Origin of the sequence: Brevibacterium sp. CCUG 69071 (assembly GCF_021023135.1) — a bacterium.
Lineage (GTDB): Bacteria > Actinomycetota > Actinomycetes > Actinomycetales > Brevibacteriaceae > Brevibacterium.
On the sequence record NZ_PGFV01000002.1, the window covers coordinates 1 to 114,285 of the forward strand.

Below are 114,285 nucleotides of genomic sequence, written 5' to 3' on the forward strand. Positions count from 1 at the left end.
AGCTCAACACTGCCTACCTGGCCGCGGCTGGTGTCGAGCAGGGCCAGGACTGGCGGCAACCCACGTCCGCAGTGGACGCTTACCCGCTGGACTGGACTGTGACGCACGGCGGGAAGACCTGGATCTCACTCGTCGCCGGCAACGTGTGGGAGCCGGGTGTGAGCGCCTGGCGTGAAGTCGTCGACGACAGCGGCGCTCCCGCCGAGTGGGTGGAGCCGACCGGTGCACACGACGCCTACAACACCGGAGACCAGGTGACATTCGAGGGCACGGTCTACGAGTCCGTCATCGACGCGAACACGTGGAGCCCGTCCGCCTACCCTGCAGGGTGGAAGGCCGTACCATGAGCGTCTCCAAGTTCATCGCCGAACACGTCCCCGCGTTGCGGCAACGCACCGCGAAGAAACTCATCCGCGCCATGGCCTGGCTCGTCGCCGCCTTCGCCCTCACCGTCGGCGTCACCCTCATCGCCACCACCCACACCAGCGCACGAGTCCCCACGCTCCGCGAATCCTTCCACCTCGCACCACCCCACGTATGGGGCGCCGTCTACGTCCTCCTCTCCGCCGGCATCATCGTCGCCCTCGCAATCCGCGGCCTCAAAGCCGGCACACCCCTACTCCTCACCAGCCTCGTCACGTTCCTCTGGGCGCTCGCCACAGGCCCGTCCCTGATCGCTGCAGTGAACGCGCTCGTGGTCTCCACACCACTCCCGGATCCGCCCGGGTCTCCCACCGCAATGTGGTTCGGCCTCACCCTCGCCGGCCTCATCGCCCTCATAGGACTCGGAGTCGACGATGAATAAGCAAGTGAAGATCACCGGCAGCACGCATGCGTTCGCTGTCGTCATGTACGGGCTCCAAGCCGCCCTGGGTATCGAGTACATCGTCGGGGTCGCGGAAGCGAAGTCCATGACCGCTATCGCCGGCGCTCCCACCGTCATGCTCTGGGCCCTGGCGCTCATTGTCGGCGGCACCCTCGCCACCGCCGCAGCCCTCAACGGTCCCCGTTATCCGCGCCCGGCTCTGCTGCTCGAGCAGTGGGCGTGCGGGTTCCTCGCTATCGCGTCCCTCTGGTACGAAGTCACTCTCGTCATCGGCAACGGGCTCACCGTCATGCACACGCAGACGCAGGCTGTCGCAGTGGCCGTGGCCAGCATTGCTCGCGCCATACAGGTTCATCGAGAACGGGTGAGGATCACGGCGGCCGAGGTGGCACAGACGACGGCGGCCCAGTCCGTGGACGAGAGGTGACCAGTGTGGCTCGACACAGTCGAATCAATCCTTGGCCACCTTGCCACGATCCTCGGCGTCCTCTTCGGGGCCGGCGGCATCGTCGGTATCCTCTACGGGCTCATCCGCCGCTGGTTGCGGTCCTCGAAACCACCCGTGGTCGACGTCGTCCAGGGCGAGGTCGTCGACCCTTTCGTGAAGTCGCTGCAGGACCAACTCGCGGATGCGAAGACCGAGAGCGTGAAACTGCAGGAACTCCTCGACCGGGAACGTAAAGCCCACAAGGCCACCGACGACCGCCTCGATCAGGCCCGGTTCCGCCTCGCAGAAGCAGGACTGCCCTACCTAGACATCTGAACCCAACCACAAGCCCCGGGCAACCGCCTCGGGGCTTTCTCATACCCGAAAGGAGGGCTCATGGCCACTGTCCAGGAAGTGATCTCCCGCGCTGATTCGTGGGTGGGCCACACCGAGAAGTACAACAACCGCACCCGCTTCAACGACAACTTCTACGGCCGCCCCGTCAACGGTGCCGCCTACCCCTGGTGCGCCGCGTTCACGTCGGTCATCTGCGAGGAATCGGGGATGCGCCGGAACATCGACTACCCGCACTCTGCCGGTGTCGCCGTCTGCCGCAACTGGGCGATGCAGCACGGTCGGTGGGTGGCACCGTCGCAGATCCGCAAGGGCGACCTCGTCGTGTTCACGTTCTCCCACATCGCGTTCGCCCGAGCCGACGCAGCAGGCGGCGCGGTCAAGACCATCGAGGGCAATACCTCCGCCGGCACCGGAGGGTCACAGCGTGACGGTGGCGGAGTCCACCGCCGCACACGGCCACTGTCCCTCGTCCGCGGCGGCATCCGCCTCAACTACACCGCAACGACCACCACCACACCAGCGAAGCCAGCCGAACCAGAAGGAGTCCTCGGCATGTCCAAGAGAATCACCACCAGCCGGCGCAAGGCACAGAAGGCCACCGGCACACGTCACCTGCAGATCGACGACAAGGGCAACTACTCGATCCTCGTCGGACCCGCCGATTTCATCGTCTCCGCGAAGGCCGACATCAAGGGCCTCAAAGCAGGAGAGCACGGGTACCTGATCCTCGCCGAGGTCATGTACAAGAAGGGCCAGCCCACAAAGATCTCCCGCGAGATCGCCACCGTGAAGGTCACCGCGAACACCACTCAGACCGTCACCGGATCTTTCGGCCTGTTCAAGGACTACAAGGGCAAGTCCCCGCGCCTGCGGCTGGTCTTCAAGACCTCCGCGAAGAAGGCCACCGCATCCAACATCGTCATCTCGGGTCTCCGGGACTGAAAGGACACCATCATGAGCAACTACGCATCCAAGGAATTCTGGAAGGGCGCAGCCGAACGCGCCCTCCGCACCGCGGCGCAGACCGCGATCGCCCTCATCGGCACCGACCAGGTCGGGCTCCTCGCTCTCGACTGGGCCCAGATCGCATCCGTCACCGCTACGGCCACGCTCCTGTCCGTGCTGATGTCCATCGCCGGCGGCGGCACCGGATCCGGTCCCTCGTTCACCAACGCCGAGGAGATCCCGGCAGAGGAGGACGGCGGCTCGAACGTTGTCGGTGAGGAAGCGTTCTTCGACGACCAGGACGAAGTCGTGGAAGACAATGCCCCCGAGGTGCTCGACGAGCTCGAAGAGCACAAGGCCGACGAGCAGGCCGCTCTCGACGCGCAGCTCGCCGCCGAGGTCGACGACACCCCACCGCCCGAGGACTACCAGCCCCGACACTGACGCAGTCACACACTGACAATTGTCAGTCTGGCCCCCACCGCAATCGCGGTGGGGGCCTTTGTCGTGCCCGCAGTTGAATCGTAGATTTCGTGGCTGTGCATGGTTCACACTTGAAGGAAGCTCAACCAAGGAGGTGAGACATGAGCCTCGAAGAAGACTTCTTCCGCGAAACCGGGAGAATAAAAGGAATGGCAGACGCCGCCGGATCGGATTTATACGCGGATCAGATCGACGAGGAGTTCGATCGGATCTACGCCGGCGAGAGCGACCCACAGTGAACTGTGCGATAGGGCCCCGCGGCCCCGCCACTGACAACGAACTGGCCCCGGCCCCACTACGGTGGAGTCGGGGCCGCTAACCATCGGGAAATAGTTCGTCGGATACCATTCGACTATGGCAGAACTCGATTACGCATACTTAGCCGACTACGCGACCGTCTCCGAAGGTAAGATCACCGCCGTCGGCGCGAGTTTCACCCACATGTTCACACCTTCACTCCCTTCGCAATCCAACTTCTCAATTGCTGGTCGGATTCGAGTGATGGAACAGGAAAATCCGCCTGAGATCTCCATTGATGTTCGCGCCGAAAAAAGCCAGCAGCACATGGAGATCAACGGACAGATCCACCCGAGTCCTGCATCAATCGTCTATGACGGGAAAGTCGGGATTCTCTTCACTCTCGAAGTCTCGATGGAGATGAAGCACGCAGAGCTGGTGACAGTAGACATCTCATTGGGTGGCGAAAAGCAACGCCGCCTAGCGTTTGAGCTGACGACGCAACCTCGAGAAGCTGAAGCGAACTGACGACCGTGCAGCTAAACATAACGAAGCATGCACGGGATAGATTCGTTGACCGTGGTGTCACCGACGAAGATGTCGAGAACGCAATGCTGCACTACCATACGACGTACCCGACGCCGAAGCCGAGTGTTTGCTTCGAGGGGCCGGGGCTCAATGGTGATACGCTTCGAATATGGTGCCCCCCTGATGAGGCGGGGCCGGAAGAGTTTACAATTAAATCAGTTGCATGGAAAGGGGTAGATTGACATGAACATCACTCCGAAGCTCGAAATCGACCTGGACGCTGAAGCCGCGTACCTGCGCCTCTCAGACAACCGGGTCGTATCTACTAGGGATGTCACTGACGCTGTCCTGGTGGACCTTGACGAGCTCAACATGGTTGTCGGTATTGAAGTCCTGGACTTGGACACAGCTGTCCCTTTCACTGATCTCGCCGATCAGTATCACGTCCACAGCGACCAGATGTCCGCATTGCGGCAGCTCGGTCGAGCTCCGCGTACATTTGTGCTCAACGCTCACCACCAGGGCACACTCAAGACACAGTCTCAGGACCGTTTCGAGTTCTGCTGATCCTGAGATAGGCCCCCACCATAACCATGGTGGGGGCCTTTGTCGTGTCTGCGCTCAGGGGCAAAATGACTTCATGACCGAGGACTATGGCACTGCGACTTGGCGCTACTGGCAGAAGATCGGCAATGAGGATCGCGCCCGTCCGTCGTATCGTGACCGTCCGCCCGTCCCGGTGCGTGCTCGCATCGTCTGGGAGCGTGACGGGGAAGAGTGGGTCGAAGGGTCTGCGGAGCGTCTCGGGTTCGACGGGGCGATCTTCGTCGCGATCCGGGACCGGCGTTGCTCAACCCTCGGTGCTTGGCTGCGCCCGGAGGATGTGTGGTGGGAGGGCAAGCCGGTCTAGTTGGCTTGTTCTTCGTCTTCCCACTCTTCCATCTCGGCAAGCTCAGCACGTTCCTCTGCGCGCGCTTTCCGCATTCCTCGTCGCACGCCCTCTTCGATGACGAAGATGGAGACGAAGAGGAGGATGAAGACGACGATTGCGACAACGATGATGGGGCCGATAGCTTCCATGGTGGTGCCCTTCTACTTGAAATTCTTCGGTGGCTTGAACCGCGGCGCCTGCCGGGGTGGCCGATCGGGCGACTGCTGGGGTCGGTAGTCAAACACTGATTCTCCTGGCCGGTACGGGATGCCGGCGGTCTCGCGTTCTCTGCGCTCGTCCTTTCGGGACCAGCGCATGCCGATGCGCACTCCTTGAGCGATGACGAGGACGAGGATGACGAGGCTAATCGCCCAGACGATGAGCATGCCGAAAAATGTTCCCATAACGTTCTCCTGTGAAATTCGGGGTATGGGGTAAAGGTATCGCCATGCACCCGGAGTGAGTGCATGGCGTGTGTAGTAGTGATCGATTCGTTATCACGCGACCGGCTATGCCGCGAGAGAGTCGATCGCCGCGCGCTTTTGGTCTTCATCCACTTGCGTGTAGATCGCCGTCGTGGCCGGATTCGAGTGGCGCATGAGTTCCTGCGTGACTCGCATGTTTGCGCCTCGTTTCATCAGCTGCGTCCCGTACCAGTGGCGGAGGGAGTGCGCCGAGGCGTTGACGCCAGCTCTGCGCATAGCCTTGCCCACTGTGTCGGAGGCGCTGTTCGCCTTCACATGCAAGTCGCCGGAGGGGAACCAGTAACCTTCCTGCGGCATGTTCGCGGCGAGCTCGCGGATCACGCTCGACAGAGGCAGGTTGGCTTTCACCTTGCCCTTGCCGACGACGGTGATGATGCCGCGCTCGGGATCGATGTCTTCGCCGCGGACTTTCACGGCCTCATGGATGCGTAGGCCCTGGTAGGCGCACAGGAGGACCATTGCGCGCGTCTTGGCACGCATCTTGGAACGAGAGAGTCGCGCGATCTCTGCATCGGTTACGGGGTGCGGTTGTCCCCTGGGCACTCGGGGAGTGGGAAGCTTGGAAGTGGGGTCGGTGTCGGTGTATTCCATGAGCATCGCCCACTGGTAGAACGCGCGCATGTGGTTGGTGTAGGTGGCCTTGGACGAGTTCGTTAGACCGTCGCGCCCGAGCTCTCGAATCAGGTCACCGGGCCTGAGGTCGACGTCGCCCTTGAGGCGAGTGAAGAGCATCTGGCGTTCTTTGATGGTGCGTTGGGACAGCCCCTGTGCTGTCATCCACGCGCACCATTCTTCAATGATGGGGGAAGTCATGTGGACTACGTTTACATGGTGGAGGGAGCGTGTCATCAGTGGTTATCGATTCGTTACTAGTGAGCGCACACAAGGGCAAGGGTCTGCTTCATCGTGGTGATTGCCAAGGCACCTGTCATCGGGGCAGCCGCAGATGTCTCCGTGCCAGGTGTCTGTTCCGAAGTGTTCTTGCGCCCAATCTGCGGCGGTGATTCCGTGGGCGAAGAGGAACTCGATGGTCGTCACGTACATCTCGCCCCCTCAGCCTGCTTCGAGAAGGTTGGGCTTGGAGGGGAAAATCAGAACCTTCGGATCAGAAGGTTGGGGGTTCGAATCCCTCGTGGCGCACCGCAGAGAAGTCCCTCACCAGGCAGTACACCCCGGTGGGGGACTTTTTCACTGTCACGGACCCGGAATCGAGGAGTGAACGCGGTGTCCGAGGATCTGGATGATGTCGACGGACGTGCGGCGACGACCCGGTTGGCGAGCGCGGTTCCCGAGGGCTATGAGGTCCCGGCTGATGTCCACGAGATCGCGGGTCCCGATCCCGTACCGATCTGGCTCAACCAGGCGGGTGGGCTGACGGTGAAGTTCGAGTCGGAGCCTCCGCCCGGCGCGTCCGCGATATCGTTCCCCGGAATGGGGTCCGCCGCGCCTCGTGTCCGATTTCTCAAGCGCAATCCGCTGCCGAACTCTGAAGATCTGGAGCTCGAAGCCAGGAAGCTCGAGTGGCTGCACGGCCGCCATCCGGCGCCGAAAGTCGTCGAGCATTTCCGCCGACGCACCGACGGCGGCGAGGTCGAATATCTCGTCACCGAGGCGTTGCCGGGAACCAACGCCGTCGACCCGAAGAATGCCGCCGAGGCGGGCCGGACGATCGTGGAGATCGCCGAGGGCCTGCGGGCGCTGCACAGCCTGCCCGTCGACGACTGCCCGTGGACGTGGTCGGTCGAGGAAAGACTCGGGCTCACCGTCGCCGAGGCGGGTGTGAGCGCCGGTCCGGCCTCGGAGGCGGCAGCGGGGCCCGAACGGGGACTCGGCCCGACACCCGAGATCGACCGCCTCGTCGTCTGTCACGGCGATCCGTGCGCCCCGAACACCCTCCTCGGCGCGGGCGGGAGGTTCCTTGGTCATGTCGACCTGCAGCGCCTCGGAGTTGCCGACAGGTGGGCAGACCTGGCCGTGGCCACGATGTCCTTCGGCTGGAACTATGCGAACTACGACGAATCGCTGTTCTGGGAGACCTACGGCGTGGAGCCCGATACCGAGCGGATTCGGTACTACCGGGAGCTGTGGAACGCCGAGTAGCCTCGGTGATCCTGTGTGGGACCCGCACCACCTGCCGTTGAGGAGCCTCAGCCCCATATGCCGAGGACGTACATCCACGCGCCGCCGACGAGGCTCCAGATGAGGATGTTGACGACCGAGGCGAAGAACCCGACTCGGAACCACTCGGGAGTCGTGACGTAGCCGGAGCCGTAGATCACGCCCGCGGGTCCCGAGGCATAGTGCGAGAGTCCGCCGATGAGGTTGCCGATGAAGCCCAGGGCCAGTGCCGCGAAGAGCGGGGGCGCGCCTGTGGCGATCGCCGCTCCGAGGAACACGGAGTACATCGCAACGATCTGCGCGGTGTTGGAGGCGAAGAGGTAGTGGACGTAGAAGTAGACGAGGCTGAGGACGGCGAAGGCTGCGATCCACGGCATCCCGCCGACCAGGCCGGCGACCTCGTCGCCGATCCATCCGATCACGCCGAGCGTGTTGAGGCGGGTCGCCATGCCCACCAGCACGGAGAAGAAGATGAACGTTGACCAGGCACCTCCATTGGCGGCCATGTCCTTCCAGGTCAGAACCTTGCTGACCAGCAGGATCGCAACGCCGACGAATGCCGCCGCAGTGGCATCGACGCCGATGCTGCTGCCGAGCACCCAGAGGATGAGCAGGAGGACGAAGGTCGCCAGCATGGTCCACTCGCCGCGACTCATGGGCCCGATCTCTTTCAGTTCCTCCCGTGCATGGGCCGGGGCATCGGGGGTCTTCGTCAGACCCGGCCGGTAGATCTTCGACATGAACCACGGCATGACGATCAGGGCGATGAGCCCGGGCCCGATTGCGGCGAGGGCCCAGGTGCCCCAGGAGATGTCGACCCCGGCGTCGGCGGCGAAGCCCACGGCCAGGGGGTTGCCGGCCATGGCGGTCACGAACATCGCCGAGGTGATGGTGTTGACCTGCACCCCGGTCAGCGAGAGATACGCGCCGAGTCTCTTCCTCGACTCGTCGCTGGACGGGTGCGAATCGTTGACCGTCGCCAGTGACTTGACGATGGGGTAGACGACGCCGCCGGCGCGTGCCGTGTTCGACGGTGTTGCGGGGGAGAGGACCAGATCGGTCAGCGCCATGCCGTAGGAGAGGCCGAGCGAGGACTTGCCCAGCAGCGAGACGAACAGCAGCGCGATGCGCCGACCCAGGCCGGTGAGCAGGAACCCGTCGGCGATGAAGAAGGCGGCCACGATCAGCCAGATGGTGGAGTTGCCGAAGCCCTGCAGCGCCTCGGTCTTGGTGTCCATGGTGCCGGTGATCATCGCTGCGGCCAGTCCGATCAGCGCGACCGAGGCCGTCGGCAGCGGCTGGAGGATCAGGCCGAGGATGGTCCCGGCGAAGATTCCGGCCATGTGCATCCCGCGCGGGTCGACGCCTGCGGGCGCCGGGATGAAGTAGATGATCAGGGTGAGTGCGAGGATCGCCGCGATCTTCCCTGCCATCGACAGGCGGGCGTGGGTGCGGGCGTGGCTGGCGGCGGCCGCTTCCAAGGCTCTTGTGTTGGACTGACTGGGCATGGGGCTTCCTTGATTCTCATTCGGGACGCGCCTGATGCCTTCTGCGTTCGCGTTGTGCCGGCGGCTTTCGCTGTCGGCGGCGACAGCGATGGCGTTCGGCGGGATCGGGACCGGCGATCAGCCCGGTTCTGCGCGATCCGCTATCACAATAGATCTGTGTGAGGCAGTTGAGGATGCCCGTGGTCGGAGTGAAATCTCACGTAGCGCGAAGAGCAGTCGAGTGGTAGCAGACCGGCGCTCGCGCGGGATGCACCCGCACGGGACGGGTGCACTCGCACGGGACCTGCGGCCGCCTCGGCGCTACCATGGTGCCGTGTCCTCACTCATCTGCGACGACGGCGTCCGCATCGATGTCACCCGCACCGGCGACCCCGCGGGGAGGCCGGTCGTGCTGCTGGCCGGGTTCCGTGCTCCGGCGACCAGCTGGCTCTACCAGATCGGCCCACTCGCCGAGGCGGGGCTGAACGTCCATACGGTCGATCTGCGGGGACACGGTACGGCGGACAGACCGAGGTCCGGGCTGACTATGGAACGCCGCGGACGGGATGTGGCCGCTGTCCTCGAGCAGCTCGACCTCCGCGATGTCCTCGTCGTCGGCGGCTCCATGGGCGGGAACACGATCTGGTCCTATCTCTCCCAGTTCGATGCCAAGCGACTCGCCGGCGTTGTCATCGTCGACCAGACTCCGAAGATGCTCAACACCGCCGATTGGGCGTACGGGTTCTACGGCTACGACGAGTCGAACATCGACACCTACTTCGCCGAGACCATCCCCGAAACCGGTCACGGCACGCCGGTGTGGAAGCGGGGCCGACGGATTCTGCGGCTGCTCAAGGCGATGAAAGGCGTCGATCGCGAGATCAGCCGCGCGGAACTCGCCCTCCTCAACGATCATGCCAAGGCCGATTGGCGACCGGTCATCGCAGGCACCGATGTGCCGGTGCTCTTCGTCGCCGGCTCGGAGAGCGAGTACTGGCCGGCGGCACACGCAGCGGCTGCGGCCGCGCTCGCACCGATCGGCTCCTCGGTCATCCTCGCCAAGGACGGCCACGCCGCGAACATCGAACAGCCCGCTGCGTTCAATGCGGCGCTTCTCGAGTTCGAGCGGGAGCTCTGAGGCCGAGGTCTGCTTGGCAGCGGCCGGCGCGCGAAGCCGGGGCCACGCTGTCATCGCGCGGCCAGTACGGCCTGCCGCTGCGCCTCGGGCAGGTGTTTGATCGCTTCGCGGATCGTCACCCCTGAGGCCCGGTGTGCTCGGGGCAGCAGCCAATCGAAGACGAGCTCGGGTCGCTTCTTGGATGTATCGCGGAGCACCCAGCCGATGGCCTTGCGGATGAAGAACTCCTTCTCCTCGAGCATCGCCTCGGCGAACCTCGCGAAACGTTGGAAGTCCCCGTGACCGCCGCGCAGCGGGACGAGATGGGCGAGCAGTGCGGCGCGTCTGATCCAGAAATCCTCGTCGACGGCCCAGCGTTCGAGCACAGGTCCGAAGCCGGGACCGGTGTCGCTCAGCGGCCCGACGAGGTCGCAGGCGAGGGGATCGACGAGTGCCCAAGTTCGCGACTGGCGCAGCAGAGCTTCGATGAAATCGGCAACCCCGGCGCCGAGGCGGTCCCGCGACTGGATGAGCACCATCGTGGCCGCGATCCGCCGCTCGTGGACGGGGGCATTCGGCGGTTCGGACCAGAGCGTGGTCGCGAGCTCGACCACCACATCATGGCCAAGACCGGCCCCGCGCAGCGCTGCACGGACGAAGCTGCGCGTGTCCGGCACGCTCACCCCGTAGTGGACGAGCTCGCTCTTGAGGTAGGACTTCTCTCTCTGCGCGCGTTCGGCGCTGCCGCGTGCGCGCAGCTCGCGGTCGATCGCCTCGGCGAGGGTCCGAGGTTCGGTGCGGTCGCTCGTCATGAGCACGATGGTCCCACGTCTCCGCGGCGAAGAACGCGCTCCCTCGGCCTCGGGCCGGGATTGTTCGGCTGCCTCCGAGCAGATTCGACCCTGTTTCTGCTCGGGATCGTCCGAACAATCGCCTCATCCACGTCCCCGCAACGCAATCGGCCCGCCCACCCTCTTGGGTGAGCGGGCCGAGAGGGTCCGGCAAGAGCCGGAACGAGACTCAGTCCGTGCCGGCGTCGAAGGCCGAGGACAGGTTGGCGAGGTCGCTCGCCTCGTCGACATCGGCGCCCGAGTTCGCGATCTCCTCGGCGCCTCCGGCCTCGAGGGATCCGACGAGCTCCGAGGTCGGGCCCGAGACGATGCCCATGGCCGCGTACTGCTCGAGGCGGGCACGCGAATCGGCGATGTCGAGGTTGCGCATGGTCAGCTGGCCGATGCGGTCCTCGGGGCCGAATGCGGCGTCGCCGACGCGCTCCATCGACAGCTTCTCCGGATGGTAGGACAGGTTGGGTCCGGTGGTGTTGACGATCGTGTAGTCGTCACCGCGGCGCAGGCGCAGGGTGACCTCGCCGGTGATCGCCGAGGCGACCCACCGCTGCATGGACTCCCGGAGCATGAGCGACTGCGGGTCGAGCCAGCGTCCCTCGTACATCCGGCGGCCGAGGCGGCGGCCCTCCTCGTGGTAGAGCGCGATGGTGTCCTCGTTGTGGATGGCATTGAGGAGGCGCTCGTAGGTGATGTGCAACAGGGCCATGCCCGGAGCTTCGTAGATGCCGCGTGACTTGGCCTCGATGATGCGGTTCTCGATCTGGTCGGAGACGCCGAGTCCGTGACGTCCGCCGATCTCATTGGCCTTGAACACCAGTGCAACGGGATCGTCGAACTTCTCGCCGTTGATCGAGACCGGGCGCCCGGCCTCGAACCCGATGGTGACCTCTTCGGTGGCGACCTCGACGTCGTCGCGCCACGCGGCCACGCCCATGATCGGTTCGACGATGTCGAGTCCGGCATCGAGGAACTCCAGGGTCTTCGCCTCATGCGTCGCGCCCCAGATGTTCGCGTCGGTCGAGTAGGCCTTCTCCGCGGAGTCGCGGTAGGGGTAGCCGTGCTCGACGAGCCATTCGCTCATCTCCTGACGGCCGCCGAGCTCCTCGACGAAATCCGCATCGAGCCACGGCTTGTAGATCCGCAGCTTCGGGTTGGCCATGAGGCCGTAGCGGTAGAAGCGCTCGATGTCGTTGCCCTTGTAGGTCGAGCCGTCGCCCCAGATGTCGACGCCGTCTTCCTTCATGGCGCGCACGAGCATCGTGCCGGTCACCGCCCGACCCAGCGGGGTGGTGTTGAAGTAGGTCTTGCCGCCGGAGCGGACGTTGAAGGCACCGCACTGCAGGGCCACGAAGCCCTCCTCGACGAGGAGGCGCTTGGCATCGACGAAGCGGGCGATCTCGGCCCCGTATTCCTTGGCGCGCTCGGTCACGGACTCGAGGTCGGGCTCGTCGTACTGCCCGATATCGGCCGTGTAGGTGCACGGCACCGCGCCCTTGTGACGCATCCACGCTACAGCGCAGGAGGTATCCAATCCGCCGGAGAAGGCGATTCCAACGTGCTCACCGACCGGGAGCGAAGACAGTACTTTCGACATGACACCAGCGTAACGTCATTCCTCACCGGCTGTCGAATTGTTATGCATATGTATGTATTTTTATGTGCACAAGGTGGCCCCGCCGATTGCTATCGTGGAGTCGTGACGACACCTTCCGCACCTGAGCTCACCCTCCGTCCCGAAGCTGCCGGCGACATCGGCGCGATCCGTGCGCTGACGACCGCCGCGTTCGACCAGCCCGCCGAGGCTGAGATCGTCGACGCCCTCCGCGAATCCGGCAATGGGATCGAAGGCTTGTCGATCGTCGGAATCCGTGACGGTGAGATCATCGCTCACGCTATGCTCTCCCGCTGCTTCGTCGGCGATGCCCCCGGCGTCTGCCTCGCACCGTGCTCGGTGAGTCCCGACCGCCAGCGCGGTGGCACAGGCAGCCTCGTCATCGAAGCACTCCTCGCCGAGGCGGCCAGACGTGGCGAGGACTTCGCCGTCGTCCTCGGGCACCCCGAGTACTACCCGCGCTTCGGCTTCACCCCGGCGTCCGGCTACGGCGTCACGCTCCACGTCGACGTTCCTGACGAGGCTCTCATGGCGATGCCGCTGGCTGGCGACGTGCCTGACGGGTCCCTGGCCTTCGCCCCCGAATTCGGTGTCTGAGGCTCACGTCCGGGCACTGCGCCCTACCGCACCGCCCGGTGGCTGCGGATCGCCTCGGCGACGGCGATGGCGTCTCCTTCCGGGGCCGCCGACTTCCGATCCGGCCGTGCCGTGAAGAGGTAGACGAACCCGACGGCGAGGACGACGACGAGACCGATGAGGACGATCCAGTCGGTGAAGAACACCCTCGAGTCACCGGGCAGGGCGAGCAGGACCATGGCGAAGATCCCGTAGGCCAGCGCCGCGATGTTGACGACGATGCCCCAGCCGCGCAGGGACCACGGCCCGGCAGGCTTCCACCCCTTGATCCGTTGGCGCAGCGCTCCGGCGACGACCATCTGGAAGGCGAGGTAGATGCCGAGGATGGCGAACGAGGTGACCGCGACGAGGATCCCGTCGTTGAACCAGATGAGCACGCAGATCAGCGCCGGCGCGGTGCAGGCGACGATGAGGGCGTTGCGCGGAACCTTCGTGTCCTCGGTGACCTTCGACAGCCACCGGTGCCCGGGCATCATGCCGTCCCGGGCGAAGCTGAAGATCAGCCTCGACGCGGCGGCTTGGAGGCTGAGCACGCACGAGATGAAAGCGAGGATCGCGACGAGGAGGAAGATCTTCGCCCCGACCGCGCCGAGGCTGCCTTCTAGGATCGCGGGGATCGGATCGGCGACTTCACCGGCGACGATCTCCTCGAGATTCGGCGCGGCGAGGACGTAGCCGCCGAAGGAGAAGAGTGCGGAGACAGCACCGACGAGGATGGTCATGAGCATCGCCTTGGGAATGCCGCGGGCTGGATTCGAAACCTCCTCGGCGACGTCGCCGCAGGCTTCGAAGCCGTAGAAGAGGAAGAGTCCGGCCACCGCGGCACCCATGAATACGGGCAGATAACTGCCGTCCCCGGCCGTGCCCATCGAGTCGAAGAAGATTGCGAAGCTGTGCTTGCGTTCGAAGATGAGCAGGAACAGGCCGAGGCCGATGACGCCGATGAGCTCGGCGAACAGGCCGATGCGAGCGATGCGGGCGAGCCATTTCGTGCCGGAGAAGTTGATCGCCAGGGCCAGGACGAGCAGCGCCAGGGACAGGACGAGCGTGGTGTTCCGGGTGAGTTCGAGCCCGAGGAGGCTGGTGAGGAACCCGGAGCCGAACTCCGCCACCGAGGTGATGGTGACGATGAGCGCGCAGATGTAGACCCAGGCCGCCATCCACGCGTAGCGCTTGCTCCAGAGCCGGCGAGCCCAGGGATAGATGCCGCCGGCGATGGGGAACTGCGAGACGACCTCGCCGAAGACGAGGGCGACGAGCGCCTGACCGCAGGCGACGATGACGATCCACCAGATCGAGGGCGGGCCACCGGTCGACAGGGCCACGGCGAGCAGCGAATACACGCCGACGAGCGGGGACAGGTAGGTGAAGCCGAGCGCGAAGTTCGCCCAGGGGCTCATCGACCGTTCGAAGGAGTCGGAATAGCCGAGCACCGCGAGGTGGTCTCCGTCGGAGAGATGACCGCCGGGGCTGTTGCCGGTGACTGGGCTGCCGGGGCCGGGGTCTTCGGGTCGGCCTTCGGGGGAGTGGGGCAGCGGGGACTGTTCGGTCATGTCGGGTTCCTTCATTCGAATCGTCGTTGATTCTTCTCTGAGCACATCGTAAGCCCGGAGAACGCCGGGATCGGGGAACTCGCCGACCCGATCGTCGGAGTCCGGTCGGCGCCTCCGTCGGTCGGCGGAATCCGCTCCCTGGACGCCGGCGCAGAGATGTGAATGGTCCGCGCGGACGAGGGCGAAATCATCCCTGCGGCGGAGGTGCGCCGACCACAGGCGTCATAGCGTGGACTCATCAGCACGAATCGCGAGGAGGAATCGTGAGTACGAAAGCAGAAACCACCACCACCCCCGCCGAGGTGGGGGCTGAGCGCAACACTGAGATGCCGGTGAATTCGCCCGCCGAGGTGGCGCAGGCAGATACGTCGCAAGTCGATGCGAAGCGGCGACCCCTGGCGGTCGTGCCCTCGCGTGTGCCCTGGCTGCCCGTCGGCGTCTTCGTCGCGGTGGCCGTCGGGCTCGCGTGGCTCGTCTGTCTGCCGCTGTGGCTCTCGGGTGAGGGCCTGAGCAATCTGGCTCTCGTGCAGATCAGCGGCGGGGCCATGATGATCACTCCACTGGTGGCGACCATCGTCGCGCTCGTCATCCAGCGTGTGCGCGCCAAACGCGCCCACCGCACCGACACTGCTGGTGCCGACGCTGCCGCCGGGCGATCGCTGCCGAGCGTACCCCGCTATCTGGGCCTCTGGCCGCTGCGCCCCTTTGCTCGGGTCATCGGTGTGACGCTCGGTGCGGTGCTCGGCATCTATGTGATCGTCGTGGCAGGCTATTTTCTCAGCGCGGCCTTCGGGTGGGTGCAGCTCGACCTGACCGGCCTGTCCGGCTTCAAGGCGCAGTTGGCCACCATTCCGGGCCTGGACACACTCCCGCTGATCGCCTCCCTGCTCATCTATCTGGCCCTCATCGTCATCCAGACCGTGGTCACCGCGTTCCTCGCCTTCGGTGAGGAGATCGGTTGGAGGGGCTGGCTGCTGACCAGCTTGCGCCCCCTGGGCACTTGGCCGGCACTGCTCATCGTCGGAGTCATCTGGGGCCTGTGGCACGCACCGCTGATTCTGCTCGGCTACAACTTCTCCCGTCCTGACATCACCGGGCTGGCGTTCATGATCGGCGGCTGCATGATGCTCGGCATCCTCTTCGGCTGGCTGCGCCTGCGCACCGGCTCGGTGTGGCCCGCAGTCTTCGCCCACGCGGGACTCAACGCCTCGTCCGGTCTGCTGCTCGCCCTGTTCTTCGACGCAGCTGCTCCGATGCCCGATATGGCGCTGGTCGCCACCCTCGGAGTGGCCGGCTGGATCGTCTCGGCCATCGTCATCGGTCTGCTCCTCGCGACCGGCCAGTTCCGCCGACAGCCGGATCTCGGCATCAAGGTCAAGCCCGCTCGACTCAACCCGTCTGAGCCTGAGCCGGTGCCTGAGCGTGCCGACGCCTGAGGAGGAAGCGCCAGTCAGTCGACTGACAGATGCCGGGGCCGCCTTTGAGGCTCGGCCCCGGCATCCGTTAGGCTCAGAATCCACCTTCAGAAGGAGAACTTCATGGCATTCGGACCATCGCTGCTGCAGACGGCAGGACGCATCCTCACCGCTCCCATCTTCATCACCGGAGGGTACTCCGCGCTGAAGGACCCGGCCGGCAAGGCACAGATGGCCGAGTCGACGCTCGACACCATGCGCGACTACGTTCCCGGACTGCCCGATGACAACGAACTCCTCGTGCGCATCAACGGCGGCGTCCAGGTCCTCGCCGGCACCACCCTGCTGCTCGGGATCAAACCGCGTCTCTCGGCCCTCGCGCTCGCCGGATCCCTCATCCCGACCACCGTGGCCGGACACTCCTTCTGGGAGATGGAGGGCGGAGACGCCAAGGCCCACCAGACCCAGTTCTCGAAGAACCTCGCGGCCCTCGGCGGTCTGCTGCTGGTCGCCGGTGCTGCTCCGAGCAAGAGGGTCATCCAGAAGGCCGCCGACAAGGCTGCCAAGAAAGCCGAGAAGAAGGCCCTCAAGCAGACTTGAACCCGAGGGAACTCTCTCGCGGGCGTTCCCCGCAGGCCCCGATCTGAGTATGCTCGAAGCATGGTCAGGGCACTTCTCATCGTCGACGTCCAGAACGACTTCACCGAGGGCGGCGCACTCGGCGTGGCCGGCGGGGACCGGGTGGCCGAGCAGGTCAACCGCCATCTCGCCGATCACGCGGCCGAGTACGCCGCCATCGTCGCCTCCCGTGACTGGCACGAACCCGACAGCGACAACGGCGGCCACTTCAGCGACGCCCCAGATTTCGTCGACACCTGGCCCGTGCACTGCGTCGCCGGGACCACCGGAGCCGAGTACGACCCGCTGCTGACCACCGGCCCCATCACCTGCCACGTGGCCAAAGGCCAAGGCCGCCCCGACTACTCGGCCTTCCAAGGGACCACGGAGACGGGGGAGCACCTCGGCGATCTCCTCCGCAGGCTCACCATCAGCGAGGTGGACGTCGTCGGCATCGCCACCGATCACTGCGTGCGCGCCACGGTCCTCGACGCCCTCGACGCGGGACTGGACGTGACCGTGCTCAGCGAACTCATCGCCGGAGTCGGTCCGGACTCGAGCGCTGCGGCACTGACCGAGATGGAAGCGGCGGGCGCGACCATTCGCTGAGCGGCGGATTGTCCGCGTGGCCGAACCAGCAGCATCGTTCCTGTTCAGGGCCGTTTCCCAATCGAAAGTTGCAGACGGAATCCGAACTCCTAGGCGATGTGGTCGAAGCGGTGAATTGATGAGATTGAAGCATGAACAAACTCATCGCCACCACCGCAGAGTCCCTTGTGTCGAAGCGCGGCTCGTGGCTCGTCCTCGGCGGGGTCGTCGTCCTCGTCGCCCTCCTGTTCGGACTCCTGTCCGGAGCCGGTGAGGACCGAGCCAATGAGAGTGCTCCGGCCGATTCCGAATCGACCCAGGTCGACGACCTCCTGCAGAAGTTCCCCGAGGCCGACCAGCAGTCCGTCATGGTCGTCGCCTCCCGCGACGGCGGCCACGCGCTGAGCCAGGACGACCAGGCAGAGCTGAAGACGCTCGGCGGCAACCTCGGCGACCACGCCGCAGACACTGCCGACGCAGCCGACAATCCAGAAGTCTCCGGCCCGATCATGAGCGATGACGGCCGGGCCGCGCTCCTCATGGTGCCGATCACCGTCGGCCTCAACAACGCCGACACCGCCGATACCGTCGACGAGCTGCGCACTACCATCGCCGATGACCCCGTAGCCTCCCAGCTCACGGATTCCGGGATGTCGCTGCAGGTCACCGGCGGTCCCGCGATCGGCGCGGACATCGCCTCGGCGTTCAACGGCGCCGACTTCACGCTGCTCATCGTCACCGTCGTCATTGTCGCGCTGCTGCTCATCATCACCTACCGCTCGCCGATCCTGTGGCTGCTGCCGCTCATCGTCATCGGCACCGCCGACGGCCTCGCCTCGACCGTGACCGCGGCGATCGGCGACGCCCTCGACCTGCAGTTCGACGCGGGCATCATCAGCGTCCTCGTCTTCGGCGCCGGCGCGAACTATGCGCTGCTCTTCATCTCCCGGTGCCGGGAGGAGCTCGGCCGCGAGACCGACCACCGCCTCGCCCTCGGCTCGGCCTGGAGGCACACGGCGTCGACGATCCTCGCCTCCAACCTCACCGTCGTCCTGTCCCTGCTCAGCCTCGTCTTCGCCGTCATCCCCGGCACCCGTGGCCTGGGCATCACCGCCGCCGCCGGCCTCATCATCGCCGCGGCCGCCGTGCTCATCGCCCTGCCCCCGGTGCTCGCGATCTGCGGCAAGGGCGTGTTCTGGCCCTTCCTCCCGAAGGTCGAGGACGGCGCCGAGGCGGCCGCGGAGTCGGCGACCGCCAAACCCTCGGTCTGGCGGAGGATCGCCACCTCAGTGGTCAAACGCCCGGTCATCCACCTCGGCGCCGGGGTCATCATCCTCGGTGTCATGGCCGCCGGTCTCATCGGCACCTCTGTCGGTCTCGACCAGTCGGAGAAGTTCCGCGTGCAGTCGGAATCCGCACAGGGCCTCGACGTCCTGTCCGAGCACTTCCCACCCGGCGAATCCCAGCCGATCTGGGTGACCGCGGACTCGGAGAACGCCACAGAGGTCACGGACTCGGTGTCCGACATCGACGGTGTCGTCCGTGCCACCCCCACGGATGAGACCACCGTGGGAGGCACGCAGATCACGAAGATCATGGTCACCGGCGAATTTGCGCCGGACAGCCCGGCCGGACTCGACCTCGTCGAGGACATCCGCACGGACGTCCACGCCATCGACGGCGCGGATGCGCAGGTCGGAGGGGCTGCCGCAACTGAACTCGACGCCCGTGACGGCAATGCGCAGGACTTCCTGACGATCGCGCCGCTGGTGCTGGCGATCAGCTTCGTCATCCTGCTGGCCATCCTCCGCGCCCCGTTCGTGGCGATCACTCTGCTCGGCGTCAACGTGGTCTCCTCGGCCGCGGCGATCGGTCTGGGTGCATTCCTGTCGCGGTCGATCTTCGGCCAGGCCGCCCTCGACGCCCAGGTGCCGATACTGGCGTTCCTGTTCCTCGTCGCACTCGGCATCGACTACTCGATCTTCCTCTCGCACCGAGCGAAGAAGGAATCGGTCGCCCAGGGCGCCCGACAGGGCATGATCGAAGCTGTCGCCCACACCGGCGGAGTCATCACCAGCGCCGGCATCGTGCTGGCCGGAGTCTTCGCGGCCCTCGGCATGCTGCCGCTCATGGTGCTCGGCCAGCTCGGCCTCATCGTCGGCGTCGGCGTCCTCGTCGACACGGTCCTCGTGCGCACCGTCATCGTCCCGGCGATCATCGCCCTAGTCGGCAACCGGATGTGGTGGCCGAACAAGTCGATCACCCGGTTCCGTCCCGGAGCAGGCGACACCGCCGAGGTGACCGATGACGAAGGAGCGGACGGAATCGATGACTCGGCGGACGCTGCCCAGGCCGGGACTGCCTCGGTGGGTCACCGGATCCTCACCGAGGTGGGAAGACGCCACGGTCGACACTGATCGCGGCTCGCCTGATGACGGGGTCCGGTCACCGAAGCGCATCGGTGACCGGGCCCCGTCGCCCCTGCCCGGCACCGCCTCGGCGCGCCCGGTGACTGCGGATAGGGTGAGGAGGAGACGAACGAACGCCGGAGGAGGAGCGAACGTGGCCGCACGCGGATGGACGACGCGGACGATGGAGATCGGGCAGCACGCGATCGCCCTCGTCCTCACCGCGATCTCCACCTTCCGCGCCATCGACGGCGGCGCTGCCTGGTTGGCAGCGATCGCCGTGGCCGTGGTCTTCCTCGCCTGGTACACGCTCGGCGCGGTCCGAGCGGCGCGCAGTGCGGAGATTGCGCTCGAGAAGTGGTGGCTGATCGTCCTCGCCGCGGTGTGGCTGTGCTCCCTGCTCATCTCCGCGGAGTTCATCTGGGTCGCCTTCCTCCTGTGGCTGCTCGCCGGGCACCTGTTCTCGCTGCGCGTGGCCGTCGTATTCACCGCCCTGACCTACATCGCCACCGTCGTCGCGCCGCTCGCGCACTACGGTTCGGTGGCCACGGCCGGGCTGATCGGCTCGCTCATCGGCGCCGTCTTCGCGCTCGGTCTCTCGCGCGGATACATCCAGCTTCTGCGCGAGGGGCGCCGCCGCGAGGAGCTGCTGAACTCCCTCGAGGTCGCTCACCAGAATCTCCTCGACCTCCAGGATGAGCTCGCCCTGACGCAGCGGCACGCCGGTGAGATCCAGGAGCGGACGCGGGTCTCCCGCGACATCCACGACACCATCGCCCAGGAGATCTCCTCGATCCGGCTCATCGCCCACGCCGAGGTGGAGCGGACCTCCGATGAGCGGTCGAAGGAGGTGCTCGCCCAGGTCGAGGACCTCGCCGCGCAGAGTTCGCGTGACGTGCGCCGGATCATCGCCGCGCTCGCCCCCACCGAGCTCGAGGACGGGGCGCTGACCGCGGCCATCCGCAGGCTGCTGACGCGGCTGGAGGCCGACACCGACATCCGCGGGCAGGTTGAGGTCGATGAGACCCTGCCGTCCCTGCCCGCCGAGGTTGAGGTGGCGCTGCTGCGGACAGCGCAGTCCGCGCTCGCCAACGTCCGCCAGCATTCCCGGGCCTCCCGGGTGATGGTCAGCCTCATGGACCTCGACGGGTCGATCCGGATGGACATCGTCGACGACGGCATCGGCATGGCCGATCCCGAGACCCGGCAGCGGGGCAAGGACTCGGGCTTCGGCCTCGACTTCATCGGCTCGCGGATGCGCGAACTCGGCGGCGAACTCGTCATCGAAACGAATTCGGGGACGGGTTTCGCGATCTCGGCGACTCTGCCCGACCTGGCCAGCCGGTCCGGACGAACGACCCTCACGCAGGACCGTCTCGGCGCAGTTGCTGCACCCACCGACGATGCCCGCGGTGATAACACCCTCGCCGATGATCCACAGGAGGACGAAACATGAGCATTCGCGTGATTCTCGTCGATGACCACCCGGTGGTGCGCGCCGGTCTGCGGTCGGTCATCGACGCCCCGGACCATATCACCGTCATCGGCGAGGCCGGCAGCGGCGAGGAGGCGCTGAGTCTGGTCGAGCAGCTCGCTCCCGATGTCGTCATGTGCGACCTGCGGTTGGGCGAGGGCATCGACGGCATCGAGGTGACGAAGCGGCTGCGCGCACTGGCCGAACCGCCGGCCGTGCTCATCCTCACCACCTTCGACAACGACTCCGAGATCGTCGCGGCCCTCAACGCCGGGGCCGCCGGGTACCTGCTCAAAGACATCGACCCCGGTGACATCTCCACGGCGATCGAACGAGCCGCGGAGGGAGGGACCTACCTGCCGCCCGAGATCTCGACGAAGGTGATCACGGCGATGCGCAATCCGGCGCCGAAGCTGACCCGGCGGGAACGGGAGGTCATCAAACTGCTGGCCACGGGGTCCTCGAACGCACAGATCGCCCAGGAGCTCTTCGTCACCGAGGCGACAGTGAAGAGCCACCTCGTCAACGTCTTCACGAAGCTCGGCGTGGACTCTCGTGCCCGCGCCATCCGCGTCGCTGAGGACCGGGGGCTGGTGTAGCGGCGGAGGTAATGTGAATAACTGATAGGTAACCGTGTGCTGCAACGGTCCTGGTGACAGAGTCGCTTTCCGGCCGACCTGCATCGAGTTCGGCCCAGATGAGCCCGACCGTAGTACTCCGGTTCATCTCTTCCAGGTAGTCTTTTGCGTGCAGATGACCACAGATGGAGGCGACATGACAGGTGCGGACGAGGCGATTCCCCCGCACCCGGATACACCTCCGAACCTTCGCATCGGGGCACTGTCGGGCAACACTAGAGGCATCAGAACCGCAGCCGAGACCACCGGCGATGCGTACGCGGAAGCCGCACAGCCCACTGAGGCAGCACCGCCCACGGAGGCTGCACCGTCCACTGAAGCCGTACCGGAGAACTCGGACTCCGATCCGACCTCACCGCCGCTTCCGCACGTCGGGGAGCTCACCTCGGCGAGCGAAGACGCCATCGTCGATCCCTCCGAGGCGATCCTCGAACACATCGATCTCGACTCCTGGAAATGGCCGGAGTACTTCGCCTTTGCCCTGACGCGCATGGAGGAGATCTTCCCTATCGGCGGCATCCCGCGCGGCATCGGACCCGTGCGCGAATTCGTCACCGAAGACAACGACTTCCGGCCCCTGCCCATCGACCGAGAGAAGTGGGCCGGTGCGGATGAGTCCTGGACGACCGTCGGCGACGTCCTCGCCGACACCTTCACCGACGCCTGGCTCGTCACCCGCAACGGGGTCGCCCTCGCCGAGGAATATGCCTGGCCGATGAAGCCCGCCCGTCAGCACATGCTGTTCTCGGTGAGCAAATCCATCGTCTCCACGGTCATCGGCGCGCTCGCCGACGCGGGCCGACTGAGCCCGGACGACCTCGTCACCACCCACGTGCCCGCCCTGGCCGAGAGCGGCTACGCGGGTGCGAGCATCCGCGACCTGCTCGACATGCGCTCGGGCATCAAGTTCTCGGAGGAGTACCTCGAGAAGGGCTCCGAGATCCGAGCCCTGTTCGAAGCCGTGGATTTCGCGCCCCGGACCCCCGCCTCGGCGAACGGGATCAAGAGTTTCCTGACAAGTCTGAAGAGCGATCGCGAACACGGTTCCGCCTTCGTCTACCGCAGCTGTGAGACCGACGTGCTGGCTTGGATCGCCGAGGCGGTCACCGGGCAGCCGTTCTCCGTCGTGACCAGCGAATACGTGTGGTCGAAGGTCGGCGCGGCCCACGCCGCCCAAGTCTGTCAGGACCGCTGGGGCGGATCCATCGCCGACGGCGCGATCAGCACCACCCTGCGCGATCTGGCCCGCTTCGGCGAGATGATCGCCCGCGGCGGCACCACCGTCGACGGTGAACGGGTGCTCTCCGCCGCCTGGATCGACGACATCTTCACCGGGGCCGCCGACTCCGCCCAGGTCTTCGCCGCCTCGCCCTCGGGACGCTCGTACACGGGAGGCATGTACCGCAGCCAGTTCTGGCTGCCCTCGGCCAGCCGCGACGTGGTCATCGGCATCGGCATCCACGGCCAGATGCTCTACATCGACCGGGCCACCCAGACCGTCGGCGTGAAGCTCTCGAGCGACCCGGAGCCGGTCAGCCTCGCTCAGCAGCACGGCACCCTGGCCATGTTCGAGGCCATCGCCGAGGCGGTTCCCGTGACCGCGAATACGCCGAGTTCCGGTGCGGGATCCGGCGCTGGTTCGGCCTCCTCGGCGGCAGTGCCCTCGGCCGCGCCCCAGGGACCGAGCATCGGCACCCCCGAGACCGCCGAGGCCGAAGATCGTGTGGCCGCGGGCGCACAGGCGGAAGGGGCACCCGAAGCGGGCGTCCTCGCAGACGGTCTGCCGGTCACGGCCCTACCCGCCGAGCCGATCCAAGCAGCCGGACCGCAGACCGCCGGCCCGCAAGCCGCAGCGGCGCCGAACCTCGGCGGAGCGCCGCTGATCGCGCAGAACACCCTCTACTGACGCGCGCCATATGAAGCCGACCCACCCATCGACGCTCCTGGGGGAGTAGCGTGGCGATCGGAATGACACCGATCACACCACAGGAGGCACCACGATGACCGACTTCTTCGACCGCGAGACCGACAGCAAGTACGACAAGGCCTACAAGGAGACCACTCCGGACATCCTCAAGGCCTTCGGCGAGTTCAACAATGCAGTCTTCGCCGAGGACGGGCGCGAGATTCCGCTCAAGTACCGTGAGCTCATCGCCTACGCCGTCGGCCTGACCACGCAGTGCGCCTACTGCATCGACGCCCACGCCAATGCCGCCGTCAAGGCCGGCGCCAGCGAGGCGGAACTGGCCGAGACCGCATGGACCGCCTCGGCGATCCGGGCCGGCGGGGCCTTCGCCCACGGTCGACTCGGCTTCAAGCTCACCGGGGCCCACGAGCACTGAGGCTCCACGGGGATCGCCACCGGCCTGCCACGTACGGCAGCGCGCCTGCAGTTGCCTAAACTGAGAGGCGATCATGAGTAACGTATCCCGACCATCACGCAGGACGCCCCGATCCAACCCGCACGACATCATCGTGCTGGCCCTGGACGGGGTGTCCGCGATGGACCTCGGAGTCCCCGTCCAGGTCTTCGGCACCGAGTCCAACGCCTCACCGGTGAGGTCCGTGGCCGGCCCTGACTCTGCGGCGACCGCGGCCGGCCCGGACGCCCTGGCCACCAGCGGGGGAGTCCTCCCCGGCGGGACCTGGCCCTATACAGTCGAGGTCTGCGGCGCCCAACCCGGCCGGGTGGCCGGGGCCGATGGCCTGTCCTATCACGTCGACGCCGGACTCGAGGCCCTCGAGCGCGCCGATACGATCATCATCCCGGGGGCCACCTCGGTGGTCGAGGAGGAGCCCTCTGCCGCCGTCGTCGGCGCACTGCTGGCCGCCTTCGAACGCGGAGCGAGGATCGCCGCGATCTCGACCGGCACCTTCGCCCTCGCCCGCACCGGCCTCCTCACCGGTCGGCGTGCCACCACCCACTGGTCGACGGCGAAGGAGCTGACCCGTCGCTATCCCGGGATCACCGTCGACGAGAACGTCCTCTTCATCGACGAAGGGCAGCTGCTGACCTCGGCCGGAGCCGCCTCGGCGATCGACCTCTGCCTCCACCTCATCCGCAGCGACCACGGGGTCGGCCTGTCCAACCAGGTCGCCCGGCGCCTCGTCGCCGCGGCCTACCGCAGCGCCGGACAGGCGCAGTACGTCCCGCGCTCCGTGCCCGACCCGCTGGGCGACGTCTTCGCCGATACCCGGGAATGGGCCCTGCAGCACATCGGCGAGGAACTCACCCTCTCCGACCTCGCCGCCAACGCCGGGGTGTCCGTGCGGACCTTCTCCCGCCGCTTCGTCGAGGACACCGGCTACACCCCGATGCAGTGGGTTCTCCGCGCCCGCGTCGACCTGGCCCGGGAGCTGCTGGAGAACAGCGACCTCGGCATCGAACAGATCGCTGACCAGGTCGGACTCGGGACGGGAGCGAACTTGCGGATGCACTTCCAGCGGATCCTCTCGACCTCACCGAACGAATACAGGCACAGCTTCTCGGGCTGAATCGCGAGTCGATCGGGAACCTGCCAGCGGGTGGCCGGAAAGTTGCGGTATCTGGCAATAAGTCTGGCGAGAACCTTGCGCAGAATGTCTCTCTGGCCACTGTTGCCGATTGCCCGAACGGCAGATGATGGACATGTACTCACAAACAGCTCGTTCACCAAGGAGTGACATTGACTCGCATCGCCATCAATGGTTTCGGTCGTATCGGACGCAGCACCCTGCGCGCTCTGACCCAGCGTGAGAGCGACCTCGAAGTGGTCGCCATCAATGACCTCGGTCCCATCGACCAGCTGGCCCGCCTGCTCACCTTCGACACCACGCTTGGCCGCTTCGGCTACCCCGTCGAGGTCGGCGAGGATGAGATCGTTGTCGACGGCAAGCCGATCAAGATCTTCGCCGAGAAGGATCCGGCCAATCTGCCCTGGGGCGACCTCGACATCGACATCGTCCTCGAGTCCACCGGCATCTTCACCAAGGCCGACAAGGCCCGCGCCCACCTGACCGCCGGCGCCAAGAAGGTCCTCGTCTCCGCTCCTTCGAAGGGTGCCGACGTCACCTTGGCCTACGGCGTCAACACCGAGGCGTACAAGCCCGAGCACACGATCATCTCGAACGCCTCGTGCACGACCAACGCACTGGCCCCGCTGGCGAAGGTCCTCGATGACCTGGCCGGTATCGAGCAGGGCTTCATGACCACGGTCCACGCCTACACGGGAGACCAGAACCTCCAGGACGGCCCGCACAAGGACCCGCGGCGTGCCAGGGCCGCGGCCGCGAACATCATCCCGACCTCGACGGGAGCGGCAAAGGCGATCGGCCTCGTGCTCCCGCAGCTCGACGGCAAGCTCAGCGGTGACGCGATCCGCGTCCCCGTTCCCGTCGGCTCGATCGTCGAGATCAACGCGAGCGTCTCACGAGAGGTCACCCGCGACGAGGTGCTCGAGGCCTACCGGAACGCCGCCGAAGGCGAACTCAAGGGCATCCTCGTCTACGAGACCGAACCCGTTGTCTCCAGCGACATCGCCGGCCAGGAGGCTTCATCGATCTTCGATGCCGCTCTGACCCGGGTCGAGGGCAAGCACATCAAGGTCGTGGCCTGGTACGACAACGAGTGGGGCTTCTCGAACCGCGTCGTCGACAACCTCGAACTCATCGGTCAGAGCTGAATCTGAGGCGCTGACACAGAAGCGGCCTCGACCATGCGAAGTGCATGGTCGAGGCCGCTGTCGTGTCTGGGCTGCCCTGTCCGGTCATCCATCTGGGCGCCCTGTCCGGTCAGTCCTGTCGGTGCCCTGTTCGTTCAGCCCTCGTGGGAGCGCGCTCAGACGTCGTCGTCACCGGGGAGACCGCCTTCGTCCTCCCACCGCTCGATGGCCCGGACCTTGGCCCGGTTGAACTTCAGCCTCACCCCGTAGCCGCCCGTGTCATCATCGCGGACGAATCTGGCACCGTAGCCTTCGAGGGCTTCGAACAGTCTGGATTCCTGCTGCTCGGTGAGGTCCTCGCGTCCCTTCTCGAAGCTGTTCAGCTCAGTCTTGTCGATCTGGGCCTTGAACGCCACGTCCTTCGCCGATACGCGTACCAGTGCCCTGGCTGCGCGAGCGAGTGGGCCGTCAATGATCTCATCGTCTCTCATGCCTCTAACCATGCCAGAGCGCATCATGCCTGCCAAGGCAGGGTGTCCGTGGTCGAGCGGCGGGCTGGCTCCAGTGGCTGACGACGGAAGAATTATGCATCGTTCTATTCATAGCCGATCATCTAGTGTCAGTGCTGGCGGCTAGTGTCTTCCTCAGTCTCCGACAACGCGGTCGGGGCAGGAGCGCCGCCGCAGGCGACGCATGATGAAAGGTCAGAACAATGGAGATCGTGACCACCAGCATCGCCCGTCTGGCGCGGCGCTGCGAAGAGTTCCTCGATGACGACGGACGGCCCCTGACAATCGGCTATCCGACGAGCCTCGCCCTGTGCATCCTCGATGCGATCTATGCGACGGGGTCCCATCCGACGGCGGTGGGCAACGTCGTCGACAGATACATCGCCCAGCACGGGACCGACGACGGCGCCAAGTCCCTGCGCTATTCGATCGCGGCCACGGGAGGACCGGTGGTGTGGGCGGAGCTCGTCGTCTGCAATCTCAAGCCGGCCAGCACTCAGCCCGGCGCGGTGCTCAAGGCAGAGGTCGTCGACCGCGCCACCCGGGTGATGGCCGATCATGGGATCGACACCGTCGACGATCTGCTCGGCGCAGTCGGAGACGATCCCTTCACCTGTGAGCTCTCGCGAAGCTGGCTGGCTCTGCCCAGCCAGAGTTCGGGCATCTCCTGGATGCATCTGCTCATGTTGGCCGGTTCGCTGCACTTCGAGGTTGACTTCAGAGTTGCCTGCTATGTCGCCGAACTGGCCGAGACAGACGTCGATCTCACCGTCGACTATGTGCTCGAGCAGATCGATGCGGCGGCGCAGTGCCTCGGTGTCGAGGCCGAGGTGATCGAGCGGATCGTCTGGCAGGTATCGCACCGTCGGATCCTCTCGGCTCCCGATACCAGCGACTTCTTCGCCGAGGTCGGGCCGGGCTTCGGAGACGAGATGGCAGCTCCGGCATGGGGAGGTCTCACCGAGACTCGGGAGATCACGAGGGCGGCGCCTTTCTGAGACCGGTGGTGGTCCTTGCGCCGAGGCGAATGTCAGTGGCGGCCGGCGCCCCGACGCCGAGGAATCGGCGGGCTCAGCGACCCGCGTTGCGTCGGTGCTGTGCTGCCAGCCGCACCGGCGCGTTCGGCGCTCCGTAGCCCTGGTAGTCGGTGCGGCGTTCGACCATCTCGAAGAAGATCGACCCGATCGTCGAGGTGTAGAAGTGGAGGAACTCGCCGTCCTCGTCACGGTCGTAGAGAATGTGGTTCTCACGCAGACGATCGAGCAGCTCGGGCTCGAGGTCGAACCGGGCATCGAGATCTTCGTAGTAGTTCTCCGGAACGGGCAGGAAGTCGAGACCCCGCGCGACCGCTGTCGCGGCCGCAGTGAAGATGTCATCACACGCGATCGCGACGTGCTCCGGATAACCGCCGGCTCCATTCGATTCCGCGGTGCGCGGGGCCAGGTTGAGCGGCATCCTGATAGTCCCGTCGGAACTGGCCATCACCTGTGAGCGGACGAGGCCCGAGGGGCTCGGGACATCATTCGACGGCAGCGCGCGAAGGGCGAGGAGGGAAGTGTAGAAGAGCACCGCTTCGTCATAGTGGTGTGCGGGCTGTGCAAGATTGACGTGGTCGATCGCCGACTGGCGGTCGTCCGGAACGTTGCCGAACTCGCCGGTCCACGACGGGTCGCCGCCGTTGCCGTTGCTGAAGAAGACCTCCGAGCCGTCGGGTGCGAAGACGCCGCGCAGGACCGCCTCGTCGTGGGCTTGGTCGCGGGGAACCTCGGTGGCATGGAGCAGAAGCGCACGCTCCATGGCCGCATCTGCGTCAGCGACGGCGAAGCCGATCCCGCGCAGATGGGTTCCCGGTCCCGCCGGTCCGACCTGACCGATGGGTCCGCCATTGGGAGTCGCGGACTCGGCGGTCCCGTCCTTCGGAGGCACAAATTCGGTGATGACGATGCGCGACTGTCCGCGTCGCCACAGCTGGACATGCGGCTTCGTCCGGTGGAAGCCGACGAAGCGGAAGCCCAGCTGGTGAATCTGCCGGGTGAGCGTCCCGAGGTCATCGGTGTCCAACTCGATGTAGTCGACGCCGAGAGGTTCGGCGACTTGCGGAAGCTGCTGCAGATCGAGTCGCACGCGAGCCATATCCAGCGCTGACGTCGACCCTCCTGCCACCGATTGTCCTGCCGCAGACTGCTCTGCCGTCGATTCCGCGGCAGCGGCGGCTTCGAGCCACCTCAGCGACCGCAGTCCGTCGACGGCGGTCCGATTCGTATCCGCTTGCCGGAACGAGTCGTTGAAGACCTCGAGGGACACGGGCCCGGCGTAGCCTGTGGCCGCTACCCTGCGCAGGAAGTCGGTGAGGTCCCAGGCGCCTTCGCCGGGGAAGACCCGGTGATGGCGAGACCAGCTGAGCACGTCCATCGTCAGTGCCGGAGCGTCGGCGAGCTGGAGGAAGAAGATCTTGTCACCGGGAATCTCGGCGATCCGTGAGAGATCCGTGCCGCGGGAGAGGATGTGGAAGCTGTCGAGGCAGGTGCCGATCCGCGGGTGATCGGCGGCGGCGACGAGATCCCAGGCGTGATCGTAGGTGGAGACGAACCGCCCCCAGGCCAGGGCTTCGTAGGCGATGTCGATGCCGTAGGAATCGGCAAGTTCGCCGAGGCGGCGCAGCTGTTCGACGACGATGCCGTCATCGGAGATGGTTGCGGTAGCTACATTCGAGCACAGCAGCATCGTGTCCATGCCGAGCCTGCGCATGAGAGCGAACTTCGACTCCGCGCGGCGCAGGTTGGCCTCGAACACGTCTTCCTCGACGCCTTCGAAATCGCGGAAGGGCTGGTAGAGGTCGAGGCTGAGACCGAGTTCGGCTGCCAGAGACGAGATCGCCGCAGGGGAGTCGGGGGAGACGACGAGGTCCTGTTCGAAGATCTCGACCCCGTCGAAGCCGGCTCGGGCGGCCGCGCGCAGCTTCTCCTCGAGTGTTCCCGACAAGCATACCGTGGCAATCGACGTTCTCATCGTCGTCTCTCCTCCTTCTCGGGGTCGGGCACAATCCTCATTGTGCCCGACCGGTGTCCATTCAGCTCTCGTGGCTGCCGCTCTCGCCGCTGCCGCTCTGGCGGGTACGGCTCCCGAGACTTCGGCCCGGCAGCACCTCACAGGCTCAGCGTGAGCGCTCCTCGTGCAGGGTATTGATCTCGTCGAGTGTCCGCGACTTCGTCTCTTTGGCCGTCAGCGCGGCCAGCGAGACGAGCACGCAGACTGCGGCGGTGAAGCCGGCGACCGATCCCCAGTTCTGACCGGAGGCTCCGGCCACTGCCGAGGCGACGACGGGAGCGAGTCCGCCGGAGACGGCGAAGCCGATCTGGGTGCCCAGCGCCAGTCCGGTGACGCGGACGGTGGTGGGGAACATCTCGGCGTAGAACGAGGGCCAGATCGAGTTCGCCATCGAGTAGGCGCAGCCGGACATGAGCGCACCGCAGACGAAGATGAGCGTCCAGTTCCCGCTCGAGACGGCGGCGAGGTAGGGGAACATCATCGCTCCCGAGCCCAATGCGCCGATGATGAAGATGGGTTTGCGCCCGAAGCGATCGGAGAGCAGGGCCGCTGCCGGGATGGCGAGCAGGGCGACCGCATTGGCAATGACCGAGACGAGCAGCATCGTCGAACGTTCGAGCCCGACGATCGAGGTGGCGAACGACAGCGACCAGACCGTGAAGACCATGTTGACCGTATTCACCAGGGCGCAGACCGCGACGCGGATGACCGCGGCCTTGTGCCAGCGGAAGACCGACATCAGCGGCGGGTTCTCGTTCGTGGCCTTCTTGAACTCCGGCGGCTCATCGAGTCCGCGGCGGATCAGCCAGGCGGTGAGCACGACGAACGCGGAGAGCCAGAACGGGACCCTCCAGCCCCAGCTGAACAGTGCCTCTTCGGGCAGGAAGGCCGTGAAGGGGATGAACACCGCGGTGGCCAGCAGAGTGCCGAACTGGGTGCCGTGCAGGGTCCAGCTCGTCGTCCACGAACGCTTGTGCTCCTGTGAGTGCTCAAGAGAGACGGCGATCGCGCTGGCCTGTTCGCCGGCGGCCGAGAGGCCCTGGATGATCCGGCACAGCACCAGCAGCGCCGGGGCCAGCATGCCGACCTGCTCGTAGGTCGGCAGGCAGCCGACGACGAATGTGGAGAAGCCCATGAGGAACAGGGTGAACATGAGGACGAACTTCCGCCCGAAGCGATCTCCCAGCGGACCCATGACGAGCGCGCCGAGGGGGCGGACGACATAGGCGACGCCGACGGTGCCCATGGCGAACAGGACCGCGACGCCCGGAGCGGTGGTCTCCGGGAAGAACAGTGTATTGAGAACGAGAGCTGCAGCGGTGCCGTAGACCGCGAAGTCGTAGTACTCGAGCGCCGAGCCGGTCCAACTGGACAGGGCGGCGCGGAAGGGTGTCTTCTTCGCGGGGCGAGCTTCGTCGATCGCGTGACTCATCGGGGACCTCACATCTTCGTAATTGCCACGATATGGCAGTAGTTGTTACAGTGTGGTTTACAGTGTGCTGTAGATGACATAACCTGTCAATCGCGCCTCGTGATCCCACGGCGGCGAGCAGCAGTGACGAACAGTCGACGAGGACCAGGAGGGGGCGACACATGCCGGCCAAAGGATCGAACTCCGTGAGCAAGACCTTCGAGATGCTCGAACTCCTCGGCGATCACCCTGATGGAATCAGCGCCGCCCGCGCCGCCGAGATCACCGGCCACCCCTTCTCCACCGCCTACCGGCTCCTCGGCGGACTCGTCGAATCCGACTACGCGAGCTTCGATCCGAGCACGAAGGCCTACACCCTGGGCATGGAGGTCTTCCGCCTGGCCCAGAAGGTCGCTCACCGGCGTGGTCTGAGCGGGGCGACGAGGGACCTGCTCGCCGAGCTCACCGCGGCCACGGGGGAGTCGAGCATCCTCGCCGTCCGCCGCGGCAATGCTGCACTGACCGTGCTCACGGTCGACGGCCCGCAGTTCCGCACGACGACCGATCCCGGCGACGAATCCCCGCTGCACACCTCGGCGATCGGGCAGGCCCTGCTGGCCCACGATCCCGCGGCCGAGGCGACGATCGAAGCCTTGGAGTTCGAGGCTAGGACCCCGAACTCGATCACCGATCCGGACCAGATGCGACGCAAGCTCGAAGAGATCCGCGAGACTGGCTGGGCCGGCCAATCGGAGGAGAACGACGTCGGCATGAACGCACTCGCCGTCCCAGTCTTCGATCTCGACGGCAGACTCCTGGCCTCGCTGGCGCTCGCGGCCCCGGTGTTTCGCCGCAGCCTCGACGAACTCGTCGCCCTCGTCCCCCAGCTGACCGCAACCGCGGCGGATATCGCCGCCCGATTCCCGAGGTGACCATGCCCGATGTCCTCGTCCTCAACGGACCCAATCTCAACCTCCTCGGCGTGCGTGAACCCGAGATCTACGGCCGCACGACGTTGGCCGACATCGAAGAGATGTGCCGGAAGACCGCCGCCGAGGCGGGGCTCGGCGTGCGCTGTGTGCAGTCGAACCATGAGGGCGGGCTCATCGACGCCGTGCACGAAGCCCGGGAGTCCACCGTCGGCGCGATCATCAATGCCGGGGCCTATACCCACACCTCGCTGGCACTCCACGATGCGCTGAAGTCCTTTGCCCACCCGATCATCGAGGTCCACCTGAGCAACCCGCACGCCCGGGAGTCCTTCCGCCATCACTCCTACCTCTCACCCGTGGCCACCGCGGTCATCGCCGGCGCCGGAGCTCGCGGCTACGTCCATGCGATGGAGATCCTCATCGAGAACCTGCACGAGAACTGAAAGCGAGACCATGACCTCATCCCTCCTCCTCGGCCTCATCGGCGAGGGCATCTCAGCCTCCCGCACCCCGCGCATGCACGAGAACGAAGGAGCCGCGCACTCCATCCCCACGATCTACCGGACCATCGACGTCGCCGAGGCGAAGCTGGCCTCGGCCACGCTGCCTGAGCTCCTCGCCGCGGCCGTTCGCCTCGGGTTCGACGGGCTCAACATCACCCACCCGTTCAAACAGCAGGTCGTCGACCTCCTCGGCGACGTCGACGAAGGTGCCCGGCGCATCGGGTCCGTCAACACCGTCGTCATCGACGGCAGCGGGGCGACGATCGGCTTCAACACCGATGTCACCGGATTCGCCCGCGGCTTCCGGGCCGGGCTCGCCGGAGCGGAGAAGAACCGTGTGGTCCAGATCGGCGCCGGCGGTGCCGGTCGTGCGGTTGCCTTCGCCCTGGCCGAACTCGGAGTCGAAGAACTCCTCATCTCCGATGTCAGCACCGAGCGGGCAGCGGGCCTGGCCGCCGACATCGGGGGAGGCGCCCGCGCGATCTGCGCGGACGAGCTGAACCCGGCGATCACCTCGGCGAGCGGAGTCGTCAACGCCACCCCGATGGGGATGAAGGCCTTCCCCGGCACGCCCTTCGACACAGGACTGCTGAGTGCGGGGCAGTGGGTCGCCGATGTCGTCTACTTCCCCCTGGAGACCCAGCTGCTCGCCGAGGCGAAGCGGATCGGCTGCCGGACCCTCGACGGATCCGGGATGGCGGTCAACCAGGCCATCGATGCCTTCGAACACTTCAGCGGACGCCGTGCGGATCCGGAGCGGATGCGCGAGACCTTCCTGTCCTTCGACGCCTGAGACTGCTGGGCCGGACGAGCCGGGGGATCCGGAGGAGCCGGCGCAGGCTCAGTCCTCGGCGGGCTCCTGTGCGTTCCTCTGCTTCCGGTATTCCTTGACGTAGGCGAGGACGAAGATGCCGACGACGATCGCCAGGGTCAGCCACAGCGCGTACTTGTCGACGACCTTGAGCACGTCCACCGCGGCCTCGCCGAGCTGGTAGCCCAGGAACGTCCAGATGAGGGTGAAGAGCAGGCAGCCGATGAGGTCGGCGATGAGGAACAGGGAGAGCCGCATCCGCGTCCAGCCGGCGACGATGTAGACGAGGGTACCGGGCACGCCGGGGCAGCGTGAAACCAGGGTCATGAGGAACAGCGCCCAGGTCGGGATCTGCTTGAGCTGGTTGATGCGCTTGAGCTGGCGTTCGTTCTGCGCGAAGAGTCGGAGCACTCCGTCTCCCCAGCGCCGGCCCGCGAGCCAGAACGCCCAGTCGAGCTTGGCCATGCCGATGAAGCCCGCGACGATGACCAGCCACAGCGGGATCTCACCGATTCGCGCGTAGGCGCCTGCGGCGACGACCGCGGTCTTCGCGCCGTTGATGAATTCCTGGAGGACCGGGGCATTGACGAGCATCCACGGCCGGGCCGGCATGAGCGAGAGGTAGACCAGCGGCACGCCGATGATGATGAACAGCAGCAGCTTGTCGAGGCCGGTGGCCTTGCCCTGCCAGGGTTTGAGCGCGGCCCAGGGATTCTCCTTGGGCTGGTCCTCGGCGGTATTCTCACCCGCCCCGTCGAATGTGGAGTCGCCGGGCTCGGCCTCGTCGTGGGGACGGCGCTCGTCGCTCATCGGTGCTCCTGCTCCTGGGCTGGGCGGTCGGCGCTTACGGTATCACACACGCCTTTCAGGACGATCCGCGTCCTTGCACCAGTCTAAGAAGACTCTCATTGCCCACAGCTCGACAAAGCCTGCGAGCTTCGGCAGGGTGGAAGGTGTGGGAGGGCAATCGAAGATTCTCGGCTGGGTGATCGCCGGACTCGTCGTCGTGCTCGCGGCTCTGACGATCATCATCGTCCGCAGCACCGCCCAACCGGAGCCTCCCGATCTCACCCCTGTCGAGGTCACCCCCGAATCCACCGGCCCCACCGCACCGGGAGATGTCGAACCGAACGCGGACGCCGATTCCGCAGGAACCGGACCGACCGCCTCGGCGGAGGGCGAGGGCCAGACCTCGGGAGGTGAGGACCGGGCCGGATCCGCAGACTCCTCCGGACCGAAGGAGATCGAGCACTCCTACGAACCCGTGCCGAATCCGCCCCGCGAAGTCCCCGACGACGATGACGACGACGCGGACGACGATGATGACGGCGCGGACGATGACGATGACGGCGCGGACGATGACGACGGCGATGACGGCGACGACTGACCGGCGCATCCGGTTGACCGTCCAGAACCGTCTGACGATCACCGTGGCTGTCCTCTCCGTTCTCACCCTGACCATCGTCGGGCTCATCCTCTACACCGTGGAGTCGAACAACGTCGCCAGCCGCAACTCGGCCTCCATGGCGCAGGAGATCGCGGAGATGCGCTCTTTCGCGCAGAACGGGGTCGACCCAGAAACGGGCAGTCCCTTCACCTCGGTGGATCAGATCCTCGGCCAGTTCCTCGCCCAGAACCAACCCGACGAGGACGAGACGCTCTTCGCCTTCCTCACCGATGGTCGCGTGCTCTACCAGGGCGAGCCGAAGGGGCTGCTGTCCGGGTCGAGTAAGTTCGAGAAGGCCGTGGCCGGGGTCTCGGGCAAGGGCGGGCAGATCGAACTGAGCGTCGGTGACGACCGGTACGAAGGCTATGTCCTCCCGATCGCCGGAGACGCCGAGGCGGCCACCGCTCCCAGCGCAAGCGCCCAGGCGACACCCGAGGGATCGCCGACCGGACCCGAGGGCACCGACGGCGGAACGCCGGGCTCCGGTGAAGGCACGGCCGAGGTCGGCGAGGTCGACGGTGTCGGCCAGCCGAGCGGTGCGAACGGCGGCGGTGCCTTCGTCGTCGTCCACAATGTCTCGGCCAGCCAGTCCGACCTGTCCCAGATCATGCAGATCTACATCGTCGTGGCCCTCGCCGCCGCCCTCCTCATCTCGGGGATCTCCTCGATCCTCGCCCGCCGCCTGCTCTACCCGGTGACCGAACTGAGGCAGACCGCCCAGTCGATCTCCGGCGGCGACCTCAGCAGTCGCCTGGTGACCAAGGGCAATGACGACATCGCAGAGCTCGGCCACACCTTCAACGACATGCTCGACCGCCTGGAGTCCGCGTTCGAGACCCAGCGTCGCTTCCTCGACGACGTCGGCCACGAGCTGCGCACCCCGTTGACGATCCTCAGCGGCCACCTCGAGACCATGGACTCCAGCGATGTCGACGACGTCGATGAAACCCGGGCGATGCTCCTCGATGAGACGGATCGGATGGGCCGCCTCGTCGAGGAGCTGCTCATCCTCGCCCGGGCCCGCCGTCCCGATTTCGTCCGCTTCGCCGAGGTGGACCTGCGTTCCCTGCTCACCGATTCGCTTGCAAAGGCCAGAGGGTTGGGAGATCGGGACTGGAGCGTCGAGGCCCCCGAATCCGTTCCCGTGCTCGCCGATCGGCAGCGACTGACCCAGGCGCTGCTGCAGCTGGCTGCCAACGCCGTCGAGCACACCGAGGACGGTCAGGCGATCACCTTCGGCGCGAGCAGCGATGAGGACCGCGTCCACATCTGGGTCCGCGACGAGGGCAGGGGAGTCCCGGACGAGATCGCCGCCGACATCTTCGACCGCTTCAGCCGCGGATCGAACGAAGGGGCGGGCTTCGGCCTCGGGCTGTCCATCATCAGAGCCATCGCCGAGGCGCACGGAGGGACCGTGGTCCTCGACCGAGTCTCCGTCGGCGCACAGTTCCGCATGATCCTGCCGAAAGGACCGAAGTGAAGAGAATTCTGCTGGCCGAAGACGAAGACCGGATCTCGGCATTCATCGCCAAGGGGCTCAGCGCCGCGGGCTTCAGCACCCAGACCGCCGCCGACGGCATCACCGCTCGAGATCTGGCCCTGACCGGAGACTTCGCTCTCCTCGTCCTCGACATCGGGCTGCCCCGCCTCGACGGGTTCGCCGTGCTCGACACCCTGCGGCGGCAGCGACCCGAGCTGCCCGTGCTCGTCCTCACCGCCCGGGACAACCCCGATGACACGATCTTCGCCCTCGAGTCCGGGGCCGTTGACTACATGATCAAGCCCTTCCGCTTCGGCGAGCTGCTGGCCAGGATCAAGCTCCGCCTCAAGGAGACCGGCACCGAGGCGGCCAGCACCGAACTGACCCGCGGGGAAGTGCGCATCGATCTGCTCAGGCGGCAGGTGTGGGTGGCCGAGCGCCTCGTCGAACTCTCCGCCAGGGAGCTGTCACTGGCGGAGATCCTGCTGAAGAACCGGGGCAAGGTGCTCTCCCGCGAGCAGCTGCTCTCCCATGTGTGGGGCTTCGACTTCGATCCCGGATCGAATGTCGTCGACGTCTACATCGGGTATCTGCGCAAGAAGCTCGGCAGCGATTTCGTCACCACCGTGCGTGGTTTCGGGTACCGGGTGGACTGACCTAAGAGACTTCTCATCCGGGTCTTAATCGCATCTTATTCCTGAGTACCAGGCTGAGATGTATGACAAGGAACCTGAGAATCGCGCTCTTCTCCCACGACTCGCTGGGACTGGGCCACATCCGCCGCAACCGGGCCCTGGCCTTCGCGCTGGCAAAGGACCTGCCCGCCCTGACCGGGCGTCCCGTAAGCGGACTGCTCATCGCCGGGAACCCCGAGGCCGCCAGGTTCGACCTCCCGGACGGCTGGGACTGGGTGATCCTGCCGGGAGTCACGCCGGCAGAGGGCGGCTACGCGCCCCGGGCGCTCGCCTCGACGATGGAGAAGCTCAGCGCCCTGCGCGCCGCAGCCATCACCGCGATCCTCGATCAGCAGCGACCCGAGCTCTTCATCGTCGACCGGCGCCCCTTCGGCATCGACGGAGAACTCACCGAGGCGCTCGATCAGATGCGCGCCCACGGCTGCCGCACGGTGCTGGGACTGCGCGAGGTCCTCGACACCCCCGCAGTCATCGACGCCGAATGGAACCGAGTGGGCGGACCCGACACCGTGGCCGAGGCCTTCGACGAAGTCTGGATCTACGGCGATCCGAACGTCTACGATCCCCGGGAGACCGGCGAAGTGCCGCCGAGACTCGCCGCCATGGCCCAAAGCACCGGGTACCTCTCACAGTGCCGACCCGCCCACAGCCTGCCCGCCGACGACCTCGCCGCCCACAGCCTGCCCGCCGATGACCGCGCCGACTTTGCGGTTCCTGCCGCGCTCGAGTCCGGCCGGTTCGTCCTCACCTGCCTCGGCGGCGGATCCGACGGCGGTGCCCTTGCCCGGATCGCGGTCGAGGCCGCCGCGCCGGCCGGCCACAGCCATCTCGTCATAACCGGACCCCAGATGGACATCGCTGAGGCCGAAGCGCTCCAGCGCGACGCGGACGAATCGACCATCGTCATCCGCCACAGCGACGACGTCCCCGGACTCATCGCCCGAGCCGAAGCCGTGGTGTGCATGGGCGGATACAACACGCTCGCCGAGGTGATGGCCACCGACACCCCGGCCCTCGTCATTCCCCGCAGGGGACACCGGGCAGAACAGCCCCGACGAGCCTTCGCCCTCGCCGCAGCCGGAGCCGTCGACGCCCTCTGCCTCGACGAGGCGAACGCCGCCGCGCTGAGTGACTGGTTCGGCAGGCAGGCGGAGTCCTCCATCGATCGCACCCACCTCGACCTCAGCGGCCTGTCGACGGTTCCCCGCCTGGCCGCCGATCTCCTCGCATCGGACCGCAGCGACGTCGATGCTGCCGGCACGATCGGTGTTGCCGGCGCAGTCGACGCAACCCGGACCCAGCTCGTCGAGAACTCACTTGCCCCTGTCGTCCCCGCACTGGAGGAGACCCGCCATGCCGTCTGAGACCGCACCCGCCGAGGTGGTCGAACCCACCGAAACGGCCGGCCGTCCCCGTGGCCGCCGAGCCTATGTGCTCAAAATGTACCCGCGCTTCTCCGAGACCTTCATCGTCTCCGAGATCCTCGCCCGCGAGGCCGCTGGGGAGGAGCTGATCATCTTCTCCCTGCGTCCGAGCACGGACACCCGCTTCCACCCCGAGCTCGCCCGGGTTCGGGCCCAGGTCATCCACGTCGAGCGTCCGACTTCGGCCCGCAGCTTCTGGCAGACCTGGACCGAGTGCGCCGGCCAGCCTCACCTGGCCGCATCCCTGCCGAACCACCTCGGCGAGCTGAGCGAACTCGCCCACGACGATGCGATCCAGGCTCTGCAGATCGCCCGCCTGGCACTCGCACACGAGGTCACCCACCTGCACGCGCACTTCGCCTCGGTGGCAACGACCGTGGCCAGGGCCGCCTCGGCGCTGACCGGGATTCCCTACTCCTTCACCACGCACGCGAAGGACATCTTCCACGAGGATGTCGTGCTCGCCGACCTCGCCCGGAAGACCGCCGACGCGGACCACGTGATCGCGATCAGCGAATTCAACCGGCGCTTCCTCACCTCGGTGCTCGGCCCCGAGCTCTCCGACAGACTCGTCGTCGTCCGCAACGGACTCGAACTCGATCGCTTCCCCTACCGGCCACGGGTCGGGGGAGAGGCGCAGTCCGGCCGCGACCGCGGCCCCGCCGGCTGCAGCGGCGACCCCGCGGTCACGATCCCCTCGCTGCTTGCGGTCGGTCGCCTCGTCGAGAAGAAGGGCTTCACCCACCTGCTCACCGCACTGGCGCGACTGCGCGACGCCGGCACTCCGGCAAGCCTCGACCTCGTCGGCACCGGACCTCTCGAAGGCCAACTGCGCGAGCGCATCGCCGAACTCGACCTCGGCAGACTCGTCACCCTCCACGGGGCTCTGACCCAGGCGGAGGTCCGTGACATGTTCGCCTCCCACGACCTCCTCGTCGCCCCCTTCGTCATCGGCTCCGACGGCAACGCCGACGGACTGCCCACCGTCCTCCTCGAAGGCATGGCCACCGGCATCCCATGCATCGCCGGCACCGTCACCGCCGTCCCCGAGGTCATCGACCACGATCGCACGGGGTGGCTCGTGACCGGGGACGATCCGGTCGACATCGCCGACACCATCGCCGAGGTGGTCCGCCGCATCCGCGACACCCCGGCGGTCGTGCGCGCCGTCACCGATGCCGCCCGTGAGCTCGTGAGCGCACGTCACGATTCCCGGACTCAAGCCGAGAAGCTGGCCGGCCTCGCCGATGCCGCGGCATCTGTGCCATCCGAGGCCGCAGAGTCCGCGTCATCTGCCACGGTCGCCCCCGCCCTCCCCACCATCCCTGAACTGGAGCATGTGTCATGAGAATCGCCTACGTCCTGCTCGACCCGGGCATCGGAGTCTTCGGCACGAAAGGTGCCAGCGTCCACGTCCAAGAGGTCGTCCGCACCTTCCGCGACCTCGGACACGAAGTCAGCGTCTTCTGCACCCGCACCGACGATGACGTGCCGGCCGACCTCGCCGACCTCGACGTCACCCGTCTCGCCGTCCCCTCCGGCCTCGAGGCGGGGCAGCGGGAGATCGCGCTGCTGCGCCTGTCCGACATGCTCACGGACATGGTCGTCGACATCGACTCGGGATCCGAGGCCGGCTTCGATCTCGTCTACGAACGGTACTCCCTGTTCTCCACGGCCGGTGCCCAGGTCAGCGACCGCCTCGGCGTGCCCTTGGTCCTCGAAGTCAACGCACCGCTGCTGGCCGAACAGCGTCAGCATCGCGGACTGGTCCACGGTGAGCATGCGGCGCGGGCCACCGCCGGCAGCTTCGCCGGGGCGAAGCGCATCGTGTGCGTGAGCGAACTCGTCGCCGACTGGGTGCGGCGGGACTATCCCGGACTCGCCGATGTCAACGTCGTGCCGAACGGGGTGAACACGGACCGGATCACGCCCGCGCCAGGCCGCCACGACCGCCTCGGCGTGCGGCGTCCCCGCGGGGACGTACGCATCGGGTTCGTCGGCACACTCAAACCCTGGCACGGCACCGATCGCCTCATCACCGCGTGCGCCGGACTGCGCGGAAACGTCCAACTCGACATCGTCGGCCACGGTCCCGAAGCCGCGGCCCTCGAGGCACAGGCGCAGACGCTGGGAATCAGTGAGAGAGTGACCTTCCACGGTGCGCTCGCCCCCGCGGACGTGCCGGCGCGCCTGCAGGCCTTCGACATCGCGGTGGCACCCTACCCTGCAGAGGAGAACTACTTCTCCCCGCTCAAGCTCTACGAATACCTGGCCGCGGGACTGCCCATCGTCGCCTCACGGGTGGGCGCGATCCCCGGCGTGCTCGAGGGCACCGGGGCCGCGATCCTCACTGATCCGGATGACACCGCCGAACTCACCCGAGCCCTGCAGACGCTTGTCGACGACGCCGAGGTGCGCCGGGAGATGGGAGCGCGCGCTCGCGCCGAGGCTCTCAGCCGCCACTCCTGGACCAGCCGGTGCCGGGACATCCTCGCCCCGTTCATCGCTGAGCCGACGACGTGCCGTGCGGACTCGGAGGCGGTGAGGACGGTATGAGCAGCAAGTCCACGCTCTCCGCATCCGCGCTGCGCCGCACCCTGCGGATCATCACCCCGCATCTCGGGCAGCACCGTTGGCTTATCATCGGCGGTCTGGCCTCGCTGCTGTGCGATGTCGTCTTCCGCATCCTCGAACCCTGGCCGATCAAGATCGCCGTGGACGCGGTCACCTCGGCGCTCGGAGCACAGATCGGGCCCACGCTCGGCGTCGGCGGCGGGGTCGGTGCGACCCTGGCCGCCGCGGCGATCGGACTCGCCGTCATCGTCGGCGGGCGGGCCGTGTCGAACTACGCCGCGACGATCTGCTTCGCCCTCGTCGGCGCCAGAGTCGCCACCCAACTGCGCTCCCGGGTCTTCGACCATGTGCAGGCCCTGTCGCTGAGATACCACTCCCGGGCCTCGATCGGTGACACCTCCCAACGCCTCGTCGGCGACATCGGACGACTCCAAGAGGTCGCGGTCACCGCCGGCCTGCCGCTCATCGGCAACGTCATCACCCTGGCCGTGCTGCTCGTCGTCATGGTCATCCTCGACCCCGTGCTCAGCGCCATCGTGCTCGTCACCGCGGGCGTCTACGGACTGCTCTCGAAGGTCGCGACGCCGAAGATCACCCAGGCTTCGCGGTCCACGCGCAAGGGGGAGGGGCGCCTCGTCGGGTCCGCCGCCGAGGCGCTCGGAGCCATCCGCGTCGTCCAGGCCTACGGACTCGAGGGCACCGTGGCCAAGGACTTCGCAGACGGCAACGAGCGAGCACTCAAGGCCGGCGTGCGGGCACGCCGACTGGCCGCGGGACTCGAACGCTCCACCGACGTCCTCGTCGGCATCTCCCAGGCCCTCGTGCTCGCCTTCGGCAGCTGGCAGGTGCTGCGCGGGGTGATGTCCCCGGGCGACCTCGTGCTCTTCCTCCTCTACCTCAAGATCGCGATGAAGCCGCTGCGGGACATGGCAAAGTACACCGGTCGGATCGCCCGCGCCACGGCCTCGGGCGAACGGATCGCGGACCTCCTCGACGAACCGGTCGAGATCGCCGACGCTCCCGGAGCGATCGGCATGGGACCCGTGTCCGGTGACGTCGTCTTCGACCGCGTCACCTCGGCCGACGGCCACGGCACACCCCTGTTCGACGATCTCGAGCTGCTCGTCCCCGCCGGGCAGAAGATCGGGATCCTCGGGGCCTCCGGGGCAGGCAAGTCGACCCTGATGAGCTACCTGCTGAGACTCTCCCAGCCGGATTCCGGCTCGATCTTCATCGACGGCTACGACACTCGCAACGTCACCCGCTCCTCCCTGCGGTCGAACGTGTCCGTCCTCCTCCAGGAGTCCGTGCTCTTCGCCGCGAGCGTGCGGGAGAACATCCGCTACGGTCGCCTCGACGCCACCGACTCCGAGGTGGAGGCGGCGGCCCGTGCCGCCCACGCCGACGAGTTCATTCGCAGTCTGCCAGACGGCTATGACACGATCCTCGGCAACCGCGGAGACACACTCTCCGGTGGGCAGCGGCAACGTCTGGCCATCGCAAGGGCGCTTGTCCGCAATGCCCCGATCGTCGTCTTCGATGAGGCCACCTTCGGACTCGACCCGCAGACACGATCGCAGGTCACCAGGTCCGTCTCGGCGCTGACCACGGGGAAGACGAGCATCGTCATCACTCACGACCTGTCCATGCTCCGGGATCTCGACCGAGTCGTCTGGCTCGAGGGCGGACGGATCGTCGAGGACGGTTCGCCGGACACCCTGGCCGGCGACCCCCGCACCCGCTTCGCAACTTGGGTGCGGGCCCAGGAGAACGAAGCGCGGGGCACGGAGACCAGTGAGGTCTCGTTCGAGGGCGATTCCCGAATGGAATCGCAGGCACAGTCGCGCAGCGAGGTGGGAGCATGAGCACCGCGAACTGCGCGCGACTGCCCTTCGTCGACGAACTTCGCTCGGCGCAGGCACTGAGTGGGCGCCTCGGGTTCCCGGTCCAACCGCAGCGGATCCGGGTCAAACCCGGCCGCAGCGCCATCGTCGCATGGAGACGGGAGGGTCGGCGCCGCCTCGGCGGGTTCGAGAATTGGGGGTGGACCGCGGTCGTGACCAGCGAGGACAAGCTGGCGAACCTGCAGCGCAGGGCCGGCCGGCTCGGTCAGAGCCTGACCATCCATGAAGCTGGCGACCCGCGTTCGGCCGGAGCCACCGGGGGCGTCCTGCTCAGCGGCGGGCTGCTCGCCGATGCCCGACTCGGCAAGGAGATCGCCCGTGCTCTCGGACGTGTAGAAGAGGGCGAGATCGAGGTGCTCGGCTACAACCCCGGGCGCCGAGTGCTGCTCAAACACGTGCCGGCGGGAGGGGCGAATAGCGAGGGAATTCCAGGAAGCGAAGGAGGCGAGGGAGGTGTGGGAGACATGGGAGGCGCGGAAGCGCCCCGATTCGTGCGCATCGCTGCCAGATCGCAGACGCACCTCGTCGAGACGACCGAACAGTGGACGGGCTGGAATCTGCCGACCCTGCCGGCCGCGTATCTCGGCGGCCGGCAGGCCACCGTGTGGTCGCCGTGGTGGGGCATCGGAGATCTGCTCGCCTACCCGGATCATTCCTTGGCGGAGGAGGTGGGAGTGACCATTGCCGAACTCCACCGCCACACCCCCGTCGAGGCGGTTCACCCGATCCGCACATCGCCGCTCGACCAGGTGGGGAAGGGCGCAGGAGTGCTCGCAGATCTGGTGCCCGCGTATTCCGTCGTGATCGACGAGATCGTGACAGGTCTGCAGGAGCGGTTGTCTGCTGAGGTCGAGGAACGCGTCATCCACGGCGACCTCAGTCCCGACCAGGTGCTCGTCGGTCATTCCGAGTGCCGGATCATCGACCTCGACCGAGCCGGCGTGGGCGCCATCGGCGTGGACCTCGGTCGATGGCTCGCCTCGTGCCGGAGGAACGGTCTCGGGGCCCTGGAGACAGCTTTCCTCGACGGCTACCGGCAGGCCGGCGGCAGCGCAGTCGACCTCGGTGCGTGGATCGCGTGGGCGATGCTCATCACGGCGCTCGAACCCTGGCGGACCTGCGCCACGGACTGGGAGGAACAGACGGTGAGGATCATCGCCGAGGCATATGCCGAGCTGTTCGGGAGCCCCCGACATCTCGGGCAGGCGCAGATCGACGACACGACCACGCATCTCCGGAGGGATGCGGCCGCTGTACGGCGGATCGAGGCGAGCCGATGAATCAGCGGACAGTCAGAGACCGGGGATCCGGGCCCGTCGGACACCCGGTAACCGGGACAGTCAGAGACCGGGGATCCGAGGCAGTCGGCGACCCTGTCCCCGAGACGATCTGCATCGACGGAGAACACATGCGTGTCCGTCGCGCATGGCCGGCCGGCCGGGGACGAATCGCCGTCGAAGTCGTGACGGCCGAAGGCGGCATCCGCGCCGGGTTCCTCGGCACAGGGGGAGTCGAGGTGCTGGAGGCCGGGAGGGATCCGAAGCTGCCCGGCCTCGAACGGCTGCTCGCGGGGGAGCGGCATCGTTCTCGACCGCGCCTGATCTCGTCTCAACCGCGTCTGATCTCGCACCGGCCGGGCAAGCGCGCGGTCATCTGTCTGCCCGACGACACCTTCGCAAAGTGCGTCCGGCGCGGGCGAGCCGACGCCATCATCGCCGGTCAGACACGTGCCGCGGCGTTCTCGACCGGTTTCATCCTGCCGGACGTGATCAGCGCCGACGAATCGACAGTGGTGCTCAGCCGCGTGCCGGGAGTTGAACTCCACGACCCGTCCGGACTCGGAGAGAACTGGGAGCGAGCCTGGGCGCAGGCACTCGATGCGTGGACGCTCGCCGGTTCCGGATCGGAGGCCGCCTCGGCGCCCGTCCACTCACCCGACGCTGAAGTGCGCGTGCTCGAGGACTGGCGCGACCGCGCTGCCGGGCTCCTCACCAGGGTCGACGCCTCGGGATCGACTCTGCTGGATGCCGTCGATGCCCTGATTCCCGAGATCCGAGGCGAACTCCTGGACTCGGGAGCCACCACGGTGACAGCACGGAACTGGGGACCGATCCATCGGGACCTGCACGATAAGCAGATCATGTGGGATCCGGTGGCCGGGCCCGGGCTGCTCGACGTCGACACGGCCTGCCGCGGTGAGCGCGAACTCGATCTGGGCAATCTCAGCGCCCACGCTCATTGGCGCACCCACCAGGGGATCTGGTCGAAATCCCACGCCGAGGCGGTGCTCCGGGAGATCTCCCGAGCTACCTCGACGGCGGGCCTGGAACCGGCACGGGTCCGGGCGTACGAACGCGCGACGTTGGTGCGGTTGGCCTGCGTCTATGCCTTCCGTCCCCGGTGGGTCGGGAGCGTAGGACGATTGCTTGAGCTGGCTCGATGAGTCCCGTGCTCAGGCGTCATCGGCGCCTGCGGGCTCCCGGTGCTCCCTCGGTCATTCACCCGTGCTGCGGCGGGCATCTCCCCAGATGTCGACTCCGCCGTTGACGGCGAACTCGTCGATGGCCGACAGCTCCGAATCGCTCAGCGGAGCCGAGTTCAGTGCCGCAGCATTGTGCTCGAGCTGATCGACGCGGCTGGCCCCGATGACCAGTGAGGACACGCGCTCATCGCGCAGCGCCCAGCTCAGCGCCATCTGCGCCAGCGACTGGCCGCGTGCGGAGGCGATGTCGTTCAGCCCGCGGATGCGTGCGAGGTTGTCTTCGGAGAGGAAGCCGTCCTTGAACGATGGGGTGCTCTTCCCGGCTCGGGAGTCCTCCGGGACTCCGCCGAGGTATTTGTCGGTGAGCAGGCCCTGGGCGAGTGGGGAGAAGGCGATGACGCCGAGGCCTTCGTCCTGTGTGGTCTCGAGCAGGCTGTCGTCCTCGATCCACCGGTTGAGCATGGAATAGGAAGGCTGGTGGATGAGCAGCGGGGTGCCGAGGTCCTTGGCGATCGCCGCGGCGCGAGCGGTGTCGGCGGCCGAATAGGACGAGATCCCCGCATAGAGTGCACGGCCCGAGCGCACCGCCGTGTCCAAGGCGCCGATGGTCTCCTCGAGCGGGGTTGAGGCGTCGGGACGGTGGGAGTAGAAGATGTCGACATAATCGAGTCCGAGCCGCGCCAGTGAAGCGTCGAGGCTGGCCAGGAGGTATTTGCGGCTGCCACCCGGTCCGCCATAGGGCCCGGGGTGCATCGCCCAGCCGGCCTTCGTGGAGATGATGAGTTCGTCGCGGTAGGGCGCGAGGTCCTCGCGGATCAGTCGGCCGAAGTTGGTCTCGGCCGAGCCGGGAGGCGGACCGTAGTTGTTGGCGAGGTCGAAGTGTGTGATGCCGAGGTCGAAGGCCCGGCGAACGATGTCACGCTGATTCTGGAAGGCGACATCGTCACCGAAGTTGTGCCACAGCCCCAGCGACAGGGACGGGAGCACAAGGCCGGATCGGCCGACGGGACGGTAGGGCATCGAATCGTAGCGGTCGGCGGCGGCTTGGTACACGGTCTCTCCCAGTGAAGCGGGTGGTGGACAGGTTCGGATTCAGCTTAAAGGACGAGTGGGGTGCATACGGATCAACGGTGCCGCGGACCCGGCCGCCGACACGTCCACTGTCAGTTCATCGCGCCTCTGTCCGGGTCTTCGCCCGGTGCCTGCGCACGGCATCGCGATTGGCACACCGCACCGAGCAGTAGCGCTGTCGACCGTTGCGGGTGACATCGACGACGACGTTCGCGCAGGGGTCGGCGGGGGACTCGCCGGCGGCGCAGCGACGCAGACGCTGCATGCCGCGGGTACTCAGGTGCAGTGCGGTGCCGACGCAGATGACGGCCCGCAGGACGTGGGCGATGGATTGGTCCTCATCCCGGTAGTGCAGGTGCCAGCCCTCGTCATCGTGGTCGACGAGTCGCGGATAGGCTGCGGCATCGGCCATGATCGCGTTGAGCAGTTCGGCTCGACGTGCGGGATCCTTCGCGTCGACGACGTCCAGCCATTCGTCGATGACGGCGCGAGCGTCGGCCACCTCGGTGGGGGTGCGGGTGAACCCCATCGTCATCCCGAACTCACGGGTCCGTGCCTCGATCTCCTCACGGTCGGGTGGCCAGTCATTGGCCAGGGAGGCCGCGAGGAGTATCGCATATTCTCCGTAAGGGTTGAGTTGCATAAGACCATTACATCAGGGTTGAGTCATGGACACCAGACCGGATTCCCGGGCAGCCGAGCCCGCCACCGAGCCCGCCACCGAGTCCACTGTCGATATCGGTGACGACCGAACCCGTCGTCCGGACCGCCACGGGCATCCGATGCCCCGCGGCGAAGATTCGACGCCGCCCTGTGAACACGGATGGTCCGTGGAATCGCGGCACCCCACCTCGATCGGTCTCGTGCTCTACGTCCGCTGTCTGCGCTGTGGGGTCCGCCGCGTCGACGTGCAGGAGCACGTGCAGGTGGTCCCGCAGGCGTTGAGTGCAGAGATCGACTCTCGGTAGGGCTGCGAGCTTCTGCTGGAGTGGTCGGCGTCGCTGGACTCCGCCCGGCCGGTCCGGTCTCACCCTGGGTGCGACTGCCGGTGCCCAGAGGCGTATCGTTGCCCCGGTGATTGGCTCAACCGCATACCTCGTCGTCCTCCTCTTCGCCTCGATCGCGCTGCTCATCCTCCTCATCAACTGGAAGACGAAGCTGCATCCCTTCCTGGCCCTGCTCATCACCTCAGCGGTGACCGCATTCGCCGCCGGCGAGGAGCTGGGCAAGATCCCCGAGACGCTCATCGCCGGTGCCGGGGACACCCTCGGCGAAACAGGTGTGGTGGTCGCCCTGGGCGCGATGCTCGGCCGCCTGCTGGCCGACAGCGGAGCCATCCAGAGGATCGCGAATCTCGTCATCGAACACTCCTCGCCGAAGGCCGCGCCGTGGATCATGACCGGCGTGGCCTTCATCATCGGCATCCCGATGTTCTTCGAGGTCGGCCTCGTCGTGCTCATTCCCGTCATCTACGCGGTGGCTTCGCAGCTGGAGCAGAAGACCGGACAGAAGAAGCTCTGGTATCTGCGCATCCTCGTCCCCGCGATCGCCGCACTCGCCTGCCTGCACGGTATGGTCCCGCCGCACCCCGGACCGCTCATCGCCGTCTCCGGACTCGGCGCCAATGTGGGAATGACGATCGGGCTGGGCCTCGTCTGCGCGATCCCGACCGTGATCCTCGCCGGGCCGGTCTACGCCCGCTGGATCGCCCCGCGGGTGGCCCTCGAGCCGAGCGCGGATCTCATCGACCAGTACACGGGCCAGCGCGCCGAGGCGACCGACCGTCCCCTGCGCACGATTCCCATCTGGCTCGCCTTCGTCACGGTCCTCGTCCCGGTCGTGCTCATGCTCGTGCACACCGTCGTTCAGCTGATCGCGCCTGACTCCTCCTTCGAACCCATCGCCGAGGTGCTCGGCAATCCCGTCATCGCGATGCTCGCCGGCGTGATCTTCGCCGCCATCGCCCTGGGCTGGACCTCGGGGATGGGTGGGGAGCGCATCCGCAGCTCCTTCGGCGACAGCCTCAAGTCCATCGCCGGCGTCATCCTCATCATCGGCGGCGGAGGTGCCTTCAACGAGGTGCTCAAGGACTCGGGGATCGGAGACGCCGTGGTCGGAACCACCTCCCACCTGGACATGAACCTCGTCCTCCTCGGCTGGTTCATCGGCATCCTGCTCTCCTTCGCCACGGGCTCGGCGACGGTGGGAATCACCTCGGCGACCGGCATCGTCGCCCCGCTCATCGGCGACCATTCCTCCGCCTACATCTCCCTCGTCGTCATCGCGATCGGCTCGGGCTCGATCGGCCTCAACTGGGTCAATCACGCCGGTTTCTGGTTCGTCAAGGAGAGCTTCGGCATGACGCTCGGGCAAGCGACGAAGACCCACATGATGGTCCAGACTCTCGTGAGCGTCTTCGGCCTGATCTTCGCCTTCCTGCTCTCGCTGCTCTTCGTCTGAGGCGAGGGTTGGTAGACTCGGCTGCATGTCGAGTCCCGAGTCAGACAAGTCGGGGGCTGCCGGTCACGCCGCCAGCCCCGTCGACCACTAGTCGCGACGCCTGCGTTCTGCGCAGGATCAGTACGGACCGACACGGGTGTTGGCCGTGGTGACAAGAAGCACCAGTTCTTGATCTCTCACCTCGGAGTACTCGATGCCTTTTGCCCTCTACATTCTTGCCCTGGCAGTCTTCGTCATGGGCACCTCGGAATTCATGCTCGCGGGTCTGCTTCCTGCGATCGCAGTCGAACTCGACGTCTCAGTCGGCACGGCAGGCCTACTGAGCTCGGCCTATGCCGTCGGAATGGTTATCGGCGCGCCGACGATGGCGGCATTCGCGCGCCGATGGCCACCCCGGCTGACTTTGATAGCCTGCCTGCTCGTCTTTGGCGGAAGCCATGTCGTCGGTGCCCTGACGTCGGTGTTCCCTCTGCTGGTCGTCACTCGTGTGCTGAGTGCCTTCGCGAATGCGGGGTTCCTCGCAGTTGCTCTGAACACGGCGACCGCTCTGGTGCCAGATAATCTCAAGGGACGTGCGCTGTCTATCCTGCTTTCCGGTACAACGCTCGCCACAATCGCAGGCGTCCCCGCAGGCTCATTGCTCGGAACCGCTTTGGGGTGGCGGTCGACGTTCTGGTCGATCGCCGTCCTCTGCGTCGTTGCGGCGATCGGAATCATCCGTGGCGTCGCCGACGGTATCGGCCGGTCCGCCGAAGGCGCCGCCCCATCGAGGCTGCTCGGCGAACTCGGCCAGTTGGTGACACCGCGACTTGCCGTAGCTATGACGCTTGGGGCTCTGGCCAACGGCGGCACTTTCGCGGCCTTCACGTTCCTAGCGCCGGTTGTCACTGGTTCTGCCGGTCTCGCTGAGGTCTGGGTCTCTGTCGTACTGATGGTGTTTGGTGTCGGGTCGTTCCTCGGAGTCACCGCTGCCGGACGCCTTTCCGACCGATGGCCCGGCCGAGTGCTCATCGTCGGCGGTCCGCTTCTTTTGGCGGGCTGGATTGTCTTGGCGCTGTCTGCATCGCACCCAGGCGCGCTGATCGTACTTGTGTTCTTTCAGGGAGTCATTTCATTCGCCCTCGGGAGCACCGTGATTACGCGAGTCATGTATGCCGCTTCGGCCGCTCCGACGATGGGTGGTTCCTATGCGACGGCATCGCTCAATGTCGGAGCCGCAGCCGGGCCTGTCCTTGGTGCGATCGGTCTGTCTGCTGGGTTGGGGCTTCTCGCGCCCGTCTGGGTCGCCTCGGTGCTGACTGCGATCGCTCTTGTCGTCATGCTCCTGTTCAGGCGCGTCATTGTGCTGAGGGATACGTAGAAGATGCGGACCCGACACCTTGCTTGTGCAGGATCGGCCTGAGGTCCAGTGCTGGCGCTCGCTGCCGGGCCGTCGATCAACGCGGCGGTCGTTTTGCGCGGCTTAGCCGATCACCGTCTCGGTGGGTCAACGCCGAGCCCGAAAAAGTCGTCGCCAGTGACGACTTTTTCTGATTCCGCAATGACTGAGCATGCGGAGCGAAAATGCAGTCGCTGCGACGGGCCGGCCGTCTCGGTCCATAGTTCCGTCGTCAACATCGTCTCCCGAGACGTTGTCCTCGACGGAACTGTGGATCGAGGGGCTCTGTGGCACGCGTGATACTTGCGTGAAGCACATAAAGTAGACCAGTGGTCTTGATTTCGGGTGTGTCCTGTGTCTCAATGGTGTCGTGACGAAATTCCACTCCATTCGGGATCAGCTCCTCGACCGGCTCGAAGGCATGGCCGCCGGTGAGCAGTTCCCGCCCGAACGCCAGCTCGCCGAAACGCTGGGCATCTCGCGGATGACCCTGCGCCGGGCCATCGACGAACTCGTGGCCAAGGGCGTGGTTAGGCGACGTCACGGTGCCGGAGTCTTCGCTCTCGGTCCGAAGCTCGACCAGCCCCTGGCCGCGAGTTCCTTCACCGAGGATATGCTCGCCCGCGGCATGCGCCCCGGCTCCCGAGTCCTCAGCTTCGAGACCACGCCCGCCGGCGCGCACATCGCCCGCAGGCTCCACCTCGAAGAAGGCGCCGAGGTGGTCACGGTGCTCCGTCTCCGCCTGGCCGACGACGAACCGCTTGCGCTCGAGGAACTCCACGTTCCCGCAGCGCTCGTGCCCGGTCTCAGTGCCGAAGACCTCGAGAACAAGTCCTTCTACGATCTGCTGCGCGAACGCTTCGGCATCGTGCTCAGCCGCAGCGTGCAGACGATCGAGCCCTCCCTCGTCGACGCCGACGAAGCCAAGGAGCTCGAGGTCGAGGAAGGCTCCCCGGCCCTGCTGTTCGAGCGCACCTCCCGCAACGCCGAGGGAGTGCCCGTCGAATTCGTCCGCTCCGTCTACCGCGGGGACCGCTACAAGATCCGCACCGAACTCACCGTCCCCGAACGTGCCGCCGAATCAACCGTCCCCGATCGCACCGTCGGAGGCACCCCATGATCATCGCCGGCCTGATGACGGGAACCTCCGCCGACGGTCTCGACCTGGTCCTCGCCGAATTCACCCTCGACCCCGACACCATCCCTAACAGCGCAATCGACACCATCCCCAACAGCGCCCCCACCCTGGCCGTGCGCATCCTCGCCGAACGCGAGATCCCCTTCGACGCCTCCCTCCACAGCGACATCCTCCGCCTCCTCGAACCCCGCGACCTCGCCCTCTCTCTGGTCAGCGACATCGACGGCCGACTCGGCAGATTCTTCGCCGAGGCGCTCGCCGTGTTCTGCCGTGACACGGGCATCACCCCCGACCTCGTCGTCTCCCACGGGCAGACCGTCCGCCACGACAGCACCGAGGGACTGGTCACCTCGACCCTCCAGCTCGGCCAGCCCGCCTTCCTCGCCGAGGCGGCCGGTGCCCCCGTGCTCTCCGACGTCCGCGCCCGCGACGTCGCCGCCGGCGGCCAGGGCGCACCGCTCGTCGGGATCCTCGACGGCCTCCTCCTCGGCGAGGTCGAGACACCGACTGCGCTGCTCAACCTCGGCGGCATCGCGAACATCACCGTCATCTTCCCGGGCAAGGATCCGATCGCCTTCGACACCGGCCCGGCCAACGCACTCATCGACATCCTCGCCCGCCGCATCACCGGAGGCCGGGAGAGCTTCGACCGCAACGGCGAATTCGCCGCGGCCGGCACCGTCGACGAAGGGCTCCTCACGGACCTGCTCGCCGAGCCCTACTACTCGCAGCCGGCCCCGAAATCCACCGGCAAGGAACTCTTCCACGCCGACTACCTCGACGGTTTCCTCGCAGCCCACCCCCATCTCGGCGAACATGATGCGATCGCCACGGTGACCGCGCTGACCGCGCGCACCGTCGCCGAGGCGTGCCGCGCACACGGCGTCACCTCGGTCATCGCCTCGGGAGGTGGGACCCGGAATCCGGTGCTCATGCGTGAACTGGGGCACCACCTCGGCGCGGGTGCCGATGGTGGTCCGGGTCCTGGTGCCGGCCCAAGCGCCGGTCCGGGTCCCGGCCCAAGCACCGGTCCCGGTGCGAGTGCAGGCACGGTGCTGCGCACGACCGACGAGGCGCTCGGGTTGCCCGAAGGCAGCAAGGAAGCCCTGCTCATGGCTCTGCTCGGCTGGCTGAGCTGGCACGGACTGACCGGCACCGAACCGAGCCTGACCGGGGCCGCGCACCCGAGCATCGCCGGTCGCTTCACCCCGGGCCGCGGCGGGCTGAGACTTCCCGAACCGCTGCGAACACGGCCCACCCGACTGCGGATCCTGCCGTGAGCGCGACCCGCCCCGCCCGAGCGTCTGCGGTCGGCCGCTCCGTCCGCACGCCCCGCCCCGAACACCGCAACCCTCGATACGAACCCCCGATGAAGGAGTGACAATGCAGATCATCGACCTCTTGGTGATCGTGGCCTATCTCGCCGCAACGGCGTGGCTGGGACTGGCCCTGAGCGGCAAACAGAAGAACCTCAAAGGCTACTTCCTCGGTTCCCGCACCCTGCCCTGGTGGGCGGTGTGCATGTCCGTGGTCGCCACGGAGACGAGCGCACTGACGGTGATCGGGATCCCCGTGATGAGCTACCTCGGCGATCTCAACTACCTGCAGCTGGGCTTCGGGTACATCCTCGGCCGCGTGGTCGTCGCCTTCTTCATGCTCCCGCGCTACTACGACGGTGAGATGGTCACCGCGTATGCCTACCTGGGCAAACGCTTCGGCACCTCGACGCAGACGACCGCGGGTGTGACCTTCCTCTTCACCCGTCTGCTCGCCGACGGCATCCGGGTGCTCGCCTGCGCCATCCCCGTCAAGGTCATCCTCGACGGGCTCGGCATCCACACGAACTACTTCGTCATCATCGTCATCCTCGCCGTGGTCACGATCGCCTACACCTTCATCGGCGGTATCAAGGCCGTAGTCTGGGTCGATGTCGCCCAGATGTTCCTCTACGTCGTCGGCGGACTGCTCACGATCATCGTCATCTCCGCGGCGCTGGGCGGCGGATGGCTCGCCGAGGCGGCCGATGCCGGCAAGCTCAACATCTTCGTCTTCGAGGGCAACCCGATCTCCGCGGATGCTTCGTTCATCCCCTCCTTCCTCGGCGGTTCGGTGTTCGCGATGGCCTCCCACGGCTCCGACCAGCTCATCGTCCAGCGGCTGCTCTCCTGCCGCTCGAAGGTCGAGGCGCAGAAGGCGCTCATCTGGTCCGGTGTCGTGGTCGTCATCCAGTTCGCGATCTTCCTCGCCGTCGGACTCGCCCTGTGGGCCTACTACGATCACGCCCTGCCGGCCGACCTCGGCCTGACCCGCGACGACGAGATCTTCCCCCGCTTCATCATCGAAGGCCTCCCGGCAGGCATCTCGGGACTGCTGCTGGCAGGAATCCTGGCTGCCGCGATGTCGACGCTGTCGTCCTCGCTCTCGGCACTGTCGTCCTCGACGGTCAACGACGTCTACGCCCGGCTGAAGAAGACGCCGATGACCGATGCGCAGGGCTTCAAGGTCGGCCGCTGGGCGACGATCGGCTGGGGGATCGCGTTCATCCTCCCGGCCACGGTCTTCGAATCCGACTCCGGCAACATCGTCATCCTCGCGCTCGGCATCGCCGGCATCACCTACGGCGGTCTGCTCGGAGCGTTCGTCTTCGGCATCATCAACAAACGCGCCAGCGCGGTCGACGCGAACATCTCCTTCGCCTTGGCGATCGCGGTCAACGCCTTATTCTTCGTCATGGAGAAGTACGTGACCGGCGAGGTGTGGGTCGCCTGGCAGTGGTATCCGCTGCTCGGCGTCATCGTCATGATGGTCATCGGCGGACTCCTGTCCCTGCGCCACCCGGCCGCATCGTCGGGGGCCGCCACCATCGCCGAGGTGGAAGGCAGTCGACGCTGATGGCCCAGTCCCAGCCCCGGCTGTCCCCGACGGAGCGGCGCAACCCGGCCAGTGCCGGCCTCGACGAGCTCGACACCCTCGGCGTCCTCGAAATCCTCAACTCCGAGGATCGGGTCGTCATCGATGCCGTAGCCGCGGCGCTTCCGCAGCTCGCCGAACTCGTCGACACGAGCGCGACACGGATGCGCCGAGGCGGCAGGGTCCACTATTTCGGCGCGGGCACCTCGGGCCGCCTCGGCGTCCTCGATGCGAGCGAGCTGCTGCCGACGTTCAACCTCGAACCGGGTCGGGTCGTCGGGCACATCGCCGGCGGACAGGCGGCCCTGGTCAATGCGGTCGAGAACGCCGAGGACTCCGAGTCCGACGGTCGCGCCGCCGGGGGAGAGTTGGGGCCCGAGGACGTGGCGATCGGCATCGCCGCGAGCGGTTCGACGCCCTATGTCCGCGGTGCCCTCGAGGCCGCCCGAGCCGGCGGTGCCCACACCGTGCTCATCTCGAACAATCCGCATGCCCCCGTCGCCGATGCAGCCGATGCCCACATCGTCCTCGACACCGGACCGGAAGTGATCACCGGCTCGACCAGGCTCAAGGCCGGCACCGCGCAGAAGCTCACCCTCAACGGCTTCTCCACCGCGCTCATGGTCGCCCTCGGCCGCACCTGGGACAACCTCATGGTCTCGGTCGTCGCGACGAACGAGAAGCTGCGCGAGCGGACCGTGCGCATCCTCCGTGAAGCCACCGACCTCGACGATGCGGAGGCTCGCACCCTGCTCGAGAGCTGCGACGGAGACCTCAAGGCGGCCCTCGTCGTCTCCTTCGCCGAGGTGGCCCCCGCCGCGGCGGCCGCACAGCTGAGTGAGCATGACGGCTCGGTCAAGGCCGCGATCGCGGCGGTCATCGGAGCGAATACCTCGGAGAGTGACCTCCGGACCGCCGACCGTAGGCCGGATCGGTCGGGTCCGGGTACCGTGGGCGCATGACCCTCATTCTCGGCGTCGACATCGGCGGCACCGGCAGTCGAGCCGCGCTCGGAGAGGTCGCTGAGGTTGCCGGCCGGCCCGGCAGTGTCGACGGCGAGTCCCGCAGCGATCCGGGCGTGATTGCAGGCGCGGATTCCGGTCCGCGCGTCATCGACCAGCTCAGCGGAGCCCGCATCGAGATCGGGCCGAGCGGCAGCACCGTCCTCGACCTGGTGCGGGAACTCGTGAGGTCGGCCGCGCAGATCTGGACCGATCGCTTTTCTGAGGTCCGCGGCATCGGCATCGGAGCAACCGGTATCGCTTCTCTTGCCGAGGGCCCCTCCGGTGTCCTCGCCGACATCACTGCCGAATTCGGCGTGCCGGCAGTCGCGGCCATCGACGCAGTGACCGCCCATCTGGGTGCCCTGAGCGGAACAGGTGGGGCGATCACCGTGCTCGGCACCGGCGCGATCGCCGTCGCCCACCCGGGGGCCGACGAGGAGGGTATGTGGTCGGCCGACTGGTCGCGAGCCGATGGGTGGGGTCACCTCTTCGGAGACCGCGGGGGAGGAGCCTGGCTGGGCCGCTACGGCCTCGAACTCGCTCTGCGCACTCATGACGGAATCGACGAACACGGACGCGCACTGCTCGAGGCGGCGACGCGACGTTTCGGTCCGCCCGCCTCGTGGCCGGGCCGGTTCTACACGCGGGGCGACCGTGCCGGCCTGCTCGCCGACTTCGCCGTCGACATCGCCGGAGCCGCCCGCTCCGGTGACGGTGCCTCGGCCGAGCTGCTCAGACGGGCGGGACAAGAAGCGGCCCGCAGTGCCGTCGCCGCAGCCAGCGTCCGGTCCGTCGGCCCGCCCGTGCGCATCGCGCTCACCGGGGGAGTAGTGGCCGCGGGCAGCCAACTTGTCGAGGGGTTCCGGACCGAAGCCGCACGTCTGCACCCGAACATCACTCTCGTCGCCCCGGCCGGGGGACCAGTCGAAGGCGCACTCGCGCTGGGCCACCTCGGTGCGGGTGGGAAACTGCGTGCGCAGGAACGAATCGTCTGGACCTGAGACGGACTACGACTCGGCCGCCCGCACCATGCGGATCTCTCTGACTCCGTCGTAGTCGTCGGTCTTGACGGAGCCGTCGGGCACGAAGCCGTTCTTTGAGTAGAACGCCTGGGCGCGCGGATTGGGGTCGGCGACCCACAGGTGGCAGGCGGTGCCGGGTTCGACGACCAAGTCGAGAAGTCCCTGGCCGGCGCCCGATCCCTGGACGGCCCGGTAGGTGTAGAGAATGAAGAGCTCGCGTTCATCGGGTCGGTCGTCATCGCGCGAGGGACCGGACATGGCCACGCCGACGATGCGGCCGTCCTGGTCGGCGACTGCGCAGGTGTGCGTTCGCTGGTGGTCCTCGTCGAGTGCCCTCGTCCACATCTGCCGACGTTGGTCGAGAGCGTCGGGGTCGTCGAGGAGGTCATCGGGCATGAGACCGCGGTAGGTCTCCTCCCAGCTGTCGACGTGGACGCGCGCCATCCCGTCGACGTCGGCGTTGACTGCGGGGCGGACTGCAGGTGTCATGACACGACTCTACGCCAGGACGCCGTGCATGCGCGGGACTGCGCACCGTCACGGCAACCGGCACCGAGTATTCATCTCACCTGCACCTACGGACAAACAGCTGGTCAGGAAGGTCGCCGAAGATCGAGCATGTGAGAGCACAAGACTCCCCTGCGTTCGACCGTCCTTCCACCCTCCCGGCGCTGGATCCGGCACAGCCGCCGCGGCTGCCCCCGCCGCCGCTTGATCTCGAACTGCCGATGGGGCCGCGGACACGGGCCTACAGGTTCTTCGAGCGACTGCCCGCGATCATCAGCTTCACGGCCGTCGGCCTCGTCTTCGTCCTCCCCTTCATCGACGCGCGCTGGGCAGCGATCTACGTGCTCACGATCGTCGGCCTCACCTTCGTCCGAGCCATCCGCGGAGCCGTCGACGTCGCACGTGGATTCGCTCGCTACCGCCGCAGCGCTCGGGTCGATTGGAACGCCCGCCTCGTCGATCTCGAACGGGCGATGGACGGACTGCCCGCGCTGCCGTATCCGCGCGCCGGATTCCGAGCCGAGGATCACGCCGCCGTCGTGGACCGCATCCGGGAGGACCCCACCTCGGTAATGCGTCCCTCCGAGCTGCTCCACGCCGTCGTCATCGCCGCCTACAACGAGCCGTACCCGGTCATCGCCGACACCATCCGCACGCTGCTGCACACCTCGACCTCGCCGCGGCGGCTCCTCATCTTCTTCGCCTACGAGGAACGCGGCGGCCCGGTCATGGCTGAGACTGCTCGCCGCCTCGCCGCCGAATACGGTCACCGATTCGGTGCCTTCGTCCTCGTCGAGCACCCGGCCGGCGTGCCCGGCGAGATTGCGGGCAAGGGCGCGAACATCACGCACGCCGGACACCGCCTGGCAGCCTGGGTGAGGAAGGAGGGGATCGATCCCGAGAATGTGATCGTCACCAGCCTCGACTGCGACAACATTCCGCATGAGTCATACTTCGACGCCGTCGCCTACGAATATGCGATCGCGGCCGACCGGGCACGGCTGTCGTTCCAGCCGATCAGTCTCTACATCACGAACATCTGGGATGTGCCCGCTCCGGCTCGAGTCGTCGCGAGCGCGAACTGCTTCTGGAACCTCACCACCACGGTCCGTCGCCTGGCCCTGCGCAACTTCGCCTCGCACTCGCAGCCCCTGACGGCGCTGACCGAGATGGGGTTCTGGTCGACGCGGACCATCGTCGAGGATGGGCACCAGTACTGGCGCAGCTGGTTCCATTTCGACGGGGATTACCGGGTCGTGCCCATCCATGTGCCGATCTATCAGGACGCAGTGCAGGCCGGAACATTCGCGGCCACGATGATCGCCCAGTTCAGGCAGCTCAGCCGGTGGTCCTATGGAGCCAGCGATGTTCCGTATGTCGGGGTGCGGGTGTTCGCCGGCGACGCGCGATGCCCGTTCTGGCCCGGCGCTCTCCGGTTCCTCTCGCTCCTCGAAGGCCACATCAGTCTCGCGTCGATCTCGATCATCATCGCCGTCGGCGGGTGGATTCCCTTCGCCGTGGCCAGTCAGACCGGTCAGGTCACCGAATTCCTCGAGCGGATGCCGATGGTCGGCGGTCTCGTCCAGCAGGTCGGCATGATCGGACTCATCGTCTCGATCGTCATCTTCAACTCCCTGCTTCCGCCGCGTCCGGTGCACGTGCCCAGGGGGCGGAGGCTGACGATGTGGCTGCAGTGGCTACTCTATCCGCTCACCCTGCTCGTCTTCAATTCCTCGACGGCGCTGTATTCGCAGTGGTGCCTGCTGACCGGACGCTACCGGGAGCGCTTCGACGTCACAGAGAAGGCCTCCGGAGTGCCGGTGCGCAAGGCCGCGTGAGGCTCGTCCGGGGTCGGCGAACGTGACGGTCCCTCGGGGTCAACGAACGGTGAGGCTCACACGGCGTCGTCGAAGACCGAGCGCAGCCCCGGAGTGACGTGGTCGACGAGCTCGTCGAGCTCGAGATCGGCCAGCGGGTGGATCTGCAGGATGTAGCGGGCGAAGGCCGTGCCGAATAGTTGGCTCATCGCCACCTGCAGGCGCGCGAACTGCGCCGGTGTCGAGTTCTCTAACAGTGTGGCGAAGATGTGCGTCTCGAGCGCCTCGCGCATCACGGTCGCGGCGGTCGGACTCTCGGTGGCTGCGCGGGCCAGGGCGCGGAGCCGGGATCCGAGCAGGGGATCTTCCCAGGCTTCGAAATAGGTGCAGGCCAGCGTCTCCGCCCGGTCGGGACCCGCCTCGGCGAGTGCCGCGCGGATCTTGGCGGGCAGGTGATCGAGGTGTCTGAGCGATTCGGCCAGCAGTCCCTCCTTCGTGCCGAAGAAGTGCGTGACCAGTGAGGGGTCGACTCCGGCCGCCGAGGCGATCGCGCGGATGCTCGTCTTCCCGTACCCATCCGTGGCGAACCGGTCGAGGGCGGTCTCGAGGATGAGGTAACGCGAGTTCGAGCTGCCCGTCGGACGTCCGGGTCGCCGACGTCTGCCGGACGTGCCCGTGCTGCTCACTTTCTTCCTCCTCCGAGCTGTTCCTGCGGCTGGCCCGCCTTTGTTTTTCGACCCGCCCTTGATGCTGCGCCCGGCCCCGAATGATTTCCCTGGCCTGACTCTAGCGTCGGAATCATTAATTAGGCTACTGTGGAATTACTCTTCCGGCAACGGAGAGGACTCGCTCTCAATGCGGATTCTGTGCAGGAGGGCACCAGTCGAAAAGGAGTGGGACATGGAAGCCCCCGAGGAATTCGATGCCATCATCGTCGGCGGCGGACCGGCCGGAGTGGTCACCGGGCTGCTGCTCGCTCGCGGCGGCGTCAAAGTCGTGGTGCTGGAGAAGCATGAGGACTTCTTCCGTGATTTCCGCGGCGATACGGTGCACCCGTCGACGCTGCGGCTCCTCGACGAATTGGGCCTCTATCACCGGTTCGCCCAGATCACGCATCGCCGGGTGAGCAATATCAGCCTCGCCGATCGGGACGGACAGGACTTCATCCTCGGCGATCTCTCCAGGCTCAACGCCCCGCACCCCTTCATGACCATCGCCCCGCAGTGGGACTTCCTCAACCTGCTCGCCGAGGCGGGAGAGGCCGAGCCGGGATTCGAGCTGCGCATGGGCGTCGAGATGACCTCCCTGGTCTGGGCCGACGGTCGAGTCATCGGGGTGAGGGCGCAAGGTCCAGATGTAGCTCAGAAGCCGGCCGGCGAGGTGGAGCTGCGGGCTCCGCTCGTAATCGCCGCCGATGGACGATGGTCGTTGGCTCGGGAGCAGGCGCGCCTGCCGGTTCGGGAGCTCCATTCGGGGATCGACGTGTGGTGGTTCCGGATCGACACCGAGGCGCAGCTCCCCGATTCCGTCGCCCCGCGGTCCAGCGGTGGCAGCGTCTTCGTCGCGATTCCCCGTGATGGGCACGTTCAGATGGCCCGGCTGATCCCGAAGGGTGAGGACGCACGCCTCCGAGCCGAGGGCGTCGAGGCGCTGCGCAGCGCGGTGGCCGCCGCGTTCCCCGTGCTCGCCGAGGATGTCAGTGGGATCGAGGTGGACGATGTGAAGCTTCTCGACGTCCGTCGCAACGAAGCGCCGAGGTGGTTCGTCGACGGTCTGCTGTGCATCGGCGACGCGGTGCATGCGATGAGTCCGCTCGGCGGGGTGGGCGTCAATCTTGCCGTCCAGGACGGTGTCGCCACTGCCCGTCTGCTGGCCGGGCCGCTACGTGCCGGTGCTGTCTCGGCTCGAGATCTGCGCCGGGTTCAGCAGCGGCGGCTGCTGACCACGAAGGCCGTCGAGCTGCTGCAGGGAGGCATCCACCGCATGATCGAACCCGTCGTTCACCACGGCGGCGACATCCGGCCGCCTGCAGCCTTGGAGTGGCTGCTCAAGACGTTCCCCGCCCTGACCGTGGTGCCCGCCCGCATCCTCGGCATGGGTGTGACCCCCGAACATGCCCCGGAATTCGCCCGCATGCCGGACGGCGACCGTGGGGCCGGCTTCGTCGACAACTCGAACTCCGATGGCAAAGCCGATTGTCCCGTCGCAGCGCACACCGCTCCCCAGGAGCAACGATGACCGTGAGCCTCACCCTCCGAACACCACGTCGCGATGACGAAGCAGAACTGAGGCGAATCCACGAGCAGATGCGTGCCGAAGGGTTCACGTTCCTCCTCGCCGATGGCACCTGGGGCGAGGTTCTCGCCACGATCGAACGCGAGGCCCGTGGCATCGACCTCGATCCTGGGCGGGTGCGTGCCGAATTCCTCGTCGCCGAGGCAGACGGTGTTCCCGTGGGACGGGTATCCATCCGCTATGCCCTCAATGACTTCCTCCTCAATGAGGGCGGCCATATCGGCTATGGCGTCGCACCCGAATTCCGTCGCCGAGGTTTCGCCACACAGATTCTTCGCCGGTCCGTGACGCGGCTCGCTGCTGCCGGAGTCGAGCGGATCCTCGTCACCTGCGCCGATGCGAATACGACCTCGGCGAGTGTCATCGAACGCTGCGGTGGGCAGCTCGAGGATCTCCGCACTGCCCACGACGGGACACTCACTCGGCGCTACTGGATCGACGCGAGATGAACGCGAGAGTCCGGACTTCCGGTTTCCCTCATCCGGGGCCGACGGTCAGCACCACTGTGCCGCCGGATCGGACTGCGTAGAGTCGAAGACATGAAAACACTCTTCGATTCCATTCGCAGCATCGGCTTCCGTCGCGGACCCGACCGGATCCTCGGCGGCCTCGCCGGAGGCCTCGCCGAAGTTACCGGCATCAACGTGTGGCTGATGAGACTCCTCGTCCTCGCCTCGTTCCTGCTCCCCGTCCTCGGCGTCGGTGCCTACCTCGTCGCCTGGATCCTCACCCCGTGGCAGGACGGATCAATCCCACTCCAGCAGGTCTTCGGCGGCCGCCTCGAGCGGTAGTCGGGAAAGCCGGGACGTCGAATTCAGACGCTGCGGCTCAGCGCATAGAACGTCGAAGCGCCGACCTCGTACTCGGCGAATCGTTCCCAGCCGAGGTGGTCGTGGACGGCGAGCGAACGTTCGTTGCTCGACTCGATGAAGGCCACCCCACGAGGGTAGGTGCCGCGAGCGAGTTCGAAGATTCCGTTCGTCAGTGCAGAGAGGACCCCGCGCCTGCGGAAGTCTGAGGAGACGACGACCGGTCCGTACATGAAGTAGGCATTCGGGCCGAACCGCTCCCGAGCAACCCGATTGAGTTCTCCTGCCGGTCCCGTGCCGGCCGCACCCGGCGGTGAACTCAGCGCAATTCCTGCACGATGGCCATCCACCTCGGCGAGAACGAAGCCGGGCCCGGCCGACGAGAACTTTCGCAGCCGCTCCTCATCCCACTGACCTTGGACGAACCCGTTCTGCGCACGTTCCCGTTCGGTCAGCCTCTCTCCCCGGTTGTCATCGATGAGTTCGAGGATCCAGGGAAAGTCGCTGTCGTCGGCGGTGCGAACCGTCGTCATGGGAATCTCCTCGGTTCTCGACTACCGGACCGGTCGTGCCCGACGATAGACCTTGATCGGCACGGAGCCGATCGACGGCGCGTCGAGGATCGACCAGATGAGCACGATGAGGACGATGGGGAAAAACCCGATGGCCAGATAGCGGCCCATCCCTCTCCAGAAGCCGACGCGGCGCCCCATATCCTTCTGCAGGGAGACGACTCCGGTCAGGGCCTGACCGGGGGAGACCGTGCAGCCGTAGAGGGCGCCGAAGAGAAGCAGTGCGAAGGGGTAGCCGATGAGCGCTGCTGCCGTGGCAGCGTCGATGGAGATGACGCCGGCCCCTTCGAGCGAGAGTGTCGTGACGGCGATGAGTGCTGTGAGAACCACGACGAAGACGGCGTCAAGGATCCTCGCCCACCACCGCCGACCTGTCGATGCCGAGTGCAGCAGCTCGCCGTTTCGCAGTGTTCCGTTTGCGTGGTCGATCATTCCGGCGGCGACTCGTACGTGATGATGCGAGCTGATCAGAGACCCCTCTTCGAACTCAACCGACAACGGTGCGAATCATCGGGCAGTGAATCTCGTCGGTCCCTGTCCTCGCATCGGCTGACGCCGCAATAAAACGGTGGGCCCCGTGGGGATCGAACCCACGACCCGCGGATTAAAAGTCCGCTGCTCTACCAACTGAGCTAGAGGCCCCGCCCCGGCACAATCGCACACAGAGCTTGCGAGAAGTTGCCGGAGACTCACTCATATTAGAGGTTCGCGACCTCATTACTCAAACCGGGTGCCGACGTCCTGCGAGGTCTTCAAGCCCCGCGGGACACCCGCTGTCTCACTTCTCCGGTTCGGTGTGATCCTCGCCGGTATGCGTGCGCGGCAGAGCGTCCGGTGCGGACAGGTCTTCCTCGGCCGCCTCGTCGATGACGGACGATTCGATCGCCTTGTTCTTCTTGATCTTCCCGCGCAGGGCGGCGATATTCTTCAGCCCGGAGAGCAACCTGCGGTCCTTCTTCGGGGCAACGTACTCCGGGTCGGTCTCGATGGGGAAGACGGTCGGTGCGGCGCCGAAGGCCTCCTTCGACTCATTGGCGACCTTGCGCGCCATCTGCGCGTTGACCACACCGCCGATGACCGCCCCGATGCCGAACGGCAGCAGCCTGCCGACGAGTGAACCGCCGGCGCGGGCGGCGAACTTGCGGATGAAGGTCTTGCGCAGCTTGCGCACCAGCAGGTCGACGAGCGGAGCAGGAAGCTGCTTCGTCACGGTCGAACCCCAGTTGCCGAACATCGACTCGGTGCCACCGGACTGCTTGCTGAACTTCTGGACGAGATTCTTGCCGTCCTTGCCCAGCATCAGCCCGAGCACGAGGGCATTGGCTCGTTTGGCATCGGCGACGGGGAGTCCGTGGATCTCCGAAATCGCCTGGGCGAACAGCGCAGTGCCTTCGAGGAGCCCGGCCGTCTCGGCGGTCGCCACGCCGAGCGCCGCGGTCGTGCCGAGACCGGGAACCGCAGCCGTCGCACCGACCGCTGCGCCACCCGAGGTGGTCAGGGTCAGATAGTGCCGACGGATGATCTTGATGAGCTCTTCCGGAGTCGCATCCGGGTGCCTGCGGCGCAGAGAGCGGACATAGGCCAGGGCAACGGGCCGCTGCACCGACAGCAGCTTCGACAGCATCGACTGGGCGCGGGGATTGAGGGTGCCATCGTCATTGACCGCAAGTTTCGCGGCCTTGTCGAGGCCCTTCTTCGCCACTGATGATCGTGCCACGGGAGTTCCTCCTCGTATCGTTCATTCGTCGTCTGCGGGTTACAGACACGAAACAATCACCAGTTTAGTAGTGGCCACTGAGAGTCCGACGGACAAACCCTGACCGCCCGGCGACAACCCGTTCCGAGCGCAGAGGAACTGCAGACGGCGGAGTCGAAAGAGACTAGACTTCCGAGACGATGACACAGCGACCCTTCCACCGCCCGATACCCCTGGCCGATCTCGATGCGGTCGGTGCCGCCGACGACCCAGTGGCCCGCTCGGAGACCTCGCACGCCACGGCCGCCCTGCTCCTCGGCGACCCGCGCGGACAGCGCGATGAGGCCGCGACGAGGCGGTTCATCGACCTCGCCGACGACATCGGCTTCGAGGTCATCGCCGAGATGTGGTCCGCGGCCCCGCCGGTCTCCGCCCCAGGTGCGCTGTGGCGCCTCTACGCCCTGCGCGAGTGGATCAGCACATCTCCCGGCGAAGTCGCCGAGATGTTCGCCACCGGCCAACGCCGCGTTACCCAGGGCATCGGACTCGACGAGATCCTCGCCGGTGTGGAGCTTCCCGCAGGACCCGACGAGGTGGCCCGAGCCATCGATGAGATCCTCGCCGGGGCCTTCCGCGGGGACGTCGTCATCGCCCTGCTGCGCGCCGCCGCGTTCGTCGGGATCTGCGCCGAAGGCACCGACAGTCAGGACACGCGCTCGCGTCTGCTCCAACTGTCGAAGGACCTGGGCGACGCCGCGCTCTCGCACCGGCGCGGCGGACTCAGCTGACAGGACTTACCTGACCGAGCGCCACCTTGGCGCGACTTGGGCGCTACTTCGGTGCCTGAGTCATCCCACCTCGTCGCCACCTCGGTGCGACTTCGGCACCTGAGCGATCCGACCTCAGCCCAAACCTTCCTGGCCCGCGATCCAATGTGAGATTTTCAACGGTCCCGAGCCCCGCCTCGGCGGTGGACTCACGAGCGTGAGCGAGTATCGTAGTGCGTGGCCTTCGGGCCACCGGACGCTGGATCGTCGAAGCCCCGGGCTCCAAATTCAGCCGCTTCGAGCGGCCTATCGCCGAGAGGCGCTCTCACGGTTCAGCGTTCGGCACAATACAATTGAAGCGACATGCACATTCGTCCGGCGCGACCGGGCCTCGGGCAGGAGGAGCGCATGCGGCTCAAGCGAGTACCGCAGGACACTGTCTTCTACGATCGTCTCTCGGATCTCGTCGGACAGATGCGCCAGTGCAACCTCGTGCTCGCCGAACTCTCCGGGATCGAAGTCAGCGAACGACGGCATGTCGCCGACCGTCTCCGCGAGATCGGGGATCAGGCCGATGAGGACATGGGAGCCGTGCTTCGCGCACTGCGCGAGAACTACATCACCCCCTTCGACCGCAACGACCTCTACCTGCTCGGTCATCACATGCGCGACATCTGCCACCGCCTCCACGGGGCCGGATTCGTTCTCGCCTCGGAAGCTTTCGACCAACTGCCCTCGGGTGTCCTCGAGACCCTCGCGGTCCTGTCGAACCAGACCGACCACACCTCCCGGATGATCACCCGACTGCCCGGCAAACTCGATCAATGGGACTACGTCGACTCGATCAACCGGCTGACCTACCAAGTCGAGACTCTGCAGTGGCGGATGTCCGATGCGGTTCCCAACGCCAAGCGCGGACTGACGTATATGGCCGCGGTCTCCCAGCTCGGCCAGGCCTTCGTCCGCGCCGCGCACGGGTTCACCGAGCTCGGCAAGGTCGTCGCGTCCATCGCGATCAAGGAGTCGTAGTCCGTGGAGCTGCTGCTGGCGGGCGTCATCGTGGCCGCGGTGATGTTCGCCGGTTCGAACGGCTTCCATGACGCGGCGCTGACGATCGGCAACGCCGTCGTCGGGCGCGCGATGAATCCGCGCTGGGCACTCGGTCTGGCCGTCGTCTTCAACTTCATCGGCGCGCTGCTCGGGGAGGGCATCGCCTTCGTCGTGGCCAACCAGATCGTGCATTTCTCCGGGGCGCCCGAGGTGGTGCTGACCTCGCTGATCATCGCCTTCGCCTCGGCGACGATCTGGAGTCTCTTCACCTACTACCTGGCATTGCCGGTGTCCTCGACGCACTGTCTCATCGGCGGCCTGCTCGGGGCCGGGATCGTGCTCGGATTCACGATCGACTCCCACGAGGCGATGGACTCGGTGGTGTGGCCGCTCGTGCTCTCGCCGATCCTCGGATTCGTGCTCTCGTGGGCACTGACTCTGCTGCTGTCGAAGATCTTCGCCTCGACCCCGCCGAAGCCGCTGTTCCGCGGGGCACGGATGGTCGACTCCGTGCTCACCGCCTCGCTGTCACTGGTCCACGGCGTCCAGGACGCACAGAAGATCGCGGCCCTGGTGATGGTCGGCCTCCTCGCCGTCGAGACGAGCCCGCACACGGAGCTGTCCGTGCTCGAGATCTCCTGGCCGGTGCGCCTGCTCATCGCCGCAGCCCTCGCGGCCGGCACGGGGCTGAGCGGGTGGCGAGTCGTGCGGACGCTGTCGGTGCGCATGGCCAAGCTCGATCCGGTCAAATCCGCGACCGCCGATGCGACCGCCTCGGTGCTCATGTACACCGCGGCGATCATCATGCGGGTGCCCGTGTCGCTGACCTTCGTCCTCGGCCCGGCGATCCTCGGGACACAGTATGCCGGACGCAAAGGCCACGCCCGGGCGCGGTTCTTCGTCCCCGTCTTCGGAGTCTGGCTGCTGACCATTCCGGCCGCCGCACTGCTGGCGATCGGCATCGGTGCGGTGGTCAAACTCGGGCTCGGGTAGGGGCCGGGCCGCAACGACCGATCCCCGCCGGACCGATCCCCGCCGGACCGGTCGAGTCGGCGGGGATCAGTGTGGCTTGACTACCTCGGCGAGGTTCACCCGAGGCTTCGGCAGGGCCGATCCGGACCGCGCCGGCCCACCTCGGCGAGGCTCAGGCCCTGACCTTGCGGCCGAACACGAAACCGGTGGTGATCATTGCGACCGCCAGGACGAAGTGGAGCCAGTTGTCGGCGGTGTTGAGGGGGACGAAGTTGCCCATCGACTCCATCGGGACGACGAGGCCGTAGATCCACAGCACCGCATAGACGATGCCGCCGATGACGAGGTAGGCCTTCGCGAGGCCGCGTGATCTCAGGCCCACGAGCCCGACGATGCCGAAGAGCAGGTGGACGACATTGTGGAGCACCGAGACCTGGAAGATGCCCAGCAGGGCAGCCTCGGAATGATGTCCGGCGAACACAATCGTGTCGAAGTTCTGCGTGATGCCCGGAACGAATCCCAGGACGCCCACCAGCAGGAAGACGGCGCCGAAGATGGCAGAGACGATCTGGACGGTGGTTCGGCCCGAACGCGTCGGCGAGACCGAAGCTGCGAGCGGCGAAGTCATGACGATCCTTTCGACATATTCTGCTCGTTCAATCTGTGATCCGGAGCCGACGTCGATTCGGATGGGCGCGGCGGCTTCACCGGCCCTAATGGCTTCACGGGTGTCGGCGGCATGACGCCCCCGGGAAAGAGGGGCAGACAGAAACTGTTCGGCCACTCCACAGCAGATTTGGCGTCATATCTGCTGTGGAGTGGCCGAACAATCGAGCTTCGCAGGTCGTGCGAGTCGTGCGACGCAGGTGCGTGCCGCCGCGGCGCGGGCGGCTCAGCCGCAGCTCGCGGCCAACTGTGCCGCAGCGACCCCCGCCGCCGCCCTCAGATCATCCGAAGCGGCCGGAGATGTAGTTCTCGGTCTCTTCCTTGTCCGGGTTGGAGAAGATCGCCGAGGTCTCGTTGAACTCGATGAGCTTGCCGGGCTTGCCGGTGCCGGCGATGTTGAAGAACGCGGTCTTGTCGGACACGCGAGCGGCCTGTTGCATGTTGTGCGTGACGATGACGACCGTGTACTTGTCCTTGAGGTCGTTGATGAGATCCTCGATGGCCAGGGTCGAGATCGGGTCGAGCGCGGAGCAGGGCTCGTCCATGAGCAGGACCTCGGGTTCGACGGCGATCGCGCGGGCGATGCACAGACGCTGCTGCTGACCGCCCGAGAGACCGGAGCCCGGCAGGTTGAGGCGGTCCTTGACCTCGTTCCAGAGGTTCGCGCCGCGCAGGGCGCGCTCGGTGAGCTCGTCGGCCTCGGACTTCGACAGGCGCTTGTTGTTCAGGCGCACACCGGCGAGCACGTTCTCCTTGATGCTCATGGTGGGGAACGGGTTCGCACGCTGGAAGACCATGCCGACCTCGCGGCGGACGTTGACCGGGTCGACGCCGGCGCCGTAGATGTCGTTGCCGTCCATGAGGACCTCACCGGAGACGCTGGCGCCCGGGATGACCTCGTGCATGCGGTTGAGCGTGCGCAGCACGGTGGATTTGCCGCAGCCAGAGGGGCCGATGAAGGCGGTCACGGAGCGGGGCTTGATCTGCATCTGCACGCCGTCGACGGCGCGGAAGTCACCGTAGAAGATGTCGAGATCTTTGATGTCGATCTGTTTGGACATTGTGTTTCCCTATCGTCAGGACCGTGAGGTCAGTATTGCAGAAGTCTGGAGTGCGCCGAGGTGGCCCTCGCCGGTCGTGCGGACCTGGCCTTCGCCGCTCGTGCGGACCGCGCGGACCGTGCGGTCCCGGTGTGCCCGGCCCATCAGCGCCCGGCCTTCGGTGCCAGCACCTTGGCGATGATCCGGGCCAGCAGGTTGAGCAGCATGACCAGGGCGACGAGCACGAGGGCGGCTGCCCAGGCGCGCTCGGAGCTGGCGAGTGCAGCGGAGCCGGGGGAGACCGGGCGCAGCTGCGAATCGTAGATGAAGGTCGGCAGCGTCGACATCCATCCGGAGAAGAGGTTCCAGTTGAGTGCCTTGGCGAACCCGGCGGTGACCATGATGGGGGCGGTCTCGCCGATCACGCGGGCGATGGCGATGGTGACGCCGGAGAGGATTCCCGACACCGAGGTGGGCAGGACGATCTTGACGATCGTCTTCCATTTCGGCACGCCCAGAGCGTAGGAGGCCTCGCGCAGATCCATCGGCACCAGGCGGAGGATCTCCTCCGTGTTGCGCACGACGATCGGGATCATCAGCACCGACAGGGCGACCGCGGCCGTGAAGCCGGTCTTGGCGATGCCCGCCGAACCCGGCATGAGCACGTTGGCCAGGGTCGAGAACAGTGCGAAGGCGAAGAGACCGGCAACGATCGAGGGGATGCCGGTCATCACGTCGACGAGGAAGGTGATGGCCTTGCCCAGACGGTTCTTCTGCGCGTATTCGACGAGATAGATCGCCGTGAGCACACCGATGGGGATCGAGATGATGCAGGCGGCCAGGGTGATGAGCACTGTGCCGACGATCGCGTGGTAGAAGCCGCCGGCCAGGGAGGCCTCACCGGCGACGTACTGCTGATCGAGCACGCCCTTCATGCCGAGCATCGTCCGGGAGAGGAGGTCGCCGCTGATCGCCGCGCCGCCCTTGGAGATGGTCAGCCACAGCAGAGATACGAGGGGAACGCAGGCGAGGATGAACGTCGAGGTGACGAGGGTCGTGGCGACACGGTCGGTGGCCTTCCGGCGTCCTTCGTAGGAGGCGGAGAGGACGAAGACCGCGACCAGGTTGATGAGGCCCGCCAGCACCGCCACCACGGGGATGTTGAACCCGCCGAAGGCGATGAAGCTGATGAGGATCGCCACGAGGATCGAGGCGACGGCGACGATCCAGGGGGTGGCCTTGGGAAGCTGCTTCGAGGTCAGCTTCCGGGACTTCGTGATTGTGTTGTTCGAAGAGGTCAACATGATCAACTGCCCTTCACGGAAGTCTTGGCGACGATGGCGCGGGCACCCATGTTCACCAGCAGAGTGATGACGAAGAGGACGAGGCCGACGGTGATGAGCTCGGAGAGGCGCAGTCCGGCCGCCTCAGGGAAGTTCTGGGCGATCTCCGAGGCGATCGTCTGGTTGCCGCTGACGACGAGCGAGGCGGTGAGCAGACCGGGGGAGAGGATCATGGCCACGGCCATGGTCTCACCGAGGGCGCGTCCGAGGCCGAGCATGGTCGCGGATACGATGCCCGACTTGCCGAAGGGCAGCACGGCCATCCGGATCATCTCCCAGCGCGTGGCGCCGAGCGCAAGCGCCGCCTCTTCCTGCAGGCGCGGGGTCTGCAGGAAGATCTCCCGGGTCAGGGAGGTGATGATCGGCAGGATCATGATCGAGAGCACGAGGGAGGCCGTGAGCAGGGTGCGGCCTGTCTGCGAGACCGATCCGTCCTCGGCGGGAGCGAAGATCGGGATCCAACCGAACCACTTCGACAGCCACAGGTAGAAGCTGGTGAGGTTGCCGGCCAGCGCGATGCCCCACAGGCCGTAGACGACCGAGGGGATGGCCGCCAGCAGGTCGATGACGTAGCCGAGGACCGGAGCCAACTTCCGCGGTGCCATGTGCGTGGTGAACAGCGCGATGCCGAGGGCGAAGGGCGTGGCCACGACCAGGGCGATGGCCGCCGAGATGAGCGTGCCGACGACCAGAGGCCAGACGTAGGGGAGGAAGCCGTTGCCGCCGGTGATCGACGAGGGATCCGAGATCTGCGCCTGGATCGTGTCCTTGGACTGAGCCAACAGGAACAGGGCGACGCCTGCCAGGATGAGCAGGATCAGGATGCCGGCGATGAGAGTCGCGGCGGAGAAGATCCTGTCGCCGGGGCGGACGACGGCCTTCGGTTTCGGTCCGTTCGCCGGGCCGGACTTCTGTCCGTTCTCCGGCTCGGAGTGCCCGGCTGGGCCGGACTCTGTGGTTTGCGTGCTGGTCGGCACAAGTGCTCCTCGTGAAACTTGTGGTGGATCCTGTCCTCGGATCCCTAGGCGCCCAAAAGCGGCGCAGTGGGTGCTGCGCCGCTCCTCAGCTGATCATTTCTCCAGGTCAGAGACCAAGTGTCAGCCTTCAACCTTGATGGAGTCGATGACGGTCTCGATCTGCGAACGCAGGTCGTCGGACAGGGGAGCCGAACCGGCGGAGTCCGCAGCGGACTTCTGTCCCTCTTCGGAGACGACGAACTTCTCCCAGGCCTTGACCATGTCCACGGTCTCCTGGTCCTTGTAGGACGAGCAGACCAGGTGGTAGGAGACGAGCACGATCGGGTAGGCACCCGACTCGGTGGTGTCGCGGGCGAGGTCGAAGGCGAGGTCGCCTTCGCCGCGTCCCTCGACCTTCTCGGAAGCGTCGACGACCTTGGTGGCGGCTTCGGGGGAGAGTTCGACGAATTCCTCGCCGACCTTCACCTTGGCGGTGCCCAGGTCGCCGACGGCCGAGGCGTCGGCGTAGCCGATCGCACCGTCGGTGTCCGAGACGGTCTGGATGACGCCGTCGGTGCCCTGAGCGGCTTCGCCGCCGAAGTCCTTCGGGAAGTTGCCGTCGACCTCGGCGTCCCAGGTCTTCTCGGCGGTGGCTTTGAGGTACTCGGCGAAGTTCTCGGTGGTGCCCGAGTCGTCGGCGCGGTGGACGGCGGTGATCTTGAGGTCCGGCAGCTCCGCGTCGGGGTTGTCGGCCTTGATCGCGTCGTCGTTCCAGTTGGTGATCTCGCCCTTGAAGATCTTCGCGATGGTGTCGGGCGAGAGGTTGAGTTCGTCGACGCCCTCCACGTTGAAGGTCACCGCGATGGGGGAGATGTAGACGGGGAATTCGTAGGCGCCGTCGGCACCGCAGGCTTCCTTGCCGGCCTCGACCTCGTCGTCATCGAGGTGGGCGTCGGAACCGGCGAACTGGGCGTTTCCGGCCAGGAACTGCTCGCGTCCGGCACCGGAGCCGTCGGGCGAGTAGTTGACGGTGACGCCGGAGTTCTCCGAGGTGAAGTCCGCGGTCCAGGCATCCATGGCCGCCTTCTGCGAGGAGGCGCCGATGCCGGTCAGGGTGCCCTGGAGGTCGCTGTCGCCACCGCTGGTGTCTTCCCCGGTGGCGGAGGTTCCGCCGCAGGCCGACAGGGTGAGCGCGCCGACCGCCAGGATCGCGGCGGAGGGGGCAAGGTGCTTCAGCTTCACGAAGATGCCTTTCATGTCGTGGACACAACTCGAGGATTCTCGATCGTTCGTGGTCCACGCTAAGGATCGCGCGTAAAGCGGCGGGTGTAGTGAAGTGAATGGGAGGTGAATGAGAGCTGAAGCGTTGGAAGCCTTCTGAGCGCTCTGTCACAGGGCGGGCCCGGATCGTGAAAGGATGGCCGCTGAGGCGGGTCTGACTTCGGCCGCCGGCCCCTCAGGTGAGACCTCGGCCGGCGACCCCTCAGCGCTCAGCCCCTCAGGCGTCGATCGGTCGGACGCGTTCGATGTCGACGATGCGCGGCACGGCGCCGGGCCGGACGTAGGCGACGAGGATCTCGCCGGGCTTGAGATACGGGTCCTCGCTCGGCAGCTTCGCAGCGATCCGCTTCGGGGCGTGTTTGGCGTAGACGGCGAGGATGGTCGGCAGCACCGGACGGTGGGTGCAGTAGATGACCGGACGGCCCTTCTCGAGCAGCTTCTCGATGTACCGGGCGGTCTTCTCGGGATTGCCCGCGGTGGCCTTCTCGCTCAGACACGCGACCTTCTTGATCGATCTGCCCGTCGCCGCCGACAGCGGAGCCAGGGTCGCGACACAGCGTTTCCACGGGCTCGAGATCAGCTTCTTCGTCTCCCACGCCTCGAGCAGGCCGGTCAGCGCCATCGCCTGCCGGGTGCCGAGCTTGAGCAGCGGTCGGACATGCTCCGTCTCGTACCATTTGGAGCGGGGGAAGGCCTTGCCGTGGCGGACGAGGACGAGCGGCCAGGCCCGCAGCGCATCCGTCTCGTGATACTTCTCGAGCGCATCGAGCTGATCGCGGTCGGCATAGGAGGTCAGCTTCGTCCGCGCCTTCCCGACGGGAAACCACTTCACCTCATCGACTTCACGCACATTGTCGGAGCCGAGAGCCTGGTCGGCCTTGACTTGGGCCGACCAGTAGAAGACCTTCTTGATGTTCTTGCCGCCGACCATGTACTCCGCCGAAGGCAGCGGGACGCCGAGGTGGATGTCGAGTCCCGTCTCCTCCTTGACCTCGCGGATCGCGGTCTCCGGCAGGGTCTCCCCGGGCTCGACCTTGCCCTTCGGCCAGGACCAGTCGTTGTAGCGGGGACGGTGGATGAGGGCGACCTCGAGTCCCTCGGCTCCGAGCCGCCAGCAGACGGCTCCGGCGGCGAGGATATCGGCACTGACCCGCGAGGAGACCTGCGCGGAATCGACCGATGCCGGACTCACGCTTCGTCCCCGACCAGTCGGCGTTTCCGGTGACGTCGGATGAGCTCTGTCTGGTAGTCGGTGAGCGGCTGCCCCTCGGCATCCTTCGTCGAGCGGCTCCAGCTGCCGTCGGCGGAGAGTTCGAACGCCGAGGTGGACTCCGCGAAGGCGAGATCGAAGAGTTCGACGACCTCGTCCTTGTGGTTGGCGTTGGCGAGCTGGACGAGGGTCTCGACTCGCCGGTCGAGGTTGCGGTGCATCATATCGGCCGAACCGATGTAGACGATAGGGTCGCCGCCGTTGCCGAAGACGAAGGCCCGCGAATGCTCGAGGAAGCGGCCGAGGACCGACCGGACGGTGATGTTCTCGCTCAGGCCCGGGATACCCGGGCGCAGGGCGCAGATCCCGCGGACTAAGACCTCGACCTTCACCCCCGCGCGGGAGGCCATGTAGAGGGAGTCGATGATCGCCTCATCGACGATCGAATTCACCTTGATCCGCACGGACCCTTCACCGCCCGCCTCGGCGATGGCGGTCTCGGCCTCGATCAGCTCGGTCAGCCCGGCTCGGACCCGGGTGGGGGCGACGAGGAAACGAGAGTACTCGGCGCGGGGCGCATAGCCGGAGAGCTGGTTGAACAGCTTCGTGAGGTCGTCGGCGACGGCCATGTCCTTGGTCAGCAGGCCGAAGTCCTCATAGCCGCGCGCGGTCTTCGGGTGGTAGTTGCCGGTGCCGACGTGGCAGTAGCGGGCCAGTCCCTCGGCTTCCTGACGGACGACCAGGGAGAGCTTCGCGTGGGTCTTGAGTCCGACGATGCCGTAGACGACATGGACCCCGGCCCGCTCGAGCTTGCGGGCCCAGGTGATGTTGGCCTCCTCGTCGAAGCGGGCCTTGATCTCGACGACCGCGAGGACCTGGATGCCCGCTTGCGCGGCATCGACGAGGGCCTCGATGATCGGGGAGTCCCCGGAGGTCCGGTAGAGGGTCTGCTTGATCGCGAGCACGTTCTTGTCCGCGGCGGCCTGCTCGAGGAAGGCCTGCACACTGGTCGAGAACGAGTCGTAGGGGTGGTGGAGGAGGATGTCGCGGCTGTTCACGGCCGCGAAGACATCGACCTGATCGCTCGACTCCCGCAGGGACAGGTCCTTGTTCATCTGCGGGACCATCTTCGCGAAATGCAGGTCATCGCGCGGGACATCGGCGATGTCGGACATTCCGGAGAGGTCGAGCGGGGTCGGCAGGTGGTAGATCTCGGATTCGTCGATGCCGAGTTCGTCCTTGAGCATCTCGCGCACCCGCGGATGGATGTTCTCCGTGATCTCCACGCGCACCGCGGGCCCGAAACGGCGGCGCAGCAGCTCCTTCTCCAGAGCCTTGAGCAGGTTCTCCGCATCGTCCTCTTCGACCTCGAGGTCTTCGTTGCGGGTGACGCGGAAGGTCGAGTGGTGGATGACCTCCATGCCTTCGAAGAGGGTGTCGAGGTGTTCGGCGATGATGTCCTCGAGGGCGACGAAGCGGGCGGGCACGTCGCGTCCGACGGGACGGTCGGACGCCTCGGCGACGTTGAAGAACCTGGGCAGGCGCGGGGGCACCTTGACCCGGGCGAAGAGCTCCTTGCCCGAGTCCGGGTAGCGCAGGAGCACGCCGAGGTTGAGCGAGAGCCCCGAGATGTAGGGGAAGGGGTGGGCCGGGTCCACGGCCAGCGGGGTAAGGACGGGGAAGACGTGACCGGCGAAGAATTCGTCGACCCGTGCCCGTTCGTCCGCGGTGAGATCGTCGACGGCGACCTTTGTGATCGACTCTGCGTCGAGGCGGGGTCCGATGTCTTCCTTGAGCAGGGCGGCGTGCCTGGTCATCAGCTCATGGGCACGCACGCCGATTGCGTGCATGACCTGCAGCGGCATCCGCCCGGTCACGCTCGGCACGGCCAGTCCTGTATTGATGCGGCGTTTGAGGCCGGCGACGCGGACCATGAAGAACTCGTCGAGATTGGTCGCGAAGATCGACAGGAAGCGGACCCGCTCGAGCAGGGGCATCTCCGGGTCGGAGGCGAGGTCGAGGACGCGTTCGTTGAACGCCAGCCAGCTGAGTTCGCGATCGAGGAAGCGATCTTCGGGTTCCGGCAGGTCGAGTTCCCTGCCGATGGCTGCGATGTCGTACATCGATCTACTCCTGGGTGGGTTCGGTCGAGGAAGCCGGCGCATAGGACACGTGCGCCACCGCGACATGGAAGCCAAGCCGCTCGTACAAGCCTAGCGCCGGAGCATTGTCGGACTCGACGTAGAGTTCGATCCTCTCGGCGCCGGCGGCGACCATCCGCCGCATGCCCTCGACGGTCAGTGCCCTGCCCACGCCCTTGGCATGGACGGCCGGGTCCACGCCGACGACATAGACCTCGCCGAGGCCGCCGGACGTGCCCGTGGACGGCTCGGGATCCGTGAGTTTGATCTCATGGAAGCCGATGACGTCACCGGCGCGTTCGGCGATGACGATGGTGGAGGGGTCGAAGTCGGCGGCGGTGACGATCGCATCGATGTCGGCGCGGGTCTGCGAGCCCTGTTCGGGGTGCCAGTCGAAGGCGGCGTTATTGACCTGCAGCCAGCCGTCCTCGTCGCCGGGGGCGAAGGAGCGGATCCTCACACCGTCGGGGGCCGTGGTCTCCGGAAGCTCATCGAGGCTCAGACCCTCACCGGTGCTCATCTGATAGAGCACCCGGTCGCGGCCGAGCCCGTGCCTGCTCGCAAGTGCCTGCGCGGCCGGGTGGTCGCCGTGGGCCCAGCACCAGGTTTCGGGCGCCTCGTCGAGGATCGCGGCGAGCAGAGCGGCACCGTGTCCGCGGCCGCGATGCTCGGGGGCGATGAGGAGTTCGGCGGCATGTCGCTCGCCCTGCAGGGCACGGATACCGAAGCCGATGAGGGTGTCCTCGTCGTCATAGACCCGCCACACGCTCGAGGCCGTCTGCGCCTCGTGGCTCGTGTCCTCGCCGGTGGCGATGGCCATCAGCCCGCCCGAGATCTCGGGGGAGCCGTCGGACTCGGCCACCTGGTCGAGGAAGCCGCGCTCGGCCTCGGCGAGGGGGGTGATCGGGGCCCCGACCACGGCTCCGCTGGTGTCGATTCTCATGCGCTCAGGTCCTCCTCGCTCGGTTCGTTCTCTTCGCTCGTTTCGTGCGGACTGCGTCGTTCGGTCTCGTCCGCCTCAGCCGCCTCGTCGTCATCGTCGGTCATGGAATCCGCGCTGAAGCGGTAGCCGACGTTGCGCACCGTGTGGATGGCGTTCTCGAGGTCTTTGCCGAGTTTCGCACGCAGGCGGCGGACATGCACATCGACGGTGCGGGTGCCGCCGTAGTAGTCGTCGCCCCATACGGCGAAGAGGATCTCATCGCGGGTGAAGACGCGTTCGGGGTGCATGGCGAAGAACTTCAGCAGGGCGAATTCGCGGTAGGTCAGGTCGAGGCTGCGTCCGCCGAGATCGGCGGTGAACGCGGTCTCGTCGATGCGCAGGGCTCCGGTGACGACGACCATCGGCTCACCGTCGGCGTTCCACGCCTCGGCGCCGGGGGTTCCGTAGGCGCCGCCGGTCGCGGAGGGGCCGACCGCTCCGCCTCCGCCTGTCTGCTCGCCGAGGTTCGCCCGCCCCGTGTATCCGGAACGGCCCGCGAATCCGGCTCCGGCCTGGGCGGGGGAGAGGCCTCGGTCGCGGGCCATCCGCAGCCGAGCCTCCACCTCGGCGGGGCCTGCGGAGGTGAGCACGATATCGCTGACATTCCAACGCGCCGAGGCGGTCGCCAGCCCGCCTTCGCTGAGCACGACGATGACGGGGACGGTGAGATTCCTGGCGGTGAGCACCTCGGCGATGGCGGGGGCGAGGGAGAGATCGAGGCAGGCATCGGCGATGACGACATCGGCGGTGATGGTCTCGGCGGCCGCGGTGCTCAGGTGCGCGATGTCGCGGCGTTCGATGTGGTGGCCGAGGTATTGCAGGGACTCGGGCGCGAGCGGGGCATCGAGGCGGGCGGCGGGGCTGATGTGCAGGATCCGCATGTGCTCAATCCATCCCCTCTGCGAGTGCCGACTGAGGAAAGTATAGCCGTGCCCACCGACGCCGAACTCGGGTGACCGGACTCGCGAGACCGGACCCGCGAATCGCGTCGCCGCGATCGGATAGGGCACGATAGTGGGGTGATCAGATGGATTCGAGTAGTCGTGGCCTTGGCCCTGGCGTTGGCCCTCAGCGCCTCGGTGTACTGGGGCTACACCTTGTTCCTGCTGGCGACCTGCCTCATCGTCTTCGGCGTCGCCTACGGCTGGCCCCGTCTCACGGACTCCCCGCAGCCCCGGGCCACCTCGATCATGCTCTTCCTCTTCGGACTCGCCGGACTGCTGGCCGCGTGGCGCGACAGCTCGGCTCCGTACCTCGACTGGCTGCCCGTGCTCGCCGGACTCGGGCTGCTGTGGACCTTCGTGCAGAACCTCACCCGCGGCCTCGGTGCCTCGGATGCCGTGGCCAACGTCTCCGCGCAGGTGACCGGTGTGGTCATCTCCCTGTCCGCGAGCACCTGGGTCGCCGCGATCACCGTGCCCGGGGACAAAGAGGCCATCGTCGTCGGTCTCATCTCGCTCATCGCCGCGGGCTGCATGACCGCTCTGCCGTGGCCGGCGATCTACACCTCACCGCTGGCCGTGGCGATGGCGACCGCGGTGGCCGGGATCCTCTCGTTCAGCATCTTCCCCGAGGCGATCAGCTGGCCGCTGGCCCTCATCCTCGGTGCCATCATGGGTCTGCTGGTCGCCGCCGTCGACCGCATGCTCGGCCTCGTCGCCTATGCCAAATACCAGGCCGTCAGCCTCGAGATCGCCCAGAACATCGAGCTGAAGAAGAACGTCGAGAAGGCCCGCAGCTTCGCCGTGCAGCTCGCCCTCGGCGCCACCCCGATCGCCCTCGGCGGTGTCGTCGTCTACTCTCTCGAACGCATCGCCCTCTGATGTCCCGGCCGTCGGGTCAGTTCTGTCCGGCCCTCGGGCCGACTGCGCACGGCACGGCTCGGAAATGTAGACTTGAGGGCATGGATAACCTCGTCGTGCTTGAAATCTTCTTCTCCAGCCTCGTCGGCCTCGCCGCACTCGGTGCCCTGGGTGTCGGAATCAAGGTCGTCACCTCCCTGTTCAAAGACAACCGCTGAGTTCGATGATCGAACTAGACGCCTCGGTCCATCCCGAGCTCGTCCCCCTGTCCTGGCTCATCGGGTCCTGGGAGGGTGTGGGAGTGGTCGGCTATGCGGACACTCCCGAGAAGCAGTTCGGGCAGCGAGTCGACTTCGTCGCCCATGAGGGCACTCCCTTCCTCCAGTACACCGCGCATGCGTGGCTGCTGACCGAGGAGGGCGAACTCGAATCGACGCTGACCTTCGAGACCGGCATCTGGCAGCTCGTGCGCCAGCATGACGCCGGTGACGTGGGCCCGGGAATGCTCGTGCCGACTCAGGAGCCCAGCTTCACCAGCGCCGCCGCGGTCGAGACCCTGCGCACGAATGACGACGGATTCGAGATCGAAGCCGAGATCGTCCACCCGCACGGCGTCATGGAACTCTACGCCGGCCATGTCAAGGGACCGCGCATCGATCTGTCGACCGACGTCGTGGCACGGACGAAGACCGCCAAGGAGTACACCGCGTCGACCCGCATGTACGGACTCGTCGGCGGGGAGCTCATGTGGGCCTGGGACATGGCCGCCCTCGGCCACGAACTCGCCTCTCACGCCTCGGCGCGGCTGAAGAAGCTGGACTGAGATGACCGAGTCCGCCCGCCCCTCCGCGCTGGCCCAGCCGCTGAGTTCGACCGCGGTCTACGGCCCCGGCGAACTGGCGCGGACGCCGCTGCACTACGGCTCGCCCCTGCGCGAGCAGCGGGCCCTGGCCGAGAAGGGCGCCATCGTCGATCTCGCCCACCTGCGGGTCCTGCGCCTGTCCGGACCCGATCGGCTGACCTGGCTCAACTCCATCACCACGCAGAAGCTCGACGGACTGGCTCCGGGGGTGTCGACGGAGACCCTCGTCCTCGATCCCAACGGCCGCATCGAGGGCTGGCTCAAACTCGTCGACGACGGCGAGGCGCTGTGGGCGATCAGCGAGATGGCCACGGACGCCACCCTCGACTTCCTCCGCAAAATGGTCTTCATGATGCGCGTGGAGATCGAGGACCTCAGCGATGACTATCAGTGCATCGGCGCCGTCCTCACTCTCCCCGAGAAGCTGCCCGTGACCCAGCTGTGGGCCGATCCCTGGCCGCACATCGGAGCGGGCTCGGCCTCCTATGCCGAGGTCGACCTCGGACTAGAGGTGGCAGGGGAGGACCACCCCGGGCTCGAGACCCCGTTCGTCATCGGCATCTGCGCGCGTGCGGACCTGCGGGCAACCTCGGCGAGCGAATTCACCCTGGCCGGGTTCGACGCCTGGGAGGCCCTGCGGATCGCCGCTTGGCGGCCCGGGCCGGCGGAGATCGACCACAAGTCCCTCGTCGGCGAACTCGATCTGCTGCGCACCTCCGTGCACCTGGCCAAGGGCTGCTACCGCGGCCAGGAGGCCGTCGCGCGTGTGCACAATCTGGGGCAGCCGCCTCGGCGCCTCGTCTTCGTCCACCTCGACGGGTCCGGGCATATCCACCCCGAGGCCGGCACCGAGGCGCTCGCCGAGGTCCGCGGATCCGAACGGTCCGTGGGACGGCTGAGCTCGGTCGCCCTGCACTGGGAGCTCGGGCCGATCGGCCTGGCCGTCATCAAGCGCAACATCTCCGCCAATGCTCCGCTGAGCTTCGACATCGGTGAGGACGCACCCCGTGTGGCAGGGGCGCAGGAAACGATCGTCGCGCCCTCGCGCGAACACGATCTCAACCTGCCGGGACGGAACAAGGACGTCGATCTGCGCAACCAGCACCGCTAGAATTCGGGCTTCGCGACAGCGCTGATGAGTCGTATCGCGAACAACGGATTCCGCATCGGATATCGCGCTGACAAACGCGTTCTGGCCACCCTGCGGACTCGGAATGACAAGAACCGTCGCGAACCCCTATTCTTCCCCTTATGACAGCTTTGGAAATTGGCGGCGAAGCTCTGCCGCAGGAACGTAAGATCGTCACCGAGATCCCCGGACCGAAGTCCCGTGAGATCGAGGCCCGCCGCACTTCGGCCGTGGCCACAGGTGTCGGATCATCGCTGCCCGCATACGTGGTGGCGGCCGGCGGCGGCATCCTCAAGGACGTCGACGGCAATCAGCTCATCGACCTCGGTTCGGGCATTGCGGTGACCACCGCGGGCAACTCGAACCCGCGGGTCGTCAAGGCCGCGACCGAGCAGCTCGAGGCCTTCACCCACACCTGCTTCATGGTCAACCCCTATGAGAGCTACGTCGAGGTCGCCGAGGCGCTCAACCGCCTGACCCCGGGCGATCACGAGAAGCGCACCGTGCTGCTCAACTCCGGCGCCGAGGCTGTCGAGAACGCCGTGAAGATCGCTCGCGCCCACACCGGTCGTGACGCCGTCGTCGTCTTCGACCACGCCTACCACGGCCGGACCAACCTGACCATGGCGATGACCGCGAAGGCCGCCCCCTACAAGGCCGGATTCGGTCCTTTCGCCGGTGAGGTCTACCGGGCACCCATGTCCTACCCGTTCCGCGACAACGATGCGGCGGGCACGAAGATCAGCGGCGAAGATGCGGCCAAGCGCGTCATCACGATGATCGAGAAGCAGATCGGCTCCGACTACGTCGCCGCGATCGTCATCGAACCCATCCAGGGTGAGGGCGGTTTCATCGTCCCCGCTGAGGGCTTCCTGCCCACCCTCGTCGAGTACGCCCGCGAGAAGGGCATCGTCTTCGTCGCCGACGAGGTCCAGGCCGGCTTCGCCCGCACGGGCAAGATGTTCGCCTCCGAGTGGGAGGGCATCGTTCCCGACCTCATCACCACCGCCAAGGGCATCGCCGGCGGTCTGCCGCTCTCGGCCGTGACCGGTCGCGCGGAGATCATGGACTCGGTCGGACCGGGCCGCCTCGGCGGAACCTACGGCGGCAACCCGACGGCCTGCGCCGCCGCCCTCGGCGCCATCGAGTCCTACGAGAACGACGGCCTCCTCGAGAACGCCGGACACATCGGTGAGATCATCACCGAACGCCTGACCAAGCTGCAGAGCCAGTACCCCGAGGTCGGCGACATCCGCGGCCGCGGTGCGATGATCGCCGCCGAGTTCGTCGAGCGCGACTCGATCGAGCCGAACGCTGACCTGGTGAAGAAGCTCGCCGACTACTGCGCGAAGAACGGCGTGCTCGTGCTCACCACCGGAACCTTCGGCAACGTGCTGCGCTTCCTGCCGCCGCTGACGATCTCCGATGAGCTGCTGGGCGATGCCTTCGACGTCATCGAGGCGGGCCTGGGCGAGCTGCTGGGCTGAAGCTCCCCACCCCCACTGCTACCTGACGGCGTCCCAGCACCCTCGCGCGAGGGTGCTGGGACGCCGTCAGGTAGTTTTGGGGCTCTGTGACGTCCTTGGCCCAGGTGGAGTGGGGTTGAGGGCGACGGTGAGTCCCACCTTCGCCGCGTCCATGACGACATGGGTGCTGAACCGGCGGACGTTGTCATTGCCGAAGAAGAGTTCGCGCGTCAGCGCCGTGTATTCGCCCATATCGCGCACGATGAGGATGAGGATGAAGTCCCATTCCCCGGCCACGTAGTAGCACTGCTGCACCTCGGGGCGAGCGGTGAGAGCCGAGCGCAGCGCATCGAGCTTCTCGAGCTGCTCGCTTTCGACCGCGACCTGGGCGATGACTCTCACCGGCCGTCCCAGCTTCTCCGGTGCCACGGTCACCGCGGTTCCGCTGATGACTCCGGTCTCAGTCAGTCGTCTGAGCCTCCGGTTGACCGCAGCTGTCGACAGCCCGACCCTCGACCCCAATGCCGATTGAGGCAGGCGAGCATCGGACTGCAGGGCGTCGAGGAGTCTGAGGTCGATTTCGTCGAGTGCGGCTTCCACCCCGTCAGTGTCGCTCACTGCGGCCTGACGCGCAATAATGTTGCGTCGAAGCCGGCTGACACGTCGAACTTTGTCCATCTGCGTTGAAATCCTTGACCGGACTCCGCGAGCATCGGGGTGTGACACCAGAGACCACCGGAGGTGCCGAAGACGACTCCGCACCGGACGCCACCACGGACTTCCCGGACCTCACCACGGACGTCACCGCAGACCCCGCCGTGCTCGCGCGAACCTGGCGACACGAACTGCACAGGATTCCCGGAATCGGATTCGAGGTCGCCGAGACCGCCGAGTTCCTCGCCCGCGTCTGCACCGAGCTCGGCTGGAAGGTGGAGACCGGCATCGGCGGCACCGGGCTCGTGGCCTCGCTCACGCGCGGCACGAGCACCCGCTCGATCGCGCTGCGGGCCGACATGGACGGCCTGCCCATCGAGGAGTCTGCGGGTCGGGACCATCGGTCGCAGATTCCCGGAGCCATGCACGCCTGCGGACACGACGGGCATATGGCGATGGTCCTCGGCGCCGCGGCGGCGCTCACCGCCGGTGACGAGTTCGACGGCACCGTGCGGCTGCTGTTCCAACCCGCAGAAGAGCCCGCACCGGCGCCGAGGCGATGGTGGCCGACGGACTGCTCGAGCGGTTCCCCGTCGATGCCGTCTACGGACTCCACAACATCCCCGGCCTGCCCGCGGGCGAACTCCGTGTCCGCAGCGGTCCGATCATGGCCGCCGAGGACAACTTCGAGATCCGCATCACCGGGCGGGGTGGGCACGCCTCTGCACCGCACCTCGTCATCGACCCGATGGTGATCGGCGCCGAGGTGGTCCTGGCCTTCCAATCGATCGTCGCCAGGGACGTCGACCCCCTCGATTCGGTGGTTGTCTCCTGCACCGAACTCGTCACCGACGGGGCGCGGAACGCAATCCCCGATGAGGTCGCCATCCGCGGCGACGTCCGGTCGTTCACGGATGAGGACAGCCGACTTGTCGAAACCCGGATGCGGGAGATCGCCGAGGGCATCGGCATCGCCCATCGCGCGCACTGCACGGTGTCCTACTCGCGGGTGTTCCGGCCGACGATCAACGACGCGAACTGCGTCGATCATGTCGTCGCCGCAGCCGCCTCGGCGCTCGGTGAGGACCGCGTCGACGGCGACTGCCGAGCGATCACCGCCAGCGAGGACTTCGCCGCGTACGCTCGCGTGGTGCCGGCCTGCTTCGCCTTCCTCGGTGCCGGTGAGATCGGCGAGGGCACCACCGCTCCGCTGCACAGCCGCGGCTTCGACTTCAACGACTCAATCCTCGGTGCGGGCATCGACGTCTACGTCGAACTCGTGCGCACACAACTGAGCAAAGGACGGACAGCATGACCGAAATCGCCGACTCGGGACCCCGGTGGACGCTCAACCGCCGCGACGCCTCGTGGACCTGTCCGGCACAGACCGGCGAGGCGCTCGAGTTCCATCGAGCTCTCGATGGCTACGCGCCCACAGCCCTCATCGAACTCCCGACTCTGGCCGAGGAACTCGGCGTCGGCAGAGTGTTCGCCAAGGACGAGTCATCTCGCTTGGGCCTGCCCGCCTTCAAGGCGCTCGGTGCGTCGTGGGCCGTCCACCGTGCGCTGGGGACGGTCGGAGCATCGGACGCCGAGGTGGTCACCGCCACCGATGGAAACCACGGTCGCGCCGTGGCGCGGTTCGCTCGGCTGAGCGGGCAGGCCGCGCGGATCTTCGTGCCCGTCGGAGGAATCCATCCCGCTGCCGTCTCCGCCATCCGCGATGAAGGAGCCGCAGTGGTCGAGCACCCCGGCAACTACGACGCGACCGTCGCCGCAGCGGCACGATTCGCCGCAGACACCGGCGGAGTCCTCGTTCAGGACACCGCCTGGGACGGCTACGTCGAGGTGCCCGGCTGGATCGTCGACGGCTACTCGACCCTGTTCGAGGAGATCGATGCGCAGCTTCAGGCAGCAGGGCTGGGCGGCCCCGACCTCGTCTTCGTGCCGACAGGTGTCGGCTCGCTGCTCCAGGCGGCCCTCGCGCACTACCGTGCCGCGAACGCGGTGCGCGGTACGGGCGTCATCGCCGTCGAACCGGTGACCGCCGCTTGCGTCTCGGCGAGTCTCGATAGGGGGCACCCCGTCACGGTGGAGACCGGAGAGACCATCATGTCCGGACTCAACTGCGGCACACCGTCATCGCTGGCGTGGCCGTTCATTCGGCACGGCCTCGACGCCGCGGCCGCCGTCGGGGAGCAGGACGCGATCGCCGCCGTCCATCGCCTGGCCGAACTCGGCGTGGACGCCGGGCCCTGCGGGGCCGCTGCACTGGCCGGGGCGAGGTTGGCGCTGCTCGGCGATGGAGCGGACTCGCGTCGACGGCAGCTGGATCTCGGTCCGGAGAGCACCATCGTGCTCACGATCACCGAGGGTTCGGGTGCCAATCCGGTACCGGCGAGCTGACTCCGAGTCGGCCGACGGTCGGATCTCGGGCGGCTCGGCCGACGGCCGGACCTCGAGCGGCTGGGCCGGCCGGCCTCGGGGATCCGGTGCGGACCCACGCGGTCGGCGACTGTAGCACAATGGAGTCCATGACCTCTCTGCGCGAAGACAGTTCGATGAGCGCCCCGGACCGGGTGTGGCGGTTCCTCCGCGGACCGCGCTTCGTGGACCTGCCGATTCGTCTGCTCGCCCTCATCCTCTGTCTGACCGTTCTGGTCCCGGGCTCGTTCGAGATCACCGAGCCGCGTTACGTGGCGCTGCTCATCGGCGCCTACGCCCTCTTCGTCTTCGCCCCCTTCCTCCCTCTGGTCACTGCACTCGTCTCCACCGGCCTGAGCATCGTCTTCGTCGCGCTCTACCCCGACCTGGAGAACATGTTCCCCGAGGTGCTCATCTTCGCCGTCGCGGTGCTGCTCAGCCACCGCCGGTGGATCGGTGCGGCGATCGCCACGACCGGCCTCGTCGCCTACCTGTTGACTGCCACTGAGCTGGGCGCCTATGACGGCGGGGTCGCGGGCTTCATCGATCTCGGCTTCGGGTGGCTGACCTATTCGCTGATCGGCGCTGCCGCCGGTTTCGTCGAGCTGCGGATCCACCGGGAGATCCTCCGCCGCGAACGCGCCGCCGTCGACCACCAGAAGACGGTGGAGTCGATGCGGACGCGATTCACCAGCGATATGCACGACACGATCTCGAACTCGCTGGCCACCGAATCCGCGATCATCAGGACCATGGCACGGGAAGGCACCTCGCCAGATTCCGACCGTCTGCTCGCCGAGCTCGCGCTTGTCAATGCCGAAGCGACGAAACGTCTGCGACACCTGGTGGGCAGTCTCAGATCCGGGGAACCGCAGGATTCCCGCTTCCGTCTGCACACCGAGGCCGAGCAGCTGGCTGCGGCGATCGACAGCGGCTGCTCCGCCGGTTCCGTGCCCCTGACGATACAGATGGACCAGCTGCCGAAGTACGCCTCGGCGGACCTCGGTCGGCATTTCACCGCCATCGTGCTCGAACTCGCAACGAACGTCATCCGCTATTCGGCCCCGGGCTCTCCCGCCTCCTTGGAAGTGGAGATGCGAGCAGGCTCCGACGATCGGGCCGAACTCGTCTGCCGCAGTCGGAACGAGGCGCCGGCAGAGCTGCCCCGGACGCCGCGATCGCTTGACCGCAGGGCGACCGCGGTCAACGGAACCTGCCGCGTGCTCTCAGCCGAAGGGCAGAACGTCATCGTCGAGGTGGCCGTGCCCGTCCGATATCTGCGGCCCGAAGAGGGTAATTCCGTCGCCGTGGCGGGCAATTCCCGCGCCGAGGCGGGTGGCCCCCACTCCGAGTCCCACGGCTCCCGCGGTGAGTCCCACGGCTCCCGCGGCGGCTCGACTGCCGCGACGCTTGGCCAGGGAGAGGAGATCGCTGTCCTCTGCGAAAGAGCCGAATCTGGGATTCCGGTCGACGAAGGAGCAGCGGGAGGGCAGCGAAGCTCAGAAGAGCAGAGCAGATCCGGACGACCAGATGATTCCGAACGACCCGCTGGCGCCGATCGACTCGGCGACTCCGAACGACTCGGCGACTCCGAACGACTCGATGGATCCGGGAAATCGAGCGGATCGAACCGACCCGTCGGTGAGAAGAATTGGGCCGAGGTGTGATGATCGAGGGAACGAACACGGTGCAGACCTCAGACCTCGGCCCCGCCTCGGCGAGAAGCGCCACCGCCTCGGCGAGTTCCGGCACCGCCTCGGCGAGTCACGCCACCACCTCGGCGAGGTCGAAGCCGATCGCGGTCCTCGTCGTCGACGATGATTCGTGGACGACCCGCGCGATCACCGCTGTGCTCCGGGACTCGGGCGAATTCCGTGTGATCGACCCCGTGCATTCCGGGGAGGACGCCGTGGATGCCTTCGCCGCGACGCGTCCGGACGTCGTCCTCATGGACGTCAATATGCCGCCGGGGATGAGCGGGGTCGACGCCACCGAAGCGATCAGGACCATCGATCCGGAGGCGATCGTGGTGCTGCTGACCACGGTCTCACCCGGACCGGGCATCGCGCGCGGCCTCGAGGCCGGAGCCCTCGCCGTGGTGAACAAGACGGCCGGCGACGACGAGCTCGTCTCGGTCGTCCGCTCCGCGGCCCACGGGGATGCACCCGGACTGCTGAAATCGCTGGCCGAGGACCTCGTCATCAGCGGAGACGTCATCCCCGATGCCCCGAACTCGGCGCCCCAGCTCACCGAGCGGGAGATGGACCTGCTCGGGCACCTGTGCCGGGGACACGACTATGAGGAGATCGCCGCAGCGCAGTCCGTCACCGTGCACACGGTGAAGTCACATGCTCGGAACCTGCGCATCAAGCTGGGCGCAAAGAGCCAAGCTCAGGTCGTGCTCCGAGCAATCCAGTTCAAATTCTTCTCGCCGGAGTAGGCATCCGCGATCTCGCCGATCGGCTCGGCCCCGCAATGTGGGCGAAACGCCTGCCGACTACAGTGAAGACATGACCGAGCACACGACGCTGCGGCTGTCCCGCCTGATCAGGGACACCGAGGGCTTCCTTCTGCCGCTGAGCGAAGCGGCCGACGACACCGAGGTCACTCGCATCGAATTCGACTTTGACCTGCCCGCAGACGGCACCGACACTGCCCACTCCGCATTGGCGGGCACCGTCATCCTCATCGCCGAGGCGGTCGAGAGTCCCAGCGGGCTCGACCGAATCGTCGCCGCCCACCGCGGGGCCGCGGCACTCGTGCTCGGTCCCGGAACGCACAAGCACCTCGGCGACGGTCCGATCGACGGCGTCGGACCGGTCCTCCTCGAACGCTCCGCCCACGTCACCTGGTCCGAGGTCCTCGTCCACCTCCGGCAGCTCCGCGAAGGGGCGACGAGCGCCCTGGCCTGGCCCGATGTCGACGATCTCAGTGCCTTGGCCGCGGTCATCGCGGAATCGACCGGAGCCTCGATCACAATCGAAGACCCGGCCTCGCGCGTCCTCGCGCACGCCAACCTCAGCGAGGAGATCGACGACATCCGCCGCGAGACGATCCTCACCGGCGCGATCCCCGACTGGCGGATCGCCGAGCTCGAGGAATCCGGATTCCTCGACACCGTCCGCCACTCGACCGACGTCGTCGAACGCCCGGCCGAGGACCGCACCCCGGCCCGGTCGGTCATCGCACTGCGCAGCGAGGGCGAGCTCATCGGCACGATCTGGGCCGCCTATCCCGCCACGGTCGACCCGGCATCCCTGTGCGAGGTGCTGCGCGATGCGGCCCGCGCCGCCCTGCCCGTCATGCTCCGCACCCTGCGGCGCTCGCCCTTCGAGAAGCGGATCCGGCGGGAGGCCCTGGCCTCGATCCTCGCCGGTTCTCCGGACCTCGGACCTGCAGCGACCCTGCTTGCCCTGCCCTTCTCCGGCCACTATGCGACCCTGGCCCTCGCCGAGGTGAGCCCCGAGCGGGAGCCCGTCCTGCGGTTCCATCTGCGGGCCGCCTTCGCCGATGCCGTGCTCGCCCACGACGAGGCCAGCGGCCGGCTCGCCGTGCTCGTGCACATGGACGAGCCGCTGTCCGCGGCCGAGATCGGAACCAACGTCACCGCCGCCCTGCGTCGCTCGGCCTCGGCGGAGGACCGACTGCGCTTCGGCATCGGCGCCGCGGTCGACCGACTCGACCATGTCCACCGCTCGTGGACGGAAGCCGTCTACGTCGTCGATGCGCTGCTGAGCAGGGGAGCGGGGACGGGGTGCGAGAGCGCCTCGGACGAGGGTGAGAGCGTGCTCGGGGCCACGGCTGCCGAGGTCGCCGCCGAACTCGTCGGCCTCGAGGCCGCCGATGCCCTGTCCGGTGCCGATCCGCGGATCACCGCTCCCGCCCGGACCCTGGCCCGCCACGACGCGGAGCATCAGGGACAGCTGCTCGAGACCCTGCGCGTGTACTTCGCGACCGTCGGCAACTCCGCCGAGGCGGCCCGCCGTCTGCATGTCCACACGAATTCTCTGCGGCATCGGCTCGGCCGGATCGAAGAGCTCACGGGTCTCTCTACCGCCGAGAGAGCCGGGCGACTGTGGCTGGAGCTGGCGGTGCTCGTGTTCGACCGCAGCCGGTGAGTGTGGTCTCCCGGCAGAGTGCCATCGCGCATCTGAGCTGATTGCCATCGCGGGCCTGAGCTTATTGTCCGCACGTACCCGAGCTGATTGTCATCGCGCATCTGAACTGACTGTCACCGCGGGCCTGATTGTCATTTACCGACAATGAGGCGGCGCCAAGTTTGGCAGATTGTTGTCCGGTCCTCGTAGGCGCGGCGTTCTAGAGTTCCTCTATACCGCCGACGAAGGACAGCATGCACAGTCAACGACCTGACACTTCCTCAGCCGCCGCACGCAGGCAGCTCGCCATCGCCGCGATCGCCGAAGGATCCGCGATCGCCGACGGCACCGTGAACGCTGGTGCTGAATTCGCCGCACCCGCCGCATCCGAGGGAAACGTCGCCGCAGCACCCGAGGCCACCGCACCTACCCTCGATGACAGCACCCCGGTGCTCGGCCTCATCGATGTCGACCAGGTCGCCGAGGCCTTCGACCAGCTCACCGCGGCCTTCGCCTCCCAGAACCCGGTCCTCCATGCCGTCGCCGCCAAGGCGGTGCCGCTGCGACCGCTCCTGCACTTCTTCGCCGAGGCCGGCGCCGGCTGCGAGGTCGCAAGCCCCGGCGAACTCGAACTCGCGGCGGCCGCCGGCTTCGCCCCCGAGTCCATCGTCTTCGACTCCCCGGCGAAGACCTGGACCGAGCTGAGACGAGCCGTCGAGCTCGGCGTCTCGATGAATGCCGACAACTTCGAGGAGCTCGCCCGCCTCGACATTCTCCTCGAGGGACGAACCACCTCGGCGCGGATGGGGATCCGGATCAACCCCCAGTCGGGAGCGGGCCGGATCGGAGCCCTGTCGACAGCGACCGAAACCTCGAAATTCGGGATCGGACTCAGCGACGAGGGCAACCGGGAGGCGCTCATCGCCGCCTATCTGGCCCGGCCCTGGCTGACCCAGATCCACGTGCACTCGGGATCTCAGGGCGTCGGCCTCGACCAGGCCGCCGAAGGCATCGCCGCCGTCGTCGACCTCGCCCAGGAGATCAACGCCCGCGTCGCCGCAGGCGAAGGTGCAGGCCAGGGCGCAGGCCACCCGACCGACAGTGCAGGCCGCCCGACCGACAGCGCCCGCCAGGTCACGCGCATCGACATCGGCGGGGGACTGCCCGTGAACTTCGCCGGCGAGGACATCACCCCCACCTTCGCCGACTACCGCGCCGCCATCGACGCCCGCATCCCTGCGCTCTTCGACTTCGAGATCGTCACCGAATTCGGCCGCGCCCTGCTGGCCAAGGCCGGCACCACCCTCACCCGCGTCGAATATGCGAAGACCACGGGCGGCCGCCGCATCGCCATGACCCACGCCGGAGCCCAGGTCGCCACCCGCACGGCCTACGCCCCGGACGACTGGCCGCTGCGCGTGCTCGGCTTCGATCCGCAGGGCCGACCCAAGACCACCGAGGCGGTTCCCACCGAAGCAGCCCCCACCGAATCAGCCCTCACCGAATCAGCCCTCACCGAAACTGTCCCCACCGACGTCGCCGGCCCCGCCTGCTTCGCCGGAGACCTCATCGCCCGCGACCGCCTGCTCCCGCGCCTCGACGCCGGGGACCTCTTGGCCGTGCCGGACACCGGCGCCTACTACTTCTCGAACTCCTACTCCTACAACATGCTCCCGCGCGTTCCCGTCTACGGGTACCGCAGCGGCGAAGCCGGCCCTGCCCTCGAATTCCTCCTCATTCGCCGAGGTCAGGGCATTGCCGAAGTCCTCGCCGAAGCGGGAGAGGCGGCTTTGACGCCACTGCCCCACAGGTCCCGGAAGGCGGGTGAGACCGACGCGAAAGAACAGGACGCGCTTGCCCCGCATTGAGGGCAGAAGAACTTAGGATGAAGTGTGAGCAGGGTCTCACCTGCGCCGACAGATAACTGAATCACCGTTTCTACCGAAGGACTACGATGTTCGCACATCACAGACTGCGCCGAGGTTGGGTGAAGTGCCTCGCCGGCGTCGCGGCGCTGGCACTGGCCGGGTCGCTCGCGGCCGCCCCCGCCCACGCGGAAACCACCGAAGCCGCCGATGACTCCTCCGTGCTGCGCATCGCCACCGACGGATTCATCGACTCGTTCAACCCCTTCACCTCCTTCTACCTGCTGCCGACGAACACGTTCCGGTACATGTATGAGAATCTCGTGGCCAACGACGCCAAAGACGGCTCGATCACCGAGGGACTCGCCACCGAATGGAACACCGACTCCGACGGCAAGGTCTGGACCTACAAGATCCGCCCCGACATGAAGTGGTCCGACGGCGAACCGCTCACGGCCAACGATGTCGCCTGGACCTACACCCAGATGATGGAGAAGGAGGAGATGGCGGTCGCCAACGGCAGCCTCGTCGAGAACTTCGACAAGGTGGAGGCCACCGATGACTCCACCGTCGTCATCACCCTCAAGGAGCCGCAGGCGAACAATCCCGGTCAGGAGATCCCTGTCGTCCCCGAACACGTGTGGTCGAAGGTCGACAAGCCCGGCGAGTTCAAGAACGACAAAGACACCGTCGGATCGGGGCCCTTCCAGCTCGAGAGCTACGAGGCGAACAAATCCGTCACCCTCAAGGCCAACCCGAACTTCTGGCGCGGCAAGCCCAAGCTCGACGAGATCCAGTACCGCTACTACACGAACTCCGATGCCCAGGTGCAGGCGATCCGCTCCGGCGAGGTCGATTTCATCACCGGGCTGACCCCCGAACAGTTCACCGCCATCAAGGGTGCCGACGGTGTCGAGCTCAACGACGGACACGGACGCCGCTTCAACGGCATCTCCATCAACTCCGGCATGGCCGATGCGAAGGGCAAGGAGTTCGGCACCGGCGCCGAGGCGCTGGGGGACAAGAAGGTCCGGCAGGCCATCCGTGCCGGCATCGACGTCGAGACCCTGCGCAAGCAGGTCATGCAGGACTACGCCCAGCCGGCCACGAGCTTCATCCCCGCGGTCTACTCGACCTGGGCGCTGCCGACCGACGATCCGGTGGTCTCCGGCTTCGACGTGGATCAGGCGAAGAAGCTTCTCGACGAGGCCGGGTGGAAGGAAGGCTCCGACGGCATCCGCGAGAAGGACGGGAAGAAGCTCGAACTGCGCTTCCTCACCGATGCCGACGCCCCGATCGAACAGAACACGGCGAAGTTCCTCGAACCGTGGATGAAGGACATCGGGATCAAGCTCGAGAACGAATCGAGCGACGTCGACACCGTCTCCGAGCGCACCACCAAGGGCGACTACGACATGTACTTCTCCGGCTGGTCGGTCAACCCCGATCCGGACTACCAGATGAGCATCAACACCTGCGGACAGCGCCCCGACGCCGACGGCAACGGCGGCACCACGCAGGACGGCTACTGCAACAAGGACTACGACAAGCTCTACCAGCAGCAGCACGTCGAACTCGACGGAGCGAAGCGGGCGGAACTGGTCAAGCAGGCGCTGGCGATCAACTACGAGGACACCCCCTCGGTGATGCTGTGGTACCCCAACCAGCTCGAGGCCTACCGTTCGGACAAGTTCACGAACTTCACCAAGCAGCCCTCGGACGGCGGAGCCATCGCCAACCAGGTCGGCTACTGGGGCTACGCCTCGGTCGAATCCGCCAGCGCCGAGGATGCCTCCGGTGAGGGCGGCGGGCTCGGAGCCGGCGGCTGGATCGGCATCGGAGTCGCGGCCATCGTCGTCATCGTCGGAGGAGCCTTCTTCCTCACCCGCCGCAAGAAGTCCGACGATCGCGAATAGTCCCCTCTCTATCGTCCCGGGTGCCGGGCATCCGGCACCCGGGACGATGACCCCAGCACCAGGAGCACCACAGTGAGCACACCCACCCACGACCATCCCCAGCCGACGGACCCGGAGAACCCGGAAACCGCCTCGGCGCCGGAGTCCGGCGGACCGTCATCCGGCGGATCCGCAGCCGGCGGGCCGTCATCCGGGGCATCCGGCGGCCCCGCATCCATCGGCCCTGCGGATATGGACGAGCCGCCGAAGGGCGGATCGTTCCTCGGCTACCTGCTGCGGAAGCTCGGCGGAGCCGCGGTCTCGATGATCCTCGTCGTCGTCCTCGGCTTCTTCGCCTTCCGCATGCTGCCCGGCGACCCCGTGCTCAAGATCGCCAAGGAACGACCGATGAGCCCGGCCCAGATCGCCGAGCTGCGCAGCCAGTACGGCCTCGACAAACCCGTCATCGTCCAGTTCTGGGACTACCTCGTCGGCATCCTCACCGGCGACCTCGGCGAGAGCTACGTCTACCGCAAGTCCGTGGCCGCGCTCATCGGCGAATACATCGGGCCCACCCTGCTGCTCACGGCCACCGCGGCCGTCATCGCCATCGCGCTGGGACTGTGGCTCGGACAGCTCTCGGCCTGGCGCCGCAACTCGCTTTTCGACAAGCTCGCCTCTTCGACCTCGCTCGTTTTCTGGTCGGTGCCGACCTTCTGGCTCGGACTCATCCTGCTGATGATCTTCGGCGGCACCCTGCAGTGGCTGCCCACCGGCGGCATGGTCACCCCCGGACTCGAACCGTGGTCCTTCGCGGCGGTCATCGACGTCATCAGACACCTCATCCTGCCCGTCGTCTCCCTCGTCGCCGTGGTCTACGCGCAGTTCCTCATGGTCATGCGCGCCTCCCTGCTCGAGGAGATGAACGAGGACTACCTGACCACCGCCCGCGCGAAGGGCCTGACCGAGGACGAGGTGCGCCGCAGGCACGCCGTGCCCAACGCCCTGCTGCCCACCGTCACCGTGGTCTTCCTCCACATCGGCGGGCTCATCGCCGGCGCCGTGACGGTCGAGGCCGTGTTCTCCTGGCCGGGCCTGGGCAAGCTCACCTTCGAGGCCATCCGCGGCCCCGATCTGCCCCTGCTGCAGGGCACCTTCGTCGTGTTCTCGGCGATCATCATCGTCATGAATCTGGCGGCCGACCTCGTCTACCGCTGGCTCGATCCGCGAATCAGGAGGGCCTGATGACTGCGAACACCCCCGCCGAGGCGGCCCCGGGCAAGCCATCGGGCGCAGGCTCCCTGAACCCGAGTTCGGGCCGGAGCCCGCAGTCCGGCGCCCCCGCCGTCGACGGCGCGAAGCTCGTCCGTGAACGCCGGTTGAACAACGCCAAGAAGAACTGGGCGATGTTCCGCTCCGACATCCCCGCGATGGTCGGCGCCGTGCTGCTCATCTTCTTCATCCTCATCGCGGTCCTCGCCCCGCTCATCGCCCCGGAGTCCCGGCTGGACGTGACCAAACAGCTCGATGTGCCGCGCTACGCTCCGCCGAGCCTCGCCCACCCGCTGGGCACCGACGACCTCGGTCGGGAGATGTGGGTGCGCATCCTCTGGGGATCGCGGGTCTCGATCCTCGTCGGCGTCGCGGCGACCGTGATGTCCATGGTCATCGGCACCATCATGGGTCTGGCCGCCGGCCACTTCACCGGACTGTTCGGGGCCGTGGTCATGCGCATCATCGACTTCTTCCTCGTCCTGCCCTCCCTGCTGCTGGCGATCGTGCTCTCCTCGGTCCTCGAACGCGGGGTGTTCACGATCGTCGTCGCCATCGGACTGACCTCCTGGGCCTCGACGGCGAGGATCGTGCGGTCCCAGACCCTGAGCGTCGAATCCCGGCTCTACATCGAGAGGGCGCGCATCCTCGGCGCCGGGCACTCGCACATCCTGTTCAAGCACCTGCTGCCCTCGGTGATGCCGCTCGTGCTCGCGAACACGACTCTCACGGTGGGCGGAGCGATCATCGCCGAATCCACCCTGTCCTTCCTCGGGCTCGGCGATACGAGCAAGGAGTCCTGGGGCACGATCCTCAAGAACTCGATGGACGTCTCCGCCGCGACCTCCGGCTACTGGTGGTACGTGCTCACCCCGGGCATCGCGATCCTGCTCGTCGTGCTCTCCTTCACGATGGTCGGGCGCGCGCTCGAGGCCATCATCAACCCCGCCCTGAGGAGCCGCTGATGACCGATCTGCGTTTCGACGATGTGTCGATCACCTACCGTTCCTCCTCCGCCACCCGCGGTGACGTCATCGCTGTCAGCGGGGTCAGCCTCGACCTGCCCTCGGGCGCGACCCTGGGCATCGCCGGAGAGTCGGGGTCGGGGAAGTCGACCCTGATCATGTCGGCCCTGCGTCTGCTGCCCAAGTCGGCCCGGCTGGACGGGCAGGTCCTCCTCGGCGGGAAGGACCTCAAGGAGCTGAGCTTCGGGCAGATCCGGGCGGTGCGCTGGGCGCAGGCCTCGATCGTGTTCCAGGGCGCCCTGCATTCGCTCAACCCCGTCCGCGAGGTCGGGGGCCAGATCATCGAAGCCCTCGAACACCATGCCAAGGACACGTGGACGAGCCCGGAGAAGCGGAAGGCGCGGATGCTCGAGCTGCTGACCGAGGTCGACCTCGACCGGTCCAAGGCCGCGGCCTATCCGCACGAGCTCTCGGGCGGGCAGAAGCAGCGGATCATGATCGCCATGGCCCTGGCCTGCGAACCCGACATCATCATCGCCGACGAGCCGACCACGGCGCTCGACGTGATCGTGCAGAAGCAGATCCTCTCCGGCCTCGCCTCCCTGGTGGCCGAGCGCGGGATCTCCCTGCTGATGATCAGCCACGACCTCGCCGTGCTCTCCTCGGTGTGCGAGAATCTCGCGATCATGCGCCACGGACGGCTCGTCGAATACGGGCCCAGCGACCGGGTGTGTCTGGAGCCGGCCGAGGAGTACACGAAACAGCTGGCCGGTGCGTTCCCGCAGATCGGGGATCCGGAATCGCGGATGAATCCGCGGACCCTCAAGCCCGCCGAGGTGACCCGGGCGCAGCCGTTGACGATGAGTGACGAGGTGGTGCTCGAGGCGAAGAACCTCAACGTCTCCTTCGACACTCGCCAGGGGCGGGAACGGGCGGTGCGCGGAGTCGACCTGGCGCTGCGGCGGGCCGAGATCCTCGCGGTCGTCGGCCAATCCGGGTCGGGCAAGACCACTCTGGCGAGATCGCTGCTGGGGCTGCAGGAAGTCGACCCGGGCTCACAGCTGTCCTTCCAGGGGCAGGCGCTGCCGAGAAAGGCGAAGGCGCTGCGGACGTTCCGGCGGCAGGTGCAGATGATCCTGCAGGACCCCTCCGGTTCGCTCAATCCCAAGCGCAGCGTCTACGAGGCGGTGGTCGAGGGACTGCGGGTGCAGAAGATCAAGGATCGTGAGTACGAACGAGTCATCGGGGCCCTCGAAGCCGCCGAGCTCACGCCTGCCGCGGACTACCTCGAATCGATTCCGCAGGAGCTCTCCGGCGGGCAGCGGCAGAGGGTCGTCATCGCCGGCGCGCTGGCGCTCGATCCGCAGGTGCTCATCGCCGATGAGCCCGTGGCTTCCCTGGATGCCTCGGTGCGCGGGGAGATCCTGTCGCTGTTCCTAGCGCTGAAGAAGAACCTGGGCATGAGCGCGCTCATCATCACCCACGATCTGGGTCTGGCGTGGAACATCGCGGACACCGTGGCCGTGATGAGGAAGGGCGAGATCGTGGAGTACGGTGAGGTCGACAGCGTCTTGGCTGATCCGCAGCATGAGTACACGAAGGAGCTGCTCGCGGCAGTTCCCCGATTGGGAAGTCAGAGTCTGGTCAGGAATGAGTGATCCGATCCGCCCGAGCCCCTATTTTGGGTCACCAACCGCGGGGCAAGACTGCGCCCCCGGCTCCCGGCAGAGTCCCTACCTCGAGTCCGCGCCCCTGCAGGCCGGGGACACCGTCCGCCTCATCGCCCCTTCCGGCCCCGCCGACGAGGAGTCCCTGCTGCGCGCGATCGGGCAGCTCGAATCCTGGGGGCTGCGGGTCGTGCGGGGTGAGAACATTCGGGCCAAGCACCCGCGAGTGAGCTACCTGGCCGGCACCGATGAACAGCGCCGCAACGACCTCGTCGAGGCCTGGTGCGATCCGGACACCGATGCGGTCATCGCCCTGCGCGGCGGTTACGGAGCGATGCGGCTGCTCGACGGCATCGACTTCGAGATGCTGCGGGCCCACTCACTGCGGCGCGACGGCCGACCGAAGCTGCTCACCGGGTCCTCGGACATCACCGCTCTCCACCAGGCCTGGGACCATCACCTGCAGCTGGCCACCCTGTTCTGCCCGATGGTCGGCAACGACCCCTTCAAGTCCTCCGCTGTGGTCCCCGACGAGGTGTTCTCCTGGCTGTTCGAACCCTGGGGCGGCCGTGAACTCGGATTCCCGGCGGAGGCGCCGGAATCCGGCATCGGGAGGACGATCCGTGCGGCCGAAACGGGCGAAGATCAGCACGAATCGTCCGCAGGAAACCCGAGCGGCACCATCCGCCCACTCAGCCGGGCGCGGACTCTGGTGCCGGGGACGGCGAAGGGCCGCCTCGGCGGGGGCAACCTCAGTCTCGTCGCAGCGGCGATGGGCAGTCCCGAACTGGCCGGCGTGCGCGATCTGCGACACCGTCACGGACCCTCGATCCTCATGCTCGAGGACGTCGACGAGGAGCTCTACCGGCTCGACAACCTGCTCGTGCAGCTGGTCCGCGGCGGCTGGTTCGCCTCGGCCGATGCGGTCGTGCTCGGATCCTGGCAGGACTGCGCTCCCATCGCCGAGGTGGAGGACCTGGTCATGGACTACCTCGGCGATGCGGGCATTCCGGTCGTCAGCGAGATGGGCTTCGGGCACGACCCCGATGCGCCGAGCCTGCCGTTGGGAGTCGCTGTCACCCTCGACGCGCCGGCGAATGGCTGCCCGCGGATGTGGATCGATCGCACCGCCGACTACGGGCACGTCCCATCGCTGACACGGTCGGTTGCCGAGACGACCGATCACCGATACGACCCCACTGATCTCGGCCACGACACCGATACGACACGACTCAGAGACCAAGGAGCACGACCATGAGTGACCTCGACCTCGACCTCGATTTCGACCGGCTGCCCGGGGTGCGCTTCAGTGCGCTCGCCTTCGACGTCGACAGCGGAGAGCGGGTCTTCGCCCACCACGAGAACGACGAACTCGACACCGCGAGCATGGGCAAGGTGTTCCTCCTGCACACGGCCCTGCAGATGTATAAGGACGGCACCCTCGACCTGCAGGAGCGTCTGACTCGCAGGCCGTCGGAACGGGTCGACGAATCGGGCATCTGGTACCTCATGGACCAGAACGACCTGAGCATCTTCGACGTGGCTCTGCTCATCGGGGCATTCAGCGACAACTTCGCGACGAACGTCCTCATCCGCCGAGTCGGCCTGGAAAATGTCGCGGCGCAGGTCAAGCAGCTCGGCTATGAGAATTCCGGTCTCCACGACTTCCTCCGCTGGCCGCGACCGGCCAAGGCGCCCCGCACCCTGTCGACGGGCACCGCTGCGGAGCTCTCCGACTTCATGGCCCGGCACGCGCAGGACGAATTCTGGGACGAGTCGACGAACGAGATCTTCCGACGCTGGTTGGGTGCGGGCGCGGACACCTCGATGGTCGCCTCGGCGTTCGACCTCGATCCGCTCGCGCACTACAACTACCAGCGCGATGTGTGGGTGTGGAACAAGACGGGGACGAACGGGACGATCAGGGCCGATGCGGGGATCGTCATGACACCTCGGCGCCGGGTCGCCTACGCGGTGTTCGCGAACTGGGAGAAGGACACCGACCGCGTCGTCGACGTCATGCCGCTCATGCGCGAAGCCGGCGAAGCGATCCACCGTTTCCTCTGATTACGGCCACCGACTACGGCCGGCGACCACGGCTGACGACCACCGACAAGGAGAACAGAAGCACATGAGCATCGACGTCTTCGACGGACACAATGACCTCGCCTGGTTCCTGCGCGAGGAACGCGACTACAGCGTGGAGGGGCTCAACGACCCAGCCGTCTCCCCGTTCACCACGATGGACCAGCTGGCCGCCGGGCACGTGGCCGCCCAGTACTGGTCGGTCTACGTCCACTCCTCGATCACCGGCGCGCAGGCGATCAAGGCGACCTGGGAGCAGATCGATGCCGTCGCCCGCGTCGTCAGCGCGTACCCGGAGCGCCTGGCCTTCGCCCGCACCGCCGCCGAGGTGGTTGCCGCGCGCCAGGCCGGAAAGGTCGCTTCGCTCATGGGCGTCGAAGGCGGGCAGCAGATCGACGAATCCCTCGCGGTCCTGCGCTCCTATGCCCGGGCCGGCGCGAGGTACATGACTCTGACCTGGTCGACCACTCACTCCTGGGCCGATTCGGCCACCGACGATCCGCAGCACGGGGGCCTGAGCGCATTCGGCCGTGAGGTCGTCGCCGAGATGAATCGGATCGGTATGATCGTCGACCTCTCCCATGTCGCGCCGAGTGTCATGCACCAGTCGCTCGACATCTCCACACTGCCCGTGATCTTCAGCCACTCGTGCGCGTTCGGGCTCAACCCGCACCCGCGCAACATCCCCGATGACGTGCTCGACCGCGTGCCCGGCAACGGGGGAGTGGCGATGATGACATTCGTGCCGTCCTTCGTCTCGAACGAACGCCGCGAATGGGTCGACGCCGGGGAGCAGGGCACCGCGCCCGAGGTGACCGTGGCCCAGGTCGCCGACCACTGCGACTACGTGCGCGAGCGGATCGGCATCGACCACATCGGCCTCGGCGGCGACATCTGCGGTGTCGACGAGCTGCCGACGGGACTCGGCGACGCCGGCCAGTACCCGAACCTGTTCGCCGAGCTCGCCGGGCGCGGCTGGTCCGAGACGGATCTGCGCAAGCTCGGCTTCGACAACGCGATGCGCGTGCTCGAGGCCCACGAAGAGGCGTACACGGCGTTCATCGGAACGGCGGACGCAGGAACGGAGAGCAGCGCCTCGGCGGGTGACGCGGGATCGGGTGGCACCGCCTCGGCGAGGGACGCGCGATGACTCGCCTCCTCGTCATCGTCAACGACTTCGAGTCCCAACCGGGGCAGCTGACCAGGTGGATGATCAGCGAGAACGTCGAGTTCGACCTGCGCATCGGGGGAGTCTCCGCGCTGCCGGCGCCCGAGGCCCTTGATGACTACGACGGCCTGATCATGCTCGGCGGCGGATACATGCCCGATGAGACCGATCGGGCGCCGTGGCTGAGCACCGAGGCCGAGCTGTCCAAGCGGGCGCTGGCCACGGACATGCCGCAGTTCGGGATCTGCCTGGGCGGACAGCTCATCGCCCACATCATCGGCGGTGATGTGCGCGCGCAGACCGGGGAACCGGAGAAGGGCTACACCTGGATCGACACCACCGCCGAGGCGGCCGCCGACCCGGTCTTCTCCGCGCTTCCCCAGCGGACGTCGTTCGTCGAAAGCCACGTCGACCGGATCGTCGGACTCCCGCCCGAGGCGACCCTGCTGGCCTCGAGTCAGGCGTGTGAGTTCCAGGCCTTCCGGGTCGGCAACGCCTGGGGAACACAGTTCCACCCGGAGTCGACACGCGAGAACATTCTGCGGTGGGACGCAGACAAACTGCAGAATCTGGGGTTCAATAAAGAGACCCTGCTGAAGGAGGCGGCGGAGCGCGGACCCGACAGCGAACGAGATGCGAAGGCCCTGTTCACCGCCTTCCTCGCTGTCGTCCGCAACACTGGGATGTGAATGCACCCGGATGTGAAAGTGCGAGAGCACGGGCGCAACGAGGCGCACGTGTGAGAACACCGGAGATGGAGGAATCGTGAGTGACACCGGAACCACCACTACCGAACCGGGGGAGGGGAAGCAGCCCGAGACCCTCAAGCGGGTCATGGGGCCGAAGCTCCTCCTTCTCTTCATCGTCGGCGACATCCTGGGCACGGGCGTCTATGCCCTGACCGGGCAGGTGGCCGGACAGGTCGGCGGCGCCGGGTGGGCACCGGTCATCCTCGCCTTTCTGATCGCCCTGATCACGGCGTTCTCCTATATGGAGCTCGTCACGAAGTATCCCCACGCCGCGGGTGCTGCGCTGTACACGCACAAGGCGTTCGGGATCCACTTCGTCACCTTTCTCGTCGCCTTCGCCGTCCTCAGCTCGGGAATCACCTCGGCGTCGACTGCTTCGAACGTCTTCGCCGCGAATATGGTCGCGGGCTTCGGCTGGGACATCTCGGGGACCTGGGTGATGTGGATCGCGCTCGGCTTCCTCGCCCTCGTCGCGGCGATCAACCTGCGTGGTGTCGGCGAGAGCGTGTGGTTCAACGTCGTGCTCACGGTCATCGAGCTCTCCGGCCTGCTGCTGGTCATCCTCGTCGGCTTCTTCGCCTTGGGCTCGGGCAGCGCCGACTTCTCCCGTGTGATGATCTTCGAGACCGCCGATGACAAGAGCGTCTTCCTCGCGGTCACGGGTGCCACGGCGCTCGCCTTCTTCTCGATGGTCGGATTCGAGGATTCGGTGAACATGGTCGAGGAGACCAAGGATCCGCGGATCTTCCCGAAGATCATGCTCACCGGACTCTCGATCACCGGAGTCATCTATGTGCTCGTGTCCGTCGTCGCCGTCGCCGCGGTCCCGATCGGCCAGCTCTCCGAGTCGGAGACGCCGCTGCTCGACGTGGTCAAGGCCGGTGCCCCGGGGATCCCGATCGATGCGATCTTCCCGTTCATGACGATGTTCGCGGTCGCGAATTCGGCGCTGATCAATATGCTCATGGCCAGTCGTCTGCTCTACGGCATGGCGAAGCAGAACGTGCTGCCACCGGTGTTCGCGAAGGTCCTCGCCGGACGTCGCTCCCCGTGGGTCTCGATCATCTTCACCACCCTCATCGCCTTCGCTCTCATCATCGGCGTGACCACGTTCCTGCCGGAGTCCGTGACCGCGTCGCTGGGCGGTACGACCTCCCTGCTGCTGCTCGCGGTCTTCGCCGTCGTCAATGTTGCGGTGCTCATCCTGCGCCGGCAGCCCGCGCAGCACGAGCACTTCAAGGCTCCGTCCTGGCTGCCCTGGATCGGCGTGTTCAGCTGTGCCTTCCTCGTCGGCCCCTGGGCGCGTCTCGAGGACCTGATCCAGTACCAGATCGCCCTCGCGCTGATCGGCATCGGCGTCGTACTGTGGGCGGTGACCTGGCTGTGGAACCGCTCGGTCAGAGGCTCGAGCACGAGGTTCCGCAATCCTGAGGAGCTGACATGATGGAGTCCGGCGCTGAATGTGCCGGAGCTGGCCAGTCCGGCACCAGCCGTACCGGCACCGGCTAGCCCGGCGCTGACCGTGCCGCTTCCGTCCCTGCCAACCATCCCGATAAGCGAAGGTGAACAATGACCATTGTCATCGGTTACGTCAACACTCCCGCGGGCCATGCGGCCCTCGATTCCGGCATCGACCAAGCCAAGAAGGACAGCCATGATCTGGTCGTCGTCAACGCCTCCCGCTCGGCCTCACGCAGCGATTCCTACCGCCTCGGCGAGGGCGAGCTCAAGTCCGTCAAGGACTACCTGGGTCGCTCCGGGGTCGAGTATCGGGTGCTGACTCCGGGCAGCGAATACGATCCCGCTGAGCAGCTTCTCGACGCCGCCGCCGAGGTGGGGGCCGAGCTGATCGTGCTCGGCACCCGGAAACGCACTCCCGTGGGGAAGTTCCTCCTCGGGTCGACGATCCAGCGGGTCATTCTCGACGCCGAGTGCCCCGTGCTGTGCGTGAAGGCCAAACACTGAGCTGAGAACCGCTGGGCCGAGTGCACAACCTCGGCGGGGAAGCTCAGCCGAACGAGCTCATGATGAGGTCGGCGTTGACGTGGGCCCCGGCGAGGACGCCGCTGGCGGCGCTGCCGACCACCATCGCCGACATATCCGCGCTGTTGCCGATCGCCCAGACGCCGGGCACCTTCGTCTGGCCCGCCATCTCGGTCGGGATGGTCGAACCCATCCCGCTGGGGTGGGCGACGACGGTGCCGCCCAACTGAGTGAACAGGTCAGCGTTGGCTCGGAAGTAGGGACTCACCGTCAGAGCATCGAAGGTGAGGGTGTCGTCGGTTGCGTCCCCGGTCGCCGAGGTGGCTGCGGAGTCCTGGTGCAGTCTGAGGACGGTGCCTGCGGCGGAGCGGGAGACGCTCTCGACACGTGCGTCGACATAGCCGATACCGAGGGCCTCGAGCATCTTCGTCTGCTCGGCATCGGGCGCCGGAGCAGTGTGCCGGACGAAAGTGACTCGGTCGCTGAGCTGGGAGAACATCATCGCCTGGTGGTAGGACAGGGCACTCGTGCCGATGATGCCGATGTTCTGCCCGCGCACCTCGTAGCCGTGGCAGTAGGGGCAGTGGAGGGCGGTCTCGCCCCACCCCTCGGCGACGCCTGGGATGTCGGGGAGTTCATCGCTGAGGCCGGTGGCGATGATGAGGCGTCGAGCCCGGATGAGTCTGCCGCTCGATGTCTCGAGTTCGAAGATAGTGTCGGCGGCAGAGCCTCCGTCCGGGCCGGAGGCGCCCGCGTCCTGGGTGGAGGCGGAGTTCCCGGGCTGACCGAGGCTGCGCGCCGTGACGACCGTGTCGTCGACGATCTCGACACCATAGTCTGCAGCCTCTCGGCGGCCTTTGGCCACGAGCTCGAGTGGGCTGATGCCCTCGTGCCCGATGACATTGTGGGCGTGGGCGCTCGGTGCATTGCGAGGTTGCCCGCCATCGATGACGATGACGCTGCGCAGAGACCTGGCCAGGGCGATCGAGGCGGCGAGACCGCCGACGCCTCCGCCGACCACGGCGACCTCGACCTCACTGGGTGTGCGCGGATCCGGGAGAACGGAGCTGCTCTGGGTAGTGGTCATGATGGCTTCCTTCTGTGAGAGATGTCTGCGGTGGCCGAGCTGAACATTCTCCAGTCTGAGTTGCAGTGGTGATAGCTGGCAAACATATTTGCGGTATTGGCAAAATGAGAGCTGGCGGGGTAGGGAGGGGAGGGCGTGGAAACGATTTTGAGGATCAGCTCTCTCGAGCGTGGATGTCCAGGTCAGGAGCCCGCCGTTGAACGCGAAATCTCATGTCAGAGGCTCAATGTAGCGTGAATGGCATGAGCGAACTATTTCTATTCGAGAGGAAATGAAGTGTAACGAGTTGCGGCGGTGATTCGGCACCAGTCTCCTTCGGGAGTAGAACCTGCCCGAAAATAGAAACGCACCGAACTGAAAGCAGAAATATTGAGACAAATTAGTACAAAACTATAGACACAATCAGATTCATGATTGTAGAATAGACACAAGAGATCAACAACGACGTTGAAGAATGGACAGTGAAACCATGACTCTCACCCCGAGGCGTCAGCCGAACGAGCAGGACAGGCTTGCTGACGGCATGCGCCCTGCCGGTGCCGCCGATGGGGAGACGTTCGTATGCGGAGGTCCGACCTATAGCGAGATTCTCGGGGAGATGAGCCCGGACCTCAGCGACCATGCACTGGCCGCTCTCTTCGCCAGATTGGCCGATCTGCCCGATGACGCCCTCGAAGTCGAAGGCCCCGATGGAGAGACATCTCGCTCATTGGGCGGATTCCCCGGGGCGCCCGAGGAGTCCGGAAAGGCCGCGATCGCCGACACTGGCACGGCTGAACTCCCTCCGACCGACCGCTGGAACGGACGCAACCTGTGGGAGGCGAGTGCATATGATCCGGAGGCGAAAGCAGAAATCGAGCGCCTGGCCGCGCAGCTCGACGCCGAACGCGCAGAATGGATGCGGAAGCGGTCCAAGGAGTCTGAAGCAGAGCGGACCGTCGAGTACGCCGCGTATCTGGAGCGTTATCCCGAGATCCGGGAACAACGCGAGCGAGAAGACGAAGAATGGCAGCAGCTACTCGACGATTTCGACGAGCGGGCCGCTGAGCAGGCCCGAGTCGAATCGGAACGAGCCGAACGCCACCGTGAGATCGCTCGGAATTCCGAACCTGTGGGAGACGCTCACCCTCTCCTCGACCAGTACCGGTGGTCGGATCTCAAGGGAGTCGCTCCCGAACTGACCGATGGCATAGAAGGTCTCCAGGCTCTCCTGGGCGAGCTGCACTCCTTCACTCGCCCCATGGGACCGGACGACGCGGTCACGGTGATGGATGGGCTCGAAACTCTCAACCGCCTGTCGGAATCCATCTCCATCGTCACTCTCTCGGTGTTCGAACGGGTGGGCACACCTCGCGACTTCGGTGCGAAGACGACACAGGCACTGATCCAGAACCGGCTGAGCCTCTCGGAACGTGAAGCCGGACGCAGGACAGAACTGGCCAAGAAGCTGGGAAAGCGAGTCAACTACAGCGGAGAATCGATCGACCCGAAGTTCGCCGTTGCGTCGGAGGCGCTGCTCAACGGAACACTTTCCGCGAATCAGGCCGGAGCCATCGTCAAATGCCTCCAAGACCTCTCGTCGCGTGTCGACGAAGAGCAGCTGCTCGAAGCCGAACAGATTCTTGTCGAGAAGGCGCCGACCGTTCGTGTGCGGGACATATTCGTGCTCTACAAAGAGATTCTCGGATGGATCGATCCTGATGGTGCAGCCCCTGAAGAGGCCGCCGCTCGCGACAGCATGTGTGTGAATCTGCGTCAGTTGAAAGACGGCACATGGTCGCTCAAAGGACGGCTGGACGAGGAAGCCGGCGGAGTCCTCAACGGCCTGCTCACCTCACGGATCAAGACAGAAGAGGAGAAGGCTTCGCGGAACAGTGCTTCGAAGGCTGAGGATTCGACCAACGGCGTCACCGGTCAGGAAATGGCGGCCGGTCAGGAGATGGCCGCCGGACAGGGATCGGTCACCGATCAGGAAGGTGTCACCGATCAGGAAGTGGTCGATGCCTATGCTGAAGTGCTCCGGGGCGACCGCTCCGATTGCCTGGATCCTTCGCTCGACTTCTCGGTTCCGCCTCCGTTCGCCGTTGATGCCGATGGCCAGTGCCCATCCTCGGAGCAGGACTCTGCGTCCGATCAGCAGCCGGGAGCCGAACGCGCCGGGGGTGTTCCGCAGGGTCTCGGAGTCCGTGAAGACAGATCCCTGGTTGAGATGGCCGACAAGCAGCCGAGCGTGCGGCGCCGGATCTACGAACGTTTCGCCAGCCTCATCGGCAGCATCGAAATGGATCGCATCAAGGCCGGAGCGGCCTATGCGCTGGTCGTGACCGCAAAGGCCGAGGATCTTGCACAGCAGAGCGGACGCGCAGTGACCGGGGCGGAGGCGCCTTTCCCGATCAGATCGGCCGCGCTCGACGGGCTCAATGGCAACGTGTTCTTCCACCTGATAAGCGAACAGGCGAAGACAATGCAGGTGGCAACGGAGAATCGACTCGCGAACGCGAAGCAGCTGGCCATCCTCGCCAGCAGGGACCAAGGTTGCAGCTTTCCCGGCTGTGACACTCCACCGGGATGGTGCGAAGCCCACCACATCGTGCCGTGGGCCGATAAGGGCAGAACCGATATCAACAATCTGACTCTCGCGTGCGGGGCGCACCACCGGCTGATCGATAAGACGGACTGGCACTCGGTGATGCTCAAAGACGGACGACCGGCATGGGTGCCGCCCGCGACGATCGACCCGGCGCGGCGACCGATACTACACGCCCGCTTCATCGCGCGAGAGATCGGCGAGACTCTCTTCGGATAGACCACACTGAGGTCGAAGGGGACGAGTCTGCCCAATTGCGAGGGACGGACCGCACCGGTCCACGGAGACATTCAATTGAGCCAATGCGCCACCCGGGAAAGGCCGCCGAGGCTACAGCGCTCCTCAGCCGATCTTGTCTTCACGGCCATGAGGCAGTCCAGGTCATCCAGTTCAGCCCGTTCAGCCCGTCCAGCCCGTCCGGCCCGTCCGGCCCGTCCGGCCCGTCCAGCCCGTCCAGCCCGATCAGGCCACTCAGGCCGTCAATGCCATCCAATTCAGCCCGTCCAGGTCAGGCGACCAAGTCACAGCGCCGACCGTGTCACAAGGCCGTCCACGTCACAAGGCCGTCCACGTCACAAGGCCACTCAGGAATGAACCCGCCGAGGCCGCTGTTGCCATGGACATGAAGCTTTCCATCCTCGATCTCGTGCCGGCACGCGTCGGACAGAGCACAGCCGACTCTTTCGCTGCATCGAAGCAGATCGTGCAGACCGCGGACAGTCTCGGTTTCACCCGCTATTGGGTGGCCGAACACCACAACATGCCGTCCATCGCCTCGACGATGCCCGGACCCGAACTCATGTACCTCGGTCAAGGTACCGAGCAGATCCGATTGGGATCCGGCGGAGTCATGCTCCCCAATCATGCACCCCTGGCCGTAGCAGAGCTGTTCGCCTTGCTCTCGGCGGTCTACGGTGACCGCATCGACCTCGGAATCGGACGGGCGCCGGGTACGGATCCGATCACATCGGCGGCAATGCGGGGCCACCTCGGTGAAGGTCGCATGGTCGACTGGGAAGGTCGGACGGTCGACCCTGTCGAACAGTTCCCCCAGCACGTCATCGACACACTGAGCCTGATGACTCCCGAGGGCCTGCGCGTTCCCCTGCACGGCGGACGCGAACATGTGCTGCACGCGACCCCGGCGGCGGTGCCCGGCACACAGCCCCTGCCGTGGTTGCTCGGCTCGTCCGGATACTCAGCGCGTCTGGCCGCGGAACTCGGAATGCCCTATGTCTTCGCCAACCACTTCGCTGCCGGCGCGACAACCGGGATGAAGATCTATCGTGACAACTTCACGCCCGGTGCCTACGGCGAGGAACCACGCACCTTCGTCACCGTCAACGCAGTCGTCTCGCCCACCGATGAGGAGGCGCAGCTGAGGTCGGAGCCGTTCCTGCTCCAGATGGCACGGCTGCGCACAGGCGGACAGATGGGGCCGCTGCGGTTGGCCGGTGAAGATGTCCGCTCGATTATGACCGATCAGGAGAGAATGGTCGGCGAGGAGCTGTCCCAGAACTGGATCGTCGGCGATGCCCGTGCCGCCGCAGGGCAGCTCGAAGAGCTCGCCGCACGCTTCGAGGTCGACGAGATCATGATCCAGCCCGTGGCCGGGGCCATGGACGGAGAGGACCTGCGCGAGGACTTCGGGCGAATCCAAACCCTCGAACTCCTGGCCGCGGAATTCCTCCGCTGAGCGTCGGGCTGAGATCCCACCGCCGACCGCCGAACTTCCGGACGCCGAACTTCCGACCGCTGAACAGAGGTCTCATCTCTGTATCGATTCGAGCAAGGACACTTCTTTTCACGTCCTGAGCGCGATATCCTGCCACAGTGCCGAGCTTGCCGTCCACCTACGGTCAGACAGTAAGATGGGCACTGTGTGGCGCTTCGAAGCCCGCGAGATCGATCGAACACGATCGGTGTCGAAGGCGGCGAAGTCCGCATACCGAATGCGCAAGCGCAACTTCGGAGACTTCCCCCACGCGGGTGTGTGACACCTGCAGACCGAAAGAGAAATAATGCGTACCAGAATTGCTGTTTCGGCGGCACTTGGGTTCGGACTTGTATTCGGCGCAGGTGCTCCCGCACTGTCGAGCTCACTCAACGCGACCGATGGTGAATCCTCGGGTGACATGTCTGCCGACGTCGTTCCCGGTCAAGAACTCGAACCGATCACGGACGGCAAGATCGACAAAGGTGAGACCGCCTACGTCGACGTCACCGTCGCCACCCTGTGGACCGACCCCGACGCGCCGCGCAAGATGGACGAGCCCGCCCTCGATCACCCCGTCGACCTCGACAAGTGGAACGAGAACCTCAAGGACACCGACGACCGCCGTGATCTCACCGGCAAGGTCGAGACCCAGGCCGTATACGGCTCAGAGGTCACCGTGCTCAAGATCAAGAGTGATTGGGCTGAGGTCAGCATCAAGGACCAGAAGACCCCCAAGAACAAGAAGGGCTATCCCGGCTGGCTGCCGACGAAGCAGCTGACCGAGAACGACCGCTTCGGTCAGCTCAAGGAAGACCAGCCTCGTGCGGTGGTGACGAAGAAGAAGAGCACGCTCGAAGGCATCGAGTTCACCAAGGATACCGGGGCCGATGTCAGCTTCAACGTCGACCTGCCGCTCATCGCCCAGGACGTCGACGATGTTCGCGTCGCTCTGCCCGGAGGAGGCGCCGCCTGGATCGACGCGGATGACGTCAACGTCTACGATGTCGACGAATCGCCGAAGAAGCCCAGCGGCAAGGACCTCGTCGAGACCGCGAAGCAGTTCGACGGACTCCGCTACCTGTGGGCCGGAGTCTCGGCCTACGGCTTCGACTGCTCCGGGTTCACCTACAGCGTCTACCGCGCCCACGGGATCGACATCCCGCGCGACTCGGGCGAGCAGGCGAAGGTCGGAAAGGCAGTCTCCTCGAGCGACCTCAAGGAAGGCGACCTGCTGTTCTTCTCGACCAGCTCCGGCACCGTCCACCACGTCGGCATGTACATCGGCGGCGGCAAGATGATCCATTCGCCCAACGCCTCGAAGGACGTCTACGTCACCGACTGGAAGTCGTGGGACAAAGGCAACGAGTTCTCAGGAGCTCGCCGAATCCTCTGATCCGGTGCACTGCGTCCACTGGCGCACAGCGGATCCAGGGTGCAGAAGCCAAGGCACTCTGAGGGATGACGAAGGCCGGCTTCCGTATCTGCGGGAGCCGGCCTTCGTCATGTCCTGAGGTCGTGGACTGTGAAATCTTCACCCGCCGAGGCGGACCGGGAAGCCGCCTCCCGCCGAGGCGGATGCGAAGTCTCGGCGGAGACGAACGTGACAGTCTGCTCGAGCAGAGAACGTCCCCCGCCTGCACGAGGAGGGGGACGACAGGACCGGGAAGCCGTCGCCCGCCGAGGCGGACCGAAGACGACACTCGCCGAGGCGGACGAAACCGAGATCAGTGACGAGCGCTCTGCGTGGACTTGAGGAAGATCGCGCGCGCCAGATCGTCACGGCGTTCGATGAGCAGACGGCGCAGAGCCGCGGGAGCCGCCGGGCGGGCGGCCAGCCACGAATCGGTCTTCTCGACCACGGCCTCCTCATCGACCGACCACCGCGGATAGAGGCCGAGCACCAGACGCCGAGCGATCTCGATCGAATTCTCCGACCAGAAGCTGTCGAGGCGCGCGAAGTACTCATCGACGTAGCCTTCGATGAGCGGCATCGCGGTCGGGGCCACAAAACCCGAGATGATCGCCGTGAGCACATCATTGCTCAGCGAACCGACCGAGATGATCGCCTCCCAAGCGCGGATCTTCACGATGGGCAAGGGCAGCGCGGCACTCGCCGTCTCGGCGTGCAGACGTCCGGACGAACTCGGATCGGACTGATTCTCGCGGGCGATATCGGTCTGATCGGCCCAGCCCAGGCAGACGAGCGCGGTCAGCGCATTCCAACGCAGAGCATGATCGTTGATCAGCCCGCGGAACGGCAGGGCCGCCGCCGAATGCTCGGCGGCAGGCGCCGAGACCCCCGAAGCACTTCCGGCCGCACACGAAGCGTTTGCGCCCGCACCAGAACCGGTCGAATCCGCAGCATCCCCAGCATCCGCAGCATCCACAGCCTCGGGTGAGAGCCGTTGGATCTCCTCGCCGACCGGTACGGAGAGGATCTGAGTGGCAAAAGCGCGCCCCATTGCGATCGCGGGACTCTGGCCGAGGCACCGGCCGGTCCGCGAGGTCAGCGCCAGCACGAGGTTGGCCAGGTTCAGCTGTGCATCCGAGCCGGACTTCGCAGCGGCCAAGGCGTCGAGCGCAGCACCGAGCAGTCCCGAGATCGCGGTCTCGAAGTTCCTTTCCGAGACCCACTGGTCCAAGCAGGTCAGCGCCGTCTGGCTCAGCCCCGCCATGATTCCCGCATGGCTCTCCTTGCCGAGGCTCCTGGCATAGGCCGTGAGATAGCGCTGTACCGGCAGCAGCCCGTCACGGACCGCATTGCCCAGTGCTGACCAGGTTAGCGCCCGCGACAGAGGGTCGACGATGCGCGAGACCGAGGTGATCGCGGTTTCGACCGACGCCTCATCGAGGCGTACGCGAGCATAGTCGTGATCGCCGTAGTTGAGCAGGGTGATCTCTCCACGGGACCGTCCGATGAGGTGCTCCACCTCGGCGGATTCCGTGTCGAACTCGAAGACCAGCGTATCGATCGGCTCGAGGCTGCGCCCCGACCGGCCGAGGGTGGCGATCTCGAGCGTATGCGGTCGGAGCAGCTTCGCGCCCTCCGCCGAATCGGCCTGGGTGATCCTCGCCCCGGTGATGCGTTCCCGGGCCGAACGGCGAAGTTCGGCGCCCTCGACCTCGGCGGTCGTCAGCTCCAACGACAGCTCGGAGACGCCCGAGGTGCCCAGCCATGCACTCGCCCAGCTCGCGATATCGCGGTCCGGGGCCGCCTCGGCGAGGCATTCGAGGAAATCGGCGAGCTCCGTATTGCGGTACTCGAAACGCTGGAAATACAGCCGAGACCCGGCGAAGAATGCCTCCCGACCGACGAACGCGACGAGCTGCTTGAGTACGGACGCGCCCTTGGCGTAGGTGATGCCGTCGAAGTTGAGCTTCGCGGCCTCGACGTCGGGAATGTCGGCGACGATCGGGTGAGTGGTCGGATACAGATCCTGGGTATAGGCCCAGGCCTTGCGGCGCAGCGCGAAGGTCACCCAGCCGTCGGTGAAGCGGGTCGCCTCGGCCAGGGCCAGCCCGCCCATGTAGTCGGCGAAGGACTCCTTGAGCCACAGGTCGTCCCACCACTTCATGGTCACCAGGTCGCCGAACCACATGTGCGCCATCTCGTGGAGGATGACGTTGGCCCGCGACTCGTACTGGGCGTCGGTGACCTTGTCCCGGAAGATCAGCGAATCGGTGAAGGTGACCAGGCCCGGATTCTCCATTGCGCCGAGGTTGTATTCCGGGACGAAGATCTGATCGTACTTGCCCCACGGGTAGGGGTAGTCGAAGTTCGCGGAGAAGAAGTCGAGGCCGGCCTTGGTGACCCCGAAGATTTCGTCGGCGTCGAGGTGGTCGACGAGGCTGGCTCGCGTCCATGCCCCCAAGCGCACAACCTCGCCGGTGCTCGGGTCGGTCCACTGATCGCTCGCGCCCTCGTAGGGCCCGGCGGTGATGCAGGTGATGTAGCTCGACTGCTTGAGCGTCGGGGCGAAGTAATGAGTGACGGTGGGGGAGTAGGCGGCATCCGCGGAGGCAGCGTCGTTCGGGGAAGCAGCGTCGTTCGGGGATCCGGCATCGTCCGCCGAGGTGGTGCCCGCGGTGAGCGTGTCCTGGCTCGTCTCGGGACGGTTCGACAGAACCTGGAAGTGAGCGGGGGCCGTGACCGAGAAGACGAACTTCGCCTTGAGGTCGGGCTGATCGAAGTTCGCGAACACCCGCCTGGCGTCGGTCGGCTCATACTGGGTGTAGAGGTAGACCTTCCCATCGGCGGGATCGGTGAACCGGTGCATTCCCTCACCGGAGGTCGAATAGCGAGCTTGGGCCTCGACCGTCAGGACGTTCTTGCCTTCGCGGACGGGGATACGCACACGGGCGCCGTCGAACACCTCGGCGGGGTCGAGCCTCTCACCATTGATCTCGGCCGAGGAGACCGAGTCCGCAATCAGGTCGATGAACGTCGCGCCCGCGGCACGCGCCTTGAATTCGACGACGGTCCGGGAGTAATAGGTCTCAGCATCTGTTTCGGCATTGCTCACATCGATATGGACGGTGTAAGTCTTGACCTTGAGCAGCTGTGTGCGGCTCTGCGCTTCGTCTCGGGTGAGATTCGTTGTCATTCATAGCCTCCTCGGCGCACCGACTTTAGCATGTCACAATTCCGGTACGCTGGGTAAAGCGGATGCGAGCAGCGAAGGGGTCAGATGGCGAAACCTGAGGTCAGCAGGTTGCCTCGGCGTGCCTTCAGCATCGTGACCCATCGTCTGCGATTGGGTCTCAAACGTGTGTGGGCGAACTCGGGCCAGCTGATCCAGATTCCGATCGCGGCGACCGCGGCCTACTCCTTCTGCGTCTATGTGCTCGGTCACCCCTATCCCTTCCTCGCCGCCGTCGCCTCGGCGGTGGGCATCGGACCCGTGACCGATCGCCGCCTGCGTCGGGCACTGGAGATCGGCTTCGGTGCGACCTTCGGAGTGCTGGTCGGCGAATTCCTCGTCAACGTCTACGGCGGCGGCATCTGGCAGCTCGCGGTGACCCTGGCCATCGGCCTGTTCATCGGCACCGTCCTCAACTCCGGGGGCATCTTCATCACCCAGATCGCCGTGCAGTCCGTCTACGTCGTCGTAGTTCCCGCAACCTCGTCGACGATGGCGTTCCCGCGCACGCTCGACGCCCTGGCCGGCTCGGTATGCGCGATCCTCCTCGCCTTCCTCATCCCACGCGATGCCCGCAAAGCGCCGAGGCGACTGGCCGCGAACCTGCTCGAGGAGATCAACGCGGTGCTCGAGATGATGGCCAAGGCGCTGCGCGAATCGGACCCCGAGATGGCCACCCGCGCGCTCACCCGCGCCCGCGAGACGCAGGACATCATCGATTCCTGGGGATCGTCGCTCAAGGTGTCGCAGGAAGCCGCGAAGATCAATGCGCGAGCCCGACGACATGCCGCCGAGGTGACTCGTCTCTCCCGCGCTCACACCTACTCCGACCGGGCGATGCGGACGATCCGGGTGATCGCCCGCAGGGTCGTCGGCATCACCGAGCTCGGCGTCGAGAAGCCGATCATCGGCGGCTACGTCGGTTCCCTGGCCGATGGTGCGAAGAAACTCGAGATTGCGCTGCGCCGCGGCACCGATCGGTCCCTCGCCGAGGCGGCGCTGTCCGAGGCCGCCGGCGGACTCGATCCGCGGGCGAAGTCGACCTGGGACATCCACGACGAGTCCCTGGTTCTGCTGCTGCGCCCCGTTGCCGCCGATCTCCTCCAGGCCGCCGGACTGACCAACGACGCCGCCCACTCACGGCTCCCGCCCCTGGCGGAGGACGAAGCCGAAGGACCGCCGGCGGAGTAGTCCGAGCGGAGCGTTCTCCGCTGGCGTTGTCAGCTGGGGCTCTCAGCTGGGGCTCTCAGCTGGTGTTGTCAGCTGGGGCTCTCAGCTGCTTTCGACGACGAATACGGCATTGGTGCCCTCTTCGAGCGCGGTGAAGGTGTGCGGCTGATCGCCGGGGTGGGTGAGATAGTCGCCGACGCCGAGTTCGTACGACTGCCCGAGTACCTCGATGCGCGCGGCCCCACGGCCGAGGATCACGTGTTCGATCGTCCCCTGCGGGTGCGGCTGTGATTCCCGGGGCTCTCCGGGTTCGGCCTGGATGA

General features: G+C 66.5%; 107 protein-coding genes, 1 tRNA gene and 1 pseudogene (1 of these 109 only partly in view). 77 read left to right on the forward strand and 32 right to left on the reverse strand.

From position 1 onward, the window contains the following. From CV023_RS05220 to CV023_RS05265, 11 genes are all read left to right on the forward strand, one after another. Positions 1–347, forward strand: a 347-nt coding sequence (locus CV023_RS05220; protein ID WP_230744407.1) for a hypothetical protein, incomplete at its 5' end; no start/stop codon positions are given. Beyond that, entirely contained in the window at positions 344–805 is a 462-nt protein-coding gene (locus CV023_RS05225) for a hypothetical protein (RefSeq protein WP_230744408.1), read from the forward strand. The genes CV023_RS05220 and CV023_RS05225, both read left to right, overlap by 4 nt. Beyond that, positions 798–1,253, forward strand: a complete 456-nt coding sequence (locus CV023_RS05230) for a hypothetical protein (protein WP_230744409.1) — start codon at positions 798–800, stop codon at positions 1,251–1,253. Before CV023_RS05225 ends, CV023_RS05230 begins: the two co-directional genes overlap by 8 nt. A gap of 3 nt (positions 1,254–1,256) precedes the next feature. Next, on the forward strand, positions 1,257–1,589 hold the full coding sequence (locus CV023_RS05235) for a hypothetical protein (protein WP_230744410.1): 333 nt from the start codon (positions 1,257–1,259) through the stop codon (positions 1,587–1,589). 60 nt (positions 1,590–1,649) lie between these two features. Beyond that, positions 1,650–2,552, forward strand: a complete 903-nt coding sequence (locus CV023_RS05240; RefSeq protein ID WP_230744411.1) for a hypothetical protein — start codon at positions 1,650–1,652, stop codon at positions 2,550–2,552. Positions 2,553–2,564: 12 nt separating this feature from the next. Then, positions 2,565–2,999: a holin gene (locus CV023_RS05245; RefSeq protein WP_230744412.1), complete on the forward strand. Its 435-nt coding sequence runs from the start codon at positions 2,565–2,567 to the stop codon at positions 2,997–2,999. A 140-nt stretch (positions 3,000–3,139) separates the two neighbouring features. Next, the gene (locus tag CV023_RS05250) at positions 3,140–3,277 is read left to right on the forward strand and encodes a hypothetical protein (protein WP_230744413.1); all 138 of its coding nucleotides are present in this window, start codon (positions 3,140–3,142) and stop codon (positions 3,275–3,277) included. 115 nt (positions 3,278–3,392) lie between these two features. Next, positions 3,393–3,803 (forward strand): DUF6941 family protein, encoded by a 411-nt coding sequence (locus tag CV023_RS05255; RefSeq protein WP_230744414.1) that lies wholly within the window; start codon positions 3,393–3,395, stop codon positions 3,801–3,803. 5 nt (positions 3,804–3,808) lie between these two features. Further along, entirely contained in the window at positions 3,809–4,045 is a 237-nt protein-coding gene (locus CV023_RS19100) for a DUF4258 domain-containing protein (RefSeq protein ID WP_350309909.1), read from the forward strand. A 1-nt stretch (position 4,046) separates the two neighbouring features. Next, on the forward strand, positions 4,047–4,370 hold the full coding sequence (locus CV023_RS05260) for a DUF2283 domain-containing protein (protein ID WP_230744415.1): 324 nt from the start codon (positions 4,047–4,049) through the stop codon (positions 4,368–4,370). A 73-nt stretch (positions 4,371–4,443) separates the two neighbouring features. Further along, on the forward strand, positions 4,444–4,713 hold the full coding sequence (locus tag CV023_RS05265; RefSeq protein WP_230744416.1) for a hypothetical protein: 270 nt from the start codon (positions 4,444–4,446) through the stop codon (positions 4,711–4,713). Here the strand turns inward: CV023_RS05265 and CV023_RS05270 are convergent. From CV023_RS05270 to CV023_RS05280, 3 genes are all read right to left on the reverse strand, one after another. Continuing rightward, positions 4,710–4,883 carry a hypothetical protein gene (locus CV023_RS05270; protein ID WP_230744417.1) on the reverse strand — a complete coding sequence of 58 codons (174 nt, stop codon included), beginning with the start codon at positions 4,881–4,883 and terminating at the stop codon, positions 4,710–4,712. The genes CV023_RS05265 and CV023_RS05270 overlap by 4 nt on opposite strands. Positions 4,884–4,895: 12 nt before the next feature. Further along, positions 4,896–5,138, reverse strand: coding sequence for a hypothetical protein (locus tag CV023_RS05275; RefSeq protein WP_230744418.1), 243 nt, complete (start codon positions 5,136–5,138; stop codon positions 4,896–4,898). 105 nt (positions 5,139–5,243) lie between these two features. Further along, positions 5,244–6,032, reverse strand: a complete 789-nt coding sequence (locus tag CV023_RS05280) for a tyrosine-type recombinase/integrase (RefSeq protein WP_230744419.1) — start codon at positions 6,030–6,032, stop codon at positions 5,244–5,246. Between the two features lie 411 nt (positions 6,033–6,443). Between CV023_RS05280 and CV023_RS05285 the strand changes: the two genes are divergently transcribed. Further along, positions 6,444–7,319, forward strand: a complete 876-nt coding sequence (locus CV023_RS05285; RefSeq protein ID WP_230744420.1) for an aminoglycoside 3'-phosphotransferase — start codon at positions 6,444–6,446, stop codon at positions 7,317–7,319. Between the two features lie 47 nt (positions 7,320–7,366). On the opposite strand, the gene CV023_RS05290 is transcribed toward CV023_RS05285, so the two are convergent. Beyond that, complete coding sequence (locus tag CV023_RS05290; RefSeq protein ID WP_230744421.1) at positions 7,367–8,845, reverse strand: anion permease; 1,479 nt, start codon at positions 8,843–8,845, stop codon at positions 7,367–7,369. A gap of 313 nt (positions 8,846–9,158) precedes the next feature. On the opposite strand from CV023_RS05290, the gene CV023_RS05295 reads away from it, so the two are divergent. Then, the gene (locus tag CV023_RS05295; RefSeq protein WP_230744422.1) at positions 9,159–9,962 is read left to right on the forward strand and encodes an alpha/beta fold hydrolase; all 804 of its coding nucleotides are present in this window, start codon (positions 9,159–9,161) and stop codon (positions 9,960–9,962) included. Positions 9,963–10,012: 50 nt separating this feature from the next. Here CV023_RS05295 and CV023_RS05300 read toward each other — a convergent pair whose 3' ends face one another. Both CV023_RS05300 and argG read right to left on the reverse strand, forming a co-directional pair. Next, positions 10,013–10,753, reverse strand: a complete 741-nt coding sequence (locus CV023_RS05300) for a DNA alkylation repair protein (protein WP_230744423.1) — start codon at positions 10,751–10,753, stop codon at positions 10,013–10,015. 208 nt (positions 10,754–10,961) lie between these two features. Further along, positions 10,962–12,383 carry an argininosuccinate synthase gene (argG, locus tag CV023_RS05305; RefSeq protein WP_230744424.1) on the reverse strand — a complete coding sequence of 474 codons (1,422 nt, stop codon included), beginning with the start codon at positions 12,381–12,383 and terminating at the stop codon, positions 10,962–10,964. A 102-nt stretch (positions 12,384–12,485) separates the two neighbouring features. Here argG and CV023_RS05310 point away from each other — a divergent pair, with 102 nt between their 5' ends. Next, a complete protein-coding gene (locus tag CV023_RS05310; RefSeq protein ID WP_230744425.1) occupies positions 12,486–12,998 on the forward strand; it encodes a GNAT family N-acetyltransferase in 513 nt (170 codons plus the stop codon). Between the two features lie 23 nt (positions 12,999–13,021). On the opposite strand, the gene CV023_RS05315 is transcribed toward CV023_RS05310, so the two are convergent. Beyond that, the gene (locus CV023_RS05315) at positions 13,022–14,590 is read right to left on the reverse strand and encodes an APC family permease (protein WP_230744426.1); all 1,569 of its coding nucleotides are present in this window, start codon (positions 14,588–14,590) and stop codon (positions 13,022–13,024) included. Between the two features lie 263 nt (positions 14,591–14,853). Here CV023_RS05315 and CV023_RS05320 point away from each other — a divergent pair, with 263 nt between their 5' ends. The 10 genes from CV023_RS05320 (at position 14,854) to gap (ending at position 26,392) form a co-directional block, all read left to right on the forward strand. Further along, entirely contained in the window at positions 14,854–16,026 is a 1,173-nt protein-coding gene (locus tag CV023_RS05320) for a CPBP family intramembrane glutamic endopeptidase (protein WP_230744427.1), read from the forward strand. A 102-nt stretch (positions 16,027–16,128) separates the two neighbouring features. After that, a complete protein-coding gene (locus tag CV023_RS05325) occupies positions 16,129–16,605 on the forward strand; it encodes a DoxX family protein (RefSeq protein WP_230744428.1) in 477 nt (158 codons plus the stop codon). A 60-nt stretch (positions 16,606–16,665) separates the two neighbouring features. Next, positions 16,666–17,232, forward strand: a complete 567-nt coding sequence (locus tag CV023_RS05330; protein WP_230744429.1) for an isochorismatase family protein — start codon at positions 16,666–16,668, stop codon at positions 17,230–17,232. 131 nt (positions 17,233–17,363) lie between these two features. Beyond that, positions 17,364–19,628 carry an MMPL family transporter gene (locus tag CV023_RS05335; RefSeq protein ID WP_230744430.1) on the forward strand — a complete coding sequence of 755 codons (2,265 nt, stop codon included), beginning with the start codon at positions 17,364–17,366 and terminating at the stop codon, positions 19,626–19,628. A 145-nt stretch (positions 19,629–19,773) separates the two neighbouring features. After that, entirely contained in the window at positions 19,774–21,075 is a 1,302-nt protein-coding gene (locus tag CV023_RS05340) for a sensor histidine kinase (RefSeq protein ID WP_230744431.1), read from the forward strand. Next, positions 21,072–21,692, forward strand: coding sequence for a response regulator (locus CV023_RS05345; protein WP_230744432.1), 621 nt, complete (start codon positions 21,072–21,074; stop codon positions 21,690–21,692). Before CV023_RS05340 ends, CV023_RS05345 begins: the two co-directional genes overlap by 4 nt. Positions 21,693–21,867: 175 nt before the next feature. Further along, positions 21,868–23,637 carry a serine hydrolase domain-containing protein gene (locus tag CV023_RS05350; protein WP_230744433.1) on the forward strand — a complete coding sequence of 590 codons (1,770 nt, stop codon included), beginning with the start codon at positions 21,868–21,870 and terminating at the stop codon, positions 23,635–23,637. A 94-nt stretch (positions 23,638–23,731) separates the two neighbouring features. Continuing rightward, positions 23,732–24,073, forward strand: a complete 342-nt coding sequence (locus CV023_RS05355) for a carboxymuconolactone decarboxylase family protein (RefSeq protein ID WP_230744434.1) — start codon at positions 23,732–23,734, stop codon at positions 24,071–24,073. A gap of 73 nt (positions 24,074–24,146) precedes the next feature. After that, a complete protein-coding gene (locus tag CV023_RS05360; protein ID WP_230744435.1) occupies positions 24,147–25,226 on the forward strand; it encodes a GlxA family transcriptional regulator in 1,080 nt (359 codons plus the stop codon). Between the two features lie 170 nt (positions 25,227–25,396). Next, entirely contained in the window at positions 25,397–26,392 is a 996-nt protein-coding gene (gap, locus tag CV023_RS05365; protein WP_230744436.1) for a type I glyceraldehyde-3-phosphate dehydrogenase, read from the forward strand. Between the two features lie 155 nt (positions 26,393–26,547). On the opposite strand, the gene CV023_RS05370 is transcribed toward gap, so the two are convergent. Then, positions 26,548–26,862: an XRE family transcriptional regulator gene (locus tag CV023_RS05370; RefSeq protein ID WP_230744437.1), complete on the reverse strand. Its 315-nt coding sequence runs from the start codon at positions 26,860–26,862 to the stop codon at positions 26,548–26,550. 230 nt (positions 26,863–27,092) lie between these two features. Between CV023_RS05370 and CV023_RS05375 the strand changes: the two genes are divergently transcribed. After that, the gene (locus tag CV023_RS05375) at positions 27,093–27,878 is read left to right on the forward strand and encodes a hypothetical protein (RefSeq protein ID WP_230744438.1); all 786 of its coding nucleotides are present in this window, start codon (positions 27,093–27,095) and stop codon (positions 27,876–27,878) included. A 73-nt stretch (positions 27,879–27,951) separates the two neighbouring features. Here CV023_RS05375 and CV023_RS05380 read toward each other — a convergent pair whose 3' ends face one another. Together CV023_RS05380 and CV023_RS05385 are read right to left on the reverse strand one after the other, a co-directional pair. Continuing rightward, on the reverse strand, positions 27,952–29,889 hold the full coding sequence (locus CV023_RS05380) for a bifunctional sugar phosphate isomerase/epimerase/4-hydroxyphenylpyruvate dioxygenase family protein (RefSeq protein WP_230744439.1): 1,938 nt from the start codon (positions 29,887–29,889) through the stop codon (positions 27,952–27,954). Between the two features lie 145 nt (positions 29,890–30,034). After that, positions 30,035–31,360, reverse strand: a complete 1,326-nt coding sequence (locus CV023_RS05385; RefSeq protein WP_230744440.1) for an MFS transporter — start codon at positions 31,358–31,360, stop codon at positions 30,035–30,037. Positions 31,361–31,545: 185 nt separating this feature from the next. Between CV023_RS05385 and CV023_RS05390 the strand changes: the two genes are divergently transcribed. From CV023_RS05390 to CV023_RS05400, 3 genes are read left to right on the forward strand one after another with little or no spacing between them, the layout of a single operon-like run. Further along, complete coding sequence (locus CV023_RS05390; RefSeq protein WP_230744441.1) at positions 31,546–32,271, forward strand: IclR family transcriptional regulator; 726 nt, start codon at positions 31,546–31,548, stop codon at positions 32,269–32,271. Between the two features lie 2 nt (positions 32,272–32,273). After that, complete coding sequence (aroQ, locus tag CV023_RS05395) at positions 32,274–32,714, forward strand: type II 3-dehydroquinate dehydratase (protein WP_230744442.1); 441 nt, start codon at positions 32,274–32,276, stop codon at positions 32,712–32,714. 10 nt (positions 32,715–32,724) lie between these two features. After that, positions 32,725–33,567 (forward strand): shikimate dehydrogenase, encoded by an 843-nt coding sequence (locus CV023_RS05400; RefSeq protein ID WP_230744443.1) that lies wholly within the window; start codon positions 32,725–32,727, stop codon positions 33,565–33,567. A 48-nt stretch (positions 33,568–33,615) separates the two neighbouring features. Here CV023_RS05400 and CV023_RS05405 read toward each other — a convergent pair whose 3' ends face one another. Then, on the reverse strand, positions 33,616–34,395 hold the full coding sequence (locus CV023_RS05405) for a DedA family protein (protein ID WP_230744444.1): 780 nt from the start codon (positions 34,393–34,395) through the stop codon (positions 33,616–33,618). Between the two features lie 145 nt (positions 34,396–34,540). On the opposite strand from CV023_RS05405, the gene CV023_RS05410 reads away from it, so the two are divergent. The 9 genes from CV023_RS05410 to CV023_RS05450 all read left to right on the forward strand — a co-directional run bounded on the left by CV023_RS05410 (position 34,541) and on the right by CV023_RS05450 (position 45,552). After that, positions 34,541–34,972, forward strand: a complete 432-nt coding sequence (locus CV023_RS05410; protein WP_230744445.1) for a hypothetical protein — start codon at positions 34,541–34,543, stop codon at positions 34,970–34,972. Further along, the gene (locus CV023_RS05415; protein ID WP_230744446.1) at positions 34,884–36,512 is read left to right on the forward strand and encodes a sensor histidine kinase; all 1,629 of its coding nucleotides are present in this window, start codon (positions 34,884–34,886) and stop codon (positions 36,510–36,512) included. Before CV023_RS05410 ends, CV023_RS05415 begins: the two co-directional genes overlap by 89 nt. After that, positions 36,509–37,168: a response regulator transcription factor gene (locus CV023_RS05420; RefSeq protein ID WP_230744447.1), complete on the forward strand. Its 660-nt coding sequence runs from the start codon at positions 36,509–36,511 to the stop codon at positions 37,166–37,168. The genes CV023_RS05415 and CV023_RS05420 overlap by 4 nt, the downstream gene beginning before the upstream one ends. Positions 37,169–37,230: 62 nt before the next feature. Continuing rightward, the gene (locus tag CV023_RS05425; protein WP_230744448.1) at positions 37,231–38,571 is read left to right on the forward strand and encodes a glycosyltransferase family protein; all 1,341 of its coding nucleotides are present in this window, start codon (positions 37,231–37,233) and stop codon (positions 38,569–38,571) included. Continuing rightward, a complete protein-coding gene (locus tag CV023_RS05430; RefSeq protein WP_230744449.1) occupies positions 38,561–39,979 on the forward strand; it encodes a glycosyltransferase family 4 protein in 1,419 nt (472 codons plus the stop codon). Before CV023_RS05425 ends, CV023_RS05430 begins: the two co-directional genes overlap by 11 nt. After that, a complete protein-coding gene (locus CV023_RS05435) occupies positions 39,976–41,187 on the forward strand; it encodes a glycosyltransferase family 4 protein (RefSeq protein ID WP_230744450.1) in 1,212 nt (403 codons plus the stop codon). The genes CV023_RS05430 and CV023_RS05435 overlap by 4 nt, the downstream gene beginning before the upstream one ends. Further along, positions 41,184–43,070, forward strand: a complete 1,887-nt coding sequence (locus tag CV023_RS05440) for an ABC transporter ATP-binding protein (protein WP_230744451.1) — start codon at positions 41,184–41,186, stop codon at positions 43,068–43,070. Before CV023_RS05435 ends, CV023_RS05440 begins: the two co-directional genes overlap by 4 nt. Then, a complete protein-coding gene (locus CV023_RS05445; RefSeq protein ID WP_230744452.1) occupies positions 43,067–44,389 on the forward strand; it encodes a phosphotransferase family protein in 1,323 nt (440 codons plus the stop codon). Before CV023_RS05440 ends, CV023_RS05445 begins: the two co-directional genes overlap by 4 nt. Positions 44,390–44,517: 128 nt before the next feature. Further along, positions 44,518–45,552 (forward strand): phosphotransferase, encoded by a 1,035-nt coding sequence (locus CV023_RS05450; protein WP_230744453.1) that lies wholly within the window; start codon positions 44,518–44,520, stop codon positions 45,550–45,552. Between the two features lie 51 nt (positions 45,553–45,603). Here the strand turns inward: CV023_RS05450 and mgrA are convergent, their stop codons facing one another. Beyond that, positions 45,604–46,644, reverse strand: coding sequence for an L-glyceraldehyde 3-phosphate reductase (gene mgrA / locus CV023_RS05455; RefSeq protein ID WP_284934604.1), 1,041 nt, complete (start codon positions 46,642–46,644; stop codon positions 45,604–45,606). A gap of 115 nt (positions 46,645–46,759) precedes the next feature. Continuing rightward, a complete protein-coding gene (locus tag CV023_RS05460; protein WP_230744454.1) occupies positions 46,760–47,305 on the reverse strand; it encodes a CGNR zinc finger domain-containing protein in 546 nt (181 codons plus the stop codon). A gap of 25 nt (positions 47,306–47,330) precedes the next feature. Between CV023_RS05460 and CV023_RS05465 the strand changes: the two genes are divergently transcribed. The 8 genes from CV023_RS05465 (at position 47,331) to CV023_RS05500 (ending at position 56,553) form a co-directional block, all read left to right on the forward strand. After that, positions 47,331–47,630, forward strand: a complete 300-nt coding sequence (locus CV023_RS05465; RefSeq protein WP_230744455.1) for a hypothetical protein — start codon at positions 47,331–47,333, stop codon at positions 47,628–47,630. A gap of 106 nt (positions 47,631–47,736) precedes the next feature. Then, positions 47,737–49,122, forward strand: coding sequence for a GntP family permease (locus tag CV023_RS05470; protein ID WP_230744456.1), 1,386 nt, complete (start codon positions 47,737–47,739; stop codon positions 49,120–49,122). A 193-nt stretch (positions 49,123–49,315) separates the two neighbouring features. Then, positions 49,316–50,482, forward strand: coding sequence for a Cmx/CmrA family chloramphenicol efflux MFS transporter (locus tag CV023_RS05475; protein WP_230744457.1), 1,167 nt, complete (start codon positions 49,316–49,318; stop codon positions 50,480–50,482). A gap of 388 nt (positions 50,483–50,870) precedes the next feature. Then, the gene (locus CV023_RS05480) at positions 50,871–51,620 is read left to right on the forward strand and encodes a GntR family transcriptional regulator (protein ID WP_230744458.1); all 750 of its coding nucleotides are present in this window, start codon (positions 50,871–50,873) and stop codon (positions 51,618–51,620) included. After that, complete coding sequence (locus CV023_RS05485; RefSeq protein WP_230744459.1) at positions 51,617–52,918, forward strand: anhydro-N-acetylmuramic acid kinase; 1,302 nt, start codon at positions 51,617–51,619, stop codon at positions 52,916–52,918. Before CV023_RS05480 ends, CV023_RS05485 begins: the two co-directional genes overlap by 4 nt. A 103-nt stretch (positions 52,919–53,021) precedes the next feature. Then, entirely contained in the window at positions 53,022–54,530 is a 1,509-nt protein-coding gene (locus tag CV023_RS05490) for a sodium:solute symporter (protein WP_230744460.1), read from the forward strand. Then, positions 54,530–55,510: an N-acetylmuramic acid 6-phosphate etherase gene (gene murQ / locus CV023_RS05495; protein WP_230744461.1), complete on the forward strand. Its 981-nt coding sequence runs from the start codon at positions 54,530–54,532 to the stop codon at positions 55,508–55,510. The genes CV023_RS05490 and murQ overlap by 1 nt, the downstream gene beginning before the upstream one ends. After that, entirely contained in the window at positions 55,507–56,553 is a 1,047-nt protein-coding gene (locus tag CV023_RS05500) for a BadF/BadG/BcrA/BcrD ATPase family protein (protein ID WP_230744462.1), read from the forward strand. Before murQ ends, CV023_RS05500 begins: the two co-directional genes overlap by 4 nt. A 6-nt stretch (positions 56,554–56,559) precedes the next feature. Here the strand turns inward: CV023_RS05500 and CV023_RS05505 are convergent, their stop codons facing one another. Continuing rightward, on the reverse strand, positions 56,560–57,063 hold the full coding sequence (locus CV023_RS05505; RefSeq protein ID WP_230744463.1) for a GNAT family N-acetyltransferase: 504 nt from the start codon (positions 57,061–57,063) through the stop codon (positions 56,560–56,562). Positions 57,064–57,194: 131 nt separating this feature from the next. On the opposite strand from CV023_RS05505, the gene CV023_RS05510 reads away from it, so the two are divergent. Then, complete coding sequence (locus CV023_RS05510; protein ID WP_230744464.1) at positions 57,195–58,919, forward strand: hypothetical protein; 1,725 nt, start codon at positions 57,195–57,197, stop codon at positions 58,917–58,919. Positions 58,920–58,975: 56 nt separating this feature from the next. Here CV023_RS05510 and CV023_RS18970 read toward each other — a convergent pair whose 3' ends face one another. Then, positions 58,976–59,584: a TetR/AcrR family transcriptional regulator gene (locus tag CV023_RS18970; RefSeq protein ID WP_230744465.1), complete on the reverse strand. Its 609-nt coding sequence runs from the start codon at positions 59,582–59,584 to the stop codon at positions 58,976–58,978. Positions 59,585–59,798: 214 nt separating this feature from the next. Between CV023_RS18970 and CV023_RS05520 the strand changes: the two genes are divergently transcribed. From CV023_RS05520 to CV023_RS05530, 3 genes are all read left to right on the forward strand, one after another. After that, positions 59,799–61,136, forward strand: a complete 1,338-nt coding sequence (locus tag CV023_RS05520) for an FAD-dependent oxidoreductase (RefSeq protein WP_230744466.1) — start codon at positions 59,799–59,801, stop codon at positions 61,134–61,136. After that, entirely contained in the window at positions 61,133–61,642 is a 510-nt protein-coding gene (locus CV023_RS05525) for a GNAT family N-acetyltransferase (RefSeq protein WP_230744467.1), read from the forward strand. Before CV023_RS05520 ends, CV023_RS05525 begins: the two co-directional genes overlap by 4 nt. Before the next feature lie 90 nt (positions 61,643–61,732). Continuing rightward, positions 61,733–61,984, forward strand: a complete 252-nt coding sequence (locus tag CV023_RS05530; protein WP_230744468.1) for a PspC domain-containing protein — start codon at positions 61,733–61,735, stop codon at positions 61,982–61,984. 23 nt (positions 61,985–62,007) lie between these two features. On the opposite strand, the gene CV023_RS05535 is transcribed toward CV023_RS05530, so the two are convergent. From CV023_RS05535 to CV023_RS05550, 4 genes are all read right to left on the reverse strand, one after another. Beyond that, positions 62,008–62,535 carry a GNAT family N-acetyltransferase gene (locus tag CV023_RS05535; protein WP_230744469.1) on the reverse strand — a complete coding sequence of 176 codons (528 nt, stop codon included), beginning with the start codon at positions 62,533–62,535 and terminating at the stop codon, positions 62,008–62,010. Between the two features lie 21 nt (positions 62,536–62,556). Beyond that, positions 62,557–63,006 carry an RDD family protein gene (locus CV023_RS05540; RefSeq protein WP_230744470.1) on the reverse strand — a complete coding sequence of 150 codons (450 nt, stop codon included), beginning with the start codon at positions 63,004–63,006 and terminating at the stop codon, positions 62,557–62,559. 137 nt (positions 63,007–63,143) lie between these two features. Continuing rightward, positions 63,144–63,216 (reverse strand) — tRNA-Lys (locus CV023_RS05545). Between the two features lie 136 nt (positions 63,217–63,352). Continuing rightward, the gene (locus tag CV023_RS05550) at positions 63,353–64,291 is read right to left on the reverse strand and encodes a hypothetical protein (protein ID WP_230744471.1); all 939 of its coding nucleotides are present in this window, start codon (positions 64,289–64,291) and stop codon (positions 63,353–63,355) included. 179 nt (positions 64,292–64,470) lie between these two features. Between CV023_RS05550 and CV023_RS05555 the strand changes: the two genes are divergently transcribed. From CV023_RS05555 to CV023_RS05565, 3 genes are all read left to right on the forward strand, one after another. Then, on the forward strand, positions 64,471–65,058 hold the full coding sequence (locus CV023_RS05555; RefSeq protein ID WP_230744472.1) for a hypothetical protein: 588 nt from the start codon (positions 64,471–64,473) through the stop codon (positions 65,056–65,058). Positions 65,059–65,400: 342 nt separating this feature from the next. Then, positions 65,401–66,066 carry a DUF47 domain-containing protein gene (locus tag CV023_RS05560; RefSeq protein WP_230744473.1) on the forward strand — a complete coding sequence of 222 codons (666 nt, stop codon included), beginning with the start codon at positions 65,401–65,403 and terminating at the stop codon, positions 66,064–66,066. Between the two features lie 3 nt (positions 66,067–66,069). Beyond that, on the forward strand, positions 66,070–67,080 hold the full coding sequence (locus CV023_RS05565) for an inorganic phosphate transporter (RefSeq protein ID WP_230744474.1): 1,011 nt from the start codon (positions 66,070–66,072) through the stop codon (positions 67,078–67,080). 151 nt (positions 67,081–67,231) lie between these two features. Here the strand turns inward: CV023_RS05565 and CV023_RS05570 are convergent, their stop codons facing one another. From CV023_RS05570 to CV023_RS05610, 9 genes are all read right to left on the reverse strand, one after another. Then, positions 67,232–67,687: a DUF4383 domain-containing protein gene (locus CV023_RS05570; RefSeq protein ID WP_230744475.1), complete on the reverse strand. Its 456-nt coding sequence runs from the start codon at positions 67,685–67,687 to the stop codon at positions 67,232–67,234. Between the two features lie 319 nt (positions 67,688–68,006). Continuing rightward, entirely contained in the window at positions 68,007–68,786 is a 780-nt protein-coding gene (pstB, locus tag CV023_RS05575; protein ID WP_230744476.1) for a phosphate ABC transporter ATP-binding protein PstB, read from the reverse strand. Positions 68,787–68,929: 143 nt separating this feature from the next. Further along, positions 68,930–70,069, reverse strand: a complete 1,140-nt coding sequence (pstA, locus tag CV023_RS05580) for a phosphate ABC transporter permease PstA (protein WP_230744477.1) — start codon at positions 70,067–70,069, stop codon at positions 68,930–68,932. A 2-nt stretch (positions 70,070–70,071) separates the two neighbouring features. Then, positions 70,072–70,962 carry a phosphate ABC transporter permease subunit PstC gene (gene pstC, locus CV023_RS05585; RefSeq protein WP_442859930.1) on the reverse strand — a complete coding sequence of 297 codons (891 nt, stop codon included), beginning with the start codon at positions 70,960–70,962 and terminating at the stop codon, positions 70,072–70,074. Between the two features lie 243 nt (positions 70,963–71,205). Beyond that, entirely contained in the window at positions 71,206–72,306 is a 1,101-nt protein-coding gene (gene pstS, locus CV023_RS05590) for a phosphate ABC transporter substrate-binding protein PstS (protein ID WP_230744479.1), read from the reverse strand. A 256-nt stretch (positions 72,307–72,562) separates the two neighbouring features. Further along, positions 72,563–73,537, reverse strand: a complete 975-nt coding sequence (locus tag CV023_RS05595; protein WP_230744480.1) for an NUDIX hydrolase — start codon at positions 73,535–73,537, stop codon at positions 72,563–72,565. Beyond that, a complete protein-coding gene (locus tag CV023_RS05600; protein ID WP_230744481.1) occupies positions 73,534–75,678 on the reverse strand; it encodes an RNA degradosome polyphosphate kinase in 2,145 nt (714 codons plus the stop codon). Before CV023_RS05600 ends, CV023_RS05595 begins: the two co-directional genes overlap by 4 nt. Positions 75,679–75,682: 4 nt before the next feature. Further along, positions 75,683–76,639: a mycothiol synthase gene (mshD, locus tag CV023_RS05605; RefSeq protein ID WP_230744482.1), complete on the reverse strand. Its 957-nt coding sequence runs from the start codon at positions 76,637–76,639 to the stop codon at positions 75,683–75,685. Then, the gene (locus CV023_RS05610) at positions 76,636–77,559 is read right to left on the reverse strand and encodes a winged helix-turn-helix domain-containing protein (RefSeq protein WP_230744483.1); all 924 of its coding nucleotides are present in this window, start codon (positions 77,557–77,559) and stop codon (positions 76,636–76,638) included. The genes mshD and CV023_RS05610 overlap by 4 nt, the downstream gene beginning before the upstream one ends. 138 nt (positions 77,560–77,697) lie before the next feature. Between CV023_RS05610 and CV023_RS05615 the strand changes: the two genes are divergently transcribed. The 4 genes from CV023_RS05615 (at position 77,698) to gabT (ending at position 81,958) form a co-directional block, all read left to right on the forward strand. Next, a complete protein-coding gene (locus tag CV023_RS05615; protein ID WP_230744484.1) occupies positions 77,698–78,501 on the forward strand; it encodes an ammonia permease in 804 nt (267 codons plus the stop codon). Positions 78,502–78,703: 202 nt separating this feature from the next. Next, positions 78,704–79,303, forward strand: a complete 600-nt coding sequence (locus CV023_RS05620; protein WP_230744485.1) for an FABP family protein — start codon at positions 78,704–78,706, stop codon at positions 79,301–79,303. 1 nt (position 79,304) lies between these two features. Beyond that, positions 79,305–80,453 (forward strand): CAF17-like 4Fe-4S cluster assembly/insertion protein YgfZ, encoded by a 1,149-nt coding sequence (ygfZ, locus tag CV023_RS05625; RefSeq protein ID WP_230744486.1) that lies wholly within the window; start codon positions 79,305–79,307, stop codon positions 80,451–80,453. A gap of 140 nt (positions 80,454–80,593) precedes the next feature. Next, positions 80,594–81,958: a 4-aminobutyrate--2-oxoglutarate transaminase gene (gene gabT / locus CV023_RS05630; RefSeq protein ID WP_230744487.1), complete on the forward strand. Its 1,365-nt coding sequence runs from the start codon at positions 80,594–80,596 to the stop codon at positions 81,956–81,958. 66 nt (positions 81,959–82,024) lie between these two features. On the opposite strand, the gene CV023_RS05635 is transcribed toward gabT, so the two are convergent. After that, on the reverse strand, positions 82,025–82,555 hold the full coding sequence (locus CV023_RS05635; protein ID WP_230744488.1) for an Lrp/AsnC family transcriptional regulator: 531 nt from the start codon (positions 82,553–82,555) through the stop codon (positions 82,025–82,027). A 341-nt stretch (positions 82,556–82,896) separates the two neighbouring features. Between CV023_RS05635 and CV023_RS18975 the strand changes: the two are divergent. From CV023_RS18975 to CV023_RS05715, 17 genes and pseudogenes are all read left to right on the forward strand, one after another. Continuing rightward, positions 82,897–83,121: pseudogene (locus tag CV023_RS18975) on the forward strand (M20/M25/M40 family metallo-hydrolase); the annotation flags it as partial. 29 nt (positions 83,122–83,150) lie between these two features. After that, positions 83,151–83,906: an amidohydrolase gene (locus CV023_RS05640; protein ID WP_269067187.1), complete on the forward strand. Its 756-nt coding sequence runs from the start codon at positions 83,151–83,153 to the stop codon at positions 83,904–83,906. Further along, positions 83,903–84,997, forward strand: coding sequence for a pyridoxal-phosphate dependent enzyme (locus CV023_RS05645; RefSeq protein ID WP_230744489.1), 1,095 nt, complete (start codon positions 83,903–83,905; stop codon positions 84,995–84,997). The genes CV023_RS05640 and CV023_RS05645 overlap by 4 nt, the downstream gene beginning before the upstream one ends. 128 nt (positions 84,998–85,125) lie before the next feature. Continuing rightward, entirely contained in the window at positions 85,126–86,682 is a 1,557-nt protein-coding gene (locus tag CV023_RS05650; RefSeq protein WP_230744490.1) for a hypothetical protein, read from the forward strand. Then, positions 86,682–87,455 carry a response regulator transcription factor gene (locus CV023_RS05655; protein ID WP_230744491.1) on the forward strand — a complete coding sequence of 258 codons (774 nt, stop codon included), beginning with the start codon at positions 86,682–86,684 and terminating at the stop codon, positions 87,453–87,455. The genes CV023_RS05650 and CV023_RS05655 overlap by 1 nt, the downstream gene beginning before the upstream one ends. Positions 87,456–87,525: 70 nt before the next feature. Beyond that, positions 87,526–89,133, forward strand: coding sequence for a PucR family transcriptional regulator (locus CV023_RS05660; RefSeq protein WP_230744492.1), 1,608 nt, complete (start codon positions 87,526–87,528; stop codon positions 89,131–89,133). Positions 89,134–89,366: 233 nt separating this feature from the next. Then, a complete protein-coding gene (locus CV023_RS05665; protein ID WP_230744493.1) occupies positions 89,367–90,980 on the forward strand; it encodes a diaminopimelate decarboxylase in 1,614 nt (537 codons plus the stop codon). Between the two features lie 86 nt (positions 90,981–91,066). Next, positions 91,067–92,893 (forward strand): ABC transporter substrate-binding protein, encoded by a 1,827-nt coding sequence (locus CV023_RS05670; protein WP_230744494.1) that lies wholly within the window; start codon positions 91,067–91,069, stop codon positions 92,891–92,893. 72 nt (positions 92,894–92,965) lie between these two features. Further along, the gene (locus tag CV023_RS05675; protein WP_230744495.1) at positions 92,966–94,117 is read left to right on the forward strand and encodes an ABC transporter permease; all 1,152 of its coding nucleotides are present in this window, start codon (positions 92,966–92,968) and stop codon (positions 94,115–94,117) included. Continuing rightward, the gene (locus tag CV023_RS05680) at positions 94,117–95,109 is read left to right on the forward strand and encodes an ABC transporter permease (protein ID WP_230744496.1); all 993 of its coding nucleotides are present in this window, start codon (positions 94,117–94,119) and stop codon (positions 95,107–95,109) included. Before CV023_RS05675 ends, CV023_RS05680 begins: the two co-directional genes overlap by 1 nt. Next, a complete protein-coding gene (locus CV023_RS05685; protein ID WP_230744497.1) occupies positions 95,109–96,767 on the forward strand; it encodes an ATP-binding cassette domain-containing protein in 1,659 nt (552 codons plus the stop codon). The genes CV023_RS05680 and CV023_RS05685 overlap by 1 nt, the downstream gene beginning before the upstream one ends. Continuing rightward, entirely contained in the window at positions 96,760–98,034 is a 1,275-nt protein-coding gene (locus CV023_RS05690) for a S66 peptidase family protein (protein WP_230744498.1), read from the forward strand. Before CV023_RS05685 ends, CV023_RS05690 begins: the two co-directional genes overlap by 8 nt. Then, the gene (locus tag CV023_RS05695) at positions 98,031–98,843 is read left to right on the forward strand and encodes a serine hydrolase (protein ID WP_230744499.1); all 813 of its coding nucleotides are present in this window, start codon (positions 98,031–98,033) and stop codon (positions 98,841–98,843) included. Before CV023_RS05690 ends, CV023_RS05695 begins: the two co-directional genes overlap by 4 nt. Positions 98,844–98,907: 64 nt before the next feature. Further along, positions 98,908–100,011, forward strand: coding sequence for a dipeptidase (locus tag CV023_RS05700; RefSeq protein ID WP_230744500.1), 1,104 nt, complete (start codon positions 98,908–98,910; stop codon positions 100,009–100,011). Beyond that, on the forward strand, positions 100,008–100,718 hold the full coding sequence (locus CV023_RS05705) for a type 1 glutamine amidotransferase (RefSeq protein WP_230744501.1): 711 nt from the start codon (positions 100,008–100,010) through the stop codon (positions 100,716–100,718). Before CV023_RS05700 ends, CV023_RS05705 begins: the two co-directional genes overlap by 4 nt. A gap of 145 nt (positions 100,719–100,863) precedes the next feature. Beyond that, positions 100,864–102,222: an APC family permease gene (locus tag CV023_RS05710; RefSeq protein WP_269067219.1), complete on the forward strand. Its 1,359-nt coding sequence runs from the start codon at positions 100,864–100,866 to the stop codon at positions 102,220–102,222. Positions 102,223–102,347: 125 nt separating this feature from the next. Continuing rightward, positions 102,348–102,743, forward strand: coding sequence for a universal stress protein (locus tag CV023_RS05715; RefSeq protein WP_230744503.1), 396 nt, complete (start codon positions 102,348–102,350; stop codon positions 102,741–102,743). A 43-nt stretch (positions 102,744–102,786) separates the two neighbouring features. On the opposite strand, the gene CV023_RS05720 is transcribed toward CV023_RS05715, so the two are convergent. Next, positions 102,787–103,848, reverse strand: coding sequence for an NAD(P)/FAD-dependent oxidoreductase (locus CV023_RS05720; protein ID WP_230744504.1), 1,062 nt, complete (start codon positions 103,846–103,848; stop codon positions 102,787–102,789). Positions 103,849–104,317: 469 nt separating this feature from the next. Here CV023_RS05720 and CV023_RS05725 point away from each other — a divergent pair, with 469 nt between their 5' ends. The 3 genes from CV023_RS05725 (at position 104,318) to CV023_RS05735 (ending at position 109,545) form a co-directional block, all read left to right on the forward strand. Next, positions 104,318–106,654, forward strand: coding sequence for an HNH endonuclease signature motif containing protein (locus CV023_RS05725; protein WP_230744505.1), 2,337 nt, complete (start codon positions 104,318–104,320; stop codon positions 106,652–106,654). Positions 106,655–107,051: 397 nt separating this feature from the next. Beyond that, entirely contained in the window at positions 107,052–108,131 is a 1,080-nt protein-coding gene (locus CV023_RS05730) for an LLM class flavin-dependent oxidoreductase (RefSeq protein WP_230744506.1), read from the forward strand. Between the two features lie 325 nt (positions 108,132–108,456). Then, complete coding sequence (locus tag CV023_RS05735; protein ID WP_230744507.1) at positions 108,457–109,545, forward strand: C40 family peptidase; 1,089 nt, start codon at positions 108,457–108,459, stop codon at positions 109,543–109,545. A 331-nt stretch (positions 109,546–109,876) separates the two neighbouring features. Here the strand turns inward: CV023_RS05735 and pepN are convergent, their stop codons facing one another. Beyond that, on the reverse strand, positions 109,877–112,756 hold the full coding sequence (gene pepN, locus CV023_RS05740) for an aminopeptidase N (protein WP_230744508.1): 2,880 nt from the start codon (positions 112,754–112,756) through the stop codon (positions 109,877–109,879). Between the two features lie 84 nt (positions 112,757–112,840). Here pepN and CV023_RS05745 point away from each other — a divergent pair, with 84 nt between their 5' ends. After that, positions 112,841–113,983 carry an FUSC family protein gene (locus CV023_RS05745; RefSeq protein WP_230744509.1) on the forward strand — a complete coding sequence of 381 codons (1,143 nt, stop codon included), beginning with the start codon at positions 112,841–112,843 and terminating at the stop codon, positions 113,981–113,983. 81 nt (positions 113,984–114,064) lie between these two features. On the opposite strand, the gene CV023_RS05750 is transcribed toward CV023_RS05745, so the two are convergent. Then, on the reverse strand, positions 114,065–114,285 hold the final stretch of the coding sequence (locus CV023_RS05750) for a helix-turn-helix domain-containing protein (RefSeq protein ID WP_230744510.1). 454 nt of this gene lie beyond the right edge of the window; 221 of the gene's 675 nt are visible here — the last part of the coding sequence; its start codon lies beyond the right edge, outside the window; its stop codon occupies positions 114,065–114,067.

Excerpts from the sequence above, each read along its gene's own strand:
- CV023_RS05710 (WP_269067219.1), top strand. The coding sequence starts at position 100,864 with ATGGGGCCGAAGCTCCTCCTTCTCTTCATCGTCGGCGACATCCTGGGC.
- CV023_RS05540 (WP_230744470.1), bottom strand. The coding sequence starts at position 63,006 with ATGATCGACCACGCAAACGGAACACTGCGAAACGGCGAGCTGCTGCAC.
- CV023_RS05315 (WP_230744426.1), bottom strand. The coding sequence starts at position 14,590 with ATGACCGAACAGTCCCCGCTGCCCCACTCCCCCGAAGGCCGACCCGAA.
- CV023_RS05370 (WP_230744437.1), bottom strand. The coding sequence starts at position 26,862 with ATGAGAGACGATGAGATCATTGACGGCCCACTCGCTCGCGCAGCCAGG.
- CV023_RS05325 (WP_230744428.1), top strand. The coding sequence starts at position 16,129 with ATGGCATTCGGACCATCGCTGCTGCAGACGGCAGGACGCATCCTCACC.
- CV023_RS05440 (WP_230744451.1), top strand. The coding sequence starts at position 41,184 with ATGAGCAGCAAGTCCACGCTCTCCGCATCCGCGCTGCGCCGCACCCTG.
- CV023_RS05430 (WP_230744449.1), top strand. The coding sequence starts at position 38,561 with ATGCCGTCTGAGACCGCACCCGCCGAGGTGGTCGAACCCACCGAAACG.
- CV023_RS05680 (WP_230744496.1), top strand. The coding sequence starts at position 94,117 with ATGACTGCGAACACCCCCGCCGAGGCGGCCCCGGGCAAGCCATCGGGC.
- CV023_RS05300 (WP_230744423.1), bottom strand. The coding sequence starts at position 10,753 with ATGACGAGCGACCGCACCGAACCTCGGACCCTCGCCGAGGCGATCGAC.
- pstB (WP_230744476.1), bottom strand. The coding sequence starts at position 68,786 with ATGTCCAAACAGATCGACATCAAAGATCTCGACATCTTCTACGGTGAC.
- CV023_RS05670 (WP_230744494.1), top strand. The coding sequence starts at position 91,067 with ATGTTCGCACATCACAGACTGCGCCGAGGTTGGGTGAAGTGCCTCGCC.
- CV023_RS05250 (WP_230744413.1), top strand. The coding sequence starts at position 3,140 with ATGAGCCTCGAAGAAGACTTCTTCCGCGAAACCGGGAGAATAAAAGGA.
- mshD (WP_230744482.1), bottom strand. The coding sequence starts at position 76,639 with ATGAGAATCGACACCAGCGGAGCCGTGGTCGGGGCCCCGATCACCCCC.
- CV023_RS05705 (WP_230744501.1), top strand. The coding sequence starts at position 100,008 with ATGACTCGCCTCCTCGTCATCGTCAACGACTTCGAGTCCCAACCGGGG.
- CV023_RS05465 (WP_230744455.1), top strand. The coding sequence starts at position 47,331 with ATGGACACCAGACCGGATTCCCGGGCAGCCGAGCCCGCCACCGAGCCC.
- gabT (WP_230744487.1), top strand. The coding sequence starts at position 80,594 with ATGACAGCTTTGGAAATTGGCGGCGAAGCTCTGCCGCAGGAACGTAAG.
- CV023_RS05690 (WP_230744498.1), top strand. The coding sequence starts at position 96,760 with ATGAGTGATCCGATCCGCCCGAGCCCCTATTTTGGGTCACCAACCGCG.
- CV023_RS05500 (WP_230744462.1), top strand. The coding sequence starts at position 55,507 with ATGACCCTCATTCTCGGCGTCGACATCGGCGGCACCGGCAGTCGAGCC.
- CV023_RS05460 (WP_230744454.1), bottom strand. The coding sequence starts at position 47,305 with ATGCAACTCAACCCTTACGGAGAATATGCGATACTCCTCGCGGCCTCC.
- CV023_RS05645 (WP_230744489.1), top strand. The coding sequence starts at position 83,903 with ATGACCGAAATCGCCGACTCGGGACCCCGGTGGACGCTCAACCGCCGC.
- argG (WP_230744424.1), bottom strand. The coding sequence starts at position 12,383 with ATGTCGAAAGTACTGTCTTCGCTCCCGGTCGGTGAGCACGTTGGAATC.
- CV023_RS05535 (WP_230744469.1), bottom strand. The coding sequence starts at position 62,535 with ATGACGACGGTTCGCACCGCCGACGACAGCGACTTTCCCTGGATCCTC.
- CV023_RS05330 (WP_230744429.1), top strand. The coding sequence starts at position 16,666 with ATGGTCAGGGCACTTCTCATCGTCGACGTCCAGAACGACTTCACCGAG.
- CV023_RS05415 (WP_230744446.1), top strand. The coding sequence starts at position 34,884 with ATGACGACGACGCGGACGACGATGATGACGGCGCGGACGATGACGATG.
- CV023_RS05555 (WP_230744472.1), top strand. The coding sequence starts at position 64,471 with ATGACACAGCGACCCTTCCACCGCCCGATACCCCTGGCCGATCTCGAT.
- CV023_RS05505 (WP_230744463.1), bottom strand. The coding sequence starts at position 57,063 with ATGACACCTGCAGTCCGCCCCGCAGTCAACGCCGACGTCGACGGGATG.
- ygfZ (WP_230744486.1), top strand. The coding sequence starts at position 79,305 with ATGACCGAGTCCGCCCGCCCCTCCGCGCTGGCCCAGCCGCTGAGTTCG.
- CV023_RS05270 (WP_230744417.1), bottom strand. The coding sequence starts at position 4,883 with ATGGAAGCTATCGGCCCCATCATCGTTGTCGCAATCGTCGTCTTCATC.
- CV023_RS05610 (WP_230744483.1), bottom strand. The coding sequence starts at position 77,559 with ATGCGGATCCTGCACATCAGCCCCGCCGCCCGCCTCGATGCCCCGCTC.
- CV023_RS05600 (WP_230744481.1), bottom strand. The coding sequence starts at position 75,678 with ATGTACGACATCGCAGCCATCGGCAGGGAACTCGACCTGCCGGAACCC.
- CV023_RS05255 (WP_230744414.1), top strand. The coding sequence starts at position 3,393 with ATGGCAGAACTCGATTACGCATACTTAGCCGACTACGCGACCGTCTCC.
- murQ (WP_230744461.1), top strand. The coding sequence starts at position 54,530 with ATGGCCCAGTCCCAGCCCCGGCTGTCCCCGACGGAGCGGCGCAACCCG.
- CV023_RS05240 (WP_230744411.1), top strand. The coding sequence starts at position 1,650 with ATGGCCACTGTCCAGGAAGTGATCTCCCGCGCTGATTCGTGGGTGGGC.
- CV023_RS05345 (WP_230744432.1), top strand. The coding sequence starts at position 21,072 with ATGAGCATTCGCGTGATTCTCGTCGATGACCACCCGGTGGTGCGCGCC.
- CV023_RS05640 (WP_269067187.1), top strand. The coding sequence starts at position 83,151 with ATGGTGGCCGACGGACTGCTCGAGCGGTTCCCCGTCGATGCCGTCTAC.
- CV023_RS05570 (WP_230744475.1), bottom strand. The coding sequence starts at position 67,687 with ATGACTTCGCCGCTCGCAGCTTCGGTCTCGCCGACGCGTTCGGGCCGA.
- CV023_RS05425 (WP_230744448.1), top strand. The coding sequence starts at position 37,231 with ATGACAAGGAACCTGAGAATCGCGCTCTTCTCCCACGACTCGCTGGGA.
- CV023_RS05715 (WP_230744503.1), top strand. The coding sequence starts at position 102,348 with ATGACCATTGTCATCGGTTACGTCAACACTCCCGCGGGCCATGCGGCC.
- CV023_RS05265 (WP_230744416.1), top strand. The coding sequence starts at position 4,444 with ATGACCGAGGACTATGGCACTGCGACTTGGCGCTACTGGCAGAAGATC.
- CV023_RS05475 (WP_230744457.1), top strand. The coding sequence starts at position 49,316 with ATGCCTTTTGCCCTCTACATTCTTGCCCTGGCAGTCTTCGTCATGGGC.
- CV023_RS05485 (WP_230744459.1), top strand. The coding sequence starts at position 51,617 with ATGATCATCGCCGGCCTGATGACGGGAACCTCCGCCGACGGTCTCGAC.
- CV023_RS05380 (WP_230744439.1), bottom strand. The coding sequence starts at position 29,889 with ATGAGAACGTCGATTGCCACGGTATGCTTGTCGGGAACACTCGAGGAG.
- CV023_RS05385 (WP_230744440.1), bottom strand. The coding sequence starts at position 31,360 with ATGAGTCACGCGATCGACGAAGCTCGCCCCGCGAAGAAGACACCCTTC.
- CV023_RS05335 (WP_230744430.1), top strand. The coding sequence starts at position 17,364 with ATGAACAAACTCATCGCCACCACCGCAGAGTCCCTTGTGTCGAAGCGC.
- CV023_RS05695 (WP_230744499.1), top strand. The coding sequence starts at position 98,031 with ATGAGTGACCTCGACCTCGACCTCGATTTCGACCGGCTGCCCGGGGTG.
- CV023_RS05665 (WP_230744493.1), top strand. The coding sequence starts at position 89,367 with ATGCACAGTCAACGACCTGACACTTCCTCAGCCGCCGCACGCAGGCAG.
- CV023_RS05280 (WP_230744419.1), bottom strand. The coding sequence starts at position 6,032 with ATGACTTCCCCCATCATTGAAGAATGGTGCGCGTGGATGACAGCACAG.
- CV023_RS05735 (WP_230744507.1), top strand. The coding sequence starts at position 108,457 with ATGCGTACCAGAATTGCTGTTTCGGCGGCACTTGGGTTCGGACTTGTA.
- CV023_RS05700 (WP_230744500.1), top strand. The coding sequence starts at position 98,908 with ATGAGCATCGACGTCTTCGACGGACACAATGACCTCGCCTGGTTCCTG.
- pstA (WP_230744477.1), bottom strand. The coding sequence starts at position 70,069 with ATGTTGACCTCTTCGAACAACACAATCACGAAGTCCCGGAAGCTGACC.
- CV023_RS05520 (WP_230744466.1), top strand. The coding sequence starts at position 59,799 with ATGGAAGCCCCCGAGGAATTCGATGCCATCATCGTCGGCGGCGGACCG.
- CV023_RS05650 (WP_230744490.1), top strand. The coding sequence starts at position 85,126 with ATGACCTCTCTGCGCGAAGACAGTTCGATGAGCGCCCCGGACCGGGTG.
- CV023_RS05400 (WP_230744443.1), top strand. The coding sequence starts at position 32,725 with ATGACCTCATCCCTCCTCCTCGGCCTCATCGGCGAGGGCATCTCAGCC.
- CV023_RS05720 (WP_230744504.1), bottom strand. The coding sequence starts at position 103,848 with ATGACCACTACCCAGAGCAGCTCCGTTCTCCCGGATCCGCGCACACCC.
- CV023_RS05490 (WP_230744460.1), top strand. The coding sequence starts at position 53,022 with ATGCAGATCATCGACCTCTTGGTGATCGTGGCCTATCTCGCCGCAACG.
- CV023_RS05355 (WP_230744434.1), top strand. The coding sequence starts at position 23,732 with ATGACCGACTTCTTCGACCGCGAGACCGACAGCAAGTACGACAAGGCC.
- CV023_RS05245 (WP_230744412.1), top strand. The coding sequence starts at position 2,565 with ATGAGCAACTACGCATCCAAGGAATTCTGGAAGGGCGCAGCCGAACGC.
- CV023_RS05745 (WP_230744509.1), top strand. The coding sequence starts at position 112,841 with ATGGCGAAACCTGAGGTCAGCAGGTTGCCTCGGCGTGCCTTCAGCATC.
- CV023_RS05435 (WP_230744450.1), top strand. The coding sequence starts at position 39,976 with ATGAGAATCGCCTACGTCCTGCTCGACCCGGGCATCGGAGTCTTCGGC.
- CV023_RS05360 (WP_230744435.1), top strand. The coding sequence starts at position 24,147 with ATGAGTAACGTATCCCGACCATCACGCAGGACGCCCCGATCCAACCCG.
- CV023_RS05260 (WP_230744415.1), top strand. The coding sequence starts at position 4,047 with ATGAACATCACTCCGAAGCTCGAAATCGACCTGGACGCTGAAGCCGCG.
- CV023_RS05685 (WP_230744497.1), top strand. The coding sequence starts at position 95,109 with ATGACCGATCTGCGTTTCGACGATGTGTCGATCACCTACCGTTCCTCC.
- CV023_RS05445 (WP_230744452.1), top strand. The coding sequence starts at position 43,067 with ATGAGCACCGCGAACTGCGCGCGACTGCCCTTCGTCGACGAACTTCGC.
- CV023_RS05560 (WP_230744473.1), top strand. The coding sequence starts at position 65,401 with ATGCACATTCGTCCGGCGCGACCGGGCCTCGGGCAGGAGGAGCGCATG.
- CV023_RS05725 (WP_230744505.1), top strand. The coding sequence starts at position 104,318 with ATGACTCTCACCCCGAGGCGTCAGCCGAACGAGCAGGACAGGCTTGCT.
- CV023_RS05275 (WP_230744418.1), bottom strand. The coding sequence starts at position 5,138 with ATGGGAACATTTTTCGGCATGCTCATCGTCTGGGCGATTAGCCTCGTC.
- pepN (WP_230744508.1), bottom strand. The coding sequence starts at position 112,756 with ATGACAACGAATCTCACCCGAGACGAAGCGCAGAGCCGCACACAGCTG.
- CV023_RS05530 (WP_230744468.1), top strand. The coding sequence starts at position 61,733 with ATGAAAACACTCTTCGATTCCATTCGCAGCATCGGCTTCCGTCGCGGA.
- CV023_RS05525 (WP_230744467.1), top strand. The coding sequence starts at position 61,133 with ATGACCGTGAGCCTCACCCTCCGAACACCACGTCGCGATGACGAAGCA.
- CV023_RS05405 (WP_230744444.1), bottom strand. The coding sequence starts at position 34,395 with ATGAGCGACGAGCGCCGTCCCCACGACGAGGCCGAGCCCGGCGACTCC.
- CV023_RS05290 (WP_230744421.1), bottom strand. The coding sequence starts at position 8,845 with ATGCCCAGTCAGTCCAACACAAGAGCCTTGGAAGCGGCCGCCGCCAGC.
- CV023_RS05730 (WP_230744506.1), top strand. The coding sequence starts at position 107,052 with ATGGACATGAAGCTTTCCATCCTCGATCTCGTGCCGGCACGCGTCGGA.
- CV023_RS05660 (WP_230744492.1), top strand. The coding sequence starts at position 87,526 with ATGACCGAGCACACGACGCTGCGGCTGTCCCGCCTGATCAGGGACACC.
- CV023_RS05620 (WP_230744485.1), top strand. The coding sequence starts at position 78,704 with ATGATCGAACTAGACGCCTCGGTCCATCCCGAGCTCGTCCCCCTGTCC.
- CV023_RS05225 (WP_230744408.1), top strand. The coding sequence starts at position 344 with ATGAGCGTCTCCAAGTTCATCGCCGAACACGTCCCCGCGTTGCGGCAA.
- aroQ (WP_230744442.1), top strand. The coding sequence starts at position 32,274 with ATGCCCGATGTCCTCGTCCTCAACGGACCCAATCTCAACCTCCTCGGC.
- CV023_RS05655 (WP_230744491.1), top strand. The coding sequence starts at position 86,682 with ATGATCGAGGGAACGAACACGGTGCAGACCTCAGACCTCGGCCCCGCC.
- CV023_RS05230 (WP_230744409.1), top strand. The coding sequence starts at position 798 with ATGAATAAGCAAGTGAAGATCACCGGCAGCACGCATGCGTTCGCTGTC.
- CV023_RS05450 (WP_230744453.1), top strand. The coding sequence starts at position 44,518 with ATGCGTGTCCGTCGCGCATGGCCGGCCGGCCGGGGACGAATCGCCGTC.
- CV023_RS05350 (WP_230744433.1), top strand. The coding sequence starts at position 21,868 with ATGACAGGTGCGGACGAGGCGATTCCCCCGCACCCGGATACACCTCCG.